The organism is Neglectibacter sp. CSJ-5 (genome assembly GCF_032490475.1).
Lineage (GTDB): Bacteria > Bacillota > Clostridia > Oscillospirales > Acutalibacteraceae > Hominenteromicrobium > Hominenteromicrobium mulieris.
Genome location: NZ_JAVYJC010000002.1, coordinates 113,058 through 228,400 on the forward strand (window position 1 = coordinate 113,058; position 115,343 = coordinate 228,400).

The following is a 115,343-nucleotide window of genomic DNA, read 5'->3' on the forward strand; positions in this document are numbered from 1 at the left end:
ACAACCCCATGCCCGCAGAAGGTGCCGTAACGGAGTCAGAGGGCGAAACAGACACAGCAGCCGGAGAAGCAAGCACGGCAGATGGCGTGACCACCTATGAAAATGACGGTGCGGCGAGTCTTGGAACCGTTATCGGGGGTGCTACGGCATGATCTTAGAGCTGCACAACATTTATAAAACGTATATCCAAGGCAAAATGGAAGTGCCGGTTCTAAAAGACATTTCGCTTTCTGTGGATGAGGGCGAATATGTCGCCATCATGGGCCCGTCCGGATCCGGCAAAACGACGCTGATGAATATCATCGGCTGCCTTGATCTGCCGACTTCAGGCACGTATGCACTTGCGGGTGAGAATATCATCGGCAGCAGCGAATCGAAGCTTTCGGAAATTCGCCTCAACTCCATCGGCTTCGTGTTCCAGAGCTTTCATCTTTTGCCTCGCCAGAGCGCGGCGGAAAATGTGGCGCTTCCCCTTTTATACGCAGGTGTGCCGAAAAAAGAGCGACGTGCGCGTGCCGTGCGTGCTTTAGAGCGTGTAGGTCTCGGCGACCGTGTGGATTTTAAGCCGAACCAGCTTTCCGGCGGCCAGTGCCAGCGCGTCGCGATCGCCCGCGCCATCGTCAACAATCCGAAAATTCTTTTAGCCGATGAACCGACCGGCGCACTCGACAGCCAGTCCGGCGCGCAAATCATGGAGCTGTTCCAGACGCTCAACGACGAGGGTGTGACCGTTGTGATGATCACGCATGATCTCGATGTGGCAAACCACGCAAAGCGTGTGCTGCATATTCGCGACGGTCAGTTTGCGGAACAACATATCCCCGAGGAAAAGGAGGCGGAAGCATGAATCTGCCGGCAAATTTCCCACTTAAAAAAGTCATTATCACGGTGGTCTCCGTAGTGATCGTGATCGCGCTGATCATCACCGGCGTGACGGTCGCGGTGAACGGCAAGGCGGCAAATGCCACGGTGGATGTGGAGCAGGTTTCAAATATCTCCACACAGTATTGGGGCGACCAGTCCAGCACCTACGGTAATGCTACAAGTGACTTTGTGCAGGAACTTTACCCCGATAAAGAAAAAGCTATTTCTAAGATTTTCGTCAAAGAGGGCGATACCGTCAAGATCGGCGATACGCTTTTGCAGTACGATACGACAAAGCTCCAGCTGACGGTAGAGAGCAAGGCGCTTGAAGAAAAAAAGAAGAAATATGAACTGGAGCAGGCCGAAAAAGAACTTACGAAGCTCCAGAATACGCCCCCGTATGTGGCGCCGGTCATCCCGGAGCCCGAGCCGGAACCCACCCCCACGCCGGTGCCGGAATCGCGGGCAGAACTGTATACGGAGATTACAGAGCACTCGAAGCCGTTTAAAGGTGCCGGTACGGAGGAAGACCCGTATGTCTTTCTTTGCACAGAAGATGCTGTGCTGACGAAGGGCTTTCTTTTGAAGCTGCTCGGCGTGACAGATCCGCGTGCGACCCCGACCCCTACCCCTACCCCGACCCCCACACCGAGCGCAGAGCCTACGGCACAGCCGAGTGAAGTGCCCACGGCGGTGCCGCAGCCGACGGTTACCCCCGAACCGACTGCGGAGCCCACCACAGCGCCGACAGAAGCCCCTACCCCCGCGCCCATAGAACCCACGGAAGCCCCTACTCCCGCGCCTATTGAACCCACGGAAGCGCCAACGGTTTCCGGTATGGCGTGGTTCAAGCAGATGACATTCACAAAAACGAATGAGACCGGCGGCGAAAGCGTACCCACGCCGGAGCCTGATTTCACACTGCCGGACGGCCCGTTTGTCGCACGCTTTGAAGTGCATGAACAGGCTAACGAAAACCTGCCGCTTGTAAAGGGCTGGCAGATGAACGGCGATAAGATTTCCGCAGGCTTCTTTAATGAAGTTATCCGCGAGCCGGATGACATTCAAATGCCGGATCTCTCCGACGCCGACCCGGGCATCAGCTACGACACCGGCGGCTCCATGTATACGGCGGAAGAATTGCAGCAGATGATCGCCGATAAAAAGCAGAAGATTCAAGATTTAAAGCTGAATGTGAAACAGGCGGCGCATGACCTTGAAAAAGCGAAGCTGAATCTTGAAAATGCTACAATAAAATCGACCGTGAACGGCGTTGTGAAGTCGCTCACAGACCTCGATACGGCGATGTCCACAAGCTCCCCGTTCCTCGTGGTTTCGGGCGGCGACGGTTTCTATATAACGGCATCCTTAAACGAATCGCTGCTCGGCAAGGTGCATGTCGGCGACACGGTCACGGCGAGCTCTTGGGAGAATGGACAAATATATGCGGCAGAGATTGTACAGATCTCTGATTTTCCGAATGACAATTCCAATTATTACTATGACGGCTCCTCAAACCCAAACAGCTCTACGTACCAGTTTACAGCGCGCATTGCCGACGCGGACGGCCTGAAAAACGGCATGGGCCTTGATATTACTTTGCAGGCGGCCTCGGATAACGCAAGCAATGCAATATATCTTTTTAAAGCGTATATCCGCAGCGATGACGGCGGCAAGTATGTTTTGAAGGTCGGCGACGATAACCGTGTGCATAAAACGTATATCAAAACCGGCAAGACGATCTACAACCAGTATCTGGAGATCAAGAGCGATACTTTGACGGAAGAAGATTATGTGGCTTTCCCCTACGGCACTTCGGCAATTGATGGTGCCAAGGCGAACGGCATGGAAGAAAACACAGACGAAAATGACGGCATCGACGCAAGGGGACTTGACGCATGATTGAAAATATCAGACTTTCATTTCAGGGAATCTGGTCGCACAAAATGCGCTCGTTCCTGACGATGCTCGGCATCATCATCGGTATCGCCTCTATCATCTCCATCGTGTCCACCATCAAGGGCACGAATGAGCAAATCAAAAAGAACCTCATCGGCTCCGGCACAAACACGGTGCAGATTCAGCTGTATCAGGGCGATTATCAGTACGAAATGCTGTATAACGGCTTGCCGGACGGCATCCCTGTGCGTGACGAGACCACGATGGAAAAAATCAAGTCCGTAAAAAATGTGGAAGATGCGGCGTTCTATACCAGCCGCAGCGACTACAACAACTCCGTTTACTACGGCAACAACAGCATTTCCGGCTCGCAGGTCTTCGGCGTGGATAACAGTTATTTCACGACGAATGGGTTGGTGTTGAAAAGCGGTCGCACCTTTGTGGACAGTGATTTTACGGATTTCCACGCGGCAGCCATCATCGATGCCGATACGGCGGATTCGCTGTTTGACGGCGAAAACCCCATCGGAAAAACGATCGAGATCAGCAGCATTCCGTTTACGGTGGTTGGCATTGTGGATGAAGACAGCAAGTTTGAGCCCGTCATCAACTCCATCGATGAGTATTATACGTATTACTCGAACAGCTCTGCATCCCGTATTTTCGTGCCAAGCTCCATGTGGCCGGCGCTCTATTCGTTCGATGAGCCGCAGAACGTGGCCATTCGCGTTTCCAATACGGAAGCCATGACGGATGCCGGCAAGGCTGTGGCGGAGATCATGAACACGAACGTGACGAACAGCGAGATCAAGTATCAGGCACAGGATCTTTTAAAGCAGGCGCAGGACTTGCAGGATCTCAGCAGCTCCACAAATTCGCAGCTCATCTGGATTGCGAGCATCTCCCTGCTCGTCGGCGGTATCGGCGTTATGAACATCATGCTCGTTTCCGTTACGGAGCGTACGCGAGAGATCGGTCTGAAAAAAGCCATCGGCGCGAAAAAGAGCCGCATTCTGTGGCAGTTCTTAACGGAAGCCGCTGTGCTGACAAGCCTTGGCGGCATTGTGGGCGTGGGTGCCGGTATCGGTCTTGCGGAAATCATATCGCACGTGACGTCTGCTCCGGTTGCCATCAGCGTGCCTTCCATCATTATTGCCGTGGTGTTTTCCATGGTCATCGGCATCATCTTCGGGCTTCTCCCCTCCTTCAAGGCGGCAAACCTGAACCCGATCGATGCTTTGCGGCATGAATAAAACTAAAGATTTATAAAAATGCCCGCCGGGCTTTCCGATCACATCGGTCAGCCCGGCGGGCATTTTTGTGTTTTGAATTACTCTGCTTTGTCCTGCTCTGCGGCCTGAAGAAATACTTCGTGCCATGCGGGAAAATGCTTCTGCATACGGATCGGCTTTAACGCGGATGTTGTGAAGCAGTGCTGCGAAGTGCCGGTGCAACTCAAAAGTCCGGTCTCCTTGCTGTGCCCCTCATACGCCATTTCAAAGCGTACACCGTTGTAGTTTTGAATGCGCAGTGTAAGCACAAGCGTCTCATCAAAGCGAATTGGGTGCTTGTAGCTGCACGAAACACCCAGCACGGGGATCAGAATGCCGTTATCTTCCATTTTTTTGTACGGCAGTCCCATAGCGCGTAGCATCTCCAAGCGGGCTTCCTCAAACCAACGAATGTAATTCGAGTGGTGCACGATGCCCATTTGGTCGGTCTCGTAGTAATTCGCTTTGCGCTCAAAGGTGAACATGGCGCGGCCTCACAGGTGCATTTCGATGAGGTTTGCGTAAAAAGCCTTATCGTGTGCGCCGACTTCGGTGTGGATGGGTGCGCCGTCTTTAAAGAGGATGACGGTCGGGATGCTGGAGATGCCGTATTCGGCGGCGATTTCCTGCGCTTCGTCAACGTCGATCTTCGCGACGACGGCCTTGCCCTCGTATTCATCTGCAACTTCCTCAATGAACGGTGCGATCATTTTGCACGGGCCGCACCATGTTGCAAAAAAGTCTACAAGAACAAGCTTGTTATCGCGGATCAATGCGCCGAAATTTTCAGCTGTGGGATGTACGATTGCCATGGAAACTTCCTCCTTAAAATGATTTGGGATTATACTAAATTTGTTTAAGAAATTTATTCGTAGGGTACGATTTCTGCGGAGAGAATGGTGACGTCTTCAAGCGGCTTATCGTTCGAGTCGGTCTCAACGCCCATGATGCTGCGCACCACGTCCATGCCGTCAAATACCTGTGCGAACACGGTATGTCCGGTACCTGCGGTGGAATATGCACCGTCAAGGTGTGTGTTGCCGCCGTTTGTATCGTAAAGTTCTTTGTAGGCATCCGTTACTTTGTCCATATTGAGCGTGCCGCCGTATATGGAGGTGAACTGTTCCGGTGCAGATTTATAGACCTGATAATACTGGTCGTAGGTATCCCAGTCTATTTTGCCCGGTTCCGTGCAGTTTATAAAAAACTGGCTGCCGTTTGTGTTGGCACCGCTGGTTGCACAAGAGACCGCGCCGGTGATGTTGACGAGGTTTTCGTGAAATTCGTCGTCATAATTCTCGCCCCAAATGCTCTCGCCGCCGGTTCCGTTGCCAAGCGGGTCACCGCCCTGAATCATGAAATCATCGATGACGCGGTGGAAAGTGATGCCGTCATAGTAGCCGGAAAGCGCCAGAGATTTAAAGCTGTACACGGCTTTCGGTGCGGCATCCGGGAAAAAGCGCATGCGAATGGTGCCGTAGTTCGTTGTCAGCACACAAATCTCCTCGCCTTTTTCCGGCATATCGAGCTGATAACCGAGCTTTTCTTTGTCGGCCTTTGCCAAGGGCTTTAAAGTATCTGCCGCAACAACTTTATCCGTAGTGCCGATGACCTTTTCTGCGGCAGAAGAGGTGCTGCCGGAGCAAGCTGTGAGCAGCATGATTACGGTCAACGCCGCACACAGCAGTTTCATTTTCTTCATTTTTTCTGTTTCCTTTCTTTTGCAAAGACATACTTTGCATCTGTATATCTATTTTAATATACACGGTAAAAACATGCAAGCCCTTTTGTTTATCTTCATGAAAAGTTCAGAAACGCATAAATGAAAGTTTAGGTTCATATACTTCGGCGTAGTTAAGGCGCAGCCGAAAGCGTTTTTGCGCGGCACGGCCTTAAAAAGGAGTGAAGTACATGAAATTTTACCCGGAAGGTCATTTGATCGACAAAGCGGAAAACAAAGCCAGTATGCAGACGCCTGCCGCCCTCTCCGACGCAATGCGCGACGGAAAGATCTTAGAGGCGCGCAGTATCATCTGCGACAACGAGCACAACCTCATTGTAGATCTCAAATGTATGCGGGGCATTATCCCGCGTGAAGAAGGCGCGCTCGGCATACGCGAGGGCACCGTGCGGGACATCGCCATCATTTCACGTGTGAATAAGCCCGTGTGCTTTATCATCACGGATTTTATTCGTGATGCGTTCGGCAGGATCACAGCGGTGTTGTCGCGTCGAAAAGCACAGGAGCGCTGCATGGCAGAGTACATAGCAGGGCTTACCTGCGGCGATGTGATCCCGGTGCGTATCACGCATTTGGAGCCGTTCGGTGCGTTTGCGGATATCGGCTGCGGTATTGTTTCCCTACTGCCCATCGATGCCATTTCTGTTTCGCGCATCGACCACCCGAAGGAGCGGTTCACGGTCGGCATGGATATTCGCGCCGTGGTGCGCATGAAGGACGAGAACCGCATCACGCTCAGCCACCGCGAGCTGCTCGGCACGTGGACGGAAAACGCGGAGCGCTTTCGTGTCGGCGAAACGGTCGCAGGTATCGTGCGCAGCGTGGAAAGCTATGGCGTTTTTGTGGAGCTGACCCCAAACCTTGCAGGACTTGCCGAGCTGAAAGAAAACGTCCATGCCGGACAGCAGGCCAGCGTGTTCATCAAAAGTATTCTGCCGAACCGCATGAAGGTGAAGCTCGTGCTTGTGGAATGCTTTGATTACACCTATAAACCCGAGCCGCCTGTATATTTCTTTCAGGGCGACCATATTGATAAGTTCATGTATTCTCCGCCCGAGTGCGCAAAGCACATTGAGACGGTGTTTGCGTGATTTAGGACAGCAAAAGGCGGTCTGCACGGATATTTTTCTACCCGGCAGACCGCCTTTCTATGTGCCTTTAAAGGACACTTGCCTTAACGGGTGTGATTACTTTGCTTCGCTTTCGCTCGACTTTTCGTCGCCGCTCTTCTTTGTCTTGTCTTCAATGACGTACTTACCGTTTTTGAAGTCGCAGACATACGATCCGCCCGCTTTCATGTTGCCCTCGAGCATCTCTTCGGAAATCGGGTCTTCCATCTTGCTGCGGATCGCTCTGCGCAGCGGTCTTGCACCGTAAACCGGGTCAAAACCGGCGTTTGCAACAGCTTCCACAGCAGCCGGGGTGAACTCGACCGCGATGTCCATGTCGCGCAGCTGACCCTTAAGACCCTCGAGCATTTTGCCGGCGATTTTCTGAATGTCGTCGTGCAGGAGCTTACGGAACACAATAATGTCATCGACACGGTTGATGAATTCCGGACGGAACACCTTCTTCAGCTCACCCATGACGAGCTCTTTTGTGCGCTCGAAATCGGCGACTGCGCTGTCTTCTTCCGTCGACTTGTTATCTGCGGTGGCAAAGCCGAGACGCTCTTGCTGCTTCTCTGTAATGAGACGCGCGCCGATGTTGGAGGTCATGATGATGATGGTGTTCTTGAAGCTGACCACCTTGCCCTGCGAATCCGTCAGACGACCGTCATCGAGAATTTGCAGCAGCATGTTAAAGACATCCGGGTGTGCCTTTTCGATCTCATCAAACAGCACAACGGAATACGGCTTGCGGCGCACTGCCTCGGTCAGCTGACCGCCCTCATCAAAGCCTACATATCCCGGAGGCGAACCGACGAGACGAGACACCGTGTGCTTCTCCATGTACTCCGACATATCGAGACGGATCATGGCCTTTTCGTCACCGAACATGGCCTCCGCAAGCGCCTTGCACAGCTCGGTCTTGCCTACGCCGGTCGGGCCGAGGAAAATGAACGAGCCGATGGGGTGATTCTTATCTTTCAGGCCGACTCTGCCGCGGCGGATGGCCTTTGCAATGGCCGTGACGGCTTCGTCCTGACCGATGACACGCTTGTGCAGCGTATCTTCAAGATGCAGCAGGCGCTCGCTTTCTTCCTGCGTCAGCTGTACGACTGGGATGCCGGTCCACATGGCGACGATCTCGGCGATGTCTTCTGCCTTCACGACGCTGTTGCTGCGCTCATTCTTTGCAGCCCATTCGTTCTTCTTCTGCTCCAGCTCATCTGTAAGGTCTTTCTGCTTGTCACGCAACTCGGCCGCGCGCTCGAAGTCCTGCTCGTTGACGGCAGCTGCCTTATCAATCTCGACTTCCTTGATGCGCTTTTCCATCTCCTGCAGGTCTTCCGGCGCAGTGAATGTTCTGAGGCGCACACGGGACGCCGCTTCATCGACGAGGTCGATGGCCTTATCCGGCAGGTAACGGTCTGCAATGTAGCGCGAGGAGAGCTTAACGGCGCTCTCAATGGCTTCATCGGTAATCTGTACTTTATGGTGCGCCTCGTAGCGATCTTTCAGACCTTCAAGGATTTGCACCGCTTCTTCTTCGGTCGGCTCACCGACATGTACCGGCTGGAAACGACGCTCCAATGCGGCGTCTTTTTCAATGTACTTTCTGTACTCGTTGATGGTCGTCGCACCGATGACCTGGAAGTCACCGCGCGCCAGAGCCGGCTTTAAGATATTGGCGGCATCGGCAGAGCCCTCTGCGGAGCCTGCACCAATGATGGTGTGCAGCTCATCGATGAACAAAATGACGTTGCCGTCCTTCTTCACTTCGTCGATGGCGGACTTGATACGCTCTTCAAAATCGCCACGGTACTTAGAGCCTGCGACCATACCGGTAAGATCAAGAGCCACCAGACGCTTGCCTTTCAGCAGCTCCGGCACCTCGCCTTCATGAATCTTCAGCGCCAAGCCTTCCGCAACGGCGGTCTTGCCGACGCCCGGTTCACCGATGAGCACCGGATTATTCTTCGTACGACGAGACAAGATCTGAATGACACGTTCAATCTCGTTATGACGGCCGATGACCGGGTCAATCTTGCCTTCGGCTGCGAGCTTTGTCAGGTCGCGGCCAAACTTTTCAAGTGCACTGCCGCCTTCCTTTTCGCCGTTTTCGTCCTTCGGGTACGCATTGCCGGAAGCTTTATCGACGGTATAACCGTCGGAAAGCGCCGAGGACAACACATTTGCAACGCTCTGCGGGTCAACGCCGAGCATTTGCAGGAAACGCACCGCAAAGCTTTCACCGTCTTCAATGATGGCGATGAGCAGGTGCTCCGTGCCGACATAGTTACTGCCGAGCTTGGAGGCCGCGAGCTTTGCCATCTGCAAAATGCGCTTTGTACGCGGGGTGAAATATGCGGTGGTGAGGTTCGTCGGCGAAGAAGTGCCAATCTTCTCCTGCATCAGGCGTTCGTAATCGTCTGCCGTGATGCCGAGCTTATTCAGCACGTTGAACGCAACGCCGCTGCCCTCTGCAATCAAGCCGTAGAGCACGTGCTCACTGCCGATGTAATTGTGGCCAAGTTCCTCCGCCTTTTCGATGGCGCGGTTCATGGCATTGTTTGCTTTCTCTGTAAAACCTGTGAATCTATACATATAAATCCGTCCTTTCGATCACTGCCGTATCGCAGTTCTCTTTACTGATTTTCTATTATTGAAGCGCTTTGAGGGCTTTGCGCACCTCGTCTGCGCGGAGAATGTCTCTTTGCCCCGCCGAAAGGTTGCTGCCGTGTGCGGCTGCCATGGTGGCCGGCTGTACCGCTACGGTCAGTGTGTGAATATCTTCAAGCGTTATACCGCTTAAAAGCTTTTCTGCAATGCCGAAACGCACATTGGAGATAAGTTTCATATACTCATCGCAGGAAAGCAGCCGTGCGTTTTTCAGCACGCCGGCGGAGCGGCCCACTTTGTCCTGCACATTGATGTTCTTGCTGAGCGAAGCACGCGTTTTGCGCTCTTCGGAAATGAGCTGCATCGTAATGTTCTGCAAGTTTTCCACAGCCTCTTTTTCGCTGAGACCCAGTGTAATCTGGTTTGAAAGCTGATACATGGCGCCGATGACATTGCTGCCTTCTCCGTATGTACCGCGGATCACAAGGCCGAGCTTCGAAAGATTCGTGGAGATTCTGGACATTGCGCCGTTTTCGGTGAGCGCCGGCAGGTGCAGCATCACAGAGGCCCGCATGCCGGTGCCGAGGTTCGTCGGGCACTGGGTGAGGTAGCCGAGCTCGGAATCAAACGCAAAACGCAGCGATTCGTTTAAAAGCGTATCGATGCGGTCTGCCATTTCGGCAGCTTCGCTGAGCGCAAGGCCCTCATGCAGCACTTGAATACGCACGTGGTCTTCTTCGTTCACCATAATAGAGATGCGCTCGTCCTTTGAGATGAGAAATCCGCGTCCCTTTGCGTTTGCGATGAACTCCGGGCTGACGATGTGGCGTTCCACAAGTGACACCGCCTGCTCGTTGCTGAGGTCATCCATCTGCACGAAGTCGAAATCCGATGCGATGGCGCTGTTGCCGCTGAGGATCGCATCGCGTACGCGGCGCTCTACGGCTGCTTTCTGGTCAGGCGTCATGCGGTTTGGGAACGGCATATCTGCAAGGTTTCTCGCCAGACGCACACGCGTGCTGATGACAACGTCACTTTCTTTACCTGCTTTTTCATACCATTTCTTTTCTTCGTTAAGCATGGTTCCCATCTCCTTTCTCCATTTCTTTGATTTCGTCACGCAGCTCAGCTGCATGCTCGAAGTCCTGCTTTTCGATTGCTTCTTTCAGTTCCGCACGTTTCTTTTCAATCGGCGTGGGTTCTTCCACAACGGCAATCTTACCTGCCGGTTCCACAATGCGCAGCGCATTGCTTCCGGGTACTTTGCCCTTGTGCTTTGCTGCACCGTGGATGCGGTGGATAGTCGGCATCAGGCGGTCACGGAACACATTGTAACACTCTGCGCAACCGATCTTGCCGCTTTCTGCAATCTCCTCAAAGGAAGCACCGCATTTCGGGCAGCGTATCGCATTACTGCGCCCGGTCGGCGCACCGATGAAGCTGCCGAGCAGATTGTTAAAATCAAAGTCCATATCATCAAAGTTAAAAAAGCTCTTGTAGCCTTTTGCCCTTGCACATTCCGAGCAAAGGTCATATTCCGCCAACTTGCCGTTGACGATGGTTTTAATGTGGGTCGTTGCCGGATTCTTTCCGCAGTTCTGACACATCATAAGTCATCCCGTCCTTTCAAAATGGCTTTTTATACATTTAGTACGAGCAACATGTTTTTGAAGACCGATGCCCGCAGTTGATCTCGAATTTCTTTTGGCGCCGGTGCAAGTGCCGAATCCGAAAGCCCTGCCATCATCAGGTGAGCGTCGGATTCGGACGCAACGCCCGTTTCCACAAGATTCCGCAGCATGGCGCGCATAGAAGCTGCGTCCAGCTTAGACCCGATGGAATTGACAATGTGCATGATTAAATCGGATTTTGTCATGCTCCGGCGAATGATGCGAATGTAACCGCCGCCGCCTCGCCTGCTCTCTACGATATATCCCTGCTCCGGTGTGAAACGGGACGTGATGACGTAGTTGATTTGGCTCGGTACGCAGCCCAGCGTGTTTGCAAGCTCATTACGCTGGATCTCCGCGATGCCGTTTTCATCATTGAGCATTTGTAAGATGTAATTCGCAACGCTGTCGCTGATTCGCATTTCTGATCGCCTCTTATCCTTTCTTTGTCTTTGACTTTCTTTGACTTTAATTATAAGCAAAACGGATATATTGTCAAGCGTGATTTTAGACGATTTTCAGGAATTACATTAAATTATCTATCTATTTCAAATTATTTCTCAATAATACTAACTGAAACGCATGAATTTAAAAAGTTTTTGAAGTTTTGCTTTGACCATCACACATTTCCCCCACTTTCATATTCTGTACTGTAAACGAAAGGAGGCGTTCAATCATGTGTAACGGTTTTGGCGGAGGTTGCTCTTGGATCATCATTATCATATTGATCCTCTTGTGCTGCGGCGGCTGTGGCTGCGGTAACGATTGCGGCTGCAACAACTGTGGTGGCTGCAACAACGGCTGCGGCGGCTGTGGCTGCTGATCGGTCGATCGCATAATATAAAAGCAAGCCGACTGAGTGAAAGCAGTCGGCTTGCCGTTTTATAAACAACACGTAAAGTGATAAAACTTTACACATTGCCGAGCATATAAAGAAAAGCTGTGCACTCCATTAGAATGCACAGCTTAATTTTAGGACTATGAAAAGTAATTTAACTTTACAGACAGCTCGGGACTTTGTAGCCGTATGTATTCTTCTTATAGTTGCCGTTAGAGGGCGAGGCCTCGGCGTAGTTGCCGTAGGAGAATACCTTAGCTTCTGCAAGGCGTCTGTAATACAGGCCGATGTAGCAGTTGCCGCCTGCCACATGCCAATCCAGCAGATTGCTGCCGAATGTGTAGGCGTCCACATAGTTCAGGTCATGCGTGAGACCGGAGGTGCTGTTGAAAGCAACATCGCCTGCGCGCACCCAACCGCTCTTGCCGCTTGCAGAGACCTTGTACCAGCTTTGCTTCGTGCTTGAGTCGCGGTAATAATCGAGGATATTCACACTTGTGTTGATCTTAAGCGTAGTAATCTGCGTGGAAGAAGCGCTGTGGTCCTGATACATGGGCAGTGTGGAAGCCGTCACCTTACCGCCGTACGGATTGGAAGAAGACAGATCCTGCGGCGGAACAACGGCGTTCATGATGACTGTACGCACGTAGCAGTTGCCGGAGCCGTTCCAGTAGCCTGCGCCGACATTGTAAGAGAAGCTTGCAAGCGCATCAAACTGGCACTGGCTCATCAAAAGGCCGTTGCTCGAGATGAAACGGTTGATCTCTGTGGTGTAAGAGCCGCGGTTGACGGTATCGGCCAGCATGGCCTTTGCTTCCGAGCGGGTCAGGTTATTGTAGAATGTGGTGTTCTTGGAAACAACGTAACCGTAGCCGACGGTCGGGATATTGCCGGCAAGCGTGTCCGGCGAAACCTGTGGGACATAGCCTTCATAAGAGGCGATGTTGTCGAGCATACTGTCACTTACGCGGCGGCTCTCGCCTGTTGTCATATCGGAATCCGTTGTAGAGACGACGAGGATGGTGAACTCTCTGTAATCGGAGGAATAACCGCCGCCGGAAGACGAATACGCACGCACCGTGTAGGTGCCAGGTGTACTGATTGTAGCCGAAGCAGAGAAAATACGGACGTTGTTGTCGCCCTGACTTTCGGAATCGTAGGACGTGGTATCGTAGGTGCCGACGCCATCAATCTCAAAGCGCACGGCGGATTTCTGCGTATCCGTAACCGCCTTCAAATTGAAGGATGCACCGGCTGTGATAATATTCGGTGTTGTGTACGCAAAGCGGACAGCTTCCGGCGCGGAGACCGTGACGGAAACGGTGGCAAGTGCAGTGCCGTTTGCGCTCTTTGCGGTGATCTTGGCTGTGCCCGGCGCAGCGCCGTAAATGAAGAGCTGACCGGAAACACCGGCTTTTGCCGTTGCAACGGAAGCATCGCTGCTCTCCCACGTAACAGAGCCGGAAGCAGAAGCCTGAATGTAGATGGTCTTATACTGTGCGAGATCGACGGAAGAAACGGAGACCGATGCGCTGGACGAAGACGGGTCATATGCTGTGACATATTCTGCCGAGACATAGCCCTCTGCGCCGCCGGTCGTACGCACATGCACCCAGCCGCTCGTTTTGCGGTCAAGCACGTTCAGCACGGTGCCGGTGCTCAAAACAGTGAGTACTTTACAGCTCGTGTTCGGCTCGGAACGCAGGTTGAGGCCGACCGTAACGCGGACGTATTCGCCTGTTGCAGGCGTATTGGAGTTGTTGCCGTTATTGGTGTTATCATCTCCACTGTTACCGGGCTTTACGGAGTTAATATCGCCGGAGGTGATCTTCAAGTACTGCGCGGCAAGGTAGCCCTCTGTGCCGTCGGAAAGCTTCACTTTGTACCAGCTGCTGTTTGTGGCTTCCGTAACGGTAACGGTAACGTTCATATCGATAACTTTGATGATGCCATAGCTTGTGCCGGGGCCTTTGCGCACATTTAAATCGGATGTGGTCTTGGCCTGTACGGTTCCGTTGCTCGGCGCCGGGGTCGGCGTGGGCGTTGCGGAAGGCTTGGCAGAATCAATATTGCCGGAAGTAACTTTCAGATATTCGGAGAACAGATAGCCCTCTGTGCCGTCCGAAAGCTTTACCTTGTACCACTGGCTGTTCGACGCGTCCGTGACCGTAACGGTGGTGCCGGTGCCGATGACCTTGATGACGCCGTAATTCGTACCTGCACCGCGGCGCAGGTTTACGTCTGCGGTGAGCTTAGCCTGCACAGTGCCATCATTGGACGGTGCCTGCGTAGGTGTAGGTGTAGGCGTTGCGGACGACGTGCCGGTGACCTTCAAATACTGTGCAAAGATGTAGCCCGTGGAGCCGTTTGCAAGGCGCACGGCATACCACTGAGAGTTGCTCCTATCTGTGACCGTGACGGTTGTGCCGGAAGCGATAACGCCTTTAGAGCTGTAATTCGTGCCGGGACCGGAACGGAAGTTTACGTATTCCGTCGTTTTCGCGCTTTGCTCGGAACCGCTCGGTGCCTGTGTCGGTGCGGGCGTTGCCGTTGCGGAGGAAGAACTGTTCAGCTTCAAATATTGCGCAAATATGTAGCCTGTAGAGCCGTTCGAGAGGCGCACGGCGTACCACTCGGAATTGCTCGTGTCGGTGACCGTAACGGTGGTGCCCAATGCAATGACGCCTTTAGAACTGTAATTCGTACCGGGGCCGGAACGGAAATTTACGTATTCGGTCGTTTTTGCGGTCTGCTCGGAACCGCTCGGTGCGGGCGTTGCCGTCGCGGAGGAAGAACTGTTCAGCTTCAAATATTGCGCAAATATGTAGCCCGTAGAGCCGTTCGAGAGGCGCACGGCGTACCACTCGGAATTGCTTGTGTCGGTGACCGTAACGGTGGTGCCCAATGCAATGACGCCTTTAGAGCTGTAATTCGTACCGGGGCCGGAACGGAAGTTTACGTATTCGGTCGTTTTTGCGGTCTGCTCGGAACCGTTGGATGGCGCCTGTGTAGGTGCCGCCGTAGCAGACGGCGTATTGCTGCCCGTGAAGCTGATGTATTCGGCAAAAATATAGCCTGTAGAGCCGTTAGAAAGACGCACGGCGTACCACTGGGCGTTGCTCGTGTCGGTGACCGTAACGGTGGTGCCTAATGAAATAACGCCTTTAGAACTGTAATTTGTGCCCGGTCCGGAGCGGAAATTCACATATTCCGTCGTTTTGGCACTGCGTTCTTCCCCGTTGCTTGTGCTGCCGCTGGTAGACATGGAAATATACTCGGCGTAGATATAACCTGTAGAGCCGTTCGAGAGACGCACGGCGTACCACTCGGAATTGCTCGTATCCGTTACCGTGATGGTCGTGCCGGAAGCGATGATCCCCTGCGAGCTGTAATTCGTACCGGGGCCGGAGCGGAAGTTCACGTATTCGGTTGTTTTTGCGGAAACTTCTTCCGCATAGGCCGCAAGCGGCAGCGCAGAAGCCAATAGCAGCGCGGAAAGCAACAGAGCCGTGCCCTTCTTTCGGAGCATTCTTTTTCTGTATTGCATGTGTTTTCACCTATCCTTATCAAGGCATCGACCTGTAGAAGCAAAAGCCGGTTTCTGTCCTGTTGCGGCAGAATATGGTACAGATCGTTTTATACAGTTACAATCATAACACAATGGTTACAAATTTGCAACTATTTTTGCGGTTCAAAAGCCAAAAACAGAAAATAAACCCGCGATTTTCGCTTAAAATACTTAAATATGAAAAATACCGGACCCGCAAAAACGGATCCAGTATCGAATTTCAAGTGAAATTACAGCTTTTCAACGATGGCTTTCGTATCGCGTGCAATGACAAGTTCTTCGTTGGTCGGGACGATGTAAACAGCGACCTTGCTGTCCGGCGCGGAAATTTTCTTCTCCTTGCCGCGAACGCCCTTGTTGGCTTCGTGATCGAACTTGATGCCGAGGTATTCCATGTTGGTGCAGATACGCTCGCGCAGGGTATCCTGGTTCTCGCCAAGACCTGCGGTGAAGACGATTGCGTCTACGCCGTTCAGCGCAGCGACATAGCTGCCGATGAACTTCTGAATCTGATAAACGAGCATCTCATGTGCGAGGTGTGCACGCTCGTCGCCCTCGTCCTCTGCCTTGCAGATGTCGCGGTCATCGCTGGAGATGCCGGAGATACCGAGCAGGCCGGACTTCTTGTTGAAGAGGTCGGAAAGCTGTGCCGGGGTGAGGTTCTCTTTCTCTGCGATGAACGTGACAACGGACGGATCAAGCGTGCCGGTACGGGTACCCATCATGAAGCCGTCAAGCGGGGTGAGACCCATGCTGGTGTCGATGACCTTGCCGTTCTTGATGGCGGTGATGGAGGAACCGTTGCCGATGTGGCAGGTGATAAGCTTCAGATCCTTGATGTCCTTGCCCATGAGCTCTGCAACGCGGTGGCTGACATAGCGGTGGGAGGTGCCGTGGAAGCCATAGCGGCGGATCTTGTACTTCTCATAGTACTCATACGGCACAGCGAACATGTAAGCCTTCTGCGGCATGGTGGAATGGAAAGCCGTATCGAACACGACAACTTCCGGGACTTCCTTGCCGAAAACGCTCATGCAGGCACGAATGCCCTGTACGTGTGCGCTGTTGTGCAGCGGTGCAAGCGGGATGAGGCTTTCGATGCCCTCGATGACCTTTTCGTCAACGAGAACGGACTCGCTGAAGAGCGCGCCGCCCTGAACGATACGGTGGCCGATAGCAGCGACTTCGCTCAGATCCTTAATGACGCCGACTTCACTGTCGAGAAGTGCGTTCTTGACCTGCTCGAACGCTTCGGTGTGGTTCGCCATGCGGATTTCGATCTTCTTCTCTCTGCCGTCTGCCGTCTTGTGGCCGAAAATGCCCATTTCAAGGCCAATCTTCTCGCAGTTGCCCTTTGCAAGCATTTGCTCGTTGTCCATATCGATCAGCTGATACTTAAGTGAGGAGCTGCCGGCGTTGATGACCAGAATTTTCATTTCGTCTTCCCCCTGAATCATGGTTAAATTTGAATTGGATCATCTGTGCAAACGCACAAAAAATAAGCACGACACTTCCAAAATTATAAATAAGGAAACGCGGCTTGTAAATTGATCTTCATTGCTTTATACTTATGATAATACAAAATCATGTAAATTTCAAGGAGTTTCCTATAAAATGATTGGAAAAAACAAGATTTCGGGCGTTGTTTGCGAGTTTAATCCGCTGCATAACGGCCACGCGGCACTGCTCTCCCGCATTTCGGAGGAGTTCGGCAGCGACATTGTCTGTGTGATGAGCGGAAATTTTGTGCAGCGCGGCGAGGCGGCTGTGCTCGATAAGTGGTCGCGCACACGATTGGCACTGCAAAACGGCGCGGCACTCGTGCTGGAGCTGCCCTTGCCGTGGGCTGTGGCAGGCGCAGAAAAATTTGCACTCGGAGGCATTTCGTTATTAAATGCGCTCGGTTGCGTAGATACACTGACGTTTGGCAGCGAAACCGGTGATACCGCTCCCCTCATGCACTGCGCGGAATACTTACACTCCGATGCGTTTAATTCGGATATTCGCCCGGAGGTTGCAAAAGGCGTTTCGTTTGCGGCGGCGCGTACGGAGGCTGTGAAAAAGGCACTCGGCGCAGAAACCGCAGAGCTGCTCACAAAGCCAAATTGCATTTTGGGTATAGAGTATTGCAAGGCAATCTTATCGTTGAATTCTAATATCACGCCGCAGACTGTGCAGCGTATCGCGATTGACCACGACAGCGACAAAGCGCACGGCGCGTTTGCATCGGCGAGCCTGATCCGCAGCAAGAGCGCCGAGGGTGAAGAGATTTCCTCGTATGTCCCGGAAAATACGGCGGTGTGTATTCGTGCGCTGCAAAAGGAAAAGCAGTACCCCGCTTCCCTTTCGTATCTCGACCGTGCGGTACTGGCGGCTGTCTCTGCCATGTCACCCGAAGACCTGCGCCGCGTGCCGGATGTTTCAGAGGGCATTGAAAACCGCATTTTGGCGGCTGCCGAAACGGCGGAAACGTGCACAGGACTGTTTGATGCGGTGAAAACCAAGCGGTACAGTCACGCGCGTATTCGGCGTATTGTTTTAAGCGCGTATTTGAACATCATGAACGATCTGCCCAATTTGCCTCCGTACCTGCGCATTTTAGGTATGACAAGCCGCGGTGCGGAGATTCTGCACAAAGCGAAGCCGATGCTGCCAATCATCGCACGACCTGCGAACGTGAAGAAGCTTTCGCCGGAAGCCAGACGTGTGTTTGCGTTGGAAGTGCGCGCGGATAATCTTTACAGCCTGTGCACAGAGCATCGCCGCCCTGCAAACATGGATTATACAGAAAAACTGATTCGGATATAAACTGAGCTCTGCATTTGGCTTTTGCCGGTCGCAGAGCTCTTCTTTTATACAAAAAGACCGAACCACGCGGGCTCGGCCTTTTGAATGTTCAAATATTCGAATTATTTCTCAAGCGGTGTGACTTCCACAGTCCAACCGAGGGTATCTTCTACCTTACCGGTCTGGATGCCGGTGACGGTGTCGTACAGCTTTTGGCTGAATTCGCCGATGCCGCCGTCCTTGATCTGCATGACTTCGTTCTCGTAACGGAGTGCGCCGACCGGGGAGATAACGGCTGCGGTACCGCTACCCCAGCACTCTTCGAGTGCACCGGTACGGGCCGCCTCAACGAGCTCGTCAACGGAGATTCTTCTCTCTTCGACCGGAAGACCCCAGTGCTTGCAGAGATCAATGCAGGAAGCGCGGGTAACGCCCGGCAAAATACTGCCGTTCAGCATCGGGGTGACAACGGTGCCGTTGATTTTGAAGAAGATGTTCATAGCACCGACTTCTTCGATGTACTTGCGCTCAACACCGTCGAGCCACAGAACCTGAGAGTAACCTTCGTCGTGTGCCTTTACCTGTGCCGCGAGGCTTGCAACGTAGTTGCCGCCGGTCTTTGCTTCGCCGATGCCGCCGCGGACTGCACGTACATAGTCGTCTTCGATCCAAATCTTTACCGGGTCGAGGCCGCTCTCATAGTAAGCGCCGACCGGGGAAAGAATGATAATGAATTTATAGGTGTTCGACGGGCGTACGCCGAGGAACGGATCCGTTGCAATGACGAACGGACGAATATAAAGAGAAGTGCCGGGACGGCTCGGAATCCAATCTGCGTCAACGGCGACGAGCGTCTTGATTGCATTGAGGAAATCATCGGCCGGGATCTCCGGGATGCAAAGTCTTCTGTTGGAGTTGTTTGCACGCTCGATGTTTTTGTTCGGGCGGAACAGACGGATGCGGCCGTCTGCGCACTTATAAGCCTTCATGCCCTCAAACATTTCCTGACCGTAGTGGAAAACCATAGCGGACGGATCAAGGACGATCGGCTGATACGGCATGATCTTCGGATCGTGCCAACCCTGCTCCGGGTTATATTCCATCACATACATGTGATCTGTAAAGATTTTACCGAAACCGAGCTTGCTTTCGTCTGCCGGCTTCGCTTTAGGCGCAGTGGTACGCTCAATCTGGATTTTCTGCATCAAAAAACACTTCTTTCCTGTTTGCTTATACACATTTTAGCACGTATTTGCCTTTTTTGCAAGTTACCGAGGTTTAAATTGCAAAAAAAGCTTCACAAATAACCGTTTGGCTTTGCAAAGCTTTCTGTTCTTTTTGTATAAACGAATGCACCTTTACAGGTGTGCGCGCAGCCCCTTTGGGTAACGATTCTTCAAAACGCCGTTCGATGCTTTGCCAAAGCCCGTTACAATACCGTCTGCGGCGACGGCGGTGTAACCGGAAAGCCCCTCTGCGGGGATTTCTTCGCCGCGCAAAAACGCGAATAAAGCAGGATCGTTCGATGTGAGATGCAGCACGCTGCGGCAGTTTTCCGCACGACTTGCCATGAAAATGCCATGCGCGGGCTCGATGCGGTTCTTTTTTGCCTCGCCGAATTCCACACCGGCGCGCAGAACGGAAAGTCCTGCAATGTCCGGCAGCTCATTTGGCAATAAGATCACACGGTCGCGCACGCGCTGAAATCTGCCCGGTGCATCGGTAAACAGAGATGTGTACAATTCTTCGGCATGCGCCTGCGTTTCTCGGTCGGGTTTAAAGCTAAACGGCGCAAAGCATTCTTCACATGGCGCAACGCGGCGGAAGCGCGCGGCAAAGTGCCCCTCACCCCCGTCCATCGGGAAAATGCGCACAGCGTCTACGCCATAGGCCGGGCGACCGAATGTGACATTCGGCTTTTCGAGCACGAATTCCGGGTGGCTTTCGAGAAATTTCTGCACAACGCCCTCATTTTCTTCCGTGGAGAATGTGCAGGTAGAGTACACCAAAATGCCGCCTTCGCGCACGCACTGTGCGGCGGAGGATAAAATTGCGAGCTGACGTACAGCGCAGGTCTCCACGTGCTCAGGACTCCATTCTTGTACGGCAACAGGATCGCGGCGGAACATGCCTTCGCCGGAGCACGGCGCATCAACGAGCACTTTATCAAAATACCCGCCGAGCTTTTCCGCGAGCATCTCCGGGTATACGCTGGAAACGACTGTATTACGCACGCCCATGCGCTCCAAATTGGAGGATAAAATTGCGGCGCGATTGCGTACAACTTCGTTTGACCACAAAAGCCCGGTGTCGCCGGTCAGCGCGGCAATCTGCGTAGATTTACCGCCCGGTGCGGCGCAGAGGTCGAGCACCTTATCCCCCGGCTCCGGCGCCAAAAGCGTGACGGCCGAAGACGCGGACGGCTCCTGTGAATAAAACGCGCCTGCATGATAGAGCGGCAGCGCCGCCATTTTGGTATCTGTCGGCGCATAAAACGAGAGCGGCGAAAACGGCGTTTGCACCAGTGTAAACGGCAGTGCGCATTCAAGCTGTTCTTTTGTGCATTTTACAGTGTTCAAACGAATGCCGCGTTTGTGCGGTTCATTGTAAGACGCCCGAAACGCCGTATATTCTGCCCCAAGCATATCCTGCATTCGTTTTTCAAAAGCTGCGGGCAATTCCATGGCCGCCCCACCTTTCCTAATTTCATAAATTCGGTACATAAACGCGCGTACCGTGCGCATAATAGCTTTCGGAAGGGGTGAATCACATGGCAAATTCCGAAAACAAGAATTACACAAACAAAAACCAGAAACAAAGCCGCAATAAGAGCGATCGTCAGACAACCGACCGCGTGAATAACGGCACGGAAAATCGCACGGAAAACCGCAGTGAAAAAAGCTGCCGGTAACACAAAAAACCGGAAAAAGCAGGCAGGCGATGCGCTTGTCTGCTTTTTCTATGCGGATTTATTCTTTCGGCTCGCTGACCGGCTTATCGCCCGTCTTGCGAATAGCTTTGATAATCTCGCCGAGCGTGCGGTCGTCGGAGCGCACGGGTTTGAAGCCCTCACCGGCGATTTCACCGGCATCGCCGACGATGACGAACGCATCGGGGTCTTCCTCGCGGATGATCTCGCTGATGCGGAACACCTCAAAGCGACGCACGGCGCAGAAGAGCACCTCGCCGTCCTGCTTCAAATAGCCGCTGCGGGACTTGAGAAACGTCAGGCCGCGGTCCATCTCCTTGATGATGCGGTCGGCAATGACATCGTTTTTACGGGACATAATGAAGAACATTTTGCCGTTGCCCGCATCTGTGCCGTACAGAATTGTATCGATGATTTTTGTCGATACAAAAATGACGATGCACGCGTACACGGCGCTTTCAATGCTCTTATATACGATGGCGGAAAACAGCACGACGCAGCCGTCTACGGCAAGCATCAGCTTGCCCATGGAAAGATGGCGCAGGCGATGATTGAGCAGACGCGCGATCATGTCCGTGCCGCCGGTCGTGGCACCGCGCATAAAGACGAGTGAAAGACCTACGCCCTCACACACGCCGCCGATGAGTGTGATGATGAGTGGGTCACCGTGGTAGACCGGCATGAACAGCGCCACGATGTCGATGCAGGCAGCGTTTAACACGACCGCCAACATCGTTTTGGTGACGAGCTTATAGCCGATCTCAATGATCGCCCAAATGATGATCGGCACGTTAATGAGCAAAATCACGGTGCCGACGGGCGTGCCGAACAGATAGTTCAGCACGATGGCGATACCGCTCACGCCGCCCGGCGCGATGTTGTTCGGCGCGGTAAAGCCGTTCAGGCCGACCGCGTAAATAACGGAACCCGCCGTCATGAAAATCAGGTCAAGCAGGAATTCCTTCACGTTTTTTGCAACTTTATTTTTACGCATGTGCGGTTTCCTCCGTTTCTGCAAATTCAAGGATCTTATCGAAGAAAAGACGCAGGCGCTCCAGCTCGCCTTTAAGGTAAAGATAGCCGAAAACGCATTCAAATGCTGTGGCTGCGTGGTAATCCGCAACGCTGGAGTTTTTCGGCACGTGCGAAACGTGCGCATTGCGTCCGCGCAGGCAGACTTCTTTTTCCTCTTCCGTGAAAAGCGGCATCAGCACTTCACTAAGCACCTTCGCCTGAAACTCGCAACGCACGAACGAAACGGCGCGGCTGTGCAGCTTTTTCACGGGGCAGTTGCCTTTGGAGACGATATATTCGCGCACGAAAAGCTCGTACACGCCGTCACCCACATAAGCGAGCGTTAAGGGGCTTAACTGCTTCGGATCCGATTCCGTTTGATAGAACTTTTCCAAATAGCCACCCTCTTAGTTTACAAAATCAAATTCAAGGTCATACATGCTGACTGTGTCGCCTTCCTGGATGCCCGCCTCACGCAGCGCATCGATAACGCCGGTGTGAATGAGCACACGCTGGAAGTACTGGAGCGACTCGTAATCATCGAAATCGACGGCGGAGATGAGCTTCAAGAGCCAATCGGCCTCGACAAAATACACGTTGTCCTCCACGCGGATATCGACCTTCGCCTTGCTGCTGAATTCTTCGACAGGCTTTACCGGCTCCGGTTCCGGCTCGAAATGCGCGACCGGCGGCAGCGTGGAAAGCATTTCTGCAGTTTTATTCAAAAGTGGGTCAACATCATAGCGGATTGCCGCCATGATTGGAAAGAATTCATAGCCTTGCGCCTCGACAAACTTGCGGAAATCCTCTACCTGCTCGTCGGTCGTCAGGTCGCATTTGTTGCCGGCGACCAGCATGGGACGGTTCGCGAGGTCGGGGTTGAACTTGCGCAGTTCCTCGTTGATGATGCGGAAGTCCTCCTTCGGGTCTCTGCCCTCGCTGCCGGAAACATCGACAATGTGAATGAGCATGCGGCAACGCTCTACATGGCGCAGAAACTGATGACCGAGGCCTACACCCTGCCATGCGCCCTCGATAAGGCCGGGAATATCTGCCATGACAAACGATGGCGCGTTCGGCATATGCACCACGCCGAGCACCGGGGTGATGGTCGTAAAGTGGTAGTTTGCAATGTTCGGCTTTGCTTCGCTCACAACGGAAACAAGCGTAGATTTACCTACGTTTGGGAAGCCTACAAGGCCCACATCGGCGAGCAGCTTGAGTTCAAGCTGAAGCTCAAATGCTTCACCGGGTGTGCCGGGCTTTGCAAAGCGCGGAGTCTGGCGCGTAGGCGACGCAAAATGCGTGTTGCCCCAGCCACCGCGGCCGCCCTTCGCGATAACGACGTCTTCGTCTGTGGACATGTCCGCCATGATGCGGCCGGTCTCCGCATTGCGGATCAGTGTGCCGCGCGGCACGGTAATGACGAGCGGCTGTGCGCTTTTGCCGAAGCAGCGCTTGCCGCGACCGTTTTCGCCGCGCTCTGCTGTGTACTTGCGCTTGTAGCGGAAATCCGCCAGCGTGGAGAGGTTATCGTCCACGCGGAACACGATGTCGCCGCCGCGACCGCCGTCGCCGCCGTCCGGGCCGCCGGAAGCCACATATTTTTCACGGTGAAAAGCCACGGCGCCGTCGCCGCCGTCACCGGCTTTTACCTTGATCTTAGCTATATCGATAAACATAATTCATCATCCTTTCAGCGCCGCGGACGGCTCTGTACAAAATAAAATGGGCTTCTCCGCTTTACCCGAAGAAGCCCGTTTCATCGTATATTCGGGGATACGAAACCGGTATTCCCCCAAGGGTCAAAATTACTGCTCGATCGAGTAAACGCTGACCTTCTTGCGGTCACGGCCCATACGCTCGAAACGAACCTGACCGTCAATGAGCGCGAACAGAGAGTCATCAGAGCCTTTGCCTACGTTCTCGCCCGGATGGATGTGCGTGCCGCGCTGCTTAACAAGAATGTTGCCTGCGAGGACGTGCTGACCATCTGCACGCTTGACACCGAGTCTTTTGGATTCGGAATCACGGCCGTTCTTCGTGGAGCCCATACCTTTTTTATGAGCAAACAACTGGATATTGATCTTAAGCATTTTGTTGCCTTCCTTTCGTTTTATTGTCAGACTTCTGCGTAGCGTACCTGTAAGTTTTCGGGGTACTGCTCCTCTAAACCGAGAAGATGCAGCTTAAATCCCTCAAACAGGCTACGGCATGTCCGTGCATCGGTATCGGAAACCCTAAACAGCATCTCGCCGTCCTCTGCTCGAAGAGAAATCGGTGTGATGTGTAAAATCTCCAGCACGGTGTTCGCCGTCATATACGCCGCAGAAGAAACCGCAGCACAGAGAATGTCTTCTCCTTCCTGTGCCAAACCGGAATGGCCAAGCACGGAAAAACCGAGAAGCGCTCCGTCTGCATTTGCGAAAAAATCCGCACGAATCATACGATCAAATTAGCCCTGAACGGACTCAATCTGAATCTTCGTGTAGGGCTGTCTGTGGCCCATCTTGCGCTTTTCGCCCTTCTTCGGCTTGTAAGTGAGGATCGTAACCTTCTTAGCCTTGCCGTTCTTCAGGACCTTGCCTGTAACGGAAGCGCCCTCAACATACGGGGTGCCGATTTTTGTTCCGTCTTCGCCGCAAATTGCAACGACCGGGAACGTAACTGTCTCGTCTTCATTGGCAGCGAGCTTCTCAACGTAGATCACGTCGCCGTACTGTACCTTGTACTGCTTACCGCCGGTTTCAATAACTGCAAACATTTTTTTCTGCCTGCCTTTTCTGTAATCTCGCTACTCGTAGGCGGACTTCCGTCACTTTTCAGCCCACAGTAAGCGGCTCTATCATATTAACATACACTGACCCTAAAGTCAAGGTATTTCAAAGGGATTTTGTGGTTTTTTCTTCAAGCAGCAACGCAAGCTTGTCGTCCTGCTTTACCGCTTTGATGACGCTCTTGCGGTCTGCGATGCGCACGATCAAAGCGAGGAGAAAATTCAAAAAGGTCAGGAACGCCAGAAACAGGCGGTCACGGCGCTTTTGGCGTTTCAGTTTCTCCGGGTCGCGACGGCCTGCACCGTTACGCTGTGCCTTATTCATGGCTCTTATACGCCTGTTCACAGTACAGACAACGATAGCGGTGCGCTTTTTCATCGCACAGCACGAAGATCTGGTCGAGGTTTTCCTCCGTGCTTGTGATGCAGCGCGGGTTCTTGCACTTTACAACATTTTTGATGCGACGTGGCAGCACGATGTTCTCTTTCTTCACAAGCTCACCGTTTTTAATGGTGCATACGGTGATGTTGTTATCGATAAAGCCGAGCACATCGAAGTTGATGGCGAGGTCGCCTTCAATCTTGATGATATCTTTTCTGCCCAGCTTGCTGCTGCGGGCATTTTTGATGAGTGCCACGCAGCAATCGAGCTTATCGAGCTCCAAAAGCTCGTAGATGCGCATACCCTTGCCTGCCTGAATATGGTCGATCACAATGCCGTTTTGGATACTGTCGATGTTCAGCATACGGTTTCCTCCTCAAAAAGTCCCGGTTCAATGTTCAGAAGCATTAAAATGAGCGCCATGCGGACATATACGCCGTTTTGTGCCTGCACAAAGTACTTTGCGCGCGGGTCGTCGTCCACTTCGACCGCGATCTCGTTGACACGCGGCAGCGGATGCAGCACAATGAGATCCTTCGGCGCAAGCTTCATCTTCTCTGCATCGAGGATGAAGCTGTCTTTTAAGCGGATGTAATCTTCTTCGTTGAAGAAGCGCTCGCGCTGTACGCGGGTCATGTAGAGTACGTCAAGCTCCGGCAGAACCTCGTCCATGGTACGGACTTCTTTATATTCGCAGCCGGAGGGCTTTACGACTTCATCGATGATATAGCTCGGCACATGCAGCTCTTCCGGGGAGATGAACACGAAGCGGATGCCCTCCCAGCGCACAAGCGACTTGATGAGCGAGTGCACGGTGCGGCCAAATTTCAAGTCGCCGCACAGACCGATCGTCAGGTTATTCAGTCTGCCCTTTTCGCGGCGGATGGTGAGCAGGTCGGTGAGCGTCTGCGTCGGGTGCTGGTGGCCGCCGTCACCGGCGTTGATGACCGGCACACGGGCGTACTGTGCTGCTACGCGCGGCGCACCCTCTTTGTTGTGGCGCATGGCGATGATATCCGAATAGCAGGATACCATGCGTACCGTATCGGCAACGCTTTCACCCTTGGAAGCAGAGCTGTTCTGTGCACTTGCAAAGCCCAATACCTTGCCGCCAAGGCGCATCATGGCCGATTCAAAGCTCAGACGCGTGCGGGTACTCGGCTCGTAAAAGAGCGTGGCAAGGATCTTACCTTCACACTTGTGGGCGAATGCGGTGCGGTCGTTTGCAATGCTGTCCGCAAGGTCCAGCAGACGCAGGGTCTCCTCAAAGGAAAGATCCAGCGGGTCTACGAGGTGTCTTAACTCATTCATCTTATCTATGCCTTCCTTTCTTATGTGCGCCGTGTGTTGCGTTTCATACGTGGCGCAAGTAAAAACAGGCTGTAAAAAACCTCCCCGGTAAGCCCGGAGAGGTTTTCAGCATCAATCTTCGTCTTCTTCCTCGGGCTCGTTCCAGTTGTGCCAGACTTGCTGGACATCGTCGTTATCCTCGAGTGCATCAATCAGCTTCTGCATCTTGAGAATCTGATCGGGGTCGGTGAGATCCGTGTAGGTATCCGGGACCATTTCCACTTCTGCGGAAACAAAGGAATAGCCCTTAGCTTCCAGATCATCGCGAACGCCGCTGAAATCGGACGGCTCAGTGTAGATCTCGAATACGTCTTCGTCTGCCTGAAAATCGGAAGCACCGGCCTCCAGTGCATCGCTCATGACGGTATCTTCGTCAAGGCCCTCACGCTCCAGCACGATAACGCCCTTTTCGTTGAACATGAAGGAAACGCAACCGGTGGTGCCGAGGTTGCCGCCGAACTTATCAAAGTAATGACGGACATCGCCCGCGGTACGGTTGCGGTTATCGGTGAGGCATTCCACGATGACGGCAACGCCTGCGGGGCCGTAGCCTTCGTAGGTGATGCTTTCATATGCGTTGGAGTTGCCCTCGCCTGCAGCTTTCTTAATGATGCGCTCAATGTTGTCGTTCGGCACATTGTTCGCCTTAGCCTTCGCAATGACGTCCTTCAGCTTGGAGTTTGCTGCCGGGTCTGCGCTGCCGCCTTCTTTAACGGCAACGGCAAGCTCACGGCCGATCTTTGTGAAGATCTTCGCTCTTGCACCGTCGGTCTTTTCTTTCTTTCTCTTAATATTATTCCACTTGGAATGTCCTGACATTGATGAAAACCTGCCTTTATTCACACAAATTCAAGTTATTATATCACAGCTCGCGCGCGATTTCAATAGCAATTTCCTGTGCCTTCGCGAAAATCGCAGAGTTTTCGCAATCTGCACGGTCTGTGTCCGGCAAAACCACCGTTTTTTTGAGCGTTGTGTTCATAACGGAAAAGCTTTGGCGCAGTGTTTTCTCGCATACCTCCACCGCAAACGGATCATACCGCCCCATGGTGAGCAGCAAAACGGCATCGCGGTGTGTCGCAATCGCCGGGCGGATACCGCGGGCAAATCTTGCTTCAAAATACCGCTGAAAACGGTCGATGACCGCCTTGAGCTGCGCCGGAAACGAGAGGTTATAGACCGGCGTGGCGATGACAAGCAGATCACACGCGCGCAGATCACGGTCGAATTCATCGAGGTCGCGAAACGCGCAGCCGTCTGCTTTTTGGCAATATCCGCAGGCGATACACGGATGAATATTCACTTTGCAAATGTCAAGTGATTTTACTTGCCAGTCTTTCCGGTTCAATCCGTCAAGAAAAGCTTCAAGCAACTTCTTTGTGTGTCCGTCTTTATGCGGCGAAGAAAATATAACGAGCGCGTTTTTCATGTGTTAACCTCCGATTCTGTAAAGTAACCAAACTTTATAAAGCTGAATTGCTTTACGAAAGAATAAAAGAGCGCTGTGAATTTGCGCACAGCGCTCTTTAAAGGATTAACCCTTTACAACAATATTGACGAGCTTGCCCGGAACGTAGATCTCTTTCACGACGTTCTTGCCGTTGATCTCCGCTGCAATGCGGTCTTCCGCCTTTGCAAGTGCAATCGCGTCATCCTTCTGGATATCGGCTGCAACGCACAGTCTTGCGCGAACCTTGCCGTTGACCTGCACAACGATTTCAATGACGTCATCTTTGCACTTCGATTCGTCGTACTTCGGCCAAGGCTGCTCCGTGACCATGCCCTCGCCGAGCTTCATCTCACTCCAAACCTCTTCTGTTACATGCGGTGCAAACGGGTTGAGGAGCATCGTGAAGACGGAGAGCTCTGCTTTATTGATGGAGCCCTTTTCCGCAATAACGTTCATGAGCGCCATCAAAGCTGCAATGGCGGTGTTGAACTTGAGGTTCTCAATGTCATAAGAGACCTTCTTGATGGCTTTGTGGAAAGAATTTTCCATCTCCGGGCGGATCGCTTCGCCGTCGACGAGAATGGACTGCAGGTTCCAATAACGCTCAATGAAGCGGCGGCAGCCCTTGATGCCGGCGTTGCTCCACGGTGCGGCCTTCTCAAAGTCGCCGATGAACATTTCATAGAGACGGAGCGTATCTGCGCCGAACTCGTTTACAACGTCGTCCGGGTTGACAACATTGCCGCGGGACTTACTCATCTTCTCGCCGTTTTCACCAAGGATCATGCCGTGGCTTGTGCGCTTTGCATACGGCTCTGCGGTCGGGACCTGGCCGATATCGTAGAGGAACTTATGCCAGAAACGGCTGTACAGCAGGTGCAGCGTGGTGTGCTCCATGCCGCCGTTATACCAGTCTACCTGATGCCAGTAGTTGAGTGCTTCCTTGGATGCAAAAGATTCATCGTTGTGCGGATCCATATAGCGCAGGAAGTACCAGGAGGAGCCTGCCCACTGCGGCATGGTGTCCGTTTCGCGCATGGCCTTGCCGCCGCACTTCGGGCACGTGGTGTTGACCCAATCGGTCATCTTGGAGAGCGGAGATTCGCCATTATCGGTCGGCTCGTAGGAATCAACCTGCGGCAGAACGAGCGGCAGTTCGCTTTCATCGATCGGCACATAGCCGCACTTCTCGCAGTGTACAATCGGAATCGGCTCGCCCCAGTAGCGCTGGCGTGCGAATACCCAGTCACGGAGCTTATAGTTGACCTTACGGTGGCCGATGCCGGTCTCCTCAAGGTAATCTTTGATGCGGACTTTCGCTTCTTCGACGGTCATGCCGTCCAGAATGCCGGAGTTGACCATGATGCCGGTGTCGCAGTCCGTGAACGCTTCTTTCTGCACATCGCCGCCCTTAACGACTTCGATGATTGGCAGGTTGAACTTCTTTGCGAACTCCCAGTCACGGGTATCGTGTGCCGGAACAGCCATGATGGCGCCGGTACCGTAGGAAACGAGAACGTAGTCGGAAATGAAGATCGGAATGGTGGTACCGGTCAGCGGATTGATGGCCTCAACACCCTCCAAACGCACGCCGGTCTTATCTTTCGCGACCTCGGTGCGCTCAAAGTCGGACTTTTTCGCGGCCTCCGCCTGATACGCGCGGACGGCATCCAGATTCTGCAGCTTATCCGCCCACTTTTCAATGAACGGATGCTCCGGGGAAACGACCATGTACGTTGCGCCGTAAAGTGTATCCGGGCGGGTCGTGTAAACAGTCAGCTTATCGCCTGCGGTCGTGTTGAAATCGACCTCGGCGCCCTCGGAACGGCCAATCCAGTTTTTCTGCTGGGTCTTAACGCGGTCCGGGTAATCGACAAGATCAAGGTCGTCGATGAGGCGTTGTGCGTAAGCGGTGATCTTCAGCATCCACTGGGATTTGACCTTGTGAATAACTTCACTGCCGCAGCGCTCACAAACGCCGTTGACAACCTCTTCGTTTGCCAGAACGCATTTGCAGGAGGTGCACCAGTTGACGGACATCTCTTTTTTGTAGGCCAAACCGTTCTTAAAGAGCTGGAGGAAAATCCACTGCGTCCACTTGTAGTATTTCGGATCAATGGTGCTGATCTCACGGCTCCAGTCGAAGGAGATGCCGAGAGACTGAATCTGCTGCTTAAAGCGCGCAATATTCTTCTTTGTGATCTCTTCCGGGTGCACGTGGTTCTTGATGGCATAATTCTCTGCCGGTAGGCCGAATGCGTCCCAACCAATCGGATAGAGCACATTGTAGCCCTCCATGCGGCGCTTTCTGGAAACAACGTCAAGCGCGGTGTACGGACGCGGGTGGCCGACATGCAGACCCTGACCGGACGGGTACGGGAACTCGATCAGAGCATAATATTTCGGCTTATCCGAAGTATTGGAAGCATGGAAAACACCGGCTTCTTCCCACTTCTTTTGCCACTTCGGTTCAATTTCACTGGGGTTGTACTTGTTCATATTGATTACACTTACCTCTCTGCGCTATATAAAATAACAAAATCAATTCGGTTCAAACGTCATGTTGAGCTTTTCGCCGTCGAGCCACAGGCGATCCAAATCATAAAAACTGCGCGCTTCCGAGGTGAAGATGTGTACGACCACCGTTTCGTAATCGAGCACGACCCAGGAATCGGAGCGATAGCCCTCCACGCGGTCCGGCGCAATGCCGAGCTCTTTCAGCTTAAACTCCAGCTCGTCCGCCAGAGCATGCACATGCGTGCTGCCGGTGCCGTTCGCCAGAACGAAATAATCACCGAGCGAGGAAACGTCCGAAATGCGGATCACATTGATCTGATCGGCTTTTTTCGCATCCAAAATGCCCGCTGCGGTTTTTGCAAGCGTCAATGAATCCATGCTTTTAGCCATTCCTTTCTGCGCGCTGCGCGATTTTTATGCTTCCTTCCGCTTAGTTGCCGTGCCGCAAAGCCCACACCGCGTCATTATATGCGTCTATGGTTTCCGGCACGATGGGCGCGCGGTCTTTTGCGAGCTCCGTAATGGTGAACGCGATGCCCTCCACAATGGCTTTGTCAAGGCTTTTATACGCGGCCTTGCGCATATCCTCTACGCCGGGGTAATTGCGGTCTTTGGAGATGAAATCTGCGATAAAAATGACTTTTTCGAGTAACGTCATGTTTTTTCTGCCCGTGGTGTGGTATCGCACGGCGTTGTAAACATCCTCGTCCTCAATGTGCAGAACATGCTTGATATACACCGCGCCGCTGATGGCATGCCAGAACTTTTTAGCGGAAAGTTCAACGTCACTCATAATTATACCAAAGTCCGCGAGAATTTTCAACTGTTTCTCCGGGGGTGTATCCTTCAAAATATCGTGCAAAAGCCCTGCAAGCTCCGCTTTTTCGGTATCGGCACCGTATTTTTTTGCAAGCTTTACCGCTTCTTCCGAAACATTTAAGGAGTGTTCGAAACGTTTTTGCGTGAGCATGGGCTTGATGATATCGATATATTGCTGTTTTTCTTTCTTATTCATGCGTGTAAAGCCTCTTTTTTTGGATGTATTCCGCGACGCCTGCGGGCACAAGACCGCTTATATCTTCGCCCTGCAGACTTTTTTCGCGCACCATCGTCGATGAGACAGGCAAAAACTCGATGTTCTGCACGGTAAAGCGCAGCTGCGGGAACTTTTCCTTCACTTCTTCCCCGTGCGTGACAAGCGTTTGGAAGCTATCCTTGTCACGCGGTGCGGCACAGATCTCTGCCGCGGCGAAAATACGCTCCGGGTGATACCACTTTTCGACGGTGCAGAACATGTCTTCCCCCATCAGCAAAAAGAGCTCATCGTCGGGATATTGCGCTTTCAGTTCCGTCATGGTGTCTGCCGTGTAGCTTTTGCCCGTGCGCAGCACTTCAATATCCGAGACTGTGACGGGACATTCGGCGATGTCCGCCGCCGCAAGCCTGCACATTTCAATGCGGTCTGCCCCGCTTGCAAGCTGATGTGTCGCTTTGTGCGGCGGCGTGCCCGTCGGAATCAAAATCACGCGGTCAAGCGACAGACGCTTAATAAACTCCCGCACAAGGTGCACATGCGCCGTGTGGATGGGATTGAACGTGCCGCCGTAAATGCCGATGCGCATGGCTTATGCCTTTTTCGCACGCGGCAGGACGATCTTCGGATCCTTTTCGTTGCGTTTATAAAGCGCAAATTTGGAACCGATGACCTGCACGACTTCGCTTTCCGTCTGCTCTGCGAGCGCTTCTGCGGCTTCACGCGGAGAGACCGGCGCAGTCTCCAACACTTTGCCCTTGATGAGTTCACGCTTAAAAATAGCGTCTGCGGCCTGCTTTACGACATCTCCATCGATGCCGCCCTTGCCAATCATCAAAATGGTGTCTTCATTTACGGCGAGCGAGCGGAGATACGCTCTTTGTTTACTGGTCAGCATAATTTATCCCTCTTTATCTTTCAGGTAGTTTTCAAGTTTTTCTGCGAAAATACGCAAGGATTTTCCGCGGTGGCTCACGGCATCCTTTTCTGCTGCCGTCGCTTCGCCGAACGTCTTGCCCGCGCAGCCTTCTTCGGTGCAGATGAAAATGGGGTCATAACCGAAACCGCTTTCGCCGCGGCATTCCTCTGCGATGCGCCCGTAGCAGTAGCCCTCGGCTTCAAGTACGTCGCCGTTCGGGAATACACAGCAGATGGCACTTGTAAAGTGTGCGCCGCGCTTTTCTTCCGGCACGCCCTTGAGCTTTTCGAGTACCGTTGCCTTACGCTTGCCCGGCTCGGCATACCGTGCGGAATACACGCCAGGCTCGCCGTTTAAATAATCGATCGATAAGCCGGAATCGTCCGCGACGCACGGCAGGCCCGTTTCGTCACATGCGGATTTCGCCTTGATATACGCGTTTTCACGGAACGTGGTGCCGGTCTCTTCCGCCTCGGTCAGCTCGGCCGTCTGCACGGTGATGCCAAGCGGCGCCAAAATGCGGCCGAATTCTTCTATTTTATGCGCATTATGCGTTGCAATGATCATGTTCATGCGTTATCCCTCCAAAACTCCGAAATCGCGTGCGGCTTGCTGCCAATGCTCTAAAAGTACGGGGCCGCCCGCTGCAAGCTCTTCTGCGCGCTGCACGCAGAAAAGCGAATAATTCTTGCCGGTGTAAAGCTGTTTTAAAATCGCATGCCCCCACACGCCCGCGCGGGTCAGCAGTCCGCTTTCGCGAATTTCCAGTGCTGCGGCGTCAATATCATACGGCACTTCAAGCAGCGTTTCGTTCCATGTGTTTTCGTCGGAATCGAGCAGCGCCATTTTCGCCGTGACGGTTTGCGTACACTGCACGCCGACCGCGCCGGGATTCACGTACAGCTTGCCCATTGTGTGCGCGCTGCACGGCTGATGCGTGTGACCGCTTAAAAGCACGCGCTCGTCGATTTTTAAAAGCCAGCTTTCAATTTTATAGGAGAACGGGCGCAGCGTGTCGCGCGTTTTTTCCGGTGAGCCGTGGCAAATGCGTATGGGACACTTGCCGTTTGGATCAATTGTCTGCATAAACGGCAATGCGGAGATGAACTCGAGATCCTCCGCCGTAAGCCCCTCGTAGGTGTATAGAAGGGAGCCTGTTGTAGTGCCGTTTGCCCAATCGCTGCCGAAGTTGTGGTGGTTCATCACATATTCTTCGCGGTTGCCGCGCACGAACCAGCAGGGCATTTCCTGCTTTGCGCGGTATATTAGCTTCATGGTCTCGTGCGGGTTTGCACAGTCCGAAATATAATCGCCGAGGAAAATGTACCCATTCGCTTTTTGCTTTTCCGCTTCCTTCAGGCAAGCTTTCAGCGCATGGTGGTTGCTGTGTACATCGGAAAGAACGGCGAGCCTCATGCTTCCGGTCTCCGCTCGAACAGTGCGCGGGCGAAATCCTCCGCGTCAAACGGCTGCAGGTCGTCCACCTGCTCGCCGACGCCGATGAACTTCACAGGCAAACCGAGATCCCGGTGGATTGCCAACACAACGCCGCCCTTTGCGGTGCCGTCGAGCTTTGTGAGCACGATACCCGTGAGCCCTGCGGCTTCTTTGAATTCACGCGCCTGATTGACGGCGTTCTGCCCCGTTGTGGCATCGAGCACAAGTAAAACTTCTTTGCTGCAGTTCGGCAGACCCTTATCGATGATGCGCGAAATTTTGGAAAGCTCGTCCATCAGGTTTTTCTTATTGTGCAGGCGTCCGGCCGTATCACAGATGACCACATCGGCGTGACGTGCCTTTGCCGCGGAGATTGTATCGTACACGACGGCGGCGGGGTCTGCGCCCTCTGCATGCTTGATGATCGGCACGTCTGCGCGCTCTGCCCAGACTTCAAGCTGCTCAATGGCCGCCGCGCGGAACGTATCCGCCGCGCCCAAAATTACCGATTTGCCCTCTTTTTTAAGGCGGGAAGCCAGCTTGCCGATGGTCGTCGTTTTGCCGACGCCGTTCACGCCGATGACAAGGATGACGGATGGCTGCGTATCGAGATGCAACTCGTTGTCGCCGCTGACCATCTCCGTGACGACCTCCTGCAAAAGCGTCATAATCTCGTTCGGGTCTGTGATGCCGCGCTCTTTCACGCGTGCGCGGAGCGTATCGCAGATTTCGGTCGCGGTGTTCATGCCGACGTCCGCCATGACAAGCAGCTCCTCAAGCTCCTCAAACAGATCTTCATCGATCTTTGTGAACGCGTGGAGCATGCTGCTAATCTGCCCGGTGATGCTGTCTCTTGTTTTTTTCAGTCCCGCTTTGATCTTATCAAAAAAGCCCATTCAGGCACCTCTTTTCCGAATTTATGTTGTTATACCCAGTTTTTCCTGCGCTTCGTGTGCGTGCAGTGCCAAGAGTTTCGAAATGCCCTGGTCCTGCATCGTCACGCCGTAGAGCATATCAGCTTCTTCCATCGTGCCGCGGCGGTGCGTGATGACGATGAACTGTGTCTTTTGATTCATGCGGCGCAGGTAATTTGCAAAGCGCACGACATTTACGTCATCCAGCGCAGCTTCAATCTCGTCGAGCATACAGAACGACGGTGGATTCACGCGCATGATCGCAAAGTAAAGCGAAATTGCCACAAGCGCCTTTTCGCCGCCGGAAAGCAGCTCGATGTGCGAGACGATCTTGCCCGGCGGATGCACGCGGATATCAATGCCGGAATGCAGTACATCGCCGCTGTCCGTAAAGCAAAGCTCTGCCGAACCGCCGCCGAACAACTCTTGAAAAATCCGGCTGAAATTCTGATTGATGACGGAAAAGCGCTCTGCAAACTGCGTCTGCATCTGCTTTGTCAAGTTGTCGATGAGCTTTAACAGTTCGGCGCGGGAGCGCTGCACGTCGTCCGTTTGCGTTTTGAGGAAATTGTAGCGCTCCGAAACCTCTTTGTATTCCACAACAGCCGCCACGTTGACGGAGCCGAGCGCTTTGATGCTGTTTTTAAGTTCGGACAACCGCCTTTGCGCCGTGGGCACATCTTCAATCGTGATGTTCATTTCCTCGGCTTCGCGGCGGGTAAGCTCGTATTCTTCCCACAGCTTTTTGAGGATAGCGTCGTATTCACCGCTCTGGTTTTCACGGCGTTCGCGCAGACGAGCAAGTTCAAGGCCAATCGTCTCGCGGCGCGAGGAAGCTTCGCGTTCCTTTTGGCGCAACTCGCTCGTCTGTTGCTCGAGTACCGTGCGCTTTGCGGCGATGGCGCTGACCGTTTGCCGTTTTTCCTTTGCGGTCTCACGCAGATTAGCAGATTCAATTTTTCGGTTTTCAATATCCGCTTCGCGCGCTTTGATCTTCTCGAAGCTTTCCGCAAGTTCTTGATTTAAACTTTCTATACGCGCAGCGCGCTCGGACTGCTGTGCTTTCAGCGTTTGCACAGCATTTTCAAGCGATTCTTTATCTTTTTCGATGGCGAGCCCCGCAAAACGGATTTCCTGCAAATGCTGCAAGGTCTCATCACAACGATGCATTGCGTCCTCGCGGTCGCCGACCATGGATTCCATTTTGCTTCTGGCTGCCTGAATTTTGTCTTCTGTTTCTTCTGTTTTCTGCTGGGCGCTGTCTGCGGTCTGCACAAAACCGCTCAGACGCTTTGCGGCACTTTCTTTTTCGTCGCGCAGAGAAGCAAGGTTCGCGGTTTCCGTCTCCACGTCGCGTGCGGCACGGGCCGCTTCCGTTTTGAAGCGGATCTCATCTTCCCTGTGCTGCGCCAGCACGGCCTTAGCGTTTTCAAGCTCCGCCATGGCCTGCAGCACTTCCTGCTGTGTAGCCTTGTGGCGCTCCAGTGTTTCATTTGCAGCCTGCGCCAGCATTTGTGCGTCTGCGCGAATGCGTGCAATCTCCGCCGAGCGGCTCAAAAGGCCGGAGTTGCGCGCCGCGGAACCGCCGGTGAACGAACCGCCCGCATTGACAATCTGCCCGTCCAAGCTGACGACACGGTAGCGGAACCGAATACGTCGTGCAATCTCCGCCGCGCGGTCAAGGTCTTCTGCAACAACAGTGCGGCCGAGCAGAGAATCACGGATGCCGGCGTACTGCTCATCACAGTGGCAGAGTGTTGAAGCCACGCCCACAAAGCCGGGCATATTCTGCACATCGCGCGCATCGATAACCGTACCGCGCACCGTGGTCAGCGGCAGGAATGTCGCACGGCCGGAATCGCGCTGTTTCAATAAGCGAATAGCCGCTTTCGCCGCATCTTCGGAATCAACGACGACGTTCTGCATGGCGGCGCCGAGCGCGGTCTCCAGTGCCACGGCGTATTCGCGCGGGACTTTTAAAAGCCGTGTAACAGGTCCGTGGATACCACGCAGATTGCCGCGCGTGCTCTCGCGCATGACGGTTTTAACGCTCTGCGTGAAGCCTTCAAGATTGCGTTCAAGGTCTTCCAACAGTCCGGCGCGGCGCTCTTTTTCTTTGGCGTCGAGCATTTGGCGGTCGGCTTCGGCTTTCACGGCTTCGGCGCGTTTTCTGCGCTGCTGCACACGCATTTCATGCCCCTGTACAGTGTTTTCGGCGTTATGAATGTACTCCGCCGTATCGTGCAGCATGGCGTCAAGCTCCTCGCACTCCGTGTGAAGTGCTGCAAGGCGTTCTTCACTTTCGGTGATCGCAGCATCCACTGTTTCAGCGCGGGCGCGAATCTCCTGCATGGAGGATTCCGCCGAGGACTGCTGCACGCGCATTTCGGAAAGTGCAGCGTTCAGTGCCACAAGCTCAGCCGAAACGGCGTCGATCTCACGCGTGGTGCTGTCCGTGCCGGCACGCAGCTCCTCGAGTTGTGCGGTAAAGGCAACGAAATCGGCATGGTTCTGCGCAGCTTCCGCTTCCTTTGCTTTTACCGCCTGTTCTTTTTCTTGAATATCCGCTTCAAGCGTTTGTCCGGTCAGCGCGGCGCTTTCGATCTCGCCGTTTAATCTGCGGATGGTCTGCTGCTCGTGCAGAATATCGTTTTCAAGCACCGAAACTTCTCCCTCTTTACGGGTGGCGAGTTCATCGGCTTCGGAAGCCTTCAAACGTGCTTCTTCCATCTGTGCGGTGCAGCCGTTCGTTTCCGTGAAATTCTGCTCGATTTGCGCGGAAAGCACATTGAGCTCACTTTCGACTTCCTCGTAGCTGTTCTGCGCGGAGGCAATCTTTTCCTCCACCTCGCGCACGATCTTGCCGGAGCGCTCCAGCGTTTCAAGCCACAAACCGATCTCCAGTTCCTTTTTCTCGCTGTCGAGTGCAATAAACTTTTCGGCTTTCTCTGCCTGCTCGCGTAAAGGGCCCACGCGTTCTTCGAGTTCGTTTAAAATATCGTGCAGGCGAACGAGGTTTTCTTCGGCTTTTTCCAAGCGGCGTTCGGCTTCCTCTTTGCGGTAGCGAAAGCGCGAAATGCCGGCGGCTTCTTCAAAAATCTCGCGGCGGTCTTCGCTTTTTGCGGAGACGATGCTATCGATCTTGCCCTGCCCGATGATGGAATAGCCGTCGCGGCCGAGGCCGGTATCCATGAACAGCTCATGCACGTCGCGCAGACGTACGAGCGTTTTGTTAATGCGGTATTCACTTTCGCCGGAGCGGTAAAAACGACGCGTAACGGAAACGGTGTCGCCGTCGTAATTCAACTCGCGGTCGGTGTTATCCATGGTGACGGTCACTTCGCAAAAGCCCTGCGCTTTGCGCTGCGGCGTGCCGCTGAAGATGACGTCCTCCATTTTAGAGCAGCGCAGTGCGCGGGTAGACTGCTCGCCGAGTACCCAACGCATGGCATCGCTGATGTTGCTCTTGCCGCTGCCGTTCGGACCGACGACCGCCGTGATGCCGTTTTCAAATTTTAAAGTCGTTTTATCGGGAAAGGTTTTGAAGCCCTGCAGCTCCAGAGATTTTAAAAGCATCTGTTTACCTGCCTATCGTAGCCTGTATGTGCCGCCGGAAAGCGAAGCATCCGGGCGGATGTGCACGGTGTAGCCGTGCTTAGAGAAATGCTGCAAATTTTCTTTTTTCTGTCCGAGCGCAACGGAAAGCATGCGCGGGTCAACATCGATCGTAACTTCCGAATCGTTTCGGGCTTGAAGCGCTTTAAGGACGTTTTCGCGGAAGATCGCGCTGCGGCACAGCTCCATAAAAGCGGGGTGAAACGGTCCCGCGACACGGTTTTCCATTTCTTCGCTGGCGTGCAGCCCCACACGGATGAGCTTTACACCGCGCTGCTCAATCATCGGGATAAGCTTTGCACAGAGTGAAACGGCATCCTCTAAGGTCTGCGGTGTGTATTTTCCTGCGCGGTACAAATCGCACAGTGGTGTGTTTTCTAAGACGATCGTAGGGTAAATGCGCATGGTGTTCGGCTTTAGAGCCAACAGCCTTTCGACAGTCTTCATCGCCTTTGCGTCACTGTCGCCGGGCAGCCCGGTCATCATCTGCAAGCCGAGCTCAAAGCCGTATGCGCGAATTAACCGCGCAGCGTTTTCCACATCCTTTGCGGTATGCCCCCGACGATTGAGCAGCAACACTTCGCCATCCATCGACTGCGCACCGAGCTCGATTGCCGTTACGCCGTATTGCTTTAATACGGTCAGACGTTCATCATCAATGGCATCCGGCCGCGTAGAGCAGCGGATACCGGCAAAGCCGTATGTTTCGCATGCTGCGTGCGCTGTTTTTAAAAGCGCCAAACGGTAATCGGGGTCGATTGCCGTGAAGCTGCCGCCGAAAAATGCGATCTCGGCGTTCTGCACGCGTTTCCCCATTTGCTTTGCTGCGCTTTGCAGCAGCGCCGCCACTTCTTCGGGCTGCGGCTGATGATTTTCACCTGTAATGCGGTTCTGATTACAGAAGCTGCATTGCTGCGGGCAGCCGTTGTGCGGAATAAAAATTGAGATGTTCGCGTGCTTAATAGCCCATCAGCTCCAGTGCTTCGCGTGCCGCCTGCTGTTCGGCTTCCTTCTTGCTGCGTCCGCCGCCCTTGCCGATGACATTGCTGTTGAGGTGCACCTCTACAGTGAAGTGCTTGTCATGGTCGGGGCCATGCTCGCCGGTAAGGACGTATTCGAGTCGTTCACCGGGGTTCTGCTGAATGATCTCCTGCAGCATCGTCTTGTGGTCTTTAAACGGCCGTTCGCCCGCAGACTGCGCCGCCGGTTCAATGTAGTGCAGTACAAAGCGCTTAGCTTCCTCCAAGTTGCCGGAATCGAGATAGATTGCCGCCGTAATGGATTCGAACACGTCCGCTAAGATGCTTGGACGTTCTCTGCCGCCGCTGTGCTGCTCGCCGTGGCTGAGACGCAGCAGCTCGCCTGCGCCGAAGCTGCGTGTAAACCCGCAAAGCGATTTTTCGCATACGAGCGCCGCTCGCTTCTTTGTCAGCTTACCTTCGGGAATATCCGGGAACGCTTTGCACAGGTATTCCGCCGTGACAAACCCCAAAATGGAATCGCCGAGGAATTCCAGTCGCTCATAACTCTGGTCGCCGCCGCGACTCTCGTTTGCGTAGGAGGAGTGCGTCAGCGCTGTGATGAGCAGGTTGCGGTTCTTAAATTTATATCCGATCTTTTTTTCAAATTCATCCAATGATCTCATAGTTATACCCTTGCTGTCTTGTTATTCGTTCGTGTTTTCCGTTTTCTCGTTTTGTATGGCTGCGGTGATCTCACTTATAATGCCGGACTCGGCGTACTTCACCGTAAGCGCAATGGCGTTTTTCAGCGTGGAAGCCTTGGCGCTGCCATGTACCTTAAAGACCGGCTTCGAGCACCCGAGGATCGGCGCACCGCCGTATTCGTTATAATCAAGCTCTTTTTTCATGGCTTTCATGTCGTTTAAAACCATTGCCGCCGCAAGCTTATTTTTTAGGCTCTTTTTGAAAACGGCCTTGAATTTATTCATCAGCGCCATGGCGACGCCTTCATACATCTTAAGAAGAATATTGCCCGTAAAACCGTCGCACACCACAACATCTGCCGCATCAAACGGAATGTCTCTGGCTTCAATGTTGCCGATGAAATGGACGTCTTTGTTTTCGCTCAGCAGTGCAAACGCCGCGTGCTGCAGTTCGCCGCCTTTGTGCGGCTCCGTGCCGACATTTGCAAGGCCGATGCGCGGCTTTTGAACACCCATGACCTTCTGCATATACACAGAGCCCATCATGCCGAACTGCTCCAGCATTTCGGGGCGGCATTCGTTGTTTGCGCCGCCGTCTGCCAGCATGAAAAAGCCCTCGGATTTCGGCATGAGCGGTGCAAATGCCACGCGCTTGACGCCTTTGATGCGCTTGACGAGCAATGTGGCGCCAACGACGAGTGCGCCGCTGTTGCCGGCGGACGCAAACGCATCGCCCTTGCCCTCTGCCAAAGCGCGCAGGCCGACCGCCATAGAGCTTTGCTTTTTGGCGCGCGTGATCGCTGTGGGCTCATCCTCCATCGTGATGACATCCGGGCAGTCGATGATCTCAAAATCGGAAACGTTAACATTCAGCTTTTCCGCCGCCGCTCTGATCTTCTTTTCGTCGCCGGTTAAAACGATCTGCACATGGAGCTCATCTGCCGCCAGACGGCAGCCTTTTATAATTTCGTCCGGGGCGTTGTCGCCGCCGAATGCGTCGATTATGATCCGCATGTTTTTCCCTCACTTTAATATTCAGCTTCCGGCAAAAGCCGGTTTTGTTCGGGCATTTCGGTTTCTCAAACACGGATTTTCCGCCGATAAACCGCTTTAGACTATAATTCACTCTATTATAGCAAAAAAACAACGCAATTTCAATACCGCGCTCCCCATAAGTTGCACAAAACAAAAAACGTGCGCCAGGCTTTCCCGGTACACGTCTTTTGCTGATTTGGAGGAAAAATTTTGAGTTTTGATTTTTAGAATTTATCCGGCAGGCGGATCTCGCGGCGCACGGCTGTGCCGTCGATCTCGTTAAACCGCACGGCTTCGTTCTTTACGGCCATTGCGGCGGCGATGCCCGCGGCCTCACCCATGGAGCGGCAGGTGGGTTGAATGCGTGCGGCGGACTGCGCACGGAAATCCATACCCGCGCAGCGCCCGGCTGTAAGCACGTTATCGAGCGTTTTCGGGATCATCACCCGGAACGGGACTTCCCAATACTGTTCATCGGCCGGTACGTCATGCTGATATTTGAGTCCCAGCGAAACATCGTCCACGCCGTGCACATCGATGGGATAATGGCTCGCAGCAATGCCGTCCGGGAATTTTCTGTACGTCAGCACATCTTCAATCGTCAGCATGTATTCTGCTTCGATGCGGCGGGATTCACGAAAGCCGACGAGCTGCGCGATGCTTGTGATATACGCATTCTCAAAGCCCGGAATATAGTCGCGTAGGAATTTGCGCAGGCGCATAATGGCTTTTTTGCCCTCAAGCTGCTTTTGCGTCATAAATTCCGCATCCACAACGTTTTCTTTCGTCGTCAGCTCCGGGCAGTTGAAGTTCATGCCGTCCGGGCGGCCGGGAATGCCGAATGCCTGAAAATAGCACGCGTCCTGCTCGGTCAGCACGCCGTTTTCATACGCCTTGCGGATAATGTCTTTCATACCGGGCGTGTTCATAGCAAAGTATTTATATTGGTCGTTGCCGAGGCTGCGCATATACGCGTGGAAACGTTCAAAGTCAATACCCGCCATGTCAAAGCGCAGGGAGACCGGCTGATTCACGCGGTTGTGGTTGCCGGACTGATACGACGCACCGACGAGCTTGATGAGGTCAGCGTCACCGGTGCAGTCAATGAAGCACTTCGCTTTGTATGCCGCAAGGCCGTTCTTATTGTTGACAATCACGTGTGTTATTGTGTGATCTTCGAGCACGGCATCCACGAGCGTGGTGTAATACAGAATATCGCAGTTACTGTCTGCCGCCATGTCTTCCAATGTGATTTGCACCATAACGGGGTCAAAAGAGTTGGCGTCTTCCTCTGTCCCGCCAACGGCGCGCAGGCGCTCTACAAGCTCTGCACTCAGCGGGCAGTGGCCGTCATAATTTTTGATGTGCAGTGACATCAGCGGCAGCACAAGACCGGTGGTGGCCGAGCCGCCGAGCGCGCCAAACTGCTCGATGATGAGCGTACGGCTGCCGCGGCGAGCTGCAGCGATGCCCGCAAAAGCGCCTGCCGTGCCGCCGCCGAGCACGACGGTGTCAAAGGTATCGATGACCGGTATTTTCTTTTCGGGAATATGCAGTGTGTTCATATACATTCCTTTCTTTATGGAGAGGATCCCGCCCTCCGCCGTGCGGGCAGAAGGCGGGATCGCTTTCTTCATATCACAATATCACATTTTTAAGGAGAGGCTGTAAAATTATTCGGAGTAGGACTTATTTGCGTCGTAGAATTCCTGCATAGCAGCTTCGACTTCAAGGCCACCGTTTGCGTCCCAGTCGGCCTGCATCGCTGCAATAGCGGTATCCGGGTCGGTGCCCTCAACGATCGCCTTCAGGAAGGAATCGCCGAATGCCTGATTCAGTGCCGTGACATACTCCTGAACCTTCGGGGAGGTCTTGCCGTAAAGCTCGATGGAGATGAGCGGCTCGTACTCGTCTACGCGAGCGTTCATCGCTTCATAAGCTTCTGCCATTTCCGGAGTCTTTCTCGCTCTGGCCTGCCACATTTTGAAAGAAACGGTCGGGTTGTTGATGCCGGAAAGCTTATCGGAATTCGTATATGCATTGAAGTTCGTTGCATCGTCGCCGGTGAAGATTGGGGCGTAGTTGCCGTCAATCACTTCGTAGGAAACGCCTTCTTCGCCGATGTAGGTTCTGCGATAGTTATCCGGTTCGGAGAGGATGTTGAGCCAGTTGATGGCATGCTCGGGGTTCTTGGAGCTCTGCGAAATACAGGAAACGAAGTTTGCGCCCTTCATGATGTAGTGTGTGGGCTTGGAATTCGCATCTGCCGCAAGGTCCGTCACGAACTCAATTTTGCAATCCGGGTTATTTGTTGCCAGTGCGTTGACCATAGCCGGAATGTCCCAGAACATCAGCGGTGCGCAGGCAACAGCGTTGGCGCTTGCAAATTTTTCTTTGGCGTTATCTGCTGTGTTGATCGGCATATCGTTATCCATGAGGCCTTCTTTGTAGAGCTTCTGCATGTACTCAAGATACGCGGTGATCTGCGGGTGCTTGATTCTGTGCGTGTAGGTGCCGTCGATGTCGTACCATTCCGCCTCGCCCATGCCGAAGCCGGAGAGCAGGACCTGAATGAATGCGCTGGACTTGTTGGAGGTCAGCGGTGCGAAGCCGTACTTCTCTTTTGCAGCCACAAGGAACGCGGTGAAGTCATCGATGTTCGTCGGCAACTCCATGCCGAGCTCTTCCAGCATATCGCTGCGCACGCCGATGCCGCCGGTGAGCATACCGTACGGCTCTTCCTTGGAAGCCAGCATGTTTTCATGCGGAATACCGTTTACAACGCCTTGGTCGTTCGTAACGGACTGCCATGCAAGCTCACTGATGGCACTCGTGATGTTGGATCCGTACTTGTCCAGCATGCCGGAAAGGTCGATCAATGCGTTCTGCTTAGAGAGCTGTGTGTACTGGCTTGGAGAAACTCTGAGCAGGATGTCGTAGTCTGCGCCGCTGGAAATCTCAAGCAGAAGCTTCTGGTCGGCATTATCCGCCGGCAGAGCATACCACTTGGTCTTGTAGCCCGTGAGTTCTTCATCGATCTTCCATGTCGGCTGCTCCTCATAGTTATAAGCCTGATACATGCTGAGGATCTTCAGCTCCGGCTTTTCGCCTGTGAGGATCGGGTCGTCCTCGGTGGCTTCGGATTCGTTGGAAACCGTGCTGCTTTCGGTGCTGCTGTCCGAGGAAGCGGTGCTTGAAGACGACGAGGATGTGGTCGTGCCGCCGCTGCAAGCTGCGAGAGAGAGAATCATAGCAGCTGCGAGCAGTGCGCTCAATACTTTCTTCATGTTGTAACTCCTTTGCTGAATGAATTTTATTCATGCAATAGTCCCCTATTGCTTGATAACGAATTTAATGTTAGCCCTTAACGGAACCGATCGTGATGCCCTTTACGAAATACTTCTGTAAGAACGGGTATACGCAGAGAATCGGAATGGTGGAAACGACGATAGTCGCGGCGCGGATATTCTCGCCGGAAACGTTCATCGCCTGGTTCACATCGCCGAAGTTGCCGGAGGAATCCTGCAAGCTTGTTGCCTGCGTGACAAGGTCGAACATGTACTGCTGCAGAGGCTTTAAGTTTGCATCCGTGATGTACATAACGCCGGCAAAGTAGTTGCTCCAGTAGGCAACGGCGTAATACAGCGTAACGGTGGCGAGCACCGGCGTGGACATGGGCAGTACCACACTGAAGAAAATGCGCATATTCGATGCACCGTCAATGCGGGCGGCCTCTTCAATGACCTCCGGCAACGTTTCAAAGTAGTTTTTGATGAGGAACAGATTAAACGATGAGAACATGCCGGAGAAAATGAGTGCGAAAATGGTGTTCGTCAGGTGCAGCGTGCGGAACAAGATGTAGTTTGGCACCATGCCTGCGCTGAACAGCATAATAAAAACGAAAATGTAAAGGAAGAACTTGCGGCCGATAAGATACGGTTTCGAGAGCGGGTAGGCTGCCATAACGGTAAGCAGCATTGCGCCGATGGTGCCGGTAATCGTGACCGTCACGGTGACAAGGAACGATGTGCCGAACTCCGGCGTGGTTAAGACGTACTTTATGGTACCGGTCTGAAACCCAAGCGGCCAAAAGAGCACCTTGCCCGCAATGACGTTGCCTTCGCTGCTGAATGCTTTTGCCACAAGGTTTAAGATCGGCATCAGCATGATAAGACCGACAAGGATCATAGCGATGAGGTTGACAACATCAAATATAGAGATTTTGTTTTTCTTTTTAGTTGTTTTTGCCATGGCGTTACCAAATCCCCTTTCCTGTTGCTTTTCTGGCAATAAAGTTTGAAGAGAGAACGAGGATCATGGAAATCACGGAGTTGAAGAGGCCCACGGCGGTGCCGGTGCTGAACTCTAACTTGCCGAGACCCATGCGGTAAACATATGTGCCGATAATGTCCGCCACATCGTATACGGTCGGGTTGTAGAACACAAAGATCTGATCAAAGCCGGCATTCATGATGTTGCCGACGCGGATGATGAGCATTAAAACGATGGTCGGCAGCAGGCTTGGCAGCGTAATGTACCAGATCTTCTGCATGCGCGTCGCGCCGTCCACGTCCGCCGCTTCAAAGCACTCCTGATCAAGGCCTGCAATGGCAGCGAAGTAAATGATGGAGCTCCAGCCGATCTCTTTCCACGCGTCCGCAATGACGAGGATGCCGCGGAACTTACCGCTGTCCATCAGAAAGCTGACTGGCTCGAACCCAAGCGACGTGATAACGGAGTTGATGACGCCCGTAGAGCCGAGGAACGAAACGAAAACGCCGTAGATGACGACCCAGGAAAGGAAGTGCGGCAAATAAACGATGAGCTGCAAGCCCTTCTGGAATTTCGTGCTGCGCACTTCGTTTAAAAACACGGCGAAGATGATCGGCAGCGGGAACGTGAAGATGATCTTATATAGGCTGATGATGAGTGTATTCGCAAAAGCCTGCTGGAATTCAGACTTTTTGAACACCTGCTCAAAATACTTGAAGCCGGCCCACGGGCTTTCCAAAATGGAACGGAACGGATCACCCGGTACCTGAAACATGTTGTAGTCTTTGAATGCGATGAGAATGCCAACCATCGGCAGCAGATGAAAGATGAAAACGTAAATGAGCGCCGGAAGCAGCAGCAGATATAGATCGAAGTTTTGCTGCAAATACTTGCGTGCCCCACCCTTCTTTTTCATTTTTGCGTATCCGTCCTTTCCTCCCCGAAGACCTCAAATTCTTTTTCTTCGGTTGATGACACTATTTTACAGCAAAATGCAGCAAAAAGAAATGAATTTTCTTCCTGTTTTTTGTCATTATTTACCGTGCGTTTTTGCGGTTTCGTGCTAAATTGCACTGGGAAAAGGAACCCTTTTCGATACATTTGGAACGGAATATTTTGAATTATATCAAAAATCGTAGTTGTGTGCTAATTTATCGTTGATTTCCGTGACTTCTTCTAAAAAATCCTACTATTTATGCCGCAGTTCTGGAAATTTGCCGTAAATTCTGTTATAATGATGACAGTGTAGCAAGCCATACGTACAAAGATTTTCATTTTGTGCTTGTTTTCGGCATTGGGGAAATGCCCCGGCCGATTCTTTGGGGAGGATTTGGAATGTATAAAATGATCGTTGTGGACGATTCCGAGATGACGCGCCAGGGCATACGCGCTTCCGTAAACTGGGAAGTGATGGACGTGCGCATCGTGGGTGAAGCAGCAGACGGCTTGGAAGCCATGGTGCTCATCCACGATACGGACCCGGATATCATCATTTGCGACATCCGTATGCCGAAGCTTGACGGCATTGCACTCATCAATGAGGTGCTGCCCTCTCACCCATCTCTGCAGGTCATTTTCTTCAGCGGCTATTCTGATAAAGAATACCTCAAAAACGCCATCAAGCTCGAAGCTGTGGATTACCTCTATAAGCCGTTGCAACTGCACGAGCTCATCGGCGCCGTGGAAAAAGCCAAAAAGAAGTGTATGAACAAGAAAGTGCATCTGCCGCAGAACGAAGCCGACCTTGCGCTTTCCCTTTTGCAGTGCAGCGAAAACGAGATCCCGTCCGATCTGCCGCTGGATCTGCATGCGCCGCTCGTGACTGTCATCGTGCAGATGAATACGGCGGGCGAGCACATGGCAGACCGCGCGTACGACAATCAGCTCGACGATCTGCTTTTGGCTTCTCGCCACTACTTGGCGTTCCAAACGGTCGCGGCGCGCATGTTCGATGGTAAATTTGTGATGTCCTGCGCGGGTAAGGGCTATATTCTGCACGCGAATGTTTCGCAGGACTTTTTAAACCGCAAAACGGCGGAGGTGACGCTCAGCCCGTTCTTCACCACGCTCGACAGCGGTCAGGCCGATGTGGTCGTCGGTGTGAGCAATTTGTGTACGGATTTCAAATATCTGCGCGAAGCATATGATGAAGCCCGCGCAGCGGTGCGCGCCGCGTTCCTGCTCGGCTACGGGCGCGTAATCTTTTACAGAGATTTGAGCCAAAAGCCGTTTGTGCCCTCGCAGGATATGCAACGCGAGCTGTACGACCGCATTTTGGCAAATGATTTCACGCAGGCTACAAATTTTCTTAACAGCTATATTGATTCGCTTTCCGTCTGCCGCGAGCAGGATATTCCGCAGATTCGCGAGGCGCTCGCGTCCATCGCATATTGGCTCAGCCGTCAGGGCAAGCGGAATGAGCAGGACGGTAGCCAGTATATTTCGGAGTTCATCCACTTTGCGCCGAGCCTTTCCGTCGTGCACGATTATCTGCTCACACAGCTGCAAAAGCACATCGACAGCATCTCGAACCTCGATAACAAAAGTCGCATCGTGCTCGAAGTGGAGCAGTATATCACGCAAAATTACGATAAGGAACTCTCCATTCGTGAGATCGCCCAGCGCGTCTTCGTAACGCCGAACTACCTTTGCTACCTTTATAAAAAGAACACCAAGCGCACACTGAACCAGTTTATTCTGGATACCAAAATGAAAAAAGCCCGGAAGCTTGTGTGCGAGACGAATATGAAGTTCGGCGAGATCGCCGATGCGCTCGGCTACGCGAACCAGAACTACTTCACGCGTTTGTTCACGAAGTATTTCGGCGAAAGCCCGCGTGCGTACCGCAACAAATACGGCAGCATCTCCTTTTCCGGCACGGAGGGCGAATGATGATGAACCCTTTCTCCTACCTTGCGCTGCGGTATAAAAACTGTTCTATGCACGTGAAGCTCTTTGCGTCGTACTTTCTTCTTATTTTTATTCCCATCATTGCCCTCACAATGTTCGCCACCTACCAGAGCACAAAGATCATCGAAAAGCAATCGATGGAGATCACAGGGCTTTACTTACAGCAAACGGAAAATGAGCTTGAATCTGAGCTTAACCGCCTTGCGACCATATCCTCCTCCGTGGCGCAACTTTCGGATGTGCATGAGGTGTTGGAAAAGCAAGATAGCAACATCAGCTTCAGCGAAGAATACGATGACATGAATGCGTTGTACAAAACAATTGAATCCACGCGCACGCTGTACGGCGTATATCAAATCCGGCTTTATATCAGCGATTCGTTTCGGTATAGCCGCAGTCACTACATTACGTATCCGTTAAGCGAAATTTCCGATGCGGATTGGTATAAACAGCTTTTGGCCGAATACGGCATGCGGACGTTTTTGCCGCCGAGCACATTTCGTCAGCCGCTGTCGAAGCCGCAGGAGGTTCTGTCCGTTGTCACGCTCATTCGCAGTCGCAAGGATATCAACACAGTCCTCGGTGCGGTGCGCGTGGATATTTTGAAAAGCGATGTATTAAACATGCTGCGCCATGGCAACTATACCGAGCCGAGCGCGGCCTATCTTGTAGACGAAAACCTCAATATCATTTGCGGTGCAGACAGCTCTCTGACGCTTTCCGACGAAGAGCTTGCGGCTGATATTCATGAGCTTCAAAAAGAAACGGGTTCATTTTCCGGTGTGCAGGCGCAGAGCGAATCGGTGTTCGGTCTTTCCGCGCCCGTTTTCGACGGCTGCCGCGTATTTACGGTCGCTTCCATGAATAACCTGCTTTCTCCCGTCAAAGATCTGCGCAATCAAATGATTGTGCTGACCATCCTCATCAGCGTAATCGCATTCATTCTCTCCTATGTCTACGCAAAATACAGCACGCGGCGTATCAAAACGCTTGCAAAGCAGGTGCAGCGTGTAGAAAACGGCGATTTAAATGTAAGCTGTATCGTGGACAGCGACGATGAGATCGGCGAGCTGCAAAACAGCTTCAATTTCATGGTGCGGCGCATCAGCGTACTGATTGACGAGCGGTATAACCTCGGCAAAAACCTGAAGGACATGGAGCTGCGCGCTCTGCAGGCCCAGATCAACCCGCATTTTCTCTATAATACACTCGACCTGATCTCTTGGAAAGCGACCGCAAACGGCGATATGGAGACGGTGGACATCGTTGTGAAGCTTGCGCGTTTTTACCGCCTCAGTCTCAGCAACGGCAGTGATTTCCTGCCGCTCAGCGATGAGGCGGAGCACGTGCGACTGTTTGTGGAGCTGACGAATCTGAGTCGCGGCCGCACGGTGGAGCTCATCACGAAAATCGATCCGTCTATTGCAGATTACCCCATCATGAAGCTCATTTTGCAGCCAATCGTGGAAAACAGCCTGTTTCACGGATTATATGAGCTCGATGACCGCCCAGGCGTCATCTGCCTTTCCGCCGAGCGCATCGGCAGCTATGTGCAGATCCGCATACAGGATAACGGCATTGGTATGGATAAAGGCAAACTGGCGGAGATCCTTGCCAAAAAGGATAAGCCCGTCGTAAACACCAGGCGCGGCGGCTACGGCATTGGCAATATTTTGGAGCGCCTGCACATTTATTACGATGATGATTTTATGTTTGAGATCGATTCCGCCATTCTGGTCGGCACCACGGTGACGATCCGCGTCCCCTATTCCCGCAACGATTCCCCGCAGATCCACGCGGAGCGCCCCATCGGCGGCGCAGAGCAAAATTGATGCTTTATATCGATTTTTACTAAAATACTACGCACTGCATATTCACCTCTTGTTTTTTTCGTTTGTCTTCGCTATCTTTAAAGCAGCGCAGCGTTTATCTGCCTGATCTAAAGATGAAAAGAGGTTCAACATGTATACCCTTAGATCCCGTTCCATTCCGCTCAATACCGATTACGACGTGATCGTGGTCGGCGGCGGCCCTTCGGGCTGCACGGCGGCAGCCGCAGCGGCGCGCACCGGCGCAAAAACGCTTTTACTGGAAGCGACCGGCTCGCTCGGCGGCATGGGCACTTCCGGCTTGGTCCCCGCATGGTGCCCGTTTTCGGATAAAGAGAGAATCATTTACCGCGGGCTTGCCGAGACCGTTTTTGAGCGCTCGAAGGCACTTTCTCCGCACGTGGCGCCGACCGACGTTGACTGGGTGCCGATTGACCCGGAGGGGCTGAAACGCATCTATGACGACCTGATGCAGGAATACGGCGTTACGGTGCTGTTCAACACATTTCTCTGCGACGTGGATGCCGAAAACGGCGAAGTGCACGCCATTGTAACGGCGAACAAAGCCGGGTTCACGGCATACAGCGCCAAAACGTATATCGACTGCACCGGCGACGGCGACCTTGCCGTATGGGCGGGCGCAAGGTACGAGTTTGAAGAAGACGGCGAGCCGATGCCCTCCACCTTGTGTTTTATTTTGTCCAATGTAGACTTGTATGCCTACTTATATCACCCGAAATACGGGCACAGAAATGGCGGCATACACTCAAACAACAAAAAAAGCTTTACACACCTGCTGCCGAACGACGACCGTTTCCCGGAAATCTTAGACACGCACCTGTGCAACAACATCATCGGCCCGAATACGGTCGGCTTTAACGCCGGGCACTTGTTCGGACTTGATTCTACCGACCCGAAATCAGTCTCTGAAGCGATGATGCGCGGCAGACGCATTGCAAAGCAGTACCGCGATGCCCTCGCAGCTTATTTCCCGGAGGCCTTCGGCAACGCGTACCTTGTTGCCACTGCGCCCGTGATGGGCGTGCGCGAAAGCCGACGCATCGTCGGCGATTACAAGCTGACCGTGGAGGATTACGTTACGAAAGCCGATTTTCCGGACGAGATCTGCCGCAACAGCTATTATCTCGACGTGCACTATACGCTCGAAGAAGCGAAGCTTGCAGCCGTCGGCAAGATCGACAGTGAAAAGCATGATGCCCGCTACGGCCCGGGCGAGTCGCACGGCATTCCCTACCGCGCTTTGCTGCCGCAGGGCGTGAAAAACGTGATCGTCGCCGGGCGTTCTATTTCGTGCGATAAGCGCATTCAGGGCTCTGTGCGTGTGATGCCCGTGTGCCTCACAATGGGCGAAGCCGCAGGTGTGGCAGCCGCGTTCGCCGCAAATGCAAACGGCGACGTACATGCGGTCGATACAGATAAATTGAGAGAAACGCTGCGCGAAAACGGCGCGTATTTTCACTAAAACACAACGGAGGAGTTTAACATGAAATATGATGTGATCGTAGTCGGCGGCGGTTTTGCCGGCACCGCAGCAGCGGTCTCCGCTGCAAGAGAAGGCGCAAAGGTGCTGCTTTTGGAGAAAAGCGGATTTCTCGGCGGTGCAGCCGGAAATTGCTACGTCAACCCCTTTATGGGCTACACAACGAAAATCGACGGCAAAACGACGCTGCTTTCCGACGGCATTTTTACCGAGATTCTGGATCGTCTCGAAAAAAAGGGCGGACTGATGCCGAACCGCGTGACGTTCAGCGAAGAAGTTTTAAAGCTCGTTTTTGACGAGATGACCGAAGAGAGCGGCGTAGATGTGCTGTTCCACGCCTACCTGCTGCGTGCCGAGCGCGATTGTGACCGCATTAAGTCCGTGACGATCATGGGCAAGGGCGGCGAAATGACCTTTGAGGCCGACTATTTCATCGATGCCACGGGCGACGCCGATCTGACGGCATGTGCCGGTGCACCATACCGCATCGGTCGAGAGGATGACAATCTTTGCCAGCCGATGACGCTGTGCTTCCGCATGTCCGGCGTAGACGTTGACCTCGCGTTCAAAAACACGGAGAAGATCAACGCGCTTTACAGAAAATTCCGTGAGGACGGCAAAATCAAAAACCCGCGCGAAGACGTGCTGAAATTCAAATATGTCGCAGACGGCGTACTGCACCTCAACTCTACGCGCATTGTGAAGCGATCGCCGTTCGATCTTTATGACTTAAGCTTTGCCGAGCGCGAAGCCCGCCGCCAAATGTTCGAGCTTTACACGTTCCTCAAAGAAAACTGCGAGGGGTTTGAAAACAGCACGCTGCTGTCCTCCGCTCCGGAGATTGGCGTGCGCGAAAGCCGTATGATTGACGGTGTGTACACGCTGACGGTCACGGATCTCAAGGATTGCGTACATTTTGAAGACGGTATTGCGGCGTGTAACTATGATATTGACATTCACAACCCGGAGGGCACCGGCACGAGCCATTATTACTTCAAAGAGGGCACGTACTACACCATTCCCTATCGAAGCCTGATGCCGAAGAACATCAAAAACCTGCTTGCAGCCGGCCGCTGCATTTCCGGCAGTCACGAGGCACAGGCATCATTCCGTATTATGCCCACGTGTTGCAGCACGGGTGAAGCCGCCGGTGTTGCGGCTGCCGTTGCCGCGCAGGAACACACCGATTTCCCGGAAACGGACGTGAAGAAAATTCAAGCATTGCTGCGTAAACACCACGCGTTTATCGGCGAGTAAAATCTGAAAATACAGCGAAAAACCCTCGACATCTGAAATGTGCTTCAGCTTGTCGGGGGTTTTCTATCGTTCGTCCCTTATGCGTTTTTCAGTGTTTCGGCAAGGTCTTCAAGCGCGCGAGCGGAAAGCGCGGCGTAGCGCTCTTTTTTGTCACGAATGTGCGGCTCAATGACGGGCAGAATTCCGAAGTTCGCACCCATCGGCTGGAAATCTTTCGAGGGGCTGTGCGCGGCGTGCTCCGCAAGTGAGCCCATCATGGTAGTGATGGGCAGAATGAGCGGCGCTTTGCCCTCTAAACGGCGCACGGCGTTGCGTCCCGCAAGCAAGCCGGACGACGCCGATTCCATATAGCCCTCCACGCCGGTCATCTGCCCCGCAAAGAACAGCTCCGGGCGCGTGCGCATGGAGAAATCCGCGTTCAAAAGCTTCGGCGAATCGAGGAACGTGTTGCGGTGCATCACGCCGTAGCGCATGTACTCGGCGTTTTTCAGGCCGGGAATCATACCGAACACGCGCTTTTGCTCGGGAAATTTCAAGTTTGTCTGGAATCCTACAAGATTGAACAGCGTTTTTTCTGCGTTTTCGGTGCGCAGCTGCACCACGGCCCACGGGCGGTGACCCGTGCGGGGGTCGCGTAAGCCGACCGGCTTCAACGGACCGAAGCGAATCGTATCGTGTCCGCGCTGTGCCATGACTTCAATGGGCATGCAGCCCTCGTAGACCTTCGGGTTCATCACGTCAAAATCGTGAATGGGCGCGCGCTCCGCGGTGATAAGCGCTTCATAAAACGCATCGTACTCCTCTTTGTTCATCGGGCAGTTGATGTAATCGTCGTCGCCCTTATCGTAGCGGGAGGCCGTGAAGCAGTGCTCCATATCAAGGCTTTCGCGCGTGACGATCGGTGCGGCGGCATCGAAAAAGCTGAGCGCACCGCCGCATAAGTTCGTGATCTGTTCGGCAAGCGTGTCACTCGTCAGCGGGCCGCTTGCAATAACGGTCACGCCCTCTGCGGGAATTTCCGTCACTTCGCCGTGCATGACTTCGATGTTCGGATGCTCCGTAATCGCTTTTGTGACGAGCTCTGAAAAGCGGTCACGGTCAACGGCGAGCGCGCCGCCTGCGGGCACGGCGGTTTTATCCGCACAGGCAACGAGCAGAGAATCCATGCGGCGCATTTCCTCTTTCAAAAGCCCGGCGGCGCTGTCGATGCGCGCAGCCTTCAAAGAATTCGAGCAGATGAGCTCCGCAAACCCGGCGCTTTTATGCGCGGGCGAAAACTTCTGTGGCTTCATCTCAAAAAGGCGCACAGGATACCCCGCCTGCGCAATCTGCCACGCCGCTTCGGAGCCGGCAAGACCCGCGCCGATGACGGTGACGGTCTGCTTATTCTCCATCTTTCTCCCCCGCGTCGTCCTTATTGAACGTGTAAGTGCAGCCCGGCGTTACGCAGTAGAGCGTCTGGGCTTTGTCTTTTTTCTTTAAGAGCACCTTACCGCAGACCGGGCAGGTCTTGTCGGACGGCGCGTCCCAAGAGACGAAATCGCACTTCGGGTAGTTGTCGCAGCCGTAGAACACGCGGCCGCGCTTCGATTTTTTCTCGATGATCTTGCCGCCGCACTTCGGGCACTTTGCACCCGTATCGTTGACGATTTTCTGCACGGTCTTGCACTCCGGGTAGCCGGAGCAGGCGATAAACTTGCCGTAGCGGCCGAATTTGACGACCATCGGCTTTCCGCAGTTCGGGCAGACGAGGTCAGTCTTGTCTTCTTCAAGCTGAATCTTCACGCCGTCCATTTCAGTCTTCGCCTTTTTGAGCGTCTTCTCAAAGTCGTCATAGAAATCGTGCAGCGTGTGCACCCAGTCTTCCTGACCGCTCTGTACTTCGTCAAGCTCTTTTTCAACGGCGGCGGTGAACTTGATATTCACAATGTCCGGGAAACGCTCTTTCATCAGCTTTGTAATGACTTCGCCAAGCTCGGTGGGCTTAAAGGACTTACCCTCGCGCGTGACGTATTCGCGGCTCGTGATGGTTGTGATGGTCGCAGCATACGTGGACGGGCGGCCGATGCCGTTTTCCTCCAGCGTCTTGATGAGCGAGGCTTCTGTAAAGCGTGCGGGCGGCTGTGTAAAATGCTGCGTGCCCTTGAGGTCACGGACTTTCAGGGACATGCCTGCTTCAAGCTTCGGCAGGTCTTTGCCCTTTTCTTCTTCTACGTCGCGGCCCTCTTCGTAGAGCACGGTGTAGCCGTCAAACGCGACGTTGTAGCCGCTTGCTTTAAAAATATAATCGCCTGCGGTGATGACCGCCTGCGTGGTGTTCAAAACACAATTAGCCATCTGGCACGCGACAAAGCGCTCCCAAATGAGCTTATAAAGCTTGTACTGGTCTTTTGTAAGGGAAGATTCCACGTCCTTCGGTGTGAGTGCAACGGAGGTCGGGCGAATGGCCTCGTGACCGTCCTGTGCGTTGGCACGCGCCTTATAATGGCGTGGCTTAGAAGGCAAATACTGCTTGCCCCAGCGCTCGCCGATGAATTGCACAGCCTCCTGCACGGCGTCTTCGGAAATGCGCAGAGAGTCGGTACGCATATAAGTGATGAGACCCACGGCACCCATGCCCTCAATGTCCACGCCTTCGTAAAGCTCCTGCGCGGCTTTCATCGTGCGCTTCGCCTGAAAGCCCAGCTTGCGTGAAGCTTCCTGCTGCAAGGTGGACGTGATGAACGGCGGTGCAGGCTGCTTGTTCTTCTTGCCTTTTTTGACGGACTCCACCATGAACGCGGCGGATTCGAGGTCGGCAAGGATTTTATCGGACTGCTCTTTGTTCGTGATTTTAATCTCGCCGTTTTTATCGCCGTAGAACGATGCGCCGAAAATGCTGCGGGAGCCCTCGGCGGTCAGGCGTGCGTCGATAGACCAGTATTCTTCGGGCTTAAACTTGCGGATCTCTTCCTCGCGATCCACGATGATGCGCAGTGCAACGGACTGCACACGGCCTGCGGAAAGACCGCGGCGAATCGTTTTTGCGAGGAACGGGCTGAGCGAATAGCCCACAAGGCGGTCGAGTATGCGGCGCGCCTGCTGGGCATTCACAAGGTTCTGGTCGATGGAACGCGGGTGCGCCATGCCCTCCGTGATGCCGGTTTTCGTAATCTCGTTGAACGTGACACGGTTGTGGTAATCCTCATCAAGGCCGAGGATATACGCAAGGTGCCAGGAGATTGCTTCGCCTTCGCGGTCGGGGTCGGTCGCGAGATACACGGTATCGGCCTCTTCGGCCGCTTCCTTCAGTTCGGAAACAAGCTTCTCCTTTCCCTTGATGATGGCGTATTTCGGCTTGAAATCGTTTTTCACATCCACGCACAGGCGCGCCTTCGGCAGGTCGCGCACATGGCCCATGGAAGCGATGACTTCATAGTCGCCGCCCAGATATTTCTTGATCGTTTTCGCCTTGGCAGGCGACTCAACGATAACGAGTTTCGACATGGTTTTCTATCTCCTATTCTGTATCTATTTAAACCGCACAGCGAATGTGCGAGTGGAAGGATCATGGATTAGGTGCATTTGAAAACAAAGAAAATGCGAAACGGACAAGCTTCCGATTTTTCAAATACACCTTAGTATAGCGTACTTTTACGCCTTTGTAAACCTCTGGCCGGGATAAGTTTTGATGAGGCCGAAAAGCTCGAGCTCCGTGAGTGCCGCCAAAATTTTCCCCGTGGACATGCCCAGTTCAAGCTCCAGCTCGGAAGCGTGCTTGGGGGTATCGTTCAGTGCAGCGTAAACGACTTTTGCATCTTCAGAAACGTTTTGCAAAAGGTTGTTTTCGGGCGCAGGGATCGGCTCGGCAGGCTTCTTCTCTGCTATTTCGGGCTCCTTTTCTGCATCGGAAAGCGACGCAATCTTCGGGCGAACGCGGGAGCCATGGGAGATATTTTCCGCTGTGCGGGCAAGCTGTTCTATACGCTCCTGTCTGCGGCGAGAAGCAAAGGGCTTTAAAACATCCTCTGCAGTGTAAATGCGCGCTGCACCGTCCTCTTCCAGTGCGATACAGCCGGAAAACGCTTTCTCGTCTTCGCCAATGAATACGAAAACCTCGCGATTCTGCTCTAAAGCATGCTTTGCGGTGATGAGTGCGCCGCTCTTTTTTGGCGCTTCCGCAATGAGCACGCCGTGCGCCATGCCGGAGATCAGCCGGTTGCGCACCTGAAACGCACCACGCTGTACAGGCGTGTGCATGGGATATTCCGTGACAAGTGCACCGCCGAAATCGACGATCTCGCGGCGCAAAATGGCGTTGTCCATAAGATACGGATATTCGAGCCCGCACGGCAAAATTGCGATTGTCTTGCCGCGGCCGTTCAGTGCACCCTTGTGTGCCTCGGAATCGATGCCGAGTGCGCCGCCGCTGATAACAACGGCGTTTTTGAGCGCAAGCCCGTAGGCGATCTCTCTTGCGGCATTGAGCCCGTTTTGACTGGCTTTCCGCGTGCCCACAATGCTGATGGAAACGGCATCGGAAAGGATGCTCAAATCGCCCTGCACATATAAAACGGCGGGCGGATTGTAGATTTCTTTCAGCAATGCAGGGTAGTCTTCGTCATCGGGCGTGATGACCTTTTGACCGAGCTTCAAATAATACTCGAGCGCTGCGGCGGCCTGTTCCGCGCCGTAGGCATTGAGCGCGGCAAGCTCTTTATCCGAAACGAACGAAAAGGAGCTCCACAGTCGTGTGCCGCCCTGATACAGCTTTTCGGCACTGCCTATGCGGCGCACGAGCTGCACAGGTTTCGGGCTGCCTGCGCCGAACGCGTTTTGCAGCCAGATCCAGTATACGCGGTTATCCATGGCTTGTGCCTCCTGCCCCGTTGCGCTCCATTTCCCACAGCACAATGGCGGCTGCGGTGGAGGCGTTGAACGATTCCGCTCTGCCGCGCATGGGGATCGTCACGCGGTCATGACAATGCTCGATGGCTTCATTTGTGAGACCGTTGCCCTCGTTGCCGATCCACACCGCCCAGTTTCCCGTTTCAAACGGAATGGTCGTGATGGGCGTAGCGTTGCTGTCCGGCACGGCGGCGAGTGACGTGATATTCTCGGCATGTAACACTTTCAGGCAATCCTCTGCCGTCTCAAAACGGCGGATGCCGAGGCGGAACACCGCGCCCATGCTGCCGCGCAGCACTTTCGGGGCGTATACGTCGCAGCAGGTACCCACAAGCGCCAAATGCCGCACACCGAGTGCTTCCGCTGTGCGCAGCACGTTACCCATGTTGGACGGGTCCTGAATATTTTCCATAACAAGCACATGACGGCACGGGCGTGTATCCGACTCTGCGGAAACAGGCAGGCCGTCCGCACGGCGCTTCGGCATGCGACACACGCAGAAAATGCCTTGCGGGTTCTTTGTATCGGACAGCATGGGCGCGATGTGCTCCTCTATGCAGTATGCGTGCTCTGTCTGCTTTAAAACCGGATCTAAATAATCTTTGTATTTTTTAGCGGCGTTTTCCGTAAAGAAGCACGCGGCAATCTCCGTTTGGCTCCTTGCGGCATCGGCGCAAAGGCGTGCACCCTCGGCCATGAAAAGGCCTGCTTCACTTCTGTTTTCCGCTTTCTGCAAAAGTGCGGCGGCATTTTTAACGACGCTGCTTTTACGGCTGGTGATTTTTTCGATTGGCACGGTACACACTCCTTTTTACCGATAATAAACAGAAATCCTGTGCGCTGTATTTTACGGCACACGGGAAATTTCCGCAAAGGCGATTTTGCACAAAGAAATACACTTACATTTGCAACTATCACCCTAAAAAATGTGCGCCCGGAAGAATTCCGGACGCACGGATAGCTTAATTATACAGAAGCCTTTGTCTTCTCGACAAGTGCCTTGAAAGCTGCTTCGTCCGCGATGGCGATCTCGGAAAGCATCTTTCTGTTGAGCGTGATGCCAGCCTTCTTAAGACCGTTCATAAATGCGGAATAGGTGGTGCCGTTAGCACGGCAAGCCGCGTTGATTCTGGAGATCCACAGACGGCGGAAATCTCTCTTCTTCTGCTTTCTGCCGATGTAAGCATAGTTGCCGGACTTCATGACAGCCTGCTTAGCCATCTTAAAGTGTCTGCTCTTGGAACCCCAATAGCCCTTAGCGAGCTTCAGAACCTTTTTTCTTCTCTTGCGCGTAGCGAGCGCACCCTTAACTCTAGCCATTTATAAAAACCTCCGATTATGCTTTACTTAAACTTGAGCTGCCCTGTTCGCTTATGCGTAGGGGAGCATCTTCTTAACAGCCTTTACGCTGGTCTTATCCGTAACGGTCGTGCCGCGTGCATGGCGCTTGGACTTAGCAGTCTTGCCATGGCCGTTCAGAAGGTGGCTCATGTAAGCGTGGCCACGGATAACTTTACCCTTCTTGGAAATCTTCAGGCGCTTCTTAGCACCGCTGTGTGTTTTGAGCTTCGGCATTTTATAGTCCTCCTTGAAATTGTTACTTAACGGGCTTGGGGGCAAGGAACATCAGCATGTTGCGCCCTTCGAGCTTCGCGGGCTTATCGACGTTTGCCGTGTCAGCGAGCGATTCTGCGAAACGCTTCATGATGTCTGCACCCAGTTCCGGATGACCCATCTCTCTGCCGCGGAAACGGATGGAAACCTTGACCTTGTTTCCGTCGTTGAGGAAACGGATCGCATGATTTCTTTTCGTCTCGAAGTCGTGGGTATCAATGTTGAGAGACAAACGGATCTCTTTGATTTCAACTACGCGCTGGTTCTTTTTCGCTTCTTTTTCACGCTTTGCCTGTTCGAAACGGTATTTACCGTAATCGATGATTTTGCATACGGGCGGCGTGGCCTGCGGGGCAATCTTTACGAGGTCAAGATTTTTCTCAGCCGCAAGGTTTAAAGCGTCACGGGCCGACATAATGCCGAGCTGTGCGCCGTCTGCGCCGATCACACGGATCTCTTTATCGCGGATCTCTTCGTTTATCTGCAGTTCCTGTTTGCTAATGGTTAAGCACCTCCATCACGCGTGCGATAACTTGTTTTCGCGAAGCCGGCAATAAAACAGCGGGCAGAGAACCTCTGCCCGCAAATCAACTCAATCAAACGCACTAACATCGTGTGTCTTTTCGATATTGACCTGTGTCAGACGGTACTGCACGGGTGTGAGCCATAGCTCCGCTTTGTTTTCCAAATATTATATTACCACAAAGAGCGCGATTTGTCAATAGGCAAACAGGGCTTAAAAGAAATTTTATTCTTTTCCCGGTGCATAAACAGGGGCGTTCATATAAAAAGAGTAAAGCACGGTGTCTTTCACTTCTTTATTCATGACGCGGGTCATCGCTTCTTTGTAGAGCGTGAGCTGCGGGCCGTATCGTTCCCACAATTCCTGTTTATTGTAGCACCGATCGGTCTTAAAGTCAAGAATATAAAGCGAACCGTTTTCTTCAAACATGCAGTCCACTGCGCCCTGCAGGATCATCGGCTGCGCGGCATCTTCCCCGCTGAGTGTTTTATCCGTGAGTCCTGCGGGAATGGAAACGATGAACCGCTGCTCTTTATAAACGCGGTCGGCATGTAAAACGCGCTGCCCGAGCGGGCCGGTAAAGAACTTTTCCACACGGGTAAGATCAACAGCGTTTGCCTGCGCTTCGGTGAGATAGCTTTGCTCGATAAGGCGTTTGAGTTCCGCTTCGGGGTCTTTTGAAGCGGCGGAAAAATCCGCAAACTGCATGAAGTTGTGCAGCGCCGTGCCGCGCTCTGCGGGCGTCAGTCCTTTGGCGCTCAAAAACGCCGGGCGTGAAAGTGTGGCTTCCGTTTCGGCTTGTTCTGCCGCAAGCGCGGAGGCCGCGACCTTCGTTGCAAGCTTTGTCTGTGCGGCGTAGGGATACACGAACGAAATATCCCTTTCGATGCGCGCCTTGAGCGCTTCATCGACCGGTGCGGGCGCTTCGGCTTTCGGCAGGTCGGATAAAATCTGCGGTTCACTGTATACGACGCGAATATCCCACGGCGTGTAGTGTGTGCGCAAAATGATGTCGTCATCCGCTTCGATGCGGCGGCGCAGGTCATTTCCGTTCGGGTGCCGCAGCGCGCAAAGCATCAGCCACTCCGAAATGCCGGAAGCGTTGCTGACCGTGTACGGCGGCACGGTCTCCTCCTCTGTGATCTGTGCCGCAAGCTTTTGCAGGTTTGTATCGATATTTTTCACGGTGGAAAGCAGAATGAGCTTCTCTTTGGCACGGGTCATCGCGACGTAGAACACGCGCAGCTCCTCTGCGGAAGCGCTTTCCGCCGTTGCAAGGCCGATAGCCTCGCGGATGAACGTGGTGCGGCGCACGCCGGTCTCGGGGCCTGTAAGGCGCATGCCGACACCGAGCTGTGGGTGCATGCGCAGGTCGTCCGTATCATTCACGAATTTCCGGCCGCAGCCCGCGATGATGCACACGGGAAACTCCAAGCCCTTTGATTTGTGGATGCTCATGATGCGCACGACGTTGGCGTTTTCCGAGACAACATTGGCGCTTTCCATATCGGATCGATTCTTTTTCAGGCGCTCCGCAAAGCGCACGAAGCCGGAAACGCCGCTGTACCCGTAGGCTTCGTATTCTGCCGCGTATTTTTCCAGCAGGCGAATGTTTGCAAGGCGGCTTTCTCCGCCGGGCATGGCGCGCACGATGTTCTCGTAACCGGTTTCGGTGCACAGCATATTGATAAAGCTGTCCGCAGGCATGGTGGAAGCGAGCGCTCGGAAACGCGTCAGCTCATCGCGCACACGCACACAGCGCTCGTTTTCGGCGCGCAGAAGCGAAACGTACAACGTCTCTCCCCCGCACTCGCGGCGCAGTTGCGCCATATCTTCCGCTGTGAAGCCGTAAATGGGGCTCATCAAAACGGAGAGCAGCGGAATGTCTTGATCCGGGTTATCGATGACGTTTAAAAATGCCAAGATGAGCGAGACCTCCGCCGCGGCGAAAAAGCCGCCCGTGACAGCCGCCCACGTGGGAATGCCCGCATTGCGCAGATTTTCTGCATAGACAGGTGCATATTTATTGGAGCTGCGCAGCAAAATGCAGAAATCGCGATATTCTATGGGACGCTCCTGACCGTTTTCCGTGACGGTGAAGCCGCTTTCCATCAGCTCGCAGATGATTTTTGCGATACGCTGCGGCTCCAGCACCTCTGCGCCCACGCCGTCGATGTCTTCCAAAAACTCCACGCGCGTTTCGCAATCCGATTTTTCGGGGTACTGCGCGCCTGCCGCAAGCTTTTCATCACCGACATAATCGATGCCGCCGCATGTGCGGGACATAAGCTGCGTGAAAACGAAGTTGACGCTTTCCGTCACGGTTTTGCGCGAACGGAAGTTGCGGTCTAACACGATAGATGCCGGGTATGCGTTCTTTTCGCGGTCATAGCGCGGAAATTTATCTTTATAACGGATGAAAATATCCGGCATTGCCTGACGGAAGCTGTAAATACTCTGCTTTACGTCGCCCACCATAAAGCGGTTCGCGCTGTTTTGAGAGATGGATTCAAAAAGATAATCCTGCACGTCATTCGTGTCCTGATATTCGTCCGTCATGATCTCGTCAAAGCGTTCGGAGACGAGCTTTGCGGTCTCTGTGCGCCGAAATGTACCGTCTTCCTGCTCCGTTAAAAACAGTTGCAAGGCCATATGCTCAAGATCACTGAAATCGAGCACGTTTTTCTCACGCTTTTTCGCGCTGTATGTTTTCTCGAACGACTGCACGGCCAAAAACAGATAGACGACCGTGCCGGTCGTGGCGGCGATTTCTTCCGTGAATTTCTGGTCTTCCGCGTCGCCTGCAAGCTTCTGCAGTTTGCCGATTTCCTTTTTTACCATATCGCGCATGGCCTTGATGCGATCGGCACGCGGGTCTTCTCCTCTGAAAGAACCGAGCTTATCGAACGTGACGGTCAAGTCGGAAAAGCGGCAGGTTTCAGGGTCTTCCATTGCCTGCAGCTTTGCCGAAAGCTTATCGATATCCGCGCCGAGTGCCGTGCAGTACGCTTTTTCAAGGTCCGGGTCTTCTGCCGCAAGGCGGTATGCACTGTGGGAAAGCTTGATTGCGAAGTCATAGACCTCCATGATATGCTGCCGGACGACCTCGCCCCACGGTGTTTTGACCGGGGACTGTGTGACATCCGTCATGGCTTTTTGAATGTCCCGCATCCATTTGTCCGGAAACGGATGGCTGCGCGTGTATTCGTACATTTTGAGGATTGCGGCGGAAAGGCGGGCGTCGTTTTTGTCGCCGCCGAGCACATCCGCCAGGTCTGTCCTAAAGTTTTCGTCTTTGTACCACTCGGTCAGCACTTCGTCGAGCGATTCGGTCATCAGCTCTTCCTGTTGCTTATCGGTGATGATGGAGAAATCGGGCGAGATACCGAGCAGGTAGAAAAATTCGCGCACAATGTCCGAACAGAAGCTGTCCACCGTACAGATGTGCGCCTGCTGCAATAAAAGCTGTTGGCGGCGCAAGCGGGTGTTTTCCGGCTGCTCCTTCATGAGTGCCAAAAGTCGCTTTTCGATGCGGTCGCGCATTTCGGCTGCGGCGGCTTTTGTGAAGGTCACGACGAGCAGGCGGTCGGCGTCCGTGGGATGCTCCGGATCCGTCAGGCGCTCGATAACGCGCTCCACGAGCACCGCGGTCTTGCCGGAACCCGCAGCGGCGGAGACCAGAACCGTACCGCGCCGCGCTTTGATGGCGTCGAGCTGTGCGTCAGTCCAATTCGGCATTTTCCCCACTCCCTTTCTCTAAGTCATTTTCCATGCGCGCGAGCGCTTCATCGTTTTTCATGCTGCTTTTTTCGGCATCGTCCGCAGCGTGCTCGGAGCCGCAGACGGACGTATACGGGCACCACGCGCAGGCGTTGATGTTCTGCATCAGCGGTTTTGCCATGATCTCACCGGCAGAAAGCTCCTCCGCCATTGTTGCGATGAGACGCTCCACGTAGCGCAGGACGATCTGCAGCTCCGGCTCATTTAAAGCGGAAGCCGTACCGCTGAGTTTTCTTGTTTTGGTGAGATAAACAGGAATAAATCGACCGTTCAGACCCATTTCCATTGCATTCAAAATTTCGTTGTCCTTTAAAAGCAGGCCGTTCATGCGCAGGTTTTTTTCCACTTCCTGCTTTAGCTTTTCGGCGTTTTCCGTGCCGTCCGAGGTCACACTTGCAATGAACGCCGGCATGTACAAAATGCCCGCCGGGTGCAGGTCTTTATTCTGCGCGAGCGCCGCGAGGTAAATAAGCATTTGCAAGCTCATGCCGTACAGAACATCGGCGAGCTTAAACTCTTTGCGGCCGGTTTTATAATCGACGACGCGTACATAGGTCGTACCGTTTTCATCTTTATACAAATCCACACGGTCGATGATGCCGCCGACCGTGACGAGCCCGTTTTTCGTTGGGATGCGCAGCGGTGGGTACGGTGTGCCGTTTTTGAGCTCCAGCTCGAAATGCTCCGGGCGGAACAGGCTGTGCATCATTTCTTCCGACATGTGGGCGATGAGCTTTACGGCCGTTTGCTCCATGCGGTACAAGCGGTATTTTTCGCGCGGCGAAAGAGCATCATAGCCGCCCATATTTTCGCGCACATAGTCCATGATGCTCGTGTGTACGCGCACTTTTAAGTCGTCTGCATAAAGGTGCAGCGCTTGAATGTCCTCCGCACTGCCGAGAATCTGCTCGAAAAGATAGTGCATCAGACTGCCGTATTCCAGCGCATCGATCTCTGCCGGGCGGCGCTCCTTTGCGCCGAGGCCGTAGCGGCAGAAGTATTTAAAGCGGCACTGGTGGTAAACTTCGATTTGGCTTGCGGAAAAATAATGCCCGCCGCCAAAGTAATCGTTTGCGGTCTCCGGCGCAAGGCGAGCCGAAGCCATGCGGTCTGTGCCGCCGAGAACCTGCAAACGTCCGGCGAACTCCGGCTTTTCGCGAAAAACACTTTTTAATGTCTCGGAGACAGTCGAGTTTTCGTTGAAAAGCGATGCCGTTTGCGAAAACGCGGCTTCCGGTGCGTTTGCGAAAAACTCCGGCGGCAGGTTTTGCGTGATTTTTAAATTCGGCAGCGCCAGCTCAACTGCGCTGATGAGCTCACCGGGCGATTTTGCCTCCTGCCCTACACTGACGGGATATGTAAGATACAGCTTCTCCGAAGCGCCGCACAGCGCGGCGTAGGCGAGGTACTTTTCCTGTAACATGCGGTCTTCGAGCACATCGGAGACGGGCAGCTCGAGCGCAAGGAGCGTGCGGCGCTCCGGCTCGCTGAACACACCGTTTACGGACGGAATGAGCGGGAACTCGCCTTGCACGGCGCCGAGCAGGAACACGGCGCGCGGCGCGGACTGACGGATGCGGTCTGCGGTGCCGAATGTGATGCTGTCCATGCTCTGCGGGATGTCCGAAACATCCTCGCCGCTGACGATCTCCTTTAAGAGCCTTCCGTATTTTTCACCCGTGATGATCTGTTCACCGAGCACGCCTGCCATTTGGTCGAGTACTTCCATGAGCAAATCCCAAATGCGCATTTGAGCGGCGGAAAGGTCATCGCGCCCGGCATTTTCGAGCGTGCGGCAAAATATCGGGAAGCTTTGCTCCAAATCAAAATCGATGAGAAGCTTATAAACGGCTTCGGAGATCTGCTCGCCGGAAGCGTGTGCGGTGCGCTCGGAGAATTTTATAAGCGGTGCGGTGACGCGCTCGCGCAGAGCGTTCAGCGTGCGCAGTGTCTCGGCCGCGGTGTCATCCATCGGCTTACCGAAGCCGTCCGGGTGTTTTGTGAAAGGGCTGCACCAAGCGGATGCGCCGTTTAATTTCCAGGTATAAACGTAGTTTTCAAGCTGCGCGAGCTCTTCTGCCGTAAAGCTTGTGATGCCCGTTTTCAGCATGGCGAGCACATCTTCCGAACGCCATTTGCGGCTGCCCGAAACGATTTGAAACGCGGAGAGCACGAAGCGCATCAGCGGCTCGGCATCGACCGTGCGCGCTTCGGAAAGAAACGCCGGGATTTCCCAGCGGCGCAGCGCGGCGGCAAACAGCCGCGTGTAGCGTTCGCCGTCACGGCAGATGACGGAAATATCGCGATAGCGGTAGCCCTCGTGCAAAACAAGGCTGCGGATTTTAGCCGCGGTGAAGTCCGCTTCCTCATACGGAGAGGTCGCGCGGAACACACACACGTTTTCAGCGGTATCTGCTTGCTGTACGTGGCCGGCGTAGGTGCTTTCCACGGCGCGAAGTGCATCGTTTTGAAAGCGATACGGCGTTTTACAGTATACAGGCGAAAGCACGCCCGTACCGCTCTCCTTTGCAAGGCGCATCAGGCGCGAAGCGGTGCGGCGCACGGTAGAAAACAGGTCTTTGCGGCTCGTGTCGAGATCGTCGCAGCACAGCGAAACACTGACTTTTTCCGCATGGCGCAGTGCGTGGCGCAAAACGCGGTACTCCTGCACGGTGAAGCCGTCAAACGCATCGACGGCGACATAAGCATTTCGGAAAAAATCCGGATGGTCGGCCAGCAGGTCATCAAGGCGCGTCAGGTCGTCGAGCGGATCGAGATACGTCTGCGCGACGAGTGCTTCATATGTACCGTAAATGAGCGCGATCTCTTTTAGTTTGCGCGAAAGGCTGTCTTCTGTGACGGCTTCGGCGGTTTTTGTGAGCATATCGGGCTCAATGCCGCAGATTTTCATTTCACCGATGGTGTTCAATAAAACGTCCGTCATGCGATCGGCGCTTTTTTCAAACAGCGTGAGTTGGTCGGCACAGTTTTCAAGCGCCAAGGTCATCAAAATACGCCTGCCGCCGTCCGTTAAACGCTTGCCTGCACCGCCGCCGTACTGCAAAAATGCCGCCTGCGCAAGGCGCGTAAAGCTGTACACCTGCACACGGTTCGCGGTTTCAGCACCGTATTCCATAAGCAGCGCGCGTTCGGATTCAAACGTATATTGTTCCGGGACGATCAAGATCGTTTTCGGCGCAGTGCTTTCCGCAAGGCATTTACGCAGCAGCGTCGTTTTGCCCGTGCCGGCGCGGCCGAGGATCAACTCCAGCATTCTTCTTCCCCCTTTTTCCGTTTAGAGCTTATATTGCTCTTATTTTAGCACATGTGCGCTCACGCGTCAAAGAGTTCGCGGAGACGTGAGAAAATTTCCGCCACCTTGAATTTGACTTCGTAGCTTTCCGGTTCACGCACGAGTGTATCGGTATCATCAGGCAGGTTGGATAGGTCGCTTGCACCGGGCATGCACAGCGCCGGAAATACGACGCACCACCAGTTTTTGCCCTCGGCCTTGCCGAGCGAAATGCGCAGTGTGCGGTAGCGCCCGGCGGGCAGCTTGAAGCTCTCGTAGGTGCGGGTCGGAAAGTACATTTCGCAAATTTCCGCTTTGGCGCAGTACGGGAGGTTTTCGGCTTTCAAAACGGAATTCGCTGCCGCTTCAAGGCTTTCAAGGTGCGTGCAGAGCGCTGTGACGGCAGTGTCAAAATCTTCCGCATCGCCGTACCACTGCTCGGCTTCCCGCAGCACGGCATCACGCACGCGGAGCTTTACGGCTTGATCCGCTTCGTCGTTCGAGTTTGCGATGACATGCAGCCGCACGATGTTCTCTTCCAGCGCGGCACACTGGGCGGAGAAGCCCGCTAAATTTAGAAGCGCTGTTAAGATCAGCCCGCACGCCATCGCGCGCAGAAGAAGCGTTCTGCTATACAGTGTTTTGATTTTACGCATCATAGATTTATCCTCCCTGAAATTTGCGTCGTTTCCAAAATTTCATTTAATTTTTTGTATAAAATATGGGCAGAAAATTTGCGGTTTATACTTTTCGCAAAGCTAAATTTCCGCTATACTATATAATAATCTATGAGCATCAAAACGGGAGGAACTTTTATGAACTGGACAGTACCGAACACCGAAAGCCTTTTACGCCGCCTAACGAAACCGAAAGGTAAGATTGACGTGGTTTTGGACACCGATACGTATAACGAGTTAGATGACCAATTTGCGCTTTCGTATATGATAAAAAACAGCGATAAGCTAAACGTAAAAGCGCTGTATGCCGCGCCGTTTTTGAATGATAAATCCGTATCGCCAAAGGACGGCATGGAAAAAAGCTATGACGAAATTCTAAAGCTGCTGACGCTTTTAAAACGCGAGGATTTAAAAGCCGTCACGTTTAAGGGCTCGGAAACATATCTCACGGACGAGGACAAGCCCGTGCTTTCGCCTGCGGCGGAGGACCTCGCAAAGCGCGCGATGGATTATACGCCTGAAAAGCCGCTGTATGTCGTCGCGATCGGCGCGATCACGAATGTGGCTTCCGCCTTGCTTTTGAAGCCGGAAATTCGCGACCGCATTGTCCTTGTATGGCTCGGCGGCAACGCGCTGCACTGGCCGGATAACCGCGAGTTCAACATGTATCAGGATGTTGCGGCGGGGCGCATTGTTTTCGGATGCGGTGCGGCGCTTGTACAACTGCCGTGCGCAGGCGTGGTCTCCGGCTTCACCGTGAGCGAGCCGGAGTTCAAAGACTACTTTCTCGGCAAAAACGAGCTGTGCGATTATTTGGCACACTATGCCATTGAAGAAGGTCGGCGCTGGGCGCAGGCGGAAACGTGGTCGCGCGTGATCTGGGACGTAACGGCGGTGGCGTGGCTTTTGGACGGCGAGTTCATGGACGACACGCTTCTGCACAGCCCTATTCCTCAGTATGACGACACATGGACGCCTTCGAACACGCGGCATTTTATGCGCTATGTGTACAATATCCACCGCGATGTTTTACTCAAGGACCTTGTGCAAAAATTGACGGAAAAGTAAAATTTTCGTGCAATTTCGGCTTTTACGTGCTATACTTAATTTTACAGTAAACAGAATACGCACCTTTTCCCTTATTTTGATCCGAAAGGTTGGTTGTCTCATGAAAAAGCTGATTCTTGTGACCTCACCGCCTGCGTGCGGCAAAACCCGGCTTTCCAAACGCCTGTGTACGGCGCTGGATCATGTTGTTTATTTGGACAAGGACACGCTGATCCCACTTTCCAAGCAAATTTTCAAAGTGGCGGGCGAACCGTATGACCGCAGCTCTGCGTTTTTTGAAGCGAACATCCGCGACTACGAGTACGAGACGATCTTGGACCTTGCGTTTGAGGCGCTGCGTTATGCGAACACCGTGCTCATCAACGCGCCGTTCACGCGGGAAATTCGCGACACGGCGTACATTCAGAATTTGCGCGCGAAGCTCGGTGAATATGGCGCAAAGCTGTGCGTTATTTGGATCGTGACCGACCCCGCTGTATGCAAGGCGCGCATGATGAGGCGCTCTTCCGACCGCGACACGTGGAAAATGGAACACTGGGACGAGTACATAAAAGGCGTGAATTTTGATATTCCCGAAAATCTGCGTATACCGGACGACCCAGAAAGTCTTTTGCTGTACTACAATTCGACCGACGACCTTGCGGACGCTTCATTTGCCCGCATTTTACCGATGCTGAATCAAAACTGATTTTAGGAGCCTACTCATGCAGAAAACCGATACCCTGTATACCGCATACGTTGAAGTTTTAAAAGAAGAATTACTGCCCGCCATGGGCTGCACAGAACCGATTGCCATTGCCTATGCGGCGGCAGCGGCACGGCGCATTTTAAACGAGCTGCCGTGTGAAGTCTGCGTCACGGCGAGCGGCAATATCATCAAAAACGTGAAAAGCGTTTTTGTGCCGAACACCGGTGGTCTGCGCGGCATCCCTGCGGCGGCTGCGGCGGGGATCATAGCAGGACATGACGAGCTTTTATTGGAGGTTATCTCAAAGGCGACCGAAGCAGAGCAGGCGGAGATTAAGGCTTATATGGAGCACACGCCGATCACCGTGAAGCTTTCGGATTCTCCCTATATTTTCGACATTGACATTACGGTGAAAAGTGAGCATCACACGGCAAACGTGCGTATTGTGGGGCACCACACGAATATTGTGCATACGGAAAAAGACGGCGAAATATTGCTCGATACCTGTGCCGACACTCCGGCGGAAAGCACGGACAGCGGCATTTGCGACCGCAGTTTGTTTTCGGTGAAGACGATTCTGGAGTTCATTGAGTGTGCAGAGCTTTGCGATATTGAAACGCCCGTAAAACGGCAGATTGACTACAACACACGCATTGCGAAAGAAGGTTTATCGGGCAGTTGGGGCGCGAACATCGGCAAGGTATTGCTCGAAACCTACGGCGATGATGTGAAAATCCGCGCCAGGGCCATGGCGGCTGCGGGCAGCGACGCGCGCATGAACGGCTGCTCCCTGCCGGTCGTCATCGTTTCCGGCAGCGGCAACCAGGGAATGACAGCTTCTCTGCCCGTTGTGGAGTATGCAAAAGAATTGAACGTCGGCTATGAAAAAATGATTCGCGCGGTGGCGCTCTCCGACCTCGTGACGATCCACCTGAAGTCCGGCATCGGACGGCTTTCCGCGTACTGCGGTGCCGTGAGCGCAGGCTGCGGCTGCGGCGCGGGTATTGCGTACTTATACGGCGGCGGACTGAAAGAAATCGAGCACACAATCGTCAACTCCATTGCTATTGATTCCGGGATGGTATGCGACGGCGCAAAAGCCTCGTGCGCGGCGAAAATTGCATCTGCTGTGGATGCCGGCATTTTGGGCTACCACATGTACAAAAACGGGCAGCAGTTCCGCGCGGGTGATGGCCTTGTCACGAAGGGCGTTGAGGAGACGATACGCAACATCGGCATACTGGCCCGCGAAGGTATGCGCGAGACCGACCGCGAGATTTTGCATATCATGTGCGATTAAATGTGATAAACAAAGAGACATTTCTCTGTAGTTTTACAGGGAAACGTCTCTGTTCATTTTACATAAAGCGCTCCGGCAGACGAAAACAGTCCGCTGGGGCGCTTGGTATGTTATAGACTTTGCTTCAAGATTTCTTCTGCACAGCGCAGACCGTCTACGGCGGCGCTGGTGATGCCGCCGGCGTAACCTGCGCCCTCTCCGCACGGAAACAGACCGCGCACCGTGGGGCACTCGCGCGTCTCGTTTCGGAGGATGCGCACGGGTGAAGAGCTTCGGGTCTCGGGAGCGGTCAATAAAGCGTCCGGGTCGTCAAAGCCCCTCAGCCGCCTGCCCATGCGGCGGATGCCCTCCGCCATGGAATCGCAGATATAATCGGGCAGCACAGCCCTTAAATCGCCGGGCACAACTCCGGGCCGATAGGTCGACTGCACGCTGCCGTTCAGCGCAGTCGTTGCGCGGTTTTCAAGCAGGTCGCCAACGCGCTGGCACGGGGCACTGTATGCTCCCCCGCCCGCTTCAAATGCGGCGCGCTCGATTTTACGCTGAAACTCAATGCCGGCAAGCGGATGCGCGGAACCGAAATCCTCCGGCGTGATGCCGACAAGCAGCGCGGCATTGCTGTTTTGACCGTCGCGGGCGTATTCGCTCATGCCGTTTGTCACGACGCTACCCGTTTCGGATGCCGCACCGACGACGTAGCCGCCCGGGCACATGCAGAATGTGTACACGCCGCGGCCGTTTTCAAGGTGAACGTTGAGTTTGTAGTCCGCCGCGCCGAGTGCGGGGTCGCCTGCAAAATCGCCGTACTGTGCGCGATCTATCGTCTCTGCGCGGTGCTCGATGCGCGCGCCGACGGAAAACGGCTTCGGCTCCATAGGTACACAGCTTTTTTCAAACAGCATTTTAAATGTATCGCGCGCACTATGGCCGATAGCGAGAATGACGTGTGCGGTCTCGATCGTCTCATTCACACCGTTTGTCTCGGCAACAACCCCGCAAACAGCATTGCTTTTGACGAGCAGATCGGTCATCTGCGTGTTGAAGCGCACTTCGCCGCCGAGAGACTTAATCTCCTCGCGAATGGCGCGGACGGTTTGCGGCAGCTTGTCCGTGCCAACGTGTGGCTTTGCGTCAAATAGAATGTCTTCGGGTGCGCCGTGCTCACAGAGCGTTTGCAATACGAAGAAAATACGCTCATCTTTCGTGCCTGTATTGAGTTTGCCGTCCGAAAACGTGCCTGCGCCGCCCTCGCCGAACTGCACGTTGCAGCTTGGATTCAGCTTGCGCGTTTGCCAGAAGGTATTCACTGCCGCTTGGCGTTCTTCTACGGAGCCGCCGCGCTCTAAGATGATCGGGCGCAGGCCGGCGCGTGCGAGCAATAAGCCTGCGAACATGCCCGCCGGGCCAAAACCCACAACAATCGGACGCTGCGACAATGTACCGTGCGGCGGTATTGCATAGGTTCTTTTCGGCGCTTTTGTGACGTGGCTGTCGCGCACGCGGGAAAGCAGCTTGTCTTCGTTGCCGTCCGTTTCCACATCCACGGTAACGACAAAGCGCACGTCCTGCTTTTTTCTGGCATCGACAGAGCGCTTGACAAGTGCCAGTTTTTGGAGCTTCTGCGCATCGGTACGCAGTTTTTTGGCGGCTGCGCGGCGCAAAGCTTCGTCCGTATAGTGAAGCGGCATGGAAATGTCGCTGATGCGTATCATCGTTTTTCCTCCTTCAGGCAGCGATAGGCTGCGCTTTTTCCGGCTGTGATGCCGCTTGCCCACGCAAAATGCAGGTTGTAGCCGCCGCAATCGCCGTGGATATTCAGCATCTCGCCCGCAAGGTAAAGCCCCGGGGCTTTTTTAGATGCCATCGTGTGCGGGTCGAGCTCCGTAAGCGGCACGCCGCCCGCCGTGACCTGCGCCGCAGAAAAATCTTTCGTGCCGGTGATGTCCAACCTCCAGCCTTTAAGGAGAAAAGCAAGCTTTTTAAGCTGTGGTGCTTTGATTTTTACCGCCGGTTCGCTTTGCGCGATGCCCGCCGCGCCGACGAGCATATAGCCGAGACGCATATTGAGTAGGCCGGAGAGCAGATCGCCCGCTGCACGTGCGGGATACAATTTTGTCATCTCAAGGAGATAATCAAGCACGTCCTGATAGGCCATGTTCGGTAAAAGATCGAGCTGTACGGCAAGTGAAGCATATTTCTTATTACGGATTGTGCCGAGCGCATAGAACTCGCCGGCATATATGGAAAGGCCGAACACGCAGATGCCGGAGATGCCGGTATCCGTAAACTGCACCTCGCCGCTTTCTTCATAGACGGGTTTATTGTCCGCCAAAAGCACGGCGTTTGCAGGGGCGCGTGTGCCAGAGAGCGTTTTCCACTGCTTTGCGCGCACGGTAAGCTGCGTTAAAGACGGGTACAGCTTTGTCACCGTGTGGCCGAGCTGCTTTGCGAGCGTGTAGCCCTCGCCGCAGGAATGGCGCGGAGATGCCGCACCACCGCACGTCAAAATGCACTGCTTTGTGAAAAGCTGCGTGTCGTCCGTACAGATGAGCGTAAATCCGTTTTTGACTTTATCGATTTTTGAGACGGTGTGTTCTTCCGAAAACGATACGCCGTATTTTTCGGCATCCCACCGCAAAGCGGAGAGTACGGCCGCTGCCTGCTGATTCTGCGGGTATACCCTGCCCTCGCTGTCCGACTTGGTGACGAGCCCCATTTCGCGGAACACGGCACAAATAGCTTCGGGCGTGTATTCCTGCAGGAGGTCTTGAATTGCCGTAACATCGCCGTGGTAATGCGCGGGCGAAACGTTTAAATTTGTTAAATTGCAGCGGCCGTTGCCGGTGGCGAGCAGCTTTCTGCCAAGCTTTGCGTTGCCCTCCAAAACAAGAACAGAACCGCGTTTTTTCAAAACATGTGCGGCGGCACACGACGCCATAAGCCCCGCTGCACCGCCGCCGATGATGATAATGTCTTTTGTTTCCATTTAAACTTCCTTATTAAATGAACATGCCGAGCAGGCCGTAGGAGAAGATCGCCATTAAAATATCCGCGATGAGCGTGCCGCCGATGACGGAGAAAAGCGCGTCTTTAATGGGCATTTTCATCAGCGCCGCGGCAAGCGAACCCGTCCATGCGCCGGTGCCCGGCAGCGGAATGGCGACGAAGATGAGAAGGCCGAACGTCTTGTATTTTTCAATCTGCGCAAACTTGCTTCTGCCCTTGGCTTCCATGCGGTCAACAAGCTTTACAAAGCGCGTGTTGCGCATCCAGTCGAAAATCTTATTGATAAAGAGCAGAATGAACGGCGTCGGTAAAATGGTGCCGATGAAGCAGATCAGCATGGCAGGCAATAAATCTACGCCGAGCATTTTCGCCGCAACAAGACCGCCGCGCAGCTCGATGATGGGCATCATGGAGAGGATGAACACCGTAAGCTCACCCGGAATAATATTTCTGAAAAAATTGACAAGTGCTTCTACCATACTGAATTGTTCCTTTCATGATCCGTTCTTTTTCAAGTTTCTTAAAAGTTCCGCAAATAAGTATACTAAACGTCATGGTTTTTATTTTTCTTTTTAAGAATTATAGCTTACGTTTTGCTGACAAAACGTGCTCAAGATTTTTTCTGTGCGGCACAATAGGCTTCAAGGTCGCCGAACGAGTAGCCCGTTTCTTCCCATTTTGTAAGGAGCTCATCTAAGATTTCGGCGTTCGTGCTCGACGTGCTGTGCAGTAAAACGACCGCGCCGGGGTGAATGCGCGGTAGTAATTTAGAAAATGCCTGCTCGGGTGTGGGCTGGTCATCTACATACCAATCGACATAGGCAAGGCTCCAAAACACCGTGGAATACCCGAGCTGCTGCGCCATTTTGAGGTTTTCCTCACAGAATTTGCCCTGCGGCGGGCGGTAGAGCTTCGGCATTTCGCTGCCGAGAATGTCCCTGTACAGCGCTTCATTCTTTTGCAGCTCGGTCTGAAAGCTTTGGATATCGCCGATCTTCGACATATCCGGGTGCGAATACGTGTGGTTGCCTATGGTGTGGCCTTCCTCTGCCATGCGTTTTACAAGCTCCGGCTGCGTCTCAAAATAATTGCCGACGAGGAAGAACGTTGCCTTTACGCCGTGCTTTTTGAGCGCGTCCAGAATTTTCTCCGTGTTGCCGTTTTCAAAGCCGGCATCAAACGTGATGTAGATCTCTTTTTGGTTCGCGTCGCCGACATACAGCGCGTCGAAATTTCTTAAATACTCCTGCGAGGCATTTGCAACGGGCGGTGCGCCCTCGCTTTGAAAGCTCAAACCCCAATCGTTAATACCTGCGGCGGCCTCTGCCGCACCCAAACGGTTGACTGCGCGCAAAGCGCAAACCATACCGATACACAAGAGAATGATTGCCAAAACAACATAAAGCACCTGCTTTTTACCGAATATGTGCACTTTCATTCTGCGTTCCCCCTATTTCTTTTTATAAAGAGTATGTGCAGCCGCATAAAAAAGAACCGTGATAGCATTGCGAAGCACATGAAAATCCTGTACAATGATAAAAAGATGAATTGTAAGCTGATTGTAAGAATTCTATTCCCGATTTTGTAAGAGGTGTTCTGTATACTTTCAGCATGGAGTGAAAAGGAGGGCATTTTATGCCGGATATGAATAAGAAAACCATTTTGGTTGTGGATGACGACCACGAGATCGTGCGCGCCATTACCATTACGCTGGAGCGCGAGGGCTACCATGTGCTGAACGCTTACGACGGCTTGCAGGCGCTGGATTGCGTGACCTCCCGCGAAGTGCATCTGATCATCATCGACGTGATGATGCCGAAGCTGGACGGACTTTCCGCCGTGATGAAAATTCGCGAAAAGAAAAATCTGCCCATCATCATTCTTTCCGCAAAGGGCGAAGACAGCGACAAAATTCTTGGTCTTTCCATGGGCGCGGACGACTATATCTCGAAGCCGTTCAACCCGATGGAGCTTGTGGCGCGGGTGAAATCGCAGCTGCGCCGCTACACCGACCTCGGCGACATCAACACGCGCAGCGACAACGTGATCGTGAACGGGCGTTTGACGTTCAAGCTGGACGAGCACGTGCTGTATGCGGACGGCGAGCCTGTAAAACTGACGGCGACGGAAACGAAGATTGTGGAGCTTTTGATGAAGCACCCGGGCCGCATCTTCCCCGCCGAGGAAATTTACAGCCGCATCTGGAACGAACCCGCGTACTCGGCGGAAAACACCGTGATGGTGCACATCCGCAGAATTCGCGAGAAAATCGAGCTGAACCCAAGCGAGCCGGAATACTTGAAAGTGGTATGGGGGATCGGTTATGAAATTGAAAAGCACTAACCTTGCCCGCGGCGTTTTCGCCTGGTTCTGCTTTTTGCTGTGCGCGTTTTCTATTATTGCGGGTTTGATATTTGCCATATACTACGGGCGAAGCATTTTTGACGAGGGCAGCTATTTTTTTACCGAGATCGGACAAGCACTTTCGGGTGATCTGCGCGAAACGGATACGTATAAAGAAAATGCTTCCGCGCTGTTTGAGCGATTGTATTACAGTACGCAAGGAGATACCGCCGCGAATTCAAATGTGGCTGACGACGAAGATGCAGACGAAAACGCCGTAGCATCGAGCAGCTATCATTACTATGTTTCGCGTGACGAAACCGGCACAACGGTCTCCACGGTCTATGTGGAATCGATTTCTAAAGACGACCTCTATTCCGTAACAAGCTATGGCACAGACCCTGCCGGTAAAACGGTGACGAATGACTCGAACTGGGATGCGCAGACGCTGCCGGAGGGGTTCAATTACCTTTTCATCTGCGAAGAAGGTGTAGTCAGAATTTATCACAGCGATAAAGACGGTGTTTTAGACTGTGTTTTCAGCAGCGATACACCGGGTGCAGTTTATACAAATACGCTTTCGTATACACTGGAAGCATTGAGACAAAGCAACGTCCAATCGCCTAAAATCAGTTTTGCGGTGCGCACAGAGCCGACCTCTTACTACTCCTCGAACGAAATTGTCAGTGCAGCGCAGTCGCAAATGAAAACCATATATTTTTATATGGGATTGATTATGGCAGCAGTGATTATGTTCGTTCTGGTGCTGCTGTTCTCCATTTTGTTCCGGCAGGACAGAAAGCTGTTTGAGCGCTACATTGCACACGGACTCAAATGGATTTGGATAGAAATCAAAGTCATAGCCGTATTTGTATGGGCTTTTGTTGTGCTCAATATCATTTCGTATGGGTTTGACCTTGCAGGCACAGCTGTTACCCTGTTCTCCGTGTTCTTTGTGTTCTATTTGCTCGGCATCGATATTTCTCATAACCGGCGGATTTATCGGCACAACATCATTCATTCCGTTTTGAAGCTTGTGCTTGGCAACCGCGAAGGAAAAAAATTCGAGCAGATTGTTTACCGCAAATACATGGCGACTGCCGGTATTTTGGTGGGGCTTTGCATCGTAGGTATTTTAGGATATGTGTTCTTTTGCAGCCATTGGTTGATGGGTACGATTTGGTTTGTCGCGTTTTACGTCGGTCTGTTTTTCGCGGGTGTAGGTACGCTTGTATGGTTTGCGTGGGCACTGCGCGACGACCTGCGCGATTATGGCAAGCTGATGGAGCAGGTGGAGCAAATGTACAAGGGCGACCTTGACGCGATGAATCACCTGCCCGCTACTTCCCCGCTTTATGATTCCGCCATGCAGCTCAATATGATCCGTGACGGCATCCGCATCGCGGTGGAGGAAGGCATCAAATCCGAGCGCACGAAGGTGGAGCTTATCACGAATGTTTCGCACGACATCAAAACGCCGCTCACGTCCATCATCAGCTATATCGAACTGATGAAGACCGAGCCGGATCTGCCGCCGCACATGCAGGATTATTTGAAAATCGTCTCGCAGAAAGCAGACCGTCTGCGCCATATGCTGCAAGATATTTTCGATGTCTCTAAAGCCGCGACCGGCAACATTACGCTGATGCCGGAATACATCGGTCTCGATAAGCTTTTGCGGCAGACGCTCGGAGATATGGACGGCGTGATGAACGACAGCGAGCTGACGTGGCGCGTGCAGATCCCGCAGGAAGACTTCCCCGTTTATGCTGATGGGCAGCGCATGTACCGTGTGTTCCAGAACCTCATTAAGAACGCGGCACAATATGCGCTTGAGGGTTCGCGTGTCTACGTGGAGCTGCAAAAGCAGGGTCAAAACGCCGTTGTGACGATTCAGAATATCTCGAAGTACGAGCTTACCATGGACGGCGATTCGCTGACGGCCCGCTTTGTGCGCGGTGATGACAGCCGTTCCACTTCCGGCAGCGGCCTTGGCCTTTCTATTGCAAAAAGCTTCACGGAGGCCTGTGGCGGTACTTTTCACGTGACCGTAAAGGGCGACCTTTTTACCGTGATGATTACCCTGCCGCTCAAAGAGCCGCCGAAGGAGCCGGAAAAGGAACCGCTGCCCGAAACGGCAGACGCAGAAAACAAAGCAAACGAGCCGGAAACCAAGCCCACCGCGCTTCCCGAAGCTTCGAAACAGACAGAAAACACCGAATCCCCGGTTTCTTCTGAACCCGAAAATTGAAAAAGTTGAGTATATAAAACCGCCTGCAGGAAATTCATAGCCTGCGGGCGGTGCTACTTATGCGAAAGCACGGCGCAATTTTTTTTCTCGCGCCGTGCTTTTCGTCTTTATAAATGTTTATTTTGCCGCTTTCTCAAGCGCCTGCTTGATGTCATCGAGGATGTCTTCCGGGTTTTCGATGCCTACGGAGAGGCGGATGAGATCCGGGGAGACGCCGGCTTCCTTTAATTGCTCATCGGTCATCTGGCGGTGCGTGGTGCTGGCCGGGTGCAGCACGCAGGTGCGCAGGTCTGCGACGTGCGTGACGACGGAGGCAAGCTCCAAGCTGTCCATAAAGCGGGTAGCCGCTTCCCTGCCGCCCTTGATACCGAAGGAAATGACGCCGCAGGTGCCGTGCGGCATATATTTCACAGCGAGCTCGTGGTACGGGCTGCTCTCAAGACCCGGATAGTTGACCCACGCCACGCGGTCGTCCTGCTCGAGGAATTCGGCAATCTTCTGCGCGTTCGAGCAATGGCGCTCCATGCGCAGCGCGAGCGTTTCCATGCCGAGGTTGAGATAAAATGCGTTCATCGGGGCAGCCTGTGCGCCAATGTCACGCATCAGGTGGCAGCGTGCTTTTGCGATATACGCCGCCTTGCCGAAGTGCTCGGCATACACGATGCCGTGATAAGATTCATCCGGCTCTGTGAACTCCGGGAACTTGCCGTTGTTCCAATCGAAATTACCGCTGTCTACAATGGCGCCGCCGAGCTGCACCGCGTGACCGTCGAGGTACTTTGTAGTGGAGTGCGTGACGATGTCTACGCCGAACTCGAACGGACGGCAGTTGATGGGCGTCGGGAACGTGTTATCGACGATGCACGGTACGCCGTGCGCGTGTGCGGCGTTTGCAAACATTTCGAGGTCCGTCACGACGAGAGACGGGTTCGTAAGCGTTTCCGCAAACACGCAGCGGGTGTTCTCGCGGAATGCGGCGTTCAGCTCGTCCTCGGTGCAGTTCGGCGAAACAAATGTGCAGTCAATGCCCATTTCATGCAGGGTTTTGTAGAACAGGTTGAATGTGCCGCCGTATACGGCGCTGGAGCACACAACATGACCGCCTGCGTGGCAGATGTTCAGAACGGCCATCATAGTGGCTGCCTGGCCGGAGGACGTGACGAGCGCGCCTACGCCGCCCTCGAGTGCCGCAAGCTTCTTTTCCACAGCGTCGAGCGTCGGATTGCCGAGGCGCGTATAGAAAAAGCCGTCCGCTTTTAAATCGAACAGATCGCCCATTTCTTTGGAGCTGTCGTAGGTGTATGTGGTGCTTTGTACGATGGGCAGAACGCGCGGTTCACCGTTTCCGGGCGTATAGCCCGCGTGGATACACGTTGTATCCGGTCTGTACTGTTTCATTTGGACTTCCCCAATCTTTAATAATATCCTATTTTCGCGGCAGTGCTTACTTTGTGAAAAGCGCTTTTAAGAGATTTGCGATGAAATCCGAGCCGAGCACGACCAAAATGACGATTGCCATGAACGCGATGACGGAAAGCGACTGGATGAGCATACGCTTGCCGCGGGGCATATCGTCCTCTTCGGACGTTTTTTCCTGCGGCTGCTCTTCCCGCTCTTTGAGCATCAGCTCTTTGGCGCGTTCGAGGTCTTGGTATTCCACGTAAATATCCTTATCGGTCGGCAGATACTCCGGGTCGTACACGCTGGTGGAAAAGCCTCCTTTTACGGGGTGTATCGCATGGCGCACCGCGTTTTGCTCAAAAAGCAATGCGAGCTCTGCAGCTTCCCCCTCGCTGACCTTGAGGAAAAACACTTCGTCCTCGGGCTTTACGGGCCGCAGACCGCGGCTGCGCTTGCAATTCGGACAGGTTTGTGTGGAATCCTCGCAGATGCTTTTGCATTTCGTGCAGTAGAGCATAATAGCCTCCCATTTCGGCATTGCCGTTTCTGCTTTTCAGTATAGCACAGCTTTTTTACAAATTCAACTGCCTTTCGCGGCGCACTTCATCGCAAAACAGGCTGCAACTGTTCTCCGCGCACGGCGTTTGCAAGCGTTTCGGGAATTAGATCGAAATGTGCGACGAGAGAATTCGGCTTATTTATGGGGTCGTCCTGTCCGAGGGGCACAAAATAGATGTTTTTCGTGTTCATAAGCAGACCGATGTTTTTGCACGACGCACCGAGAGCATCGTTTGTGGCGAGGGACAGTACAACGGGCATGGAGACGCGCAGGGCGGATTTTACCGCCATCGTGACGGCTGTATCCGTTACGGCATTTGCAATCTTCGCAGCGGTGTTTCCCGTGCACGGCGCGACGAGCACGGCATCGGCAAGACGCTTCGGGCCGATGGGCTCCGCTTCTGCGATAGTGTGGATAATTTTTCGTCCGCAGATATTTTCTATGCGCTCGTGAAAGCTTTCCGCCGTGCCGAAGCGTGTATCGGTCGTGTACGCCGTTTCGCTCATCACGGGCAAAATATCCCAGTCTTTCTGCAGCAGAGCAAGCTGCGCGAGAGCTTTTTCAAATGTGCAGAACGAGCCGCACATGGCAAAGGCAAGCGTGGGCATGTCGATCACTACTCCTCCAAAATATTGTAGACCGCCTCTTTGATATACTCCGCCGCCGTCTTCGGCGCGACGCGGCCGGGCAGCGAGGGCGCGTCGATGACATGCAGGTGCAATTCTTCCGCACGCTTCAAATCGGTGCCGCCGGGTGCGGAGGCGAGCTCGATGATGAGCGTATCGCGCGTTTGCTGCATGAGCACAGGCGAAGTCAAAACCTTTGCGGGCACAGTGTTGAAAATGAGATCGAACCTTCTGCCGATCTCGCGGTACGTCAACGGCTGCACGCCGAACGCGCGCATTTGCATGAGATCGGCCTTTTTGCGCGCTGCGCAGAATACCTCTGCACCCATACCGCGCAGGATAATCGCCAGATTTTTCCCGATGCGCCCGAACCCCGTGATGAGACATTTTGCGCCGTTTATCGTGCCGGGGTATTCGCGAATCGCAATGCCGACCGCGCCCTCAGCCGTTGGAATCGCGTTGCCGACGGCAAGCTCTTCGCGGCGGTAGTAGTCTTCGGGCTCAATCTCACGCCACATGGAAGACGAAGCGGTCAGCCGCTGAAGCATGCCGCCGCACACCGTTTTGTGCATAAAAAGGCGCGCAAAATCGTCATCTAAACGAATTTCGTTTTCGGCATACGGCGCGTTTAAAAACAGACCGTCCTTTGTTGCGGGCAGCGGCAAAAGGATGACGGAGCTTTTCGCCGCGAGCTGCGGCAGGTCGCATTCTGCTGCGCCGCGGCAGGTGCCGAGCTTTTCCAAACCGCAGACACACACGGGATAACCGTCCGCCGCAATGGACTGCGCCAAATATTTCATGCGCTCATCGCCGCCGATGACGCCGAATGTATTGATCATGGGCATATTTCCCCCACCTTTCAAATTATCATCCGCTTCATTTTATGGAAACGGGCGGCTTTTGTGCGCCTTGAAAGACTTTTTTATACTTTTTTGAATTTGCTATTTATTTTTCTGCCCGTTGGCGGTATAATGTATGTGTATGGGTATGCGATTTCGGACGCATAGCTATGTTTTTGAGATATAACACAGTGTATTACATAATTTCAGATAATTTCGCAAAACAAGTTTTGCGTGAAGCCAATTCAGAAAGGACTCTTTCGTTATGACGAATCAGAATAATACGACCGATAAAAACGTTAACCTGCTCGATACCGTACGTCGTCTGCACTTTGTAGGCATCGGCGGTTCCGGTATGTGCCCTATGGCGGAGATTTTACACCACAAGGATTATATCATCACCGGCAGCGACATCAATGAATCCGACACGCTCGCGCGCATTCGCAGCTACGGCATCCCGGTGCACATGGGTCACCGCGCGGAGAACATCGGCGATGCGGAGGTCGTGGTGTACACGGCGGCTGCAAAGCAGGATAACCCGGAGCTTGTTGCGGCGCGTGCAAAGGGTATTCCGACGTTGGAGCGTTCCGTGATGCTCGGCCTTTTGACGAAGAAGTTTGCAAACCCCATTGCGGTTTCCGGCACGCACGGCAAAACGACGACGACCGGCATGCTCACGCAGATCTTGATTGAAGCCGGACGTGACCCGAGCGCCGTCATCGGCGGCAAGCTGCCGTTCATCAACGGCAACGGCAGAGTCGGCAAAAGTGCGGACATTGTTTGCGAAGCGTGTGAATATGTCGATACGTTCCTGCAGCTCCACCCCGCCATCAGCATCATCACAAATATCGATGCCGATCATCTCGACTATTTCGGCACGCTCGATAATATTGTGAAGTCGTTCCATCAGTTCTGCTTGCAGACCTCAAAGCGCATCATCGTCAATGCAGATAACGCCAACGCCATGCGCGCCGTAGAGGGCATTACGAATGCGGAGATCGTCACATTTGGCAGAACGGATAAAAGCGATTACTACGTGACGGAGCTCAACGAAGAAGATACGGTCTGCGAAGACTTTACCGTTATGTATAAGGGCGAGCGCGTTTGCCGCGTGAGCCTGCGCGTGCCGGGTGAGCACAACATGATGAACGCTTTGGCGGCTGCCGCTGCGGCACATGGCATGGGTGTGGACGGCGAGCACATCAAAAAGGCGCTTGAGGACTTCTCCGGCGTACACCGCCGCTTTGAGATTTTAGGCAAATTTGAAGGCGTGACCGTTGCCGACGACTTTGCCCACCACCCGACAGAGCTTTCCGCCGTGCTTTCCGCTGCCGTGCGCATGGGCTACCATGAGGTTTGGGCGGTATTCCAGCCGCACACTTATTCCCGTACTGCAATGCTACTGGATGATTTTGCAAAGGCGCTTTCCATCCCCCAGCATGTTGTGATGACGGAAATTCTCGCCGTGCGCGAGACGAACACGTATAACATTCACACAAGCGACCTTGCGGCGAAGATTCCCGGCAGCTGCTGGTTTGGCAGCTTTGAGGAGATTGCGGATTATGTGATGACGCACGCTAAGGAAAACGACCTCATTTTAACGCTTGGCGGCGGCGACATTTACAAGTGCGCAAATCTTATCGTAGAAAAATACAAAGAGAGAGCATAAATTTCTAAAAGGCTTTCCGCGCGAAAGCCTTTTCTTTTGGAGGTACCATGTCTTTTCGCGCCATTTTCTTTGACATTGACGGCACTTTGCTCGGGCGGGATAAACGTATGCCGCCTTCGACGCTGCATGCACTAAAAAAGGCGCGTGAAAATGGCGTTTTGTTATTCGTTGCAACGGGTCGTGTGACGCCAATGACGTATTTCCTGCGTGATTATTTTGATTTTGACGGCTTTGCCGCGATGACAGGGCAATATTGCTTCGATAAAAACGGCAAGGTTTTACATACGCTGGCGATCGACCCGGAAGACATTCGCCTTTTGATGCAGCTGCAAAAAGAGGAGCCTTTCCCCTGCCTGATCGCCGAGGGGCGCGAGTGCTTTGCCGCAACTCCGGCAAAGCAGATCGACGAGAACTTTTACAGACATAATTTGCCCGCGCCTCCCCTCTATGACATGTCGCGCATTGGTAAACACGAGGTGTATCAGCTGATGCTGTATGACCCGGAAATCTATGCTTCGCGCATTTTGCCTTTAAAGCATATTAAGTATACGCACACAGTTTCCTATTGCTACGATGTTATTCATGAGAACGGTGGCAAGCAAATCGGCATTCCGGCAATGGCGGCGCATTACGGGATAAGAAACGATGAAATTCTCGTGTTCGGCGACGGCCCGAACGACGTGGACATGCTGCGCGATGTCGGCTTCGGTGTTGCGATGGGCAACGGTTGTGCAAAAGCCAAGGCGGCTGCAAATTATGTGACAACGGATGTGGACGACGACGGCATTTACCGCGCCTTGAAAGAGCTCGGCGTTATTTAAACTATAAACAGAAAGCCCCGCAAAACCGATTGGTTCGGTAATTGCGGGGCTTTTGCTATGCGGAAAATTTTATCGTTTGTATTTCGGTGCGGCGGCGCGGAGCGTGTGCCAAAGGAGCGCAGCGGCAATGATGGCGGCACTTACGGCAGCGCCGATGGAAAGGCTTTTGTAGCCGATCGGCCCTGTGACCATGGAGACGAGCACGGCAACGGCGGCGATGCACAGCAAAATGATATATGCGGCTTTATCCATATGCTCGAGTACATTTTTGTTCATGTTCATAAAAGCATCTCCTTAATCGGCAAGCTGATTGACAACAGCGGCAAACTCCGGCAGCGTGAGTGCTTCGGCGCGGGAATTTGCCCGAACCCCGGCTTGCTCAAATGCGTCTGTCACTTGCTGCTTCGACATATGCAGTGTGTTGGAAATGGAATTGACGGCCGTTTTGCGGCGCTGTGCGAACGCAGCGCGAATAACGCGGAAGAAAAGCACTTCGTCATGCACGTCCACGGGCGGTTCTTTTCGAATACGCAGCTGAATGACGGCGGAATCCACATTCGGTGCGGGCATAAAGCTGCCGCGGCTGACCTCGAACAAAATTTCCGGTTCGGCGTAATACTGCACGGCCGCACTGACAGCGCCGCACTCGCGCGTGCCGGGCTGTGCACACAAACGCTCTGCCGCTTCTTTTTGTACCATAACCGTGATGCTCGTGATGGGCAAACGATCTTCCAAAAGCTTCATGATGACCGGCGACGTGATGTAATATGGCAGGTTCGCACACACAGCGACCTCTTCCCCGTTAAATTCTTCTTCGATGACGCGGTGCAGGTCGATCTTCATCACGTCGTCGTTGATAACCTTCACGTTATCGCAGTCGGCAAGCGTTTCGTCTAAAACGGGCAACAGGCGTTTATCAAGCTCGATGGTGACGACTTTTTTTGAGACCTGCGAAAGCTCGTAGGTCAAAACGCCGATGCCGGGGCCGACCTCAATGGCGCCTGCGCAGTCTGCCGCGCCACTCATCTCAGCCATGCGCGGGCAGACGGAGGGATTGATGAGAAAGTTCTGACCGAGCGCCTTGGAAAAGCTGAAGCCGTTCTTTTCCATGACGGCTCGAATGGTGGATATATCGGAAAGTCTTTGCATAAGGGTATCCTTTCGACTAAAATGTCACTTTATAGATCTGCACGCCGTTTTCGTCAAAGACACACGGGAACAGCGCTTTGATCTCCGCTTCGTTCACGGTGAAGTTATTGCGCTCGTAAGCGGAGACCAGAATGTAATCAATGCTGTATTTTTCAAAGAGCGCACAGTTTGCCTGCGGTGCGGAGAACATACTTTGCATGTCCGTTTCGCGCTCGGTGTAATCGAGCCCGTGAAAATACACGTAGCTTGTGGAACCGCAGACGATGTTTCTGCCCGTCAGCGCCGCGATCTCGTTGTTATGGCGCATATCGGTGAGCACGGTGTCTTCCGGCTCGGTGTTCTCATAAATGTACTCCGCTGCTTTGAGCTGACTGTCGCCGTATAAGCAATAGCCCGCAATGCTCTCTCTGCCGATGGTCAGCACCGCAGAAAGCATACATAGTACGAGCGCACCGACAGCCAATGCGCGGCGGCCCGGTAGTGTGCGCAGGCGGCGGTAAATTTCGACCATATACGAAGCGACTGCGCCGCAGACGAGAAAATACGCGGCGTAAAGCAGCTTGTTGTTATCATAGGTATTCGGCTGAAACACGACAAACTCGCAAATGAACCAAATGACGGCTGCGGGAGCGCAGACCGTGAACCGGCGCTGATCTGCCGTGAAAAATGCAGGCAGGAACAACAGCGCCGTGACGCCGAGATTCACAAGATAGAACCACAAATAGCCGTCCTGCAAATTGCCCCAGTTGTACCACCCACGCATGAAGCTGTCTCCGCTCGCCTGCGAGAATGTCCACGTGAAAAGCTGCGGTGCGGCAAGCAGCAGTGTGATGAGCAGGAATACGCCCCACGTTTTTACAAGCTGTATGCCGAAACCCTTGCGGATCGCCATGATGAGCAGTGCGAGCACAAACAAAACAAACGCTGCGGCACAAACCAAAACCAGATACAAAAACACGGATGATTCGCGCGAGATGAGCTTCGGCGTGACGAACTGCGCGCCGAACGCGAGCAACATCAAAACGAGTGCAGCGACTTTTGCGGTAAACTGCACATGAGCACTGCTGCCCCGGAACACGCTGCGGCACAGTGCAAAGCAAAGCCACACGCCGCAAATGAGTCCGAACGCGAGGAACGAATGCGTATGAATCATGACAAGTCCGCCTGCAAAAACACCGGCAATGATGAAATACCGCTCGCAGTGCTCATAAACGGCGCGGTACAGCACGTATAAAAGCGGGAATAAAACCGCCCAGCCGAACAGCGTTGCGCGCTGCGGGATGAGCATATCCACAATGACGTTCACCCAGCGGATATTTTGGTTGACAAGATTCGTGGGTGTCTCATAAAACGATGTGAAAATGCGGGTAAAATTATCTGTTCCGTTTTGCAGATTCGGGAAGAAATACGCAAAGCCGAAGCCGCCGTTTAAAAAAAACAAAATCTCCGCCAACGCGGTCTTCGCTTTATCACGCAGCCAGCGTTGCCAGAAAAGATGTGCGCCGAAAAACACCTGCGCCCCGGCAAAAAGCATCGGCAGCACATACGCAAAGCGCAGCGGCGCACCGAGCAAATATAGACTTGAAGAAATGCTGTCCGACAAGAACGGATACGAAAGCTTCACGCCCGGCAAAATGGAATACATGGGCGGAAATGTCTTCTGCTCCGCGATACTCGTGATGAACCCGAGGTGCATGCTCATGTCGCCGTAGGTGCATTGGCTCGACCAGATCTCGCCGTTTTGGTAACGGAAGCTGTGCAGCACCAAAAACACGAACAGCAACCACAAGACGAGCGGCAAAAGCAGTGTGCGTTCTGCACGGCAGAAGGCTTTGTGTTTGCCGGAAAAATCATTCGGAAGCAGCTTCGGACGCTTTAAGAACACAGCGCCAACCGTCAGCATAAGCAGTGAGATGAGCGCCAAAACATGCGCTGTGATGCTGAACGAAAACAGGAATGCCCACAACGACGGCAGCCACATTAAAAGCACGCTGCCCGCGGCGCTGCCGAGAATCATTTGTGTATATCGCCGCTCTTTATTTAAAAAGCATGCGGCAAGTGTTACGCCGCACAGCTGAAACGTCAGAAAATACAGCAGCGCCACCGCGCCGCCCAAAAAATTGCCGCCCATAAACAGCTCCTGAATTTGTTCTTTAATATAATATATTGTACCATTTTGGCGACGGGATGTAAAGACGGCAGAAAAGGTTTTATTGCGGGCGCTTACGCGCTTTTTCACAAAACACCCGGAAACGGGGTTGAAGTTCAAAATGCAATGTGTTACAATGTATTTTAATAATTATGGTGTCTCCCCTGCGGTTTTGCGCAAAAGCGAACGATGATACGCAGTCGTATATGTGTAGTTTCCGATTGCGGAGTGCCTGAATGCAAAGTGAGGTGTTCTTCGTGGAGAATGATATCCATCGGAGAGATAAAACGAACTACTATCTGGATCTGGCTGAGACCGTTTCCCAGCGCTGCACATGCCTTCGACGTCACTACGGCGCTGTGATCGTAAAAAATGATGAAGTGATCTCCACCGGCTATGTCGGTGCGCCGCGTGGCAGAAAAAACTGCACGGATATCGGCAAATGCGTGCGCGTGGAAAGAAATATTCCCCGCGGTGAACGCTATGAGCTGTGCCGTAGCGTACATGCGGAAGCAAACGCCATCATCAGCGCCCCGCGCGATAAGATGATCGACGCCACGCTGTATCTTGTCGGCAAGGAGGTCTCTACCGGCGACTATGTGAAAAACGCCGTATGTTGCTCCATGTGCAAGCGCATGGTCATCAACGCAGGCATTGCACGGGTCATCGTGCGCGATGACCACGATCGGTTCAGAGAGATAGATGTTCAGGATTGGATCATAAACGACGAATCCATCGAAGGTGTATTCGGCTATTGAGCCTTACCCCGTTACCGCGTATCCGGCATAAGGCTCGGAAAGAATACGGTGAACATTTATGTCTTTAATACAGGTGTCAAACCTGACCTTCGGCTATGAAGGCAGCTTTGATAACGTCTTTGAAAACGCGTCTTTTTCCATAGATACAAACTGGCGGTGCGGCTTTATCGGGCGCAACGGCAGAGGCAAAACGACGTTTTTAAATCTGCTGCTCGGAAAATACGCGTACAGCGGCACCATTTCCGCTTCGGTCAACTTTGAGTATTTCCCGTTTGAGGTGGAAAATCCGGACGATACGCCGCTTGAGATTGCGGAGAGCATCATGCCGGACTTTGAGATGTGGCGGCTAACGCGTGAGCTCAACTTACTCGACGCCGACCCGGGACTGCTTTACCGCCCCTACTCGACGTTAAGCTACGGCGAGCGTACGAAGGTACTGCTGTCGATTTTATTTATCCGCGAAAACAGCTTTCTGCTCATCGACGAGCCGACGAACCACCTCGATATCGAAGCGCGCGGCACACTGGCTCAGTATTTGAAGTCGAAAAAAGGGTTCATCCTTGTCAGCCACGACCGTGCGTTTCTGGACGAAGTCATCGACCATGTGCTTTCCATTAACCGCGCGGACATCACGGTGATGCGCGGCAACTTTACGACGTGGCAGCAGGAGAAAGACCGCGAGGATCAATTTGAGTTACAACAAAACGAGAAACTCAAAAAGGATGTGAAGCGGCTGGAGGCGGCTGCCCGCCGCAGCGCGGAATGGTCAAACCGTGCGGAAGACCGCAAGATCGGTTTCAAACCGGAGCGCACGGAAAAGGCCCTTGACCGTCGTGCCTACGAGGGTGAAAAAAGCCGTAAGATGATGAAGCGTGCAAAGAGCATTGAATCCCGCCGCAACGATGCACTGGAAGAAAAAAGCGCGCTGCTGAAAAACATTGAATCGGCCGATACGAAATTGCAGATTGCGACGCTGCGCCACCCGAAAGACCTTTTGGTAGAGGCAAACGACCTTTCCGTTGATTACGGTGACGGCCCCATCTTTCCTCCGCTGCGCTTTGAGATCCGCCGCGGCGACCGTGCGGCATTGCAGGGCAAAAACGGCTGCGGTAAATCGAGCATCATAAAGCTATTGTGCGGTGAAGATGTTCCCCATACCGGCACGCTGAAAACCGCAAGCGGGCTTGTGGTCTCGTATATCCCGCAAAGCGCGGAGGGACTTTTCGGCACACTGCGCGACTATGCAGAGCATTGCGGCATTGACGAAAGCCTTTTTAAATCGATCTTGCGCAAGCTGGAATTTCAGCGCACACAGTTTGAAAAGCGCATGGAGGATTTTTCCGAGGGACAAAAGAAAAAAGTGCTCATTGCGCGGAGCCTCTGCGAAAAGGCACATTTGCTTGTGTGGGACGAACCGCTGAACTTCATCGATGTTATTTCCCGCATGCAGCTTGAAACGCTCTTAAAAGAGTGTGTGCCCACAGTCATTTTTGTGGAGCACGACCGCCGCTTTGTGGAAAATGTGGCAACAAAGATCATTCGGTTATAATTGCGGTTTAAAACCTGAACAAGGCGCGTCGTGCAGGGCTGCGGCGCGCTTTTGTTATAAAAATCAGGGGCTATGAAAGAGAGAAATCTATGAAGCAAAGAAGCGACTATATTGGCATATTGGACGGCATACGCGCGTATTCCATTTTGATCGTTGCCGGGTTTCATTTGTGGCAGCAATCCTGGCTGCAAAATCTGTTTCCAAGCAATTTACTACAATTTATGGGCGTGCGGAATTTCAGCTTAAACTGGGTGCCGCGCACGGGCTACATGTTTGTAGACGTGATGCTGCTGATTTCGGGATTCTGCCTCTTTTTGCCCTATGCGCGGCAAATGACCGACCCGCTTGCGCCGGAGCCGGATAACCTGCGCACATTCTTTAAAAAGCGTGCGGCGCGCATTTTGCCATCGTATTATTTGTGCTTGCTTCTCTACCTCATTTTCTGGGTGCGGCTTTCGGATTACGTGAATATCAAGCAATACTTGCAGGATATTTTTGCGCATCTGACGTTTACGCAGACGTTTTGGCCGGAAAGCTACATCGGCACAAAATTTCCGACAGCACTGTGGACACTCGGCGTGGAAATGCAGTTCTATCTCGTCTTCCCTTTGCTCGCGCGCGTGTTCCGTCGCTTCCCGCTTGTGTGCTGGGCGGTGCTTTCCGTTTTGGCGCAGGTGTATATCGTGCTTTTTGCACATCTGCCGCAAGGCAACGCAGAAAGCCTGCGCATCAACCAGTTCCCGGCGTTTTTGGGTGTATATGCAAACGGTATGCTGTGTGCGATCTTCTTCTGCCGCCTGCGGATATGGCGCGAGCGCGAATGGAAGAAAAACCGTATTTTACCGCTTGCGGCGCTGATGCTGCTTCTGTTCAGCGGTGCTGCCATTGTGTGTATGTTAAATGACGGGCTGAGCCGTGCGGCAATCATCCAGCGCTGGCAGGTGGATTACCGCTTTCTGTTTTCTGCGATGGTCTGCGTTTTCATTTTGCTTTTGGATGCTGCACCGAAAGGCGTGCAATGGCTGTTTTCAAACCGCATAGCTGCTTTTTTGTCGGCGGTCTCCTATAATTTCTATATCTGGCACAGCACGGTGCTTTTAAAGCTGAAAGCGTGGCGCATTCCACATTACCCGGATGCCCCGGAGGGCGCTGCCGCGTGGCCGCAATCCGCAGGCGGCGAGCCGTGGCACTTTGCTTGGCAGGTGAAGTACACGGTGCTGTTTTGGGCGTGTGCGCTCCTTTTGGCGGCGTTTTTCACCTATCTTATCGAAAAACCGACAGCAAAACAGCTGCTCAGAAAGAAGAAAATCACCCGTACATAGAAACAGACCGCCACGGCGTATTTCACGCATTCGGCGGTCTGTCTTCATATTCTGTCCGGGTTACGGAAAACTATTCCGTTTTGCCGTCTTCTTTCTGCCCGTAAGCGCGGTCGGCGGCTTCTCTCGCAATATCGATGACACTGTATTCGCACTTTTCGCCCTGTTCGATGATAGGCAGCATTTGGTAGACCTCTGCCGCCATGCCGTGCCCCCAAAGCATGGGGTCGATACGCATGGAGTAGCCGTGGCCGTTTTCGCACATCCAGTCGGTCATTTTGGCGCGCGGCAAGCCGTAAGCCGCTAAGATCGTCATGATGACGCCGCCGTGTGTGACGAGCACGGCACTCTCATCTCCCGTCATCATCATGTTTTTAACGAGCATCTCAAAGCCCGCACAGACACGCTGCATAAATACGATACTGCTTTCGCCGTTCGGCGGGGCCTCGTGCTGACCACCGTTCATCCAGGCGACGAACTTCGGGTCGTTTTTCAATTCTTCGGCCTTTTTATTTTCCCAATCACCGAAGTCGCACTCGGCAAGCTCTAAAATAACTTCCGGGTCGGCGGTGGGATATAAGACCTTCAGCGTATCGACACAGCGCACGCACGGGCTGGCGTAGTACTTTTTTGCTTCGGGATAAATGCCCTTACGTTTCAGTTCCAAAAGTGCCTGAATGCCCTCCTGCGCAAGCGGAGACTGCGTGCGGCCGATGTAACGGCCCTCCAAGTTGCCCTCACATATGCCGTGGCGGATCAAATGAATGGTGTAAGATTTCATGCGGTTTTCCTTTCCGGGACGGTAAAACGCTGCCGTTGCGTCCCTTTCACCAAAAATTCGCGGGAAAACCCGCAAAAAAGGTTCGTTTATCTGTTTACTTCTCGGATAATTTCGTTTATAATTTACAGAGTGTTATTTTTGACTCAGGTGGTGAAACTTTTGTGAACAGTGATTTTCCGCGCATTCTGACACTGCTGCGCAAGGAGCAGGGTATCAGCCAGAAAAAGGCTGCCGCAGACCTTGGCATCTCGCAGGCGCTGCTCTCTCATTACGAAAAAGGCATACGTGAATGCGGTTTGGACTTCATTGTGCGCACGGCGGATTATTACGGGGTCTCCTGTGATTATCTGCTGGGCAAAACACCGCACCGGCAGGGCGAAAAGCTGCATGTGCCGGAAACGGAGGAGGAAGACACGCACGATGGTCTCCCCAACGTGAGCCGAAAAATAATATCGAACTCCTTACATATTGTATTTGGTATTCTGAAAAAAATCAATAGCAAATCTTTAACAAAAGAGATCACGCTGTATTTGAGCGGCGCTGTGTATAACGCGTTCCGCATGCTGTATACGGCGAACCCGAAAAATCCCTCGGCTCTTTTTGAAACGAAGGACGGACTGAGTGAGGCGCTGACCGACGGCCGTATGCAGCTGGCGCGTGCCAAAAGCCGCGTGATGCTGCTCGGCGAAAAAGTGTCGGACGACGAGGCCGTTAAAAAAGACGACCTGCCACAGCTTTCCGGCGAGATGCTCTCGGCGGAATATCCCGATTGGGCGCCCTCGCTTTTTGCATTGATCGAGAATACCGAAAACGAACACAAGGAAAACTAAGTAAACCAACTGCAAAAAGGAGGCAAACTGTATGTGTGGTTTTGTAGGTTATATTGACGGCGGCGAAACACAGCTTATGGAGCCCGTGCTGCACGCTATGGCAGACCGCATCCGTCACCGCGGTCCGGACGACGCTGACTATTATATGGACGGCGAGATCTCGCTCGGTTTCCGCAGACTTTCCATCATTGACCTCGAGGGCGGCAGACAGCCGATTTTGAATGAAGATAAAAGCAAGGTTCTCATGTTTAACGGCGAGATTTATAACTATCAGTCTCTCCGCGAAGACCTTTTAAAGGCAGGCCATGTATTTACAACGAAAACGGACAGCGAAGTGCTGCTGCACGGCTTTGAAGAATACGGCACCGACCTGCTCAATAAGCTGCGCGGCATGTTCGCGTTCATCATTTGGGACAAGAATACGAAAACGCTGTTCGGCGCGCGCGATTACTTTGGCATTAAGCCGTTTTACTATGCAAAGATGCAGGGCACGTTGATGTTCGGCAGCGAGATCAAGAGCTTTGTGGAACACCCGCACTTTAAGCGCGAGCTGAATGAACGCGCACTGGAGGGCTACCTTTCTTTCCAGTATTCTCCGGGCTACGAGACATTCTTCAAGAACGTTTACAAGCTGCCGCCTGCACATTATTTCTTCTACAAAGACGGCAAAATGGATATGCAGCGCTACTGGATCCCGGAATTCAACGCGGAAGAAGACAAGCCGCTTGAATATTGGGTAGACGAGATTGAAAAGACCTTTGACGACTCCGTGAACGCACACAAGATTGCGGACGTTGAAGTCGGCTCTTTCCTTTCCTCCGGCGTGGATTCCAGCTATGTGGCCTGCTCTGCCGATGTGGACAAGACGTTTACGGTCGGCTTTGACAACGGCGAAAAATACAACGAGATCAGCTACGCAAAGGAGCTTTCCGAGCTGATTCCGGTGAAGAATTACAGCAAGACGATTACCCCGGAAGAGTTCTGGGGCAACTTCGGCAAGATTCAGTACCACATGGACGAGCCGCTTGCCGACCCGTCCGCCGTGGCACTCTATTTCGTGTGTAACACGGCTTCCAAATATTTGAAGGTCGTGATGTCCGGCGAGGGCGCCGATGAAATTTTCGGCGGCTACAACATTTATAAAGAGCCGCTCGCCGTACCGACTTATGATAAGATTCCGTTCCCCATCCGTCGCTTTATCGGCAAAGTCGCTTCACACCTGCCGAAGAAATCCGGCATCAACTTCCTTATCCGCCGCGGCAAAAAGCTCGAAGACCGCTTCATCGGCAACGCGTACATGTTCACTGAGGAAGAACGCAAGAAGCTCCTGAAAATTAAGACCGATGCACCGTCCCCGGCAGAAGTTGTAAAGCCGTTCTATGATCGCGTAAAGGATAAAGACCCGGTAACGAAAATGCAGTTCGTTGACCTTAACGCCTGGATGGTCGGCGATATTCTTCTGAAAGCGGATAAAATGAGTATGGCAAACTCCCTTGAGGTGCGCGTGCCGTTCCTCGATAAGAAGATTATGGAGCTTGCGGAGCGCATCCCGCTCAAGTACCGTGTAAACGACGAGAACACGAAGTTTGCGATGCGCAAGGCCGCTTTGCGCCGCATGCCCGAAAAGTGGGCCGGCAAAAAGAAGCTCGGCTTCCCCGTGCCGACGCGTGTGTGGCTCAAGGAAGATAAGTACTACAACATCGTAAAGGAGAAGTTCACGGGCGAAGTGGCACAGAAGTACTTCAACACCGACATGCTCGTAAAACTGCTGGACGACCACAAAAACGGCAAGGCGGACAACAGCCGCCGCGTTTGGACGGTCTACACGTTCCTCGTGTGGTACGACCAGTTCTTTAACGATGATATTCTCAACGGCTATGCGGAGCACACAGACACAAAGACCGCGTAAGTATTTGGAAGGAAAATAAAGATCATGAATACAGAAGCATTAAAAAAACAAGATTTTCTGCCGGTTCTACTCGGCAGTGACATCAACGTATACGGCATGGCGCGTTCTTTCCACGAGGCTTACGGGTACAAAAGCGTAGCGGTCGGCAAGGGCATCCTCCCCGCCTGCACGCACAGCCACATTGTGGAAGTTTTAAAGGTAGAACCGCGCCTTGAAGAAGACGACGTGTTTGTCCGCACGCTGACGGAATTTGCAAAGAACTTCTCCGGGCAGAGATTACTGCTCGTCCCCTGCGGCGACAACTACATCAAAATGCTTGTGCGCAACCAGACGAAGCTGCGCGGCATTTATGAATTCGAGTGCATCAGCGAAGAGCTTTTAATGCGCCTTTCCATCAAGGAAAGCTTTTATCAGGTCTGCGAGGAGCACGGCTTCTCGTTCCCGAAGACAACGACCTGCACGTATGAGAACCACAAGAATCTTGAGCTGCCTTTCGACTTCCCGGTCATCATCAAGCCCTCGAACAGCGTGGCATACTGGAACTGCAAGTTCCCGCACAAAAAGAAGGTTTTCGTTGCGAACACCCGCGAGGAATTTGATGCAATTTTGGACGCCATTTACGGTTCCTCTTACAAAGATCACCTCATTTTGCAGGAATTCATCCCGGGTGACGATTCTAAAATGCGCGTGATGAACTGCTACTGCGGCAAGGATAAGAAAGTAAAGCTCATTGCACTCGGCAATGCCGTGCTCGAGGAGCATTCCCCGGAGGGCATCGGCAGCTATGCGGCCATCATCAACGGCTATGACGAAAAGCTGAACGAGACGATGAAGAACTTCCTTGAGGGCATCGGTTACGTGGGCTTTGCAAACTTCGATATGAAGTACGACGAGCGTGACGGCAAATATAAGCTCTTCGAGATGAACCTGCGTCAGGGCCGCAGCAGCTATTTCGTAACGGCTGCGGGCTACAACATTGCAAAGTGGCTTGCGGACGACGTCATCTACAACAAGCCCATGGATCTCACCATTGCCACAAATAAAGTGCTGTACACAATCATCCCGACGAAGATCATCTTTGACTATTGCCCGGACACCGCCGTGAAAGCGGAAGCGAAAAAGCTCATCGATGAAGGTAAAGTGGTCAACTCGTATTATTACAAGAAAGACCGCAGCCTGATGCGCTGGCTGATGTTCCGCCGCAACCAGCACAACTACTTTGAAAAGTACAAGCGTTATTTCAACAACAAAGGACTGCGTGACTGATGAACAGTTTAGGCGTTATCGGCGGACTCGGCCCCATGGCGACAGCGTATTTATTAGAGCTTATCACCGACATGACCGATGCTCGCACCGATCAGGAGCATCTTGACGCGATCATATTCAATCGCCCGAGTGTGCCGGATCGGACCGCATACATTTTAGACCATACAAAGCCCTCCCCTGTGCCGCCGATGATCGACATCGCACAGAAATTGGAGGCGCTGGGCGTGTGCGCACTCGCTACCCCGTGCGTGACGGCACACAGCTTTCACGATGAACTGCAAAGCAGCGTACACATTCCGTTTATCCACATGGTGCGCGAAACGGCAGCATATCTAAAAGAAGCCGGCTGCAAAAAGCCCGGCATTATGGCGACAACCGGCACGGTGCGTATGGGCTTATTTCAAACCGCGCTGACCGATGCGGGGCTTTCCTACGTTTTGCCGAACGACGAAATGCAGCAGAACGTAATGTCGCTCATTTACGACTGCGTAAAAGCAGGTGAACCGGCGGATATGGTAAAATTCCGCGCCGTTTCCGACGCTTTGCGCGCGGACGGCTGCGACGCTATTATTTTAGGCTGCACGGAGCTCTCCATCATCAAGCGTGATAACGAGCTTGGACCCGGTTATCTTGACGCACTGGAAGTGTTGGCACGTGCGTGCATTTTGGCGTGCGGCAAAAAGCTCAAGCCGAAATATTCTTCCCTGATCCAACAATAAAAGCATAAGGAGGCGTTTTGTATGTGCGGCTTTGCCGGTTATATTCACAACTACGGAACGTTCGATAAAGAAGAAGTCATCCATAAAATGGCCGACCGCATCAAGCACCGCGGCCCGGATGATGCCCATTATTACATTGACGACGGCATTGCCCTCGGTTTCCGCCGCCTTTCCATCATCGACCTCGAGGGCGGCAGGCAGCCGATTTTAAACGAAGACGGCTCGCTCGTGCTGCTCTTTAACGGCGAAATTTACAACTATCAGGAGCTTCGCGAAGAGCTCATTAAAGCCGGACACGTCTTCACCACAAAGACAGACAGCGAAACGATTCTGCACGGATACGAGGAATACGGCAAAAAAATCCTTGACCGTCTGCGCGGCATGTTTGCTTTCATCATCTGGAACAAGAACACAAAAGAGCTCTTTGGTGCACGCGATATTTTCGGCATCAAGCCGTTCTATTACTACAAAAAGGGCAAGGAATTCATGTTCGGCAGCGAGATCAAAAGCTTTCTCTCTCACCCGAATTTTGAAAAAGAGCTCGACGAGGATATGATCCCGTTGTACCTTTCCTACGAGTACAGCCCGGACGAGCGCACAATTTTTAAAAATGTCTTCAAGCTGCCCGGCGCACACTGCTTCACCTACAAAAACGGCGAACTGAAAGTGGAGCGTTACTATAAGATCGAATACAAGATTGAAGACGACAAATCGCTTGAATACTGGGAGAATGCCATCACAAAGGAGTTCACGGAGTCCGTCTCCATGCACCAGATTGCCGATGTTGAGGTCGGCTGCTTCCTCTCCTCCGGCGTGGATTCCAGCTATGTTGTGAAAGAAATCTCCAAGGGTACGAAGAAGGTCAAGACATTCTCCGTCGGCTACGAGGAGGAAAAATACAGCGAGCTGCCGTATGCGCAGGACTTCTCCAATGTCATCGGCGTACCGAACATCGCGAATAAGGTTTCCGCAGATGAGTTCTTCGACGCGGTGCCGGAGATTCAGTATTACATGGATGAGCCGCTGCCGAACCCCTCGGAGATCCCGCTCTACTTCCTCGCCAAAAATGCCCGCCGCTATGTGAAGGTCGTGCTTTCCGGCGAAGGTGCGGACGAGCTGTTCGGCGGCTACCCGATGTATCTTGCAGGCGGACACTTTGACCACTATTCGCATAAGGTACCGCGCCCGGTGCGTAAAGTCCTCGGCACGGTCGCAAAGCACTGCCCGAACTTCAAGGGCAAAAACTTCCTCGTGCGCGGCGCCATGGAGCCGTATCAGCGCTTTATGCGCGCAAACTACGTTTTCCAGAGCGCAGAGCGCCAAAAATTCTTGAAGCGTCCCATCGCGAGCAAGGTGCCGGAGGAATACAGCAAGCGCTATTTCGACGAAGTATCGAATCTCGACGAGCCGACCCAGCTTCAGTATGTGGACATGCACACGTGGATGATCTATGACATCCTACTGAAAGCCGACCGCATGAGTATGGCAAACTCCCTTGAGCTGCGCGTGCCGTTCCTCGATAAAAAGATGCTGGAGCTTTCCACACGCATTCCTTCCCGCTACCGTGCAGCAAACGAAACGACGAAGATTGCCCTGCGCGGCGCGGCCATCAAGCAGCTGCCGGAGCGCACGGCAAACAAAAAGAAGCTCGGCTTCCCTGTTCCGCTGAACGATTGGCTGCGTGAGGATAAGTACTACAACAAGGTCAAGGCGGCGTTCCAGAGCGATATTGCGGAGAAATTCTTCGTGACGAGCGAGCTGATGAAGTTGCTCGACGACCACAAGAGCGGCAAGGCGCTGAACATGCAGAAGATCTGGTCATTCTATACGTTTATCCTTTGGTATGAGCAGTTCTTTGTGCTGAACTGAATATAGTCGAAAACAGCGTCAAATTACAGATTGGCGCTGTTTCTTTATGGAATTATTTTGTTTTGTTAACAACAGACAAGCAAATTTAAAGGAAAAATAAAAGCTTTATTCTTCCCTTTTTGGGGCGGAATAAGGCTTTTTCTTTTGCAGCTTTATCGTCTTGCACGGCGGTACGCGGCAGGTGTTTCGCCGGTGATGCGTTTAAACTGGCGGATGAAATGGTATGGGTCTGCATATCCGCTGTGCTCGGCAACTTCCGTGATGGGCAAGTCACTTCCGGAGAGCAATAAAGACTGTGCATAACGAATACGCGCTTCAATCAGGTCGCGCATGGGCGATGTACCAAAAACCGCGCGGTATAACGCATGCAGGTGCGAAGCGCTGACAGACGCAAGCGATGCCATTTGCGGCACAGTCCAGTGCTTTTCCGGGTCGGAAAGCACCGTGTGACGCAGGTTCTGCATCTTTTCCCTATCTGCACGGCTGACCGCAGGCGAGTAGTTTTCTTCCGCTATGGCGCGGGAGAAACGCACAAGAAATTCTGTGGTGTATGCTTCCAACAAGTCCTCCCGAAACGGTTCATTGGAGAAAAATGCAGCTTCCGTTTTTCGGAAAAGGCCGGAGATAAACTCTGCCGCACGTGGGTAAAGCAGTGTGTTTTCTGGAATACGATAACGCAAAAGCTGCACGCGAAAGCCAGGCGCAAAATGCGCCCAGTTGTGCGTGAGGTTACTGTCTGAGTGAAACCACTGTGGTTCATCCGGCGCATAGAAAATACACGCGCCTGGTCTTACTGTGACCTTTTCCCTGTTAATTTCGATCTCTACGCTGTTCATAAAGTGCAAAAACGTGTAGGTTTCAATGCCCGTCGGGCGCACAAGCGTAAACCCGGCCTTTTCCGGCCAATCGTGGCGAATATCTGTAATCTCCATTTTGATGCCCCCTTTGCTTTATATTATACTCAAAAGCTCCCCGTGTCGCAATAGAATAAGTCAATTTTCGTGCATGATACGACATTGTATTTTGCATAGAGATTGCGTACAATGAAACCGTAATCAAAAAAGCGCGGCAGAAATTGGGATTTGCCGTCTTTTCGAGGAAAGGATGTACGAAAAATGAGTAATATACCGAGAAAAGAATATCCGCGCCCGCAGTTTGTGCGCGAAAACTGGATGAACCTGAACGGCACATGGGCGTTTGAGATCGATAACGGCCGCAGCGGTGAGGCGCGCGGCTTACAGAAGGTCGGCACAGCGCTCAGCGGAGAGATCACCGTTCCGTTCTGCCCGGAAAGCGAACTTTCCGGTGTGCAGCACACCGATTTCATGTACGGCGTTTGGTATAAGCGCACTGTAACGGTCACAGAAAAACAGCTGAAGGGCCGCGCCGTGCTGCATTTCGGCGCTGTGGATTATTGCGCAAAAGTTTTTGTGAACGGCAAGCTTGCCGGCACACACAAGGGCGGCTATGTTTCGTTTGAGTTTGACGTGACCGCACTTTTAAAAGCGGGCGAAAATGAAATTGCCGTCTACGCCGAAGATAATACGCGCGACCGCCTCATCCCGAGCGGCAAGCAGAGCGAGCAATATAACTCATACGGCTGCTTCTACACGCGCACCACGGGCATTTGGCAGACCGTATGGCTGGAGTTCACCCCGAAGGCTTATATTTCCCGCGTGCAGTATTATCCGAACATCACTGCAGGCACGGTAACGGTGACCGCAGAGCTGGTCGGTACGGCAAACCTAACGGTGACAACTTCGTTTGAAGGCAAAGAAATGGGCGGCTACACAGCAGAAAACGCCTGCGGCACGCACACATTCACGATAAAGCTGAGCGAAAAGCATCTGTGGGATGTCGGCTGCGGCAATCTGTATGACGTTGCATTCGCTTTCGGTGAAGATAACGTCACGAGTTATTTCGGTCTGCGCGAAGTGCGCCTGGACGGCCACAAGTTCCGCATCAACGGCCGCTCTGTTTTCCAGCGTCTGGTGCTCGACCAAGGCTTCTATCCGGATGGCATCTACACTGCGCCGAGCGACGAAGCGCTTGAAAACGACATTAAGCTCTCCCTTGCCGTCGGTTTCAACGGTGCCAGACTGCATGAGAAGATTTTTGAAGAGCGCTTCCTCTACCACGCAGACCGCTTAGGCTACATCGTTTGGGGCGAATTCCCGAACTGGGGTCTCGATTCCTCCTATGCCGATTCCGTTTACGGCATTTTGCCGGAGTGGACAGAAGAAATCCGCCGCGATTTTAACCACCCGGCTATTGTCGGCTGGTGTCCGTACAACGAGACATGGGATACCGACGGCAGGAAACAGTTTGACGACGCACTCGACATCGTTTACAGAGCAACGAAAGCGCTTGATCCTACCCGTCCGTGCATTGATACGAGCGGCAACTATCATGTGGCAACTGATATTTTCTGCGTGCACGATTACGAGCAGAACCCGGAGATCTTTAAGGAGCACTATGACAAGCTGATGACCGAGGGCACACTGTTTGACAACCACGCGCACCGCCAGACCTACAAGGGCGAAGCGACGTTTGTCAGCGAATACGGCGGCATTCAGTGGAGTCAGGACGAGAGCGGTTGGGGCTACGGCACCGGTCCGAAGACCGAAGAGGAATTCCTCACGCGTTTTAAGGGCCTTACAGACGCATTGCTTGATAACAGTGAAATGTTCGGTCTTTGCTACACGCAGCTGACCGACGTGGAGCAGGAACAGAACGGCCTTTACACCTATCAGAGAAAGCCGAAGTTTGATCCCGCGTTCTTCCACGGCGTTTTGAGTCGCAAAGCCGCAATCGAAGACTAACAGATACGTTTGGTGCCCGCAGTTTTTCCGCTGCGGGCACTTTTTTATCAAAATACAGGAATTTTGTTGATTTTCGTCATACGTACGTCACAAATGCATAGTATTCTATATAATAGAGTAATTTTGGGCAGCAAGCTTCTGCTACCGGATGCTGTTCTGAGGAGCGTATTTATGCCGCAAAATCACTTTAGAGAACCGAAAAACCGACGTGAACATCTTCTCTCTTCCCTACCAATCGTCTTGCCGGTGGCAGCCGTGACGATATCCGCCGCCGCGTTTGGTTTGCTGTTCCTGCAAGGGAATCCAGTGGAGAGCGCGGAGGAAACCGTTACATACACTGCAGCGATTGGCGCAGCTGACGAGCAGGTGGAAATGTACGTCTACGACGCGGGCAACGATGAAGTTGAGAAAGCCGAAGAAGAAGCTTCGGAAATGAATGCCGCGTCTTCCTATGCCGCAAAAGAGCGCATTTTGCCGGCTGGCGAAGTAGAAGACACCGCAGAGCTTGTAGATGCATACAGCTCTGTGCCATTATTTGTTTCAAGCGGCAATCTTGCGGAGCAAGGCGTGCAGACACGGCTTGAGCTGCTTGAAGATTATTTTCCAAACGGCATGTACTGGAACCATGTCGGTGTGGACACAAGCGAAATGACGGCAGACGAAATTGCCATGTGCGTTACAGACACGCCGTGCAACCATTCCGTTTATGGTTATGGAAACTGCAACATTTATAACGGTCTGATGGATGATTTCTTCCCGCAATACGGAGACGAAACGCAATGCCTCGGCTACGCTTCCATCATCAGCGACCTGCTGTTCGGCTACGATGCACCGATCACGGAGTTTTACGACTTTGACGAGTTGCGCATCGGCGATCACATCCGCATGGGTTGGTATGAGCACTCGCTGATCGTGACGGACATCGACTGGGATACCGATACCATCACCGTGACGGAAGTAAATGCAGATTACGAAAACTGCCAGATCTCCTGGGGTCGACAAATCACCCGCAGCGAGCTTCTCGGCATGGAAGGCGACCTTACCTATTACACGCGCTACGCAAATTGAAAATCGGTTGTTCTGCGCCTCGGCAAGATTTTGATGTCTTGTCGGGGCACATTTTATATTTTCCAAAAGTTATACGATACAAAAACACCCCGAACGACGCAAAATCGTTCGAGGTGTGCTGATTCAGAGAATCAATTATTTAACCATGTTGGCAACTTCGCTTGCGAAATCGTCGTTTCTCTTCTCGAGGCCTTCGCCCTTCTCGAAGCGAACGAAATCCGTAACCTTCATCGTGCCGCCGGCCTTCTTTGCTTCCTCAGCAATGTACTGCTCAACGGAGAGGTCGCCGTTCTTAACGAACGCCTGCTGCAGGAGGCAGTTGTTCTCATAGAACTTGCCGATTCTGCCGGTAACCATCTTCTCGATGATGTTCTGCGGCTTCTTGGAGTTCTTCGGATCGTTCTGGATCTGAGCCATGAGGATTTCTTTTTCCTTGTCGAGTGCTTCAGCCGGAACCGTGGACTTATCGAGATAAGCCGGATTCAGAGCGGCAATCTGCATTGCGACGTCCTTGCCGCACTCGTTGAGAACTTCTGCCGGAACATTCTCGGTCTCAAAACGAACGAGAACGCCGATTCTGCCGCCGCCGTGTACGTAAGCAACGCAGTCGCCCTCGTAACGGACGAAGCGACGGATCTTGATGTTCTCGCCGATGGTGAGAATCTTATCCTTCAGCATAGCATCAACAGTCATATCGGAGCCGTGTGCCTTAGCTGCAAGGAGAGCTTCAACGTCTGCCGGGTTCTCATAGATAACAGTCTCGGCACAGGTCTTAACGAAATCGATGAACTGAGCATTCTTCGCAACGAAGTCGGTCTCAGCGTTGACTTCGATCACAACGCCAACCTTACCGCACTCGCTGACCATAGCGTATGCAACACCCTCAGCTGCAATACGGCTTGCCTTCTTAACGGAAGCTGCAAGACCCTTCTCGCGGAGAATCTCGGTTGCCTTCTCTACATCGCCCTCAGCCTCTGTGAGAGCCTTTTTGCAATCCATCATGCCGCAGCCTGTCTTAGCGCGCAGATCTGCAACGTCCTTAGCTGTGAAATTCATTTCAAATCACCATTCCTTGTAGAATCTTAAACTCTATATCAAACGAAAGGAATTTTTAACCGAAATTAAATTATTCCTCGGTCTCTGCAGCAGCTTCTTCGGTCTCCTCAGCAGCAGCGCCCATACGGCCCTCGCGGCCTTCGATGATAGCGTTAGCCATAGCACCTGCGATGAGCTTAACAGCGCGGATAGCGTCGTCGTTGCCCGGGATAACGTAGTCAATCTCGTCCGGATCGCAGTTGGTATCTACGATTGCAACGATCGGAATACCGAGCTTCTTCGCTTCGGAAACAGCGATTCTTTCCTTTCTCGGGTCAACAATGAACAGTGCGCCCGGGAACTCCTTCATGTCTTTGATGCCGCCAAGATACTTTTCAAGCTTTTCGATCTCAAGCTCAAGCTTGCTGACTTCCTTCTTCGGGAGCAGCTCGAAGGTGCCGTCTTCCTGCATCTTGCGCAGCTGTGCAAGTCTCTGGATTCTGCGGCGGATGGTCGTGAAGTTGGTGAGCATGCCGCCCAGCCAACGAGCGTTTACATAGTAAGCGCCTGCGCGGAGAGCCTCTTCCTTAACGGACTCCTGAGCCTGCTTCTTCGTGCCTACGAAGAGAACGCTCTTGCCTTCCATGGAAAGGTCACGAACGAAGTTGTAAGCCTCTTCGAGCTTCTTAACGGTCTTCTGCAGGTCGATGATGTAGATACCGTTTCTCTCCGTGAAGATGTACTGTGCCATCTTCGGGTTCCATCTTCTTGTCTGGTGACCGAAGTGAACACCGGCCTCCAGAAGCTGCTTCATTGATACGACTGCCATTTGAAAATACCTCCTTGGTTTTTCCTCCGCCGGGCTGATATTTTCGGGGAAAACCGCTTTCGCGGCACCAATCCGAGAGCCTCGGCGTGCGTTTTTGCTTGCAGAATCTGCAAATCGCTAAACTATTATAGCACAACATGCCGGGTAAAGCAAGTGTTTTCTATCCGTTTTCAAAGAAATTTTGTAAGAAGCTGCGCTTCGGTGTCCGCTTTACGGGAATGTGATCGACCAGCACAGCATCCTCCCCAATGGTCTTCACAGCGCTCCATGGGATCACACAGTCATTCTCTCTGCCAAACAATCCGAAAAAGCGCGGACGGCCGTACACCACGATCGCCGTCAATGCCGCCTGCTGTGTATCAAATTCAATATCACCGAGATACCCGATGCGCGAGCCATCCAAAACACTGATCACCTCTCGCCCATGCATTTCTCCGATGCGTTCTAACATATCGCTCCCCCGTTTCGCCGTATTTTTCCGATACAGCGTATGCACAGTAGGGATACATTATGCGTTTGCATCCTTTAAAATGACTTCGGCAATCGTTTCGGCGGCAAGGTTCGAGCCCGCTTCGTTCGGATGGCTACCATCGTCGTTGAAAAGATTCTCGGTTTCGGTTTTTTCATAAAATGCACTGCCGACATCGGCGAGCAGCGTGTGGTTTTTCTCTGCCGCTTCTGCATAGGCTTCGTGCATTTTGCGGTACATCTCATCGTAATCTATGCCGAATTTTTGAAGCTGTTTGCCGTCTTTTTGGTATGCCCATGTCGCATACAGAACAGGTACGGCACCGTTTTCACGAATTTTACCGCACAAATCTTTCACGCTCTGCATAAAGCTTTCCTTTGCTGTGATAGGGCCGTTGCTCATCTCCTGCAAAACGACGTAATCCCATTTTTCATTTTGCAGCAGCTCCAATGCTTTTGCGCCGAGCCTTGTTTCAGGGTTCAGCTACTCACGTAAGCGTGCACCGCCGCGTGTGTTCTGTACTACTTCGGCACCCGTGATTTCCGCCAGTATACTCGGCAGATCATTTGTCAAAATATAGCTGTTTCCAAGCATTAAAATGCGCATATTTATTTCTCCTATCCTCATGGTACTTTATCATTTATAATATAGCACATTTTCGCAGTTTAGACAAGAAAAGCCGCCCGGTTTTTGCACCGAGCGGCGAAATTCACTTGTTTCTTTTTAGTATTTTCTTGCTTTAATCAGCAATAGAACTCCATCGGATACGTGAGATACTTGTTCGGGTCAAGCTGATCGGCAGTAACATAACCGGCCGGTGCACAAATGAGGCTCGGCAGACGATTGACAACCGTCGCGCAAGTATGCTCAACGGTTGCAGGCTTCACAACATGGAACTCGGTGTTCGGCTCGCCGATGATTTGCCAATCGCACATATCGCCGTCTTCCGGGCCGTAGACCTTGCCGATGGTCTCCTCTTCGATGGTGATGCCCTGCATTGTCTCGATGGCCACGACGGCAGACATGCCGATGCAGCGGCCGGCTTCGATGGTCTTGCCGAGCGTCTCGGAGTAAATGTCGTGATCGATGATGCACGGCACATGCTTCTGGTTGATAGACTTGATTGTCAGGCCAAGCTTATTGCAAATGGCTTCGCTGGCATTCCAAGCGTAGGACGGCTCAAAAATGTCCGGGTGCGCAATCCTCTGCTCAAACTCTTCTGGTGTCAGGTCGCAGCCATGCGCATTTGCGAGCGCTAATCCATATTCCTCTACGTTGTAGCTGTACGCGCCTTTAATCTTCGTAATTTTGTGGCAACCGCCCGCGACGAGCGCGACCATGTTGATCCAGAAGATATCCTGCATGCCGCTGCCCGTGATGGTGCAGTTATTCGCTTTAGCGATAGCGTCCAGACGGTTGACCTGAACTGCAGAGGTCGTCCACGGATAAATCGCTTCTTCGCACGTCGTGATGACATTGAGTCCGCGTGATACACATTTTTCCACATGGTCATAAATATCGCCGATGAAGCTGAACAGCGTCACAATCGCAACATCTGCATCGCACTCATCGAGAACTTTATCCGCATTGTTCGAAATCAGTACGCCGGTCTTAAGGCCGAGACCCGCGAAATCACCGACATCCTGTCCGACGACCGCCGGGTTTACGTCGATCGCGCCGACAATCTGTGCGCCGTGCTCATGCAGATACCGAAGAATGTACTTGCTCATTTTGCCGCAGCCATACTGCACAACTCTGATTTTTTCCACAAGAACTTCCTCCTTTGATTTGGATTTCAAATTTATCTTCGCGGGACATCCCGCTTGTCTTCGCTTATAGTATATCCTCATCTTAGTTTAGAGTCAAGGAAGTTTTGTGAAATTTTTATTAAACTTTTATTCGTTGAATTCTACCGACACTTGAAGCTGCAAAAATATATGCACACCAACCTATACCGGAAAAGCTTAAGCCTTCGTAAAACCAAGATTGATCGGATTGATGTGCGAGCCATTGCAACGATGCTAATGTCTAAAAGAACGATATGCAGAAAACTCGCTTTCAATATCTTCGTTATAGTTGCGCAAATTTGGTGATGTAGGAGGGCAGTATACAAACGCGCAAAACATAAAAAAAGCCCGCAAACCCAGTCATTTCAAGGGATTGCGAGCCTTTGAGGTGTGGTGTGGGTGTTCATACGGGATTTGATAAAAACACATTCAACCGACTCCGAATACACATGTTTATGCTCGCAAATGTTGAAATCCGCACATTCGATTTATCTGTTTGTTTCCCCTATAATAGCCGTCATCTGCATAGAACTGCGGATTCGGAAAATGGTGCTTTTTTTGCGTAGTCCATCAGGTAGATTTTCTGATTTTGTATGCTGTTGCTATCACTGTCCTTCTTGCCGTCATCCTGTGAAAATCGGCAGTACAGGGCGGTGATTTCTTCCGTTTACCGTCTGTTCATTCTGACTCCTTTCCGACAGTGGATACGGTTTTGAAGTGCCATCAATACACCATGCAGAACACTTGTTCGTCAAGTGCTTTCGGCATATTGTGACAGAAAAGACGGCTGCCGTTTCCGACAGCCGCCCTTGGGTTAAACATTTGATTTTACTTTACGCTACGCTTTTTCTTTCTGCCGTAAACGGTTGTTGCCGTTACCGCACCGCCGCTGACAAACAGCAGAGCAACCCACAATGCAAGGTTGGAGTTGTCGCCGGTCTGAGGCGAGGTAGTTGCATTGCTGCTTGGTTTATTGTTATTACCAGTGCTACCGCCAGCGCTTGTATTGTTATCACTCGGAAGCTTTGCCGTTACAGTCTGCTCCTTGGTAATTTCCTGTGTTGCTTTGGCATCCTTGTAATACTTGCCGCAGTCAGCACAGTACCAATATTCGATATTGCCCTCAGCGGTCTTGGTTGCCGCTTTTGCTTCAATGTGCTTCAGGTCGGTATGATTATCCGGTGCAATGCTTGTTTTTTCGCTCACGACTTTTCCGCACTTATAGCAGGTACGAAGAACCTCCCCTTCTTTGGCGCAGGTAGCATTTTCCTTAATGACATCAAATTTCGGATTATAATCGTGAGTTTCGTGATAGCAGGCTTTAAAAGTGATATTCAAGTCCTTTGTAACATTCGGAATAGAAAATACAACAGGTTTTCCGTATCCATCAAAGGAATAAGTGAAATCTGTCCCCAGTTTCAAGCCTTTTCCGTCTTTACCTTCAACGAACAATTCCTTATAGGTAAGTGCCCATTGCTCCGTGCCAACATAATATTTTTCACTGGCAAGGTAAAGATTAATACTGAAATCCTCGCCTTTTTTCAGCTTGTAGGTCGTATCCTTCAACGGAGCAAACCCTGTCGTATCCGCAAAGGTTATAAGGCAAAATGTGGCTTCCTTTTCAAAGGCAGCATAAAATGTCTTGTTTTCCGTTACCGTTCCCAATGAAGAAAGCGCATACGGTGAATTCTTATTTGCTGACCATCCGACAAAAGTATAGATATAATCTTCGTCTTTGATGACAGGTTTGTTACATTGGAATGTAATCTCTGTTCCATAATAGCCTTTATAGCTATACAGAGTTTCACTTCCATCATATGACTTGAACGCAATATCATATTGATTTCTTGCGTAATAGAGGGACAATTGCAGTTTACCGTCTCCGGTTATCGTTCCGCTATTAGATGATTTGGTGGTGTCAAACGAAAAACCATTTTTTAAATATGCGGAATCAGGTACGGTTACTATTGTATCCGTTGCACCGATTTCAGTCTTCGTTCTATCCGGTTTTTCCTGATACTGCCCATTTTTGTCCATATAATAGACGTTTACAGTGTACGGGGTATCACCGCTTGCTTTCCATTTTGCTGTATATGTCTGATTTCCGACAGTTCCTTTCGTAATTGTCACTGTGGGATATACGTCCAATGTATCGCCTGCTTCCCAACCGATAAAACTATATCCGGGTTTTGTTGGTGTAGGAAGCGTGAAATCGTCGCTTTCAATATTGAAAAGGGAATATGATATGCCACTTTCATGTTTGATGATTTCCGGTGTGGTAATATCATCAGAAAATACTCCACCATCCAGATAATAATACACATATTGCTGTTTTGGCTGCCAGTGTGCCGTCAGTGTTATATTGGACTGCCAGTTTGTCATAATATCCAAATATTTTGTCGGCTCTTGACTGTTGTCTTTATCACAAGTCCAACCAATGAAATCGTAGTTTTCCCGCTCCAGATTGCTGTTCAACGTATCAAATGGTTTGTCAAATCCGATCTTATAGTACGGTGTGGCATCGTTTGTCTTGTAATAATATGAGTAAATACTTTCATCGGGTGTGTTTTCCCAATGCCCACCATTTAAATCGTAGGTAATAGTATACCGAGTTGATGTTGAGGGCGTGGATTCTCCCTCTTTTACAACTGTTCCATCACCGGAGGATTTTTCTTTCAAAGCGCCGATAAGCCTATCCGGCACACCGTTTCCACACACAATTTTTCCGGTATTTACTACACCGGAAACGTTAAAATTACTAATATCGGATAGATATAATGTGCCGGTGTTAACAAAAGAATCTTCCAAGCCCAAGTTGTAACAGCCACTGATTCTTGCCGTTCCGTTATTTTGGAAGGAGCAACCGGAACTGACACCAAATGTTGAATTGGAACCGGTAAATGTAAATTCACTGTTATTTACAAAGCTTGCCTGATAACCAAGTGTAAAGCCATTTGAAATATCAACTGTCCCATTGTTTGTGAAGGTTTCATTCCCATACCAGCACCACATTTCAAATGAAGTATCTGTGTATGTTTCGCCGGAATTGATTGTTTTGCCATAATAGAGCGTCGATGCACTCGCCGAAATTGGCAGAGCCGTAAAGATCATCAACATTACCATTATGAACGGTAGTATTCTTTTTCTCATAAGAGCCTCCTGTGTTTTATTCTTATTTTTTTAGGATAATTGTTGTAGTCCGTATCATCCCTTCCTTTTCGCAAGCTGCATCAGTCCTTTTTTCGCCGCCTCGATCTGCGGCAGGAACAGCGCCCGCTCGTTAAAAATCATATAGTTGTTCAGCGCCAGAATAGACAGGTGGACATACGGTTCTACTTCCTCTGCGGTGCAGCCGAGAATCTCGGCAATTTTTCTCGTATAATAAGGGTAGCGACCTGCAAGCTGTACAAGGTACGGCTTGACTTTGTTTCCGTATTCCTGCGACACACATACGCTGACCAGAAATCGCATAACCGGGGACAGTTCATCCGCAAGCGTGCTGAGATGGTGCATCATATTAGCAACATCCTGGATATCTTCAAAGGCAATGCCGAACGCACCCTGCTCAATGCGGGAAATCGCTTCTTCAACACAGGCCAATACCATTTCTTCTTTTGTGTCAAAATAGTAATAGATACCACCGTTTTGCAGGTTGTTTGCGTTGCAGAGGTCTGTGGTAGTCGTTACCGTCAGCCCTTTTTCAACAAAGCAGTCAAGGCATATGCCGATGATTTCCTTCGTTCTCTCGGCCTTTTTTGATGTATTCAAGCTTCAATACTCCTTTCCCGCCGAATATACTGTATCGTAGTAAAGTATAGCACCCGGCTTCCCAAAATTCAAGTATTTACTTGATAATAATACAACTTCAATGAAAAAGCATTAAACAGAAAGGCCGCCGTCGCCTGACAGCAGCCTTTCGGTAAATATTTGTTATGCGAAAATCAAATCATTTGAAACAATCTCCATAGCAGCATTGCGAATGTTGTTCATCTTCTGTACCCACAGCATTTGGTTTTCCGCTTTGAGCGTTTCCGTCACGCCCTCTTTTTCGGCGAATTGTTTTACCAGCCGAGAGAACATTTCCTCTGCTTGCTCGTTTATGTCGGCAAGGTAATCGTTCAGCTTGCCGGTAGTCAGCAGCTCGGAATACGATGGGCGAGCTGGCATATTTCAGCACCGTCAATCAGGATATCTTATATAAGGTCTTATATAAGGAATTCGGTGTTGATGCTGAACTGCTGATTGACCATGCTTGGGGTCTGGAACCCTGCGGCATGAAAGAAATCAAAGTCTACAAACCCAGCACCAACAGTATCTCCGAGGGGCAGGTACTTTCCTGTCCTTACCCATACGACAAAGCCAGAATCATTGTCATGGAGATGGCTGACAGCTTAGTATTACAATTAACAGATAAAGGACTGGTCACGGATAGCCTGACGTTGGATGTGGGCTATGACCGGGAAAACTGCGACAGCAGAAAGTACCGAGGTCCGGTACACATCGATCACTACGGCCGCACTGTTCCGAAGGGTGCTCATGGCAGTACGAAACTGGATAATCCGACCAACCTTGGCAGTATCCTGATTTCTGCCACAACTGAGTTATTCGAGAAAATAGCCGATAAAACACTGACCGTAAGACGGATCACAATAGCCGCCAACCGTGTGGTCAAAGACGAGGGATTCTTCCAAGTCGATCTGTTCACGGACACCACTAAGCTGGAAAAAGAGAAGAAACTGCAGAATGCGATGCTGGGTCTCAAGAAGAAGTTCGGAAAGAATGCTGTTCTGAAAGGAACCAACTATCTGGATGGTGCAACAATGAGGGAAAGAAATCAGCAGATAGGCGGCCATAAGGCTAAGTAAGGAGGGCGAACATGGACCACAAGAACACACCGGAAGGCAGAGCCGTCCAAAGTAAGTATGGCAAAATCCTCCATGATTCCCGCCCGGAGCCACCACATAATCATCCTCGGATGCCGATGTCAAATCGCGCTAAAATCTTCTCTCCTTTTGCCGCTTTACGAGGCTATGAGGATGAGATTACTTCTGAGGGCAGGGATCACCTCAAAGGAAATAGAATCGAACTGTCTGAAGAAGGTAATGAAGCTCTGAACCAAAAGATCAGCCAGCTTCGGAAAGGGCAAGGGATCACAATAAAATATTTCACGGACGGCTACTATGAGGATATCGCCGGGGTATTGGATGCTGTGGATACGATCAACAAAGAACTGCGAATATACACAGGATTTATAAATGATACCGGCAAAGAGCTGCCGACCATTATTGCATTTGAGGATATATCAGAGATTGGGGTGAATAAGACTTGAATTACTATTTTTGCTATGCCTGCCGCTACTGCTTCTCGGCTGAGAAGCTGCCTGACCGCTGCCCAGATTGTGGCGCACAGACCTATAAAGAGAAACCAGCAGTACGGCCGGCGAGTAAAACGGAAATCGAGGAATTGCTCAAAATACAGAAAGAAGATACGGAGGACACACAAAATGAAAGCACATAAATATTGGTCACTCGGAGCACTTGCCTGCATGGCAGGATGCTTCTACACGGGCTGCAAGAAACTGATGCAGGCTCACAAGTATTTTGCTTGCGGCTCTCTGGTCTGCATGGGCATGGCAATCTACTCCGGTCATAAAATTGCACCGAAGAAGAAAGCTGAAAAGCCTGAAAAATAAGAACACACGCCCTCGCCGTAACAAGCGAGGGCTTTTATGAACTTCAGGAGTTCATTTTATTTCCGTCACAAACTATATATCAAGAACTTCCATCATGAGCCGAATTCCGACTTTCAGACCTTCCTCAAAAGCAGTTTTCTCCCATGCACAGCACACCGTCCCCTGCCGGTCCATAATTTTTTCCCAAAGCGGAATCTTATCTCCGACATAGTCATCTACCAACCTATCCATACCATCTAGCCCACGCAGCCACTCTTCCAGTTCTTTTTCCTTGGCCTTCGCTGCTTTCCCGGCAACTGTATTTTTCTCTACTGGGTTGTTCTCCGTGTAATGCTCGTAAATCAGATCCAGCAGATTCTCCATTGGCGGGTAATACTCCGGCTCTGTTTTCTTCAAATACTTCTCCAGCATTTCCTTCAATTTTTCTATAATGCTACCGTCCTTCCCAACTGAGATTCACCTCCTCCGTTACGGCACATATTACCGTAGACTTATGCACATAGCAACCTATTTTTTGCGTTTTTTCGGGCGCCCCATCTTCTCCTTCACTTCGTCCGGCACATCAATCAGTCCAAACCGATAGAACATTCCGTAGATGTAAGTCACTCCCCGGATATCACCCAATGCTTTCGGACGGTCAACCACTTCACCTTTTATATTTCCCAGTGCTAAAACTATAGAACTCCACGCCAGACTTTTGCTCTTCTCCCGTCTGTCGATCCACAGTTCTTTTGTATATTCGCCATTCCTGCCTTTTTTAATTTCGTAAGAGAATGGCAACCCTGAGTAAGTTTTGAATTTCACACTAGCATAAGCCATAACCACACCCCAGAAGTTTTCTTCTGTCGGCTCTGCCCTTCACCGCTTCATCGCTCTGTATCTCCGTTGCCGCTCTGCTCCAACACTAATTTTCTCTTTCTCTGTACTGGGGAAGTACACACCTTTCCGATATGGCAGGTACGAGGTGACGGAGGCTTTGGAGAGTTGAAGAGTAGAGGATGTTGAGAGTATGGAGGTTTTATAGTCTTGTGTCTCCCGGTATTCTTCAAAAGTGTCCTGCACCTTCTCTGCTACATCCGATTCATACACACCGGCTGTGATGAGGAGTTTCCGGACTTTGATAGGATTTAGGTTCAAAGCATCGGCGATGGCCTGCAAGGACATCTCAGAATCATAAAGTGCCACAGCACTTTCCATCTACTCTTTCAGATTCTTCCCGGCATCATACTCCGGCTTCAGCTTCTTTCGACCACCACCGGGCTTTCTGGCTTTATATGCTCATTCTCTCCCATAATTATTCGTGCAGCTCCAGTGGCAGTCCGTCCAAATCATGGAAGAAAGTCATCTTCTTACCAGTATAATCATCCACACGGATCGGCTCACATTCTATACCTAATTCTCTCAGTTCTTTCACCGTCTGCTCCACGCTCTCTACGCAAAAGGCAAGGTGACGCAGACCACAAGCCTCCGGGCAGTTCACACGCTTCGGCGGGTTTTCCTCAGCGAAAATCTCCAACTCAGTGTGCTCATTTACTCGCAGATCCAGCTTCCAGTCCTTACGCTCCGGGCGATAATTTTCCCGAATGACATCAAAGCCCAGCTTATTCACATAGAAACCCTTTGCAGCTTCGTAGTCAGATACGATGATTGCAATGTGATGTATTTTTGATAGGTTCATTTTTCTCACACTCCTTTTTCGTTATAAACTATATAGCGACCATCAAAATATACCGCGTGAACTCCTGGAGTTCAGTTTGTCCACACGGCATTTCTTTTTTTCTTGGGTTCTTGTTTACTTCAACTTTTCAAGGATCTCATCAGCACTCATGCCGCCGGCCATCAGCTTCTTAACCACAGCCTCGGCTTCTGCCTTTTTCGCTTCTTCAGCGGCCTTAGCATCTGCCTTTGCCTTCTTCGCTTCCAGCGTTGCCACTTCTTTTTCGGCCTTCTTCAGAGCAGTCTTCTTCTCTTTCAGGTCAGCTTTCAAAGTGTCAATGTTTGCAGTGATGGATGCAATCTCAGCAGTCAGGGAAGTAATAGATTCTTGCTTCTCTGCGATCTGGTATGCGTAGTCTTTTGTGGTATTGGTTTTGGGACGGTTTTTGCTGCCTTTCGTTCTTGGCATAGATGATAACCTCTTTCTTTTTATTGTGGTTTAAGTATAGCGCTGTGTTGGGGTGAGGGGAATATTATCGCTTGCGTTTTTAAGCAATATTACTGCTAATAGGTTCTGCCTTATCCTTAACAGATGTATCATACTCCTGTCCCGTCACTTCGGATTTCGTATATCTTTCAGTAAACAAATCTATGATATTTTCAACATCCGTAAAAGTTCTTAGGTGAACTTGCGTTCCTTGTATTTCAAATACATTTTTCCAGCGTTCCACAGTTTGCAATTTTTCCAGAAGACTTTCTTTGCTCATTGTCGCCACTGGAAACTTATGTATTTGCATCATTTTCTTCGCATACTTTTTGTTCGGACGCTGTACATACTCCTGCAATTTATCATCATTCCCAACCAGCCCAACTGTCGTAATTGACGATACAGCACGCGTGGCCGATGCTCGAAGAAATGTTTCTAAGCCAAAATGGCGCTCCATTAGTTTGATATCATCCGTTATTATCTCATTGTTCAAGATCAGCAAGTCGATTTTTCTAGTGATAATAAACATCTGATCTTTCATTTCTTTAAAAACATCTTGGCAATCAAAGGATTTACTAATAAGCTGGAAATATTTTCTCTGTTTATTGGGAATCGAGGCAGGATGTATTTTTTGATACGCCCATAACTGTCTCAATTGTCCATCTCGCTGAAAAGAAAATTTAAACA

General features: G+C 52.4%; 107 protein-coding genes and 1 pseudogene (2 of these 108 cut by a window edge). 32 read left to right on the forward strand and 76 right to left on the reverse strand.

All coding sequences use genetic code 11. The annotated features are described in order from the left end of the window. The 4 genes in view from R2K26_RS04610 to R2K26_RS04625 are tightly spaced (each overlapping or abutting the next) and all read left to right on the forward strand, a layout consistent with a single transcriptional unit that may run on beyond the window. Window positions 1–152: the final stretch of an efflux RND transporter periplasmic adaptor subunit gene (locus R2K26_RS04610; RefSeq protein ID WP_316518989.1), read on the forward strand. The gene continues 1,318 nt to the left of window position 1, outside the view; only the last 152 of its 1,470 coding nucleotides appear in the window; the start codon falls outside the window, past its left edge; it ends in the stop codon at window positions 150–152. Continuing rightward, window positions 149–847, forward strand: a complete 699-nt coding sequence (locus R2K26_RS04615; RefSeq protein ID WP_316518990.1) for an ABC transporter ATP-binding protein — start codon at window positions 149–151, stop codon at window positions 845–847. Before R2K26_RS04610 ends, R2K26_RS04615 begins: the two co-directional genes overlap by 4 nt. Then, complete coding sequence (locus tag R2K26_RS04620) at window positions 844–2,766, forward strand: biotin/lipoyl-binding protein (RefSeq protein WP_316518991.1); 1,923 nt, start codon at window positions 844–846, stop codon at window positions 2,764–2,766. The genes R2K26_RS04615 and R2K26_RS04620 overlap by 4 nt, the downstream gene beginning before the upstream one ends. Then, window positions 2,763–4,016, forward strand: a complete 1,254-nt coding sequence (locus R2K26_RS04625; RefSeq protein ID WP_316518992.1) for an ABC transporter permease — start codon at window positions 2,763–2,765, stop codon at window positions 4,014–4,016. The genes R2K26_RS04620 and R2K26_RS04625 overlap by 4 nt, the downstream gene beginning before the upstream one ends. Window positions 4,017–4,093: 77 nt before the next feature. On the opposite strand, the gene R2K26_RS04630 is transcribed toward R2K26_RS04625, so the two are convergent. From R2K26_RS04630 to R2K26_RS04640, 3 genes are read right to left on the reverse strand one after another with little or no spacing between them, the layout of a single operon-like run. Continuing rightward, window positions 4,094–4,519 (reverse strand): thioesterase family protein, encoded by a 426-nt coding sequence (locus tag R2K26_RS04630; protein WP_316518993.1) that lies wholly within the window; start codon window positions 4,517–4,519, stop codon window positions 4,094–4,096. 9 nt (window positions 4,520–4,528) lie between these two features. Next, a complete protein-coding gene (gene trxA / locus R2K26_RS04635) occupies window positions 4,529–4,846 on the reverse strand; it encodes a thioredoxin (RefSeq protein WP_316518994.1) in 318 nt (105 codons plus the stop codon). 53 nt (window positions 4,847–4,899) lie between these two features. After that, a complete protein-coding gene (locus R2K26_RS04640; RefSeq protein WP_316518995.1) occupies window positions 4,900–5,736 on the reverse strand; it encodes a peptidylprolyl isomerase in 837 nt (278 codons plus the stop codon). A gap of 209 nt (window positions 5,737–5,945) precedes the next feature. Here R2K26_RS04640 and R2K26_RS04645 point away from each other — a divergent pair, with 209 nt between their 5' ends. Next, window positions 5,946–6,866, forward strand: coding sequence for a S1 RNA-binding domain-containing protein (locus R2K26_RS04645; protein ID WP_316518997.1), 921 nt, complete (start codon window positions 5,946–5,948; stop codon window positions 6,864–6,866). 96 nt (window positions 6,867–6,962) lie between these two features. On the opposite strand, the gene R2K26_RS04650 is transcribed toward R2K26_RS04645, so the two are convergent. Genes R2K26_RS04650 through R2K26_RS04665 form a run of 4 tightly spaced genes read right to left on the reverse strand, consistent with a single transcriptional unit; the run spans window position 6,963 to window position 11,592 of the window. Further along, a complete protein-coding gene (locus R2K26_RS04650) occupies window positions 6,963–9,485 on the reverse strand; it encodes an ATP-dependent Clp protease ATP-binding subunit (RefSeq protein WP_316518998.1) in 2,523 nt (840 codons plus the stop codon). A 55-nt stretch (window positions 9,486–9,540) separates the two neighbouring features. Continuing rightward, a complete protein-coding gene (locus R2K26_RS04655) occupies window positions 9,541–10,581 on the reverse strand; it encodes a protein arginine kinase (protein ID WP_176819978.1) in 1,041 nt (346 codons plus the stop codon). Further along, window positions 10,574–11,110: a UvrB/UvrC motif-containing protein gene (locus R2K26_RS04660; RefSeq protein WP_316518999.1), complete on the reverse strand. Its 537-nt coding sequence runs from the start codon at window positions 11,108–11,110 to the stop codon at window positions 10,574–10,576. Before R2K26_RS04660 ends, R2K26_RS04655 begins: the two co-directional genes overlap by 8 nt. Before the next feature lie 29 nt (window positions 11,111–11,139). After that, complete coding sequence (locus R2K26_RS04665) at window positions 11,140–11,592, reverse strand: CtsR family transcriptional regulator (protein WP_316519000.1); 453 nt, start codon at window positions 11,590–11,592, stop codon at window positions 11,140–11,142. 254 nt (window positions 11,593–11,846) lie between these two features. Between R2K26_RS04665 and R2K26_RS04670 the strand changes: the two genes are divergently transcribed. Then, a complete protein-coding gene (locus R2K26_RS04670) occupies window positions 11,847–11,993 on the forward strand; it encodes a hypothetical protein (protein ID WP_308448388.1) in 147 nt (48 codons plus the stop codon). A gap of 175 nt (window positions 11,994–12,168) precedes the next feature. On the opposite strand, the gene R2K26_RS04675 is transcribed toward R2K26_RS04670, so the two are convergent. Next, entirely contained in the window at window positions 12,169–15,555 is a 3,387-nt protein-coding gene (locus R2K26_RS04675; RefSeq protein WP_316519002.1) for an SH3 domain-containing protein, read from the reverse strand. Between the two features lie 251 nt (window positions 15,556–15,806). Next, the gene (locus tag R2K26_RS04680; protein ID WP_176820555.1) at window positions 15,807–17,012 is read right to left on the reverse strand and encodes an acetate/propionate family kinase; all 1,206 of its coding nucleotides are present in this window, start codon (window positions 17,010–17,012) and stop codon (window positions 15,807–15,809) included. 178 nt (window positions 17,013–17,190) lie between these two features. On the opposite strand from R2K26_RS04680, the gene R2K26_RS04685 reads away from it, so the two are divergent. Then, complete coding sequence (locus R2K26_RS04685; protein WP_316519003.1) at window positions 17,191–18,384, forward strand: nucleotidyltransferase family protein; 1,194 nt, start codon at window positions 17,191–17,193, stop codon at window positions 18,382–18,384. 101 nt (window positions 18,385–18,485) lie between these two features. On the opposite strand, the gene R2K26_RS04690 is transcribed toward R2K26_RS04685, so the two are convergent. Next, window positions 18,486–19,568: a branched-chain amino acid aminotransferase gene (locus tag R2K26_RS04690; protein ID WP_308448495.1), complete on the reverse strand. Its 1,083-nt coding sequence runs from the start codon at window positions 19,566–19,568 to the stop codon at window positions 18,486–18,488. Between the two features lie 153 nt (window positions 19,569–19,721). Then, window positions 19,722–21,047 (reverse strand): RsmB/NOP family class I SAM-dependent RNA methyltransferase, encoded by a 1,326-nt coding sequence (locus R2K26_RS04695; protein ID WP_316519004.1) that lies wholly within the window; start codon window positions 21,045–21,047, stop codon window positions 19,722–19,724. Window positions 21,048–21,133: 86 nt separating this feature from the next. Between R2K26_RS04695 and R2K26_RS04700 the strand changes: the two genes are divergently transcribed. Beyond that, the gene (locus tag R2K26_RS04700; protein WP_176820708.1) at window positions 21,134–21,274 is read left to right on the forward strand and encodes a hypothetical protein; all 141 of its coding nucleotides are present in this window, start codon (window positions 21,134–21,136) and stop codon (window positions 21,272–21,274) included. A gap of 58 nt (window positions 21,275–21,332) precedes the next feature. On the opposite strand, the gene R2K26_RS04705 is transcribed toward R2K26_RS04700, so the two are convergent. From R2K26_RS04705 to R2K26_RS04835, 27 genes are all read right to left on the reverse strand, one after another. Continuing rightward, window positions 21,333–22,286: a YitT family protein gene (locus R2K26_RS04705; protein WP_316519005.1), complete on the reverse strand. Its 954-nt coding sequence runs from the start codon at window positions 22,284–22,286 to the stop codon at window positions 21,333–21,335. Next, window positions 22,279–22,701 (reverse strand): ribonuclease III domain-containing protein, encoded by a 423-nt coding sequence (locus tag R2K26_RS04710; RefSeq protein WP_308448395.1) that lies wholly within the window; start codon window positions 22,699–22,701, stop codon window positions 22,279–22,281. The genes R2K26_RS04705 and R2K26_RS04710 overlap by 8 nt, the downstream gene beginning before the upstream one ends. Window positions 22,702–22,713: 12 nt before the next feature. Further along, entirely contained in the window at window positions 22,714–23,988 is a 1,275-nt protein-coding gene (gene obgE, locus R2K26_RS04715) for a GTPase ObgE (protein WP_316519006.1), read from the reverse strand. Between the two features lie 129 nt (window positions 23,989–24,117). Beyond that, complete coding sequence (gene rpmA, locus R2K26_RS04720) at window positions 24,118–24,402, reverse strand: 50S ribosomal protein L27 (protein ID WP_316519007.1); 285 nt, start codon at window positions 24,400–24,402, stop codon at window positions 24,118–24,120. A gap of 26 nt (window positions 24,403–24,428) precedes the next feature. Beyond that, complete coding sequence (locus tag R2K26_RS04725; RefSeq protein ID WP_308448397.1) at window positions 24,429–24,752, reverse strand: ribosomal-processing cysteine protease Prp; 324 nt, start codon at window positions 24,750–24,752, stop codon at window positions 24,429–24,431. A gap of 9 nt (window positions 24,753–24,761) precedes the next feature. After that, the gene (gene rplU / locus R2K26_RS04730; RefSeq protein ID WP_176820702.1) at window positions 24,762–25,070 is read right to left on the reverse strand and encodes a 50S ribosomal protein L21; all 309 of its coding nucleotides are present in this window, start codon (window positions 25,068–25,070) and stop codon (window positions 24,762–24,764) included. Between the two features lie 118 nt (window positions 25,071–25,188). Further along, a complete protein-coding gene (locus R2K26_RS04735; protein WP_176820701.1) occupies window positions 25,189–25,407 on the reverse strand; it encodes a hypothetical protein in 219 nt (72 codons plus the stop codon). Next, window positions 25,400–25,828: an aspartate carbamoyltransferase regulatory subunit gene (locus R2K26_RS04740; protein ID WP_316519008.1), complete on the reverse strand. Its 429-nt coding sequence runs from the start codon at window positions 25,826–25,828 to the stop codon at window positions 25,400–25,402. The genes R2K26_RS04735 and R2K26_RS04740 overlap by 8 nt, the downstream gene beginning before the upstream one ends. Next, window positions 25,822–26,775, reverse strand: a complete 954-nt coding sequence (gene pyrB / locus R2K26_RS04745) for an aspartate carbamoyltransferase (RefSeq protein ID WP_316519009.1) — start codon at window positions 26,773–26,775, stop codon at window positions 25,822–25,824. The genes R2K26_RS04740 and pyrB overlap by 7 nt, the downstream gene beginning before the upstream one ends. A 111-nt stretch (window positions 26,776–26,886) precedes the next feature. Beyond that, window positions 26,887–27,633, reverse strand: a complete 747-nt coding sequence (locus tag R2K26_RS04750) for a YebC/PmpR family DNA-binding transcriptional regulator (RefSeq protein WP_176820698.1) — start codon at window positions 27,631–27,633, stop codon at window positions 26,887–26,889. A 43-nt stretch (window positions 27,634–27,676) separates the two neighbouring features. Further along, window positions 27,677–28,243 (reverse strand): flavodoxin family protein, encoded by a 567-nt coding sequence (locus tag R2K26_RS04755; protein ID WP_316519010.1) that lies wholly within the window; start codon window positions 28,241–28,243, stop codon window positions 27,677–27,679. Between the two features lie 105 nt (window positions 28,244–28,348). Next, window positions 28,349–30,763: a leucine--tRNA ligase gene (gene leuS / locus R2K26_RS04760; RefSeq protein WP_316519011.1), complete on the reverse strand. Its 2,415-nt coding sequence runs from the start codon at window positions 30,761–30,763 to the stop codon at window positions 28,349–28,351. Between the two features lie 42 nt (window positions 30,764–30,805). After that, a complete protein-coding gene (rsfS, locus tag R2K26_RS04765) occupies window positions 30,806–31,159 on the reverse strand; it encodes a ribosome silencing factor (protein ID WP_176820695.1) in 354 nt (117 codons plus the stop codon). Window positions 31,160–31,211: 52 nt separating this feature from the next. Beyond that, window positions 31,212–31,796 (reverse strand): bis(5'-nucleosyl)-tetraphosphatase (symmetrical) YqeK, encoded by a 585-nt coding sequence (yqeK, locus tag R2K26_RS04770; protein WP_316519012.1) that lies wholly within the window; start codon window positions 31,794–31,796, stop codon window positions 31,212–31,214. Beyond that, complete coding sequence (gene nadD, locus R2K26_RS04775) at window positions 31,789–32,403, reverse strand: nicotinate-nucleotide adenylyltransferase (protein ID WP_316519013.1); 615 nt, start codon at window positions 32,401–32,403, stop codon at window positions 31,789–31,791. Before nadD ends, yqeK begins: the two co-directional genes overlap by 8 nt. A 3-nt stretch (window positions 32,404–32,406) precedes the next feature. Then, window positions 32,407–32,712 carry a YhbY family RNA-binding protein gene (locus R2K26_RS04780; RefSeq protein ID WP_308448404.1) on the reverse strand — a complete coding sequence of 102 codons (306 nt, stop codon included), beginning with the start codon at window positions 32,710–32,712 and terminating at the stop codon, window positions 32,407–32,409. Window positions 32,713–32,715: 3 nt separating this feature from the next. Beyond that, entirely contained in the window at window positions 32,716–33,306 is a 591-nt protein-coding gene (rdgB, locus tag R2K26_RS04785) for an RdgB/HAM1 family non-canonical purine NTP pyrophosphatase (protein WP_316519014.1), read from the reverse strand. Window positions 33,307–33,309: 3 nt separating this feature from the next. Beyond that, a complete protein-coding gene (locus R2K26_RS04790) occupies window positions 33,310–34,149 on the reverse strand; it encodes a metallophosphoesterase family protein (protein ID WP_316519015.1) in 840 nt (279 codons plus the stop codon). Next, the gene (gene ftsY, locus R2K26_RS04795; RefSeq protein ID WP_316519016.1) at window positions 34,146–35,066 is read right to left on the reverse strand and encodes a signal recognition particle-docking protein FtsY; all 921 of its coding nucleotides are present in this window, start codon (window positions 35,064–35,066) and stop codon (window positions 34,146–34,148) included. The genes R2K26_RS04790 and ftsY overlap by 4 nt, the downstream gene beginning before the upstream one ends. Before the next feature lie 21 nt (window positions 35,067–35,087). Next, entirely contained in the window at window positions 35,088–38,660 is a 3,573-nt protein-coding gene (gene smc, locus R2K26_RS04800; protein WP_316519017.1) for a chromosome segregation protein SMC, read from the reverse strand. 12 nt (window positions 38,661–38,672) lie between these two features. Further along, window positions 38,673–39,662, reverse strand: coding sequence for a radical SAM protein (locus tag R2K26_RS04805; protein ID WP_316519333.1), 990 nt, complete (start codon window positions 39,660–39,662; stop codon window positions 38,673–38,675). Then, window positions 39,658–40,344: a ribonuclease III gene (gene rnc / locus R2K26_RS04810; protein ID WP_316519018.1), complete on the reverse strand. Its 687-nt coding sequence runs from the start codon at window positions 40,342–40,344 to the stop codon at window positions 39,658–39,660. Before rnc ends, R2K26_RS04805 begins: the two co-directional genes overlap by 5 nt. Window positions 40,345–40,365: 21 nt before the next feature. Then, window positions 40,366–41,379, reverse strand: a complete 1,014-nt coding sequence (plsX, locus tag R2K26_RS04815; RefSeq protein ID WP_316519019.1) for a phosphate acyltransferase PlsX — start codon at window positions 41,377–41,379, stop codon at window positions 40,366–40,368. A gap of 245 nt (window positions 41,380–41,624) precedes the next feature. Continuing rightward, window positions 41,625–42,965, reverse strand: a complete 1,341-nt coding sequence (locus R2K26_RS04820) for an FAD-dependent oxidoreductase (protein WP_316519021.1) — start codon at window positions 42,963–42,965, stop codon at window positions 41,625–41,627. 108 nt (window positions 42,966–43,073) lie between these two features. Next, complete coding sequence (locus tag R2K26_RS04825; protein ID WP_316519022.1) at window positions 43,074–44,687, reverse strand: extracellular solute-binding protein; 1,614 nt, start codon at window positions 44,685–44,687, stop codon at window positions 43,074–43,076. 70 nt (window positions 44,688–44,757) lie between these two features. Further along, the gene (locus R2K26_RS04830) at window positions 44,758–45,651 is read right to left on the reverse strand and encodes a carbohydrate ABC transporter permease (protein WP_316519023.1); all 894 of its coding nucleotides are present in this window, start codon (window positions 45,649–45,651) and stop codon (window positions 44,758–44,760) included. 4 nt (window positions 45,652–45,655) lie between these two features. After that, a complete protein-coding gene (locus tag R2K26_RS04835) occupies window positions 45,656–46,588 on the reverse strand; it encodes an ABC transporter permease subunit (RefSeq protein WP_316519024.1) in 933 nt (310 codons plus the stop codon). A 419-nt stretch (window positions 46,589–47,007) separates the two neighbouring features. Between R2K26_RS04835 and R2K26_RS04840 the strand changes: the two genes are divergently transcribed. From R2K26_RS04840 to R2K26_RS04855, 4 genes are all read left to right on the forward strand, one after another. Next, window positions 47,008–48,564, forward strand: a complete 1,557-nt coding sequence (locus tag R2K26_RS04840) for a response regulator (RefSeq protein ID WP_316519025.1) — start codon at window positions 47,008–47,010, stop codon at window positions 48,562–48,564. After that, window positions 48,561–50,414, forward strand: coding sequence for a sensor histidine kinase (locus tag R2K26_RS04845; protein ID WP_316519026.1), 1,854 nt, complete (start codon window positions 48,561–48,563; stop codon window positions 50,412–50,414). Before R2K26_RS04840 ends, R2K26_RS04845 begins: the two co-directional genes overlap by 4 nt. 130 nt (window positions 50,415–50,544) lie before the next feature. Beyond that, a complete protein-coding gene (locus R2K26_RS04850) occupies window positions 50,545–51,894 on the forward strand; it encodes an FAD-dependent oxidoreductase (protein WP_316519027.1) in 1,350 nt (449 codons plus the stop codon). 21 nt (window positions 51,895–51,915) lie between these two features. After that, on the forward strand, window positions 51,916–53,169 hold the full coding sequence (locus R2K26_RS04855; RefSeq protein WP_316519028.1) for an FAD-dependent oxidoreductase: 1,254 nt from the start codon (window positions 51,916–51,918) through the stop codon (window positions 53,167–53,169). A 77-nt stretch (window positions 53,170–53,246) separates the two neighbouring features. On the opposite strand, the gene trmFO is transcribed toward R2K26_RS04855, so the two are convergent. From trmFO to R2K26_RS04905, 10 genes are all read right to left on the reverse strand, one after another. Continuing rightward, window positions 53,247–54,563, reverse strand: coding sequence for a methylenetetrahydrofolate--tRNA-(uracil(54)-C(5))-methyltransferase (FADH(2)-oxidizing) TrmFO (trmFO, locus tag R2K26_RS04860; RefSeq protein ID WP_308448419.1), 1,317 nt, complete (start codon window positions 54,561–54,563; stop codon window positions 53,247–53,249). Beyond that, window positions 54,553–56,655 (reverse strand): type I DNA topoisomerase, encoded by a 2,103-nt coding sequence (gene topA, locus R2K26_RS04865; RefSeq protein WP_176820218.1) that lies wholly within the window; start codon window positions 56,653–56,655, stop codon window positions 54,553–54,555. The genes trmFO and topA overlap by 11 nt, the downstream gene beginning before the upstream one ends. A gap of 147 nt (window positions 56,656–56,802) precedes the next feature. Continuing rightward, window positions 56,803–58,017, reverse strand: coding sequence for a DNA-processing protein DprA (dprA, locus tag R2K26_RS04870; protein ID WP_316519029.1), 1,215 nt, complete (start codon window positions 58,015–58,017; stop codon window positions 56,803–56,805). Next, the gene (locus R2K26_RS04875) at window positions 58,010–58,852 is read right to left on the reverse strand and encodes an RNA methyltransferase (RefSeq protein WP_316519030.1); all 843 of its coding nucleotides are present in this window, start codon (window positions 58,850–58,852) and stop codon (window positions 58,010–58,012) included. The genes dprA and R2K26_RS04875 overlap by 8 nt, the downstream gene beginning before the upstream one ends. Before the next feature lie 170 nt (window positions 58,853–59,022). Further along, complete coding sequence (rplT, locus tag R2K26_RS04880) at window positions 59,023–59,376, reverse strand: 50S ribosomal protein L20 (protein ID WP_316519031.1); 354 nt, start codon at window positions 59,374–59,376, stop codon at window positions 59,023–59,025. 51 nt (window positions 59,377–59,427) lie between these two features. Beyond that, window positions 59,428–59,631, reverse strand: coding sequence for a 50S ribosomal protein L35 (gene rpmI / locus R2K26_RS04885; protein WP_176820222.1), 204 nt, complete (start codon window positions 59,629–59,631; stop codon window positions 59,428–59,430). A gap of 22 nt (window positions 59,632–59,653) precedes the next feature. Then, a complete protein-coding gene (infC, locus tag R2K26_RS04890; protein ID WP_176820262.1) occupies window positions 59,654–60,172 on the reverse strand; it encodes a translation initiation factor IF-3 in 519 nt (172 codons plus the stop codon). 246 nt (window positions 60,173–60,418) lie between these two features. Beyond that, entirely contained in the window at window positions 60,419–63,931 is a 3,513-nt protein-coding gene (gene addA, locus R2K26_RS04895; protein ID WP_316519032.1) for a helicase-exonuclease AddAB subunit AddA, read from the reverse strand. After that, window positions 63,915–67,247, reverse strand: coding sequence for a PD-(D/E)XK nuclease family protein (locus tag R2K26_RS04900; RefSeq protein ID WP_316519033.1), 3,333 nt, complete (start codon window positions 67,245–67,247; stop codon window positions 63,915–63,917). Before R2K26_RS04900 ends, addA begins: the two co-directional genes overlap by 17 nt. 59 nt (window positions 67,248–67,306) lie before the next feature. Next, window positions 67,307–67,924 carry a stage II sporulation protein R gene (locus R2K26_RS04905; RefSeq protein WP_316519034.1) on the reverse strand — a complete coding sequence of 206 codons (618 nt, stop codon included), beginning with the start codon at window positions 67,922–67,924 and terminating at the stop codon, window positions 67,307–67,309. A 156-nt stretch (window positions 67,925–68,080) separates the two neighbouring features. Between R2K26_RS04905 and R2K26_RS04910 the strand changes: the two genes are divergently transcribed. The 3 genes from R2K26_RS04910 (at window position 68,081) to R2K26_RS04920 (ending at window position 70,998) form a co-directional block, all read left to right on the forward strand. Next, window positions 68,081–69,010, forward strand: a complete 930-nt coding sequence (locus R2K26_RS04910; RefSeq protein WP_316519036.1) for a nucleoside hydrolase — start codon at window positions 68,081–68,083, stop codon at window positions 69,008–69,010. A 100-nt stretch (window positions 69,011–69,110) separates the two neighbouring features. Beyond that, complete coding sequence (locus R2K26_RS04915; protein WP_316519037.1) at window positions 69,111–69,698, forward strand: ATP-binding protein; 588 nt, start codon at window positions 69,111–69,113, stop codon at window positions 69,696–69,698. Window positions 69,699–69,714: 16 nt separating this feature from the next. Further along, window positions 69,715–70,998 carry an L-serine ammonia-lyase, iron-sulfur-dependent, subunit alpha gene (locus tag R2K26_RS04920; protein WP_316519038.1) on the forward strand — a complete coding sequence of 428 codons (1,284 nt, stop codon included), beginning with the start codon at window positions 69,715–69,717 and terminating at the stop codon, window positions 70,996–70,998. 110 nt (window positions 70,999–71,108) lie between these two features. Here the strand turns inward: R2K26_RS04920 and R2K26_RS04925 are convergent, their stop codons facing one another. The 4 genes from R2K26_RS04925 to R2K26_RS04940 all read right to left on the reverse strand — a co-directional run bounded on the left by R2K26_RS04925 (window position 71,109) and on the right by R2K26_RS04940 (window position 75,442). After that, a complete protein-coding gene (locus R2K26_RS04925; RefSeq protein ID WP_316519039.1) occupies window positions 71,109–72,710 on the reverse strand; it encodes an FAD-dependent protein in 1,602 nt (533 codons plus the stop codon). Next, the gene (locus tag R2K26_RS04930) at window positions 72,707–73,984 is read right to left on the reverse strand and encodes an aminoacetone oxidase family FAD-binding enzyme (protein ID WP_316519040.1); all 1,278 of its coding nucleotides are present in this window, start codon (window positions 73,982–73,984) and stop codon (window positions 72,707–72,709) included. The genes R2K26_RS04925 and R2K26_RS04930 overlap by 4 nt, the downstream gene beginning before the upstream one ends. 13 nt (window positions 73,985–73,997) lie before the next feature. Further along, window positions 73,998–74,483 (reverse strand): COG2426 family protein, encoded by a 486-nt coding sequence (locus R2K26_RS04935; protein WP_176820231.1) that lies wholly within the window; start codon window positions 74,481–74,483, stop codon window positions 73,998–74,000. Window positions 74,484–74,614: 131 nt separating this feature from the next. Continuing rightward, a complete protein-coding gene (locus tag R2K26_RS04940; RefSeq protein ID WP_316519042.1) occupies window positions 74,615–75,442 on the reverse strand; it encodes a polysaccharide deacetylase family protein in 828 nt (275 codons plus the stop codon). Between the two features lie 206 nt (window positions 75,443–75,648). Here R2K26_RS04940 and R2K26_RS04945 point away from each other — a divergent pair, with 206 nt between their 5' ends. Together R2K26_RS04945 and R2K26_RS04950 are read left to right on the forward strand one after the other, a co-directional pair. Further along, window positions 75,649–76,347 (forward strand): response regulator transcription factor, encoded by a 699-nt coding sequence (locus tag R2K26_RS04945; protein ID WP_176820263.1) that lies wholly within the window; start codon window positions 75,649–75,651, stop codon window positions 76,345–76,347. After that, complete coding sequence (locus tag R2K26_RS04950; RefSeq protein ID WP_316519043.1) at window positions 76,328–78,598, forward strand: MFS domain-containing histidine kinase; 2,271 nt, start codon at window positions 76,328–76,330, stop codon at window positions 78,596–78,598. Before R2K26_RS04945 ends, R2K26_RS04950 begins: the two co-directional genes overlap by 20 nt. 117 nt (window positions 78,599–78,715) lie before the next feature. Here R2K26_RS04950 and R2K26_RS04955 read toward each other — a convergent pair whose 3' ends face one another. The 4 genes from R2K26_RS04955 to R2K26_RS04970 all read right to left on the reverse strand — a co-directional run bounded on the left by R2K26_RS04955 (window position 78,716) and on the right by R2K26_RS04970 (window position 82,029). After that, entirely contained in the window at window positions 78,716–79,996 is a 1,281-nt protein-coding gene (locus R2K26_RS04955; protein WP_316519044.1) for a PLP-dependent transferase, read from the reverse strand. 46 nt (window positions 79,997–80,042) lie between these two features. Continuing rightward, window positions 80,043–80,537, reverse strand: a complete 495-nt coding sequence (locus R2K26_RS04960) for a hypothetical protein (protein WP_316519045.1) — start codon at window positions 80,535–80,537, stop codon at window positions 80,043–80,045. A 65-nt stretch (window positions 80,538–80,602) separates the two neighbouring features. Next, the gene (locus tag R2K26_RS04965; protein ID WP_316519334.1) at window positions 80,603–81,166 is read right to left on the reverse strand and encodes a dipicolinate synthase subunit B; all 564 of its coding nucleotides are present in this window, start codon (window positions 81,164–81,166) and stop codon (window positions 80,603–80,605) included. A gap of 8 nt (window positions 81,167–81,174) precedes the next feature. Next, window positions 81,175–82,029, reverse strand: coding sequence for a dipicolinate synthase subunit DpsA (locus R2K26_RS04970; RefSeq protein ID WP_316519046.1), 855 nt, complete (start codon window positions 82,027–82,029; stop codon window positions 81,175–81,177). Between the two features lie 259 nt (window positions 82,030–82,288). Here R2K26_RS04970 and murC point away from each other — a divergent pair, with 259 nt between their 5' ends. Further along, on the forward strand, window positions 82,289–83,692 hold the full coding sequence (gene murC / locus R2K26_RS04975; protein WP_176820236.1) for a UDP-N-acetylmuramate--L-alanine ligase: 1,404 nt from the start codon (window positions 82,289–82,291) through the stop codon (window positions 83,690–83,692). Window positions 83,693–83,739: 47 nt separating this feature from the next. Then, a complete protein-coding gene (locus R2K26_RS04980; RefSeq protein WP_316519047.1) occupies window positions 83,740–84,513 on the forward strand; it encodes a Cof-type HAD-IIB family hydrolase in 774 nt (257 codons plus the stop codon). 69 nt (window positions 84,514–84,582) lie between these two features. Here the strand turns inward: R2K26_RS04980 and R2K26_RS04985 are convergent, their stop codons facing one another. The 3 genes from R2K26_RS04985 to R2K26_RS04995 are packed head-to-tail and all read right to left on the reverse strand — an operon-like array spanning window position 84,583 to window position 87,793. Further along, window positions 84,583–84,795 (reverse strand): hypothetical protein, encoded by a 213-nt coding sequence (locus tag R2K26_RS04985; protein ID WP_316519048.1) that lies wholly within the window; start codon window positions 84,793–84,795, stop codon window positions 84,583–84,585. A 12-nt stretch (window positions 84,796–84,807) separates the two neighbouring features. After that, window positions 84,808–85,662, reverse strand: coding sequence for a 16S rRNA (adenine(1518)-N(6)/adenine(1519)-N(6))-dimethyltransferase RsmA (gene rsmA, locus R2K26_RS04990; RefSeq protein WP_316519049.1), 855 nt, complete (start codon window positions 85,660–85,662; stop codon window positions 84,808–84,810). 16 nt (window positions 85,663–85,678) lie between these two features. Then, window positions 85,679–87,793, reverse strand: coding sequence for a hypothetical protein (locus tag R2K26_RS04995; protein WP_316519050.1), 2,115 nt, complete (start codon window positions 87,791–87,793; stop codon window positions 85,679–85,681). A 287-nt stretch (window positions 87,794–88,080) separates the two neighbouring features. Between R2K26_RS04995 and R2K26_RS05000 the strand changes: the two genes are divergently transcribed. The 3 genes from R2K26_RS05000 (at window position 88,081) to R2K26_RS05010 (ending at window position 91,440) form a co-directional block, all read left to right on the forward strand. After that, window positions 88,081–88,569 (forward strand): deaminase, encoded by a 489-nt coding sequence (locus tag R2K26_RS05000; protein ID WP_308448499.1) that lies wholly within the window; start codon window positions 88,081–88,083, stop codon window positions 88,567–88,569. Between the two features lie 58 nt (window positions 88,570–88,627). Next, entirely contained in the window at window positions 88,628–90,118 is a 1,491-nt protein-coding gene (gene abc-f, locus R2K26_RS05005; protein WP_316519051.1) for a ribosomal protection-like ABC-F family protein, read from the forward strand. Between the two features lie 89 nt (window positions 90,119–90,207). Then, window positions 90,208–91,440: an acyltransferase gene (locus R2K26_RS05010; protein ID WP_316519052.1), complete on the forward strand. Its 1,233-nt coding sequence runs from the start codon at window positions 90,208–90,210 to the stop codon at window positions 91,438–91,440. A 70-nt stretch (window positions 91,441–91,510) separates the two neighbouring features. Here R2K26_RS05010 and R2K26_RS05015 read toward each other — a convergent pair whose 3' ends face one another. Then, window positions 91,511–92,218, reverse strand: coding sequence for a histidine phosphatase family protein (locus R2K26_RS05015; protein WP_316519053.1), 708 nt, complete (start codon window positions 92,216–92,218; stop codon window positions 91,511–91,513). 161 nt (window positions 92,219–92,379) lie between these two features. Between R2K26_RS05015 and R2K26_RS05020 the strand changes: the two genes are divergently transcribed. From R2K26_RS05020 to asnB (R2K26_RS05040), 5 genes are read left to right on the forward strand one after another with little or no spacing between them, the layout of a single operon-like run. Then, on the forward strand, window positions 92,380–93,048 hold the full coding sequence (locus tag R2K26_RS05020) for a helix-turn-helix domain-containing protein (protein ID WP_176820244.1): 669 nt from the start codon (window positions 92,380–92,382) through the stop codon (window positions 93,046–93,048). A gap of 31 nt (window positions 93,049–93,079) precedes the next feature. Continuing rightward, the gene (asnB, locus tag R2K26_RS05025) at window positions 93,080–94,957 is read left to right on the forward strand and encodes an asparagine synthase (glutamine-hydrolyzing) (RefSeq protein ID WP_316519054.1); all 1,878 of its coding nucleotides are present in this window, start codon (window positions 93,080–93,082) and stop codon (window positions 94,955–94,957) included. A 24-nt stretch (window positions 94,958–94,981) separates the two neighbouring features. Further along, the gene (locus R2K26_RS05030) at window positions 94,982–96,223 is read left to right on the forward strand and encodes an ATP-grasp domain-containing protein (protein WP_176820246.1); all 1,242 of its coding nucleotides are present in this window, start codon (window positions 94,982–94,984) and stop codon (window positions 96,221–96,223) included. Continuing rightward, window positions 96,223–96,942 (forward strand): aspartate/glutamate racemase family protein, encoded by a 720-nt coding sequence (locus R2K26_RS05035; RefSeq protein ID WP_176820247.1) that lies wholly within the window; start codon window positions 96,223–96,225, stop codon window positions 96,940–96,942. Before R2K26_RS05030 ends, R2K26_RS05035 begins: the two co-directional genes overlap by 1 nt. A 21-nt stretch (window positions 96,943–96,963) precedes the next feature. Further along, window positions 96,964–98,811, forward strand: coding sequence for an asparagine synthase (glutamine-hydrolyzing) (gene asnB / locus R2K26_RS05040; RefSeq protein ID WP_316519055.1), 1,848 nt, complete (start codon window positions 96,964–96,966; stop codon window positions 98,809–98,811). Between the two features lie 152 nt (window positions 98,812–98,963). On the opposite strand, the gene R2K26_RS05045 is transcribed toward asnB (R2K26_RS05040), so the two are convergent. Further along, window positions 98,964–99,743, reverse strand: coding sequence for an AraC family transcriptional regulator (locus R2K26_RS05045; RefSeq protein ID WP_316519056.1), 780 nt, complete (start codon window positions 99,741–99,743; stop codon window positions 98,964–98,966). Between the two features lie 183 nt (window positions 99,744–99,926). On the opposite strand from R2K26_RS05045, the gene R2K26_RS05050 reads away from it, so the two are divergent. Together R2K26_RS05050 and R2K26_RS05055 are read left to right on the forward strand one after the other, a co-directional pair. Further along, the gene (locus R2K26_RS05050; protein ID WP_316519057.1) at window positions 99,927–101,633 is read left to right on the forward strand and encodes a sugar-binding domain-containing protein; all 1,707 of its coding nucleotides are present in this window, start codon (window positions 99,927–99,929) and stop codon (window positions 101,631–101,633) included. Window positions 101,634–101,804: 171 nt separating this feature from the next. Next, window positions 101,805–102,701 carry a hypothetical protein gene (locus R2K26_RS05055; protein WP_316519058.1) on the forward strand — a complete coding sequence of 299 codons (897 nt, stop codon included), beginning with the start codon at window positions 101,805–101,807 and terminating at the stop codon, window positions 102,699–102,701. 135 nt (window positions 102,702–102,836) lie between these two features. On the opposite strand, the gene tsf is transcribed toward R2K26_RS05055, so the two are convergent. The 9 genes and pseudogenes from tsf to R2K26_RS05100 all read right to left on the reverse strand — a co-directional run. Beyond that, complete coding sequence (gene tsf, locus R2K26_RS05060) at window positions 102,837–103,757, reverse strand: translation elongation factor Ts (RefSeq protein WP_176820252.1); 921 nt, start codon at window positions 103,755–103,757, stop codon at window positions 102,837–102,839. Window positions 103,758–103,827: 70 nt separating this feature from the next. Next, complete coding sequence (gene rpsB / locus R2K26_RS05065; protein WP_176820253.1) at window positions 103,828–104,565, reverse strand: 30S ribosomal protein S2; 738 nt, start codon at window positions 104,563–104,565, stop codon at window positions 103,828–103,830. Window positions 104,566–104,725: 160 nt separating this feature from the next. Further along, window positions 104,726–105,016 (reverse strand): YlmC/YmxH family sporulation protein, encoded by a 291-nt coding sequence (locus R2K26_RS05070; RefSeq protein ID WP_176820254.1) that lies wholly within the window; start codon window positions 105,014–105,016, stop codon window positions 104,726–104,728. Between the two features lie 57 nt (window positions 105,017–105,073). Then, on the reverse strand, window positions 105,074–105,484 hold the full coding sequence (locus R2K26_RS05075) for a DUF4886 domain-containing protein (RefSeq protein WP_316519059.1): 411 nt from the start codon (window positions 105,482–105,484) through the stop codon (window positions 105,074–105,076). Window positions 105,485–105,517: 33 nt separating this feature from the next. Further along, on the reverse strand, window positions 105,518–105,640 hold the full coding sequence (locus R2K26_RS05080) for a hypothetical protein (protein WP_316519060.1): 123 nt from the start codon (window positions 105,638–105,640) through the stop codon (window positions 105,518–105,520). Window positions 105,641–105,777: 137 nt separating this feature from the next. After that, a complete protein-coding gene (locus R2K26_RS05085) occupies window positions 105,778–106,803 on the reverse strand; it encodes a dihydrodipicolinate reductase (protein ID WP_343284447.1) in 1,026 nt (341 codons plus the stop codon). Between the two features lie 846 nt (window positions 106,804–107,649). Further along, the gene (locus R2K26_RS05090; protein ID WP_316519061.1) at window positions 107,650–109,971 is read right to left on the reverse strand and encodes an InlB B-repeat-containing protein; all 2,322 of its coding nucleotides are present in this window, start codon (window positions 109,969–109,971) and stop codon (window positions 107,650–107,652) included. A 54-nt stretch (window positions 109,972–110,025) separates the two neighbouring features. Beyond that, on the reverse strand, window positions 110,026–110,589 hold the full coding sequence (locus tag R2K26_RS05095; RefSeq protein ID WP_316519063.1) for a TetR/AcrR family transcriptional regulator: 564 nt from the start codon (window positions 110,587–110,589) through the stop codon (window positions 110,026–110,028). A gap of 162 nt (window positions 110,590–110,751) precedes the next feature. After that, a pseudogene (locus R2K26_RS05100) lies at window positions 110,752–110,970 on the reverse strand (TnpV protein); the annotation flags it as partial. 2 nt (window positions 110,971–110,972) lie between these two features. On the opposite strand from R2K26_RS05100, the gene R2K26_RS05105 reads away from it, so the two are divergent. The 3 genes from R2K26_RS05105 (at window position 110,973) to R2K26_RS05115 (ending at window position 112,513) form a co-directional block, all read left to right on the forward strand. Next, window positions 110,973–111,686, forward strand: coding sequence for a hypothetical protein (locus R2K26_RS05105; RefSeq protein WP_316519064.1), 714 nt, complete (start codon window positions 110,973–110,975; stop codon window positions 111,684–111,686). Window positions 111,687–111,697: 11 nt separating this feature from the next. Further along, on the forward strand, window positions 111,698–112,150 hold the full coding sequence (locus R2K26_RS05110) for a YolD-like family protein (protein ID WP_316519065.1): 453 nt from the start codon (window positions 111,698–111,700) through the stop codon (window positions 112,148–112,150). A gap of 174 nt (window positions 112,151–112,324) precedes the next feature. Continuing rightward, window positions 112,325–112,513, forward strand: a complete 189-nt coding sequence (locus R2K26_RS05115) for a DUF6219 family protein (protein WP_316519066.1) — start codon at window positions 112,325–112,327, stop codon at window positions 112,511–112,513. 72 nt (window positions 112,514–112,585) lie between these two features. Here R2K26_RS05115 and R2K26_RS05120 read toward each other — a convergent pair whose 3' ends face one another. The 6 genes from R2K26_RS05120 to R2K26_RS05145 form a co-directional block, all read right to left on the reverse strand. Beyond that, the gene (locus R2K26_RS05120; protein ID WP_316519067.1) at window positions 112,586–112,924 is read right to left on the reverse strand and encodes a hypothetical protein; all 339 of its coding nucleotides are present in this window, start codon (window positions 112,922–112,924) and stop codon (window positions 112,586–112,588) included. A gap of 96 nt (window positions 112,925–113,020) precedes the next feature. Then, window positions 113,021–113,332, reverse strand: a complete 312-nt coding sequence (locus R2K26_RS05125) for a hypothetical protein (protein ID WP_316519068.1) — start codon at window positions 113,330–113,332, stop codon at window positions 113,021–113,023. 39 nt (window positions 113,333–113,371) lie between these two features. Further along, window positions 113,372–113,698, reverse strand: a complete 327-nt coding sequence (locus tag R2K26_RS05130; protein WP_316519069.1) for a hypothetical protein — start codon at window positions 113,696–113,698, stop codon at window positions 113,372–113,374. A 109-nt stretch (window positions 113,699–113,807) separates the two neighbouring features. Next, window positions 113,808–114,191 carry a VOC family protein gene (locus R2K26_RS05135; protein WP_316519070.1) on the reverse strand — a complete coding sequence of 128 codons (384 nt, stop codon included), beginning with the start codon at window positions 114,189–114,191 and terminating at the stop codon, window positions 113,808–113,810. Window positions 114,192–114,305: 114 nt separating this feature from the next. Next, entirely contained in the window at window positions 114,306–114,638 is a 333-nt protein-coding gene (locus tag R2K26_RS05140) for a hypothetical protein (RefSeq protein ID WP_316519071.1), read from the reverse strand. Between the two features lie 79 nt (window positions 114,639–114,717). Continuing rightward, on the reverse strand, window positions 114,718–115,343 hold the 3' portion of the coding sequence (locus R2K26_RS05145; protein ID WP_316519072.1) for a DUF4868 domain-containing protein. It continues 364 nt past the right edge of the window; the window shows 626 of its 990 coding nt (coding positions 365–990); its start codon lies off the right edge, out of view; its stop codon occupies window positions 114,718–114,720.

Coding starts and splice junctions, on each gene's coding strand:
- R2K26_RS04615 (WP_316518990.1), top strand. CDS start 149: ATGATCTTAGAGCTGCACAACATTTATAAAACGTATATCCAAGGCAAA.
- R2K26_RS04620 (WP_316518991.1), top strand. CDS start 844: ATGAATCTGCCGGCAAATTTCCCACTTAAAAAAGTCATTATCACGGTG.
- R2K26_RS04625 (WP_316518992.1), top strand. CDS start 2,763: ATGATTGAAAATATCAGACTTTCATTTCAGGGAATCTGGTCGCACAAA.
- R2K26_RS04630 (WP_316518993.1), bottom strand. CDS start 4,519: ATGTTCACCTTTGAGCGCAAAGCGAATTACTACGAGACCGACCAAATG.
- trxA (WP_316518994.1), bottom strand. CDS start 4,846: ATGGCAATCGTACATCCCACAGCTGAAAATTTCGGCGCATTGATCCGC.
- R2K26_RS04640 (WP_316518995.1), bottom strand. CDS start 5,736: ATGAAGAAAATGAAACTGCTGTGTGCGGCGTTGACCGTAATCATGCTG.
- R2K26_RS04645 (WP_316518997.1), top strand. CDS start 5,946: ATGAAATTTTACCCGGAAGGTCATTTGATCGACAAAGCGGAAAACAAA.
- R2K26_RS04650 (WP_316518998.1), bottom strand. CDS start 9,485: ATGTATAGATTCACAGGTTTTACAGAGAAAGCAAACAATGCCATGAAC.
- R2K26_RS04655 (WP_176819978.1), bottom strand. CDS start 10,581: ATGCTTAACGAAGAAAAGAAATGGTATGAAAAAGCAGGTAAAGAAAGT.
- R2K26_RS04660 (WP_316518999.1), bottom strand. CDS start 11,110: ATGATGTGTCAGAACTGCGGAAAGAATCCGGCAACGACCCACATTAAA.
- R2K26_RS04665 (WP_316519000.1), bottom strand. CDS start 11,592: ATGCGAATCAGCGACAGCGTTGCGAATTACATCTTACAAATGCTCAAT.
- R2K26_RS04670 (WP_308448388.1), top strand. CDS start 11,847: ATGTGTAACGGTTTTGGCGGAGGTTGCTCTTGGATCATCATTATCATA.
- R2K26_RS04675 (WP_316519002.1), bottom strand. CDS start 15,555: ATGCAATACAGAAAAAGAATGCTCCGAAAGAAGGGCACGGCTCTGTTG.
- R2K26_RS04680 (WP_176820555.1), bottom strand. CDS start 17,012: ATGAAAATTCTGGTCATCAACGCCGGCAGCTCCTCACTTAAGTATCAG.
- R2K26_RS04685 (WP_316519003.1), top strand. CDS start 17,191: ATGATTGGAAAAAACAAGATTTCGGGCGTTGTTTGCGAGTTTAATCCG.
- R2K26_RS04690 (WP_308448495.1), bottom strand. CDS start 19,568: ATGCAGAAAATCCAGATTGAGCGTACCACTGCGCCTAAAGCGAAGCCG.
- R2K26_RS04695 (WP_316519004.1), bottom strand. CDS start 21,047: ATGGAATTGCCCGCAGCTTTTGAAAAACGAATGCAGGATATGCTTGGG.
- R2K26_RS04700 (WP_176820708.1), top strand. CDS start 21,134: ATGGCAAATTCCGAAAACAAGAATTACACAAACAAAAACCAGAAACAA.
- R2K26_RS04705 (WP_316519005.1), bottom strand. CDS start 22,286: ATGCGTAAAAATAAAGTTGCAAAAAACGTGAAGGAATTCCTGCTTGAC.
- obgE (WP_316519006.1), bottom strand. CDS start 23,988: ATGTTTATCGATATAGCTAAGATCAAGGTAAAAGCCGGTGACGGCGGC.
- rpmA (WP_316519007.1), bottom strand. CDS start 24,402: ATGCTTAAGATCAATATCCAGTTGTTTGCTCATAAAAAAGGTATGGGC.
- R2K26_RS04725 (WP_308448397.1), bottom strand. CDS start 24,752: ATGATTCGTGCGGATTTTTTCGCAAATGCAGACGGAGCGCTTCTCGGT.
- rplU (WP_176820702.1), bottom strand. CDS start 25,070: ATGTTTGCAGTTATTGAAACCGGCGGTAAGCAGTACAAGGTACAGTAC.
- R2K26_RS04735 (WP_176820701.1), bottom strand. CDS start 25,407: ATGAATAAGGCACAGCGTAACGGTGCAGGCCGTCGCGACCCGGAGAAA.
- R2K26_RS04740 (WP_316519008.1), bottom strand. CDS start 25,828: ATGCTGAACATCGACAGTATCCAAAACGGCATTGTGATCGACCATATT.
- pyrB (WP_316519009.1), bottom strand. CDS start 26,775: ATGAATGAGTTAAGACACCTCGTAGACCCGCTGGATCTTTCCTTTGAG.
- R2K26_RS04750 (WP_176820698.1), bottom strand. CDS start 27,633: ATGTCAGGACATTCCAAGTGGAATAATATTAAGAGAAAGAAAGAAAAG.
- R2K26_RS04755 (WP_316519010.1), bottom strand. CDS start 28,243: ATGAAAAACGCGCTCGTTATATTTTCTTCGCCGCATAAAGACGGACAC.
- leuS (WP_316519011.1), bottom strand. CDS start 30,763: ATGAACAAGTACAACCCCAGTGAAATTGAACCGAAGTGGCAAAAGAAG.
- rsfS (WP_176820695.1), bottom strand. CDS start 31,159: ATGGATTCATTGACGCTTGCAAAAACCGCAGCGGGCATTTTGGATGCG.
- yqeK (WP_316519012.1), bottom strand. CDS start 31,796: ATGAATAAGAAAGAAAAACAGCAATATATCGATATCATCAAGCCCATG.
- nadD (WP_316519013.1), bottom strand. CDS start 32,403: ATGCGCATCGGCATTTACGGCGGCACGTTCAATCCCATCCACACGGCG.
- R2K26_RS04780 (WP_308448404.1), bottom strand. CDS start 32,712: ATGCTGACCAGTAAACAAAGAGCGTATCTCCGCTCGCTCGCCGTAAAT.
- rdgB (WP_316519014.1), bottom strand. CDS start 33,306: ATGAACATGATCATTGCAACGCATAATGCGCATAAAATAGAAGAATTC.
- R2K26_RS04790 (WP_316519015.1), bottom strand. CDS start 34,149: ATGAGGCTCGCCGTTCTTTCCGATGTACACAGCAACCACCATGCGCTG.
- ftsY (WP_316519016.1), bottom strand. CDS start 35,066: ATGGGCTTTTTTGATAAGATCAAAGCGGGACTGAAAAAAACAAGAGAC.
- smc (WP_316519017.1), bottom strand. CDS start 38,660: ATGCTTTTAAAATCTCTGGAGCTGCAGGGCTTCAAAACCTTTCCCGAT.
- rnc (WP_316519018.1), bottom strand. CDS start 40,344: ATGAGATCATTGGATGAATTTGAAAAAAAGATCGGATATAAATTTAAG.
- plsX (WP_316519019.1), bottom strand. CDS start 41,379: ATGCGGATCATAATCGACGCATTCGGCGGCGACAACGCCCCGGACGAA.
- R2K26_RS04820 (WP_316519021.1), bottom strand. CDS start 42,965: ATGAACACACTGCATATTCCCGAAAAGAAAATACCGGTCATCGATACC.
- R2K26_RS04825 (WP_316519022.1), bottom strand. CDS start 44,687: ATGAAGAAAGTATTGAGCGCACTGCTCGCAGCTGCTATGATTCTCTCT.
- R2K26_RS04830 (WP_316519023.1), bottom strand. CDS start 45,651: ATGGCAAAAACAACTAAAAAGAAAAACAAAATCTCTATATTTGATGTT.
- R2K26_RS04835 (WP_316519024.1), bottom strand. CDS start 46,588: ATGAAAAAGAAGGGTGGGGCACGCAAGTATTTGCAGCAAAACTTCGAT.
- R2K26_RS04840 (WP_316519025.1), top strand. CDS start 47,008: ATGTATAAAATGATCGTTGTGGACGATTCCGAGATGACGCGCCAGGGC.
- R2K26_RS04845 (WP_316519026.1), top strand. CDS start 48,561: ATGATGATGAACCCTTTCTCCTACCTTGCGCTGCGGTATAAAAACTGT.
- R2K26_RS04850 (WP_316519027.1), top strand. CDS start 50,545: ATGTATACCCTTAGATCCCGTTCCATTCCGCTCAATACCGATTACGAC.
- R2K26_RS04855 (WP_316519028.1), top strand. CDS start 51,916: ATGAAATATGATGTGATCGTAGTCGGCGGCGGTTTTGCCGGCACCGCA.
- trmFO (WP_308448419.1), bottom strand. CDS start 54,563: ATGGAGAATAAGCAGACCGTCACCGTCATCGGCGCGGGTCTTGCCGGC.
- topA (WP_176820218.1), bottom strand. CDS start 56,655: ATGTCGAAACTCGTTATCGTTGAGTCGCCTGCCAAGGCGAAAACGATC.
- dprA (WP_316519029.1), bottom strand. CDS start 58,017: ATGGATAACCGCGTATACTGGATCTGGCTGCAAAACGCGTTCGGCGCA.
- rplT (WP_316519031.1), bottom strand. CDS start 59,376: ATGGCTAGAGTTAAGGGTGCGCTCGCTACGCGCAAGAGAAGAAAAAAG.
- rpmI (WP_176820222.1), bottom strand. CDS start 59,631: ATGCCGAAGCTCAAAACACACAGCGGTGCTAAGAAGCGCCTGAAGATT.
- addA (WP_316519032.1), bottom strand. CDS start 63,931: ATGCCGAATTGGACTGACGCACAGCTCGACGCCATCAAAGCGCGGCGC.
- R2K26_RS04900 (WP_316519033.1), bottom strand. CDS start 67,247: ATGCTGGAGTTGATCCTCGGCCGCGCCGGCACGGGCAAAACGACGCTG.
- R2K26_RS04905 (WP_316519034.1), bottom strand. CDS start 67,924: ATGATGCGTAAAATCAAAACACTGTATAGCAGAACGCTTCTTCTGCGC.
- R2K26_RS04910 (WP_316519036.1), top strand. CDS start 68,081: ATGAACTGGACAGTACCGAACACCGAAAGCCTTTTACGCCGCCTAACG.
- R2K26_RS04915 (WP_316519037.1), top strand. CDS start 69,111: ATGAAAAAGCTGATTCTTGTGACCTCACCGCCTGCGTGCGGCAAAACC.
- R2K26_RS04920 (WP_316519038.1), top strand. CDS start 69,715: ATGCAGAAAACCGATACCCTGTATACCGCATACGTTGAAGTTTTAAAA.
- R2K26_RS04925 (WP_316519039.1), bottom strand. CDS start 72,710: ATGATACGCATCAGCGACATTTCCATGCCGCTTCACTATACGGACGAA.
- R2K26_RS04930 (WP_316519040.1), bottom strand. CDS start 73,984: ATGGAAACAAAAGACATTATCATCATCGGCGGCGGTGCAGCGGGGCTT.
- R2K26_RS04935 (WP_176820231.1), bottom strand. CDS start 74,483: ATGGTAGAAGCACTTGTCAATTTTTTCAGAAATATTATTCCGGGTGAG.
- R2K26_RS04940 (WP_316519042.1), bottom strand. CDS start 75,442: ATGAAAGTGCACATATTCGGTAAAAAGCAGGTGCTTTATGTTGTTTTG.
- R2K26_RS04945 (WP_176820263.1), top strand. CDS start 75,649: ATGAATAAGAAAACCATTTTGGTTGTGGATGACGACCACGAGATCGTG.
- R2K26_RS04950 (WP_316519043.1), top strand. CDS start 76,328: ATGAAATTGAAAAGCACTAACCTTGCCCGCGGCGTTTTCGCCTGGTTC.
- R2K26_RS04955 (WP_316519044.1), bottom strand. CDS start 79,996: ATGAAACAGTACAGACCGGATACAACGTGTATCCACGCGGGCTATACG.
- R2K26_RS04960 (WP_316519045.1), bottom strand. CDS start 80,537: ATGCCGAAATGGGAGGCTATTATGCTCTACTGCACGAAATGCAAAAGC.
- R2K26_RS04965 (WP_316519334.1), bottom strand. CDS start 81,166: ATGCCCACGCTTGCCTTTGCCATGTGCGGCTCGTTCTGCACATTTGAA.
- R2K26_RS04970 (WP_316519046.1), bottom strand. CDS start 82,029: ATGCCCATGATCAATACATTCGGCGTCATCGGCGGCGATGAGCGCATG.
- murC (WP_176820236.1), top strand. CDS start 82,289: ATGACGAATCAGAATAATACGACCGATAAAAACGTTAACCTGCTCGAT.
- R2K26_RS04980 (WP_316519047.1), top strand. CDS start 83,740: ATGTCTTTTCGCGCCATTTTCTTTGACATTGACGGCACTTTGCTCGGG.
- R2K26_RS04985 (WP_316519048.1), bottom strand. CDS start 84,795: ATGAACATGAACAAAAATGTACTCGAGCATATGGATAAAGCCGCATAT.
- rsmA (WP_316519049.1), bottom strand. CDS start 85,662: ATGCAAAGACTTTCCGATATATCCACCATTCGAGCCGTCATGGAAAAG.
- R2K26_RS04995 (WP_316519050.1), bottom strand. CDS start 87,793: ATGGGCGGCAATTTTTTGGGCGGCGCGGTGGCGCTGCTGTATTTTCTG.
- abc-f (WP_316519051.1), top strand. CDS start 88,628: ATGTCTTTAATACAGGTGTCAAACCTGACCTTCGGCTATGAAGGCAGC.
- R2K26_RS05010 (WP_316519052.1), top strand. CDS start 90,208: ATGAAGCAAAGAAGCGACTATATTGGCATATTGGACGGCATACGCGCG.
- R2K26_RS05015 (WP_316519053.1), bottom strand. CDS start 92,218: ATGAAATCTTACACCATTCATTTGATCCGCCACGGCATATGTGAGGGC.
- asnB (WP_316519054.1), top strand. CDS start 93,080: ATGTGTGGTTTTGTAGGTTATATTGACGGCGGCGAAACACAGCTTATG.
- R2K26_RS05030 (WP_176820246.1), top strand. CDS start 94,982: ATGAATACAGAAGCATTAAAAAAACAAGATTTTCTGCCGGTTCTACTC.
- R2K26_RS05035 (WP_176820247.1), top strand. CDS start 96,223: ATGAACAGTTTAGGCGTTATCGGCGGACTCGGCCCCATGGCGACAGCG.
- asnB (WP_316519055.1), top strand. CDS start 96,964: ATGTGCGGCTTTGCCGGTTATATTCACAACTACGGAACGTTCGATAAA.
- R2K26_RS05045 (WP_316519056.1), bottom strand. CDS start 99,743: ATGGAGATTACAGATATTCGCCACGATTGGCCGGAAAAGGCCGGGTTT.
- R2K26_RS05050 (WP_316519057.1), top strand. CDS start 99,927: ATGAGTAATATACCGAGAAAAGAATATCCGCGCCCGCAGTTTGTGCGC.
- R2K26_RS05055 (WP_316519058.1), top strand. CDS start 101,805: ATGCCGCAAAATCACTTTAGAGAACCGAAAAACCGACGTGAACATCTT.
- tsf (WP_176820252.1), bottom strand. CDS start 103,757: ATGAATTTCACAGCTAAGGACGTTGCAGATCTGCGCGCTAAGACAGGC.
- rpsB (WP_176820253.1), bottom strand. CDS start 104,565: ATGGCAGTCGTATCAATGAAGCAGCTTCTGGAGGCCGGTGTTCACTTC.
- R2K26_RS05070 (WP_176820254.1), bottom strand. CDS start 105,016: ATGTTAGAACGCATCGGAGAAATGCATGGGCGAGAGGTGATCAGTGTT.
- R2K26_RS05080 (WP_316519060.1), bottom strand. CDS start 105,640: ATGCGCATTTTAATGCTTGGAAACAGCTATATTTTGACAAATGATCTG.
- R2K26_RS05090 (WP_316519061.1), bottom strand. CDS start 109,971: ATGAGAAAAAGAATACTACCGTTCATAATGGTAATGTTGATGATCTTT.
- R2K26_RS05105 (WP_316519064.1), top strand. CDS start 110,973: ATGGGCGAGCTGGCATATTTCAGCACCGTCAATCAGGATATCTTATAT.
- R2K26_RS05110 (WP_316519065.1), top strand. CDS start 111,698: ATGGACCACAAGAACACACCGGAAGGCAGAGCCGTCCAAAGTAAGTAT.
- R2K26_RS05115 (WP_316519066.1), top strand. CDS start 112,325: ATGAAAGCACATAAATATTGGTCACTCGGAGCACTTGCCTGCATGGCA.
- R2K26_RS05120 (WP_316519067.1), bottom strand. CDS start 112,924: ATGCTGGAGAAGTATTTGAAGAAAACAGAGCCGGAGTATTACCCGCCA.
- R2K26_RS05125 (WP_316519068.1), bottom strand. CDS start 113,332: ATGGCTTATGCTAGTGTGAAATTCAAAACTTACTCAGGGTTGCCATTC.
- R2K26_RS05135 (WP_316519070.1), bottom strand. CDS start 114,191: ATGAACCTATCAAAAATACATCACATTGCAATCATCGTATCTGACTAC.
- R2K26_RS05140 (WP_316519071.1), bottom strand. CDS start 114,638: ATGCCAAGAACGAAAGGCAGCAAAAACCGTCCCAAAACCAATACCACA.